General features: G+C 49.6%; 83 protein-coding genes and 2 pseudogenes (2 of these 85 cut by a window edge). 64 read left to right on the forward strand and 21 right to left on the reverse strand.

Translation table 11 applies throughout. The features are described from left to right. Positions 1-1,137 carry the beginning of a M16 family metallopeptidase gene (locus tag FHS60_RS03135; RefSeq protein WP_183694843.1) on the reverse strand. The gene continues 1,737 nt to the left of window position 1, outside the view, so the window shows 1,137 of its 2,874 coding nt (coding positions 1-1,137); the start codon lies at positions 1,135-1,137; its stop codon lies off the left edge, out of view. A 793-nt stretch (positions 1,138-1,930) separates the two neighbouring features. Between FHS60_RS03135 and FHS60_RS03140 the strand changes: the two genes are divergently transcribed. The 6 genes from FHS60_RS03140 (at position 1,931) to FHS60_RS03165 (ending at position 10,505) form a co-directional block, all read left to right on the forward strand. Then, positions 1,931-3,439: a GH3 auxin-responsive promoter family protein gene (locus tag FHS60_RS03140; RefSeq protein WP_183694846.1), complete on the forward strand. Its 1,509-nt coding sequence runs from the start codon at positions 1,931-1,933 to the stop codon at positions 3,437-3,439. Positions 3,440-3,521: 82 nt separating this feature from the next. Next, the gene (locus FHS60_RS03145; protein WP_183694850.1) at positions 3,522-5,447 is read left to right on the forward strand and encodes an Ig-like domain-containing protein; all 1,926 of its coding nucleotides are present in this window, start codon (positions 3,522-3,524) and stop codon (positions 5,445-5,447) included. A 59-nt stretch (positions 5,448-5,506) separates the two neighbouring features. After that, positions 5,507-6,325 (forward strand): DUF3108 domain-containing protein, encoded by an 819-nt coding sequence (locus FHS60_RS03150; RefSeq protein ID WP_183694853.1) that lies wholly within the window; start codon positions 5,507-5,509, stop codon positions 6,323-6,325. Between the two features lie 24 nt (positions 6,326-6,349). Next, positions 6,350-7,369 carry a 4-phosphoerythronate dehydrogenase gene (locus tag FHS60_RS03155; protein ID WP_183694857.1) on the forward strand — a complete coding sequence of 340 codons (1,020 nt, stop codon included), beginning with the start codon at positions 6,350-6,352 and terminating at the stop codon, positions 7,367-7,369. Between the two features lie 131 nt (positions 7,370-7,500). After that, on the forward strand, positions 7,501-8,988 hold the full coding sequence (cysS, locus tag FHS60_RS03160; RefSeq protein ID WP_183694860.1) for a cysteine--tRNA ligase: 1,488 nt from the start codon (positions 7,501-7,503) through the stop codon (positions 8,986-8,988). A gap of 128 nt (positions 8,989-9,116) precedes the next feature. After that, positions 9,117-10,505, forward strand: coding sequence for a DNA/RNA non-specific endonuclease (locus FHS60_RS03165; protein ID WP_183694863.1), 1,389 nt, complete (start codon positions 9,117-9,119; stop codon positions 10,503-10,505). 150 nt (positions 10,506-10,655) lie between these two features. Here the strand turns inward: FHS60_RS03165 and FHS60_RS03170 are convergent, their stop codons facing one another. The 3 genes from FHS60_RS03170 to FHS60_RS03180 all read right to left on the reverse strand — a co-directional run bounded on the left by FHS60_RS03170 (position 10,656) and on the right by FHS60_RS03180 (position 13,158). Continuing rightward, a complete protein-coding gene (locus FHS60_RS03170; RefSeq protein WP_183694867.1) occupies positions 10,656-11,558 on the reverse strand; it encodes a BamJ family beta-barrel-assembly machinery protein in 903 nt (300 codons plus the stop codon). 116 nt (positions 11,559-11,674) lie between these two features. Beyond that, positions 11,675-12,565, reverse strand: coding sequence for a BamJ family beta-barrel-assembly machinery protein (locus FHS60_RS03175; protein WP_183694869.1), 891 nt, complete (start codon positions 12,563-12,565; stop codon positions 11,675-11,677). Positions 12,566-12,573: 8 nt separating this feature from the next. After that, positions 12,574-13,158, reverse strand: coding sequence for a BamJ family beta-barrel-assembly machinery protein (locus tag FHS60_RS03180; protein ID WP_183694872.1), 585 nt, complete (start codon positions 13,156-13,158; stop codon positions 12,574-12,576). A 212-nt stretch (positions 13,159-13,370) separates the two neighbouring features. Between FHS60_RS03180 and FHS60_RS03185 the strand changes: the two genes are divergently transcribed. The 4 genes from FHS60_RS03185 (at position 13,371) to FHS60_RS03200 (ending at position 20,235) form a co-directional block, all read left to right on the forward strand. After that, positions 13,371-14,084, forward strand: a complete 714-nt coding sequence (locus FHS60_RS03185; protein WP_183694875.1) for an SIR2 family NAD-dependent protein deacylase — start codon at positions 13,371-13,373, stop codon at positions 14,082-14,084. Positions 14,085-14,847: 763 nt separating this feature from the next. Continuing rightward, positions 14,848-16,662, forward strand: a complete 1,815-nt coding sequence (locus FHS60_RS03190; RefSeq protein WP_183694879.1) for a phosphoethanolamine transferase — start codon at positions 14,848-14,850, stop codon at positions 16,660-16,662. Between the two features lie 201 nt (positions 16,663-16,863). Further along, positions 16,864-18,906 carry a methionine--tRNA ligase gene (gene metG / locus FHS60_RS03195; protein WP_183694882.1) on the forward strand — a complete coding sequence of 681 codons (2,043 nt, stop codon included), beginning with the start codon at positions 16,864-16,866 and terminating at the stop codon, positions 18,904-18,906. 210 nt (positions 18,907-19,116) lie between these two features. Further along, positions 19,117-20,235, forward strand: a complete 1,119-nt coding sequence (locus FHS60_RS03200; RefSeq protein ID WP_183694885.1) for a glycosyltransferase — start codon at positions 19,117-19,119, stop codon at positions 20,233-20,235. A 519-nt stretch (positions 20,236-20,754) separates the two neighbouring features. On the opposite strand, the gene FHS60_RS03205 is transcribed toward FHS60_RS03200, so the two are convergent. Further along, the gene (locus tag FHS60_RS03205) at positions 20,755-22,833 is read right to left on the reverse strand and encodes a GDSL-type esterase/lipase family protein (RefSeq protein ID WP_183694888.1); all 2,079 of its coding nucleotides are present in this window, start codon (positions 22,831-22,833) and stop codon (positions 20,755-20,757) included. 317 nt (positions 22,834-23,150) lie between these two features. Here FHS60_RS03205 and FHS60_RS03210 point away from each other — a divergent pair, with 317 nt between their 5' ends. From FHS60_RS03210 to FHS60_RS03245, 8 genes are all read left to right on the forward strand, one after another. After that, the gene (locus FHS60_RS03210) at positions 23,151-24,524 is read left to right on the forward strand and encodes a T9SS type A sorting domain-containing protein (protein WP_183694893.1); all 1,374 of its coding nucleotides are present in this window, start codon (positions 23,151-23,153) and stop codon (positions 24,522-24,524) included. A 24-nt stretch (positions 24,525-24,548) separates the two neighbouring features. Further along, positions 24,549-26,648 (forward strand): leucine-rich repeat protein, encoded by a 2,100-nt coding sequence (locus tag FHS60_RS03215; protein ID WP_183694896.1) that lies wholly within the window; start codon positions 24,549-24,551, stop codon positions 26,646-26,648. 703 nt (positions 26,649-27,351) lie between these two features. After that, complete coding sequence (locus FHS60_RS03220) at positions 27,352-28,653, forward strand: Na+/H+ antiporter NhaC family protein (protein WP_183694899.1); 1,302 nt, start codon at positions 27,352-27,354, stop codon at positions 28,651-28,653. Positions 28,654-28,905: 252 nt separating this feature from the next. After that, positions 28,906-29,445, forward strand: a complete 540-nt coding sequence (locus FHS60_RS03225; RefSeq protein WP_183694902.1) for an Lrp/AsnC ligand binding domain-containing protein — start codon at positions 28,906-28,908, stop codon at positions 29,443-29,445. Positions 29,446-29,455: 10 nt separating this feature from the next. Further along, a complete protein-coding gene (locus FHS60_RS03230; protein WP_009347798.1) occupies positions 29,456-29,743 on the forward strand; it encodes a DUF4491 family protein in 288 nt (95 codons plus the stop codon). 152 nt (positions 29,744-29,895) lie between these two features. Further along, positions 29,896-31,644, forward strand: coding sequence for a gamma-glutamyl-gamma-aminobutyrate hydrolase family protein (locus tag FHS60_RS03235; protein ID WP_183694906.1), 1,749 nt, complete (start codon positions 29,896-29,898; stop codon positions 31,642-31,644). Positions 31,645-31,762: 118 nt separating this feature from the next. Next, complete coding sequence (locus FHS60_RS03240; RefSeq protein WP_183694909.1) at positions 31,763-32,746, forward strand: M28 family peptidase; 984 nt, start codon at positions 31,763-31,765, stop codon at positions 32,744-32,746. A 38-nt stretch (positions 32,747-32,784) separates the two neighbouring features. After that, positions 32,785-33,204 (forward strand): SufE family protein, encoded by a 420-nt coding sequence (locus FHS60_RS03245; RefSeq protein ID WP_183694911.1) that lies wholly within the window; start codon positions 32,785-32,787, stop codon positions 33,202-33,204. A gap of 579 nt (positions 33,205-33,783) precedes the next feature. Here the strand turns inward: FHS60_RS03245 and FHS60_RS03250 are convergent. Beyond that, a complete protein-coding gene (locus FHS60_RS03250; protein WP_183694913.1) occupies positions 33,784-34,320 on the reverse strand; it encodes an RNA methyltransferase in 537 nt (178 codons plus the stop codon). A 541-nt stretch (positions 34,321-34,861) separates the two neighbouring features. Continuing rightward, a complete protein-coding gene (xerD, locus tag FHS60_RS03255) occupies positions 34,862-35,758 on the reverse strand; it encodes a site-specific tyrosine recombinase XerD (protein WP_183694915.1) in 897 nt (298 codons plus the stop codon). A 98-nt stretch (positions 35,759-35,856) separates the two neighbouring features. On the opposite strand from xerD, the gene FHS60_RS03260 reads away from it, so the two are divergent. The 5 genes from FHS60_RS03260 to FHS60_RS03280 all read left to right on the forward strand — a co-directional run bounded on the left by FHS60_RS03260 (position 35,857) and on the right by FHS60_RS03280 (position 40,129). Continuing rightward, positions 35,857-36,279, forward strand: a complete 423-nt coding sequence (locus FHS60_RS03260) for a type II 3-dehydroquinate dehydratase (RefSeq protein WP_183694917.1) — start codon at positions 35,857-35,859, stop codon at positions 36,277-36,279. A 30-nt stretch (positions 36,280-36,309) separates the two neighbouring features. Further along, a complete protein-coding gene (pyk, locus tag FHS60_RS03265; RefSeq protein ID WP_183694919.1) occupies positions 36,310-37,755 on the forward strand; it encodes a pyruvate kinase in 1,446 nt (481 codons plus the stop codon). A gap of 132 nt (positions 37,756-37,887) precedes the next feature. After that, positions 37,888-38,535, forward strand: a complete 648-nt coding sequence (locus FHS60_RS03270; protein ID WP_183695143.1) for an O-methyltransferase — start codon at positions 37,888-37,890, stop codon at positions 38,533-38,535. 7 nt (positions 38,536-38,542) lie between these two features. Then, positions 38,543-38,881, forward strand: coding sequence for a 30S ribosome-binding factor RbfA (gene rbfA, locus FHS60_RS03275; RefSeq protein ID WP_009347810.1), 339 nt, complete (start codon positions 38,543-38,545; stop codon positions 38,879-38,881). Positions 38,882-38,893: 12 nt separating this feature from the next. Continuing rightward, positions 38,894-40,129 carry an FtsX-like permease family protein gene (locus tag FHS60_RS03280; protein WP_183694921.1) on the forward strand — a complete coding sequence of 412 codons (1,236 nt, stop codon included), beginning with the start codon at positions 38,894-38,896 and terminating at the stop codon, positions 40,127-40,129. Between the two features lie 459 nt (positions 40,130-40,588). Here the strand turns inward: FHS60_RS03280 and FHS60_RS10460 are convergent, their stop codons facing one another. From FHS60_RS10460 to dut, 6 genes are all read right to left on the reverse strand, one after another. Next, on the reverse strand, positions 40,589-44,350 hold the full coding sequence (locus FHS60_RS10460) for an AAA family ATPase (RefSeq protein ID WP_183694923.1): 3,762 nt from the start codon (positions 44,348-44,350) through the stop codon (positions 40,589-40,591). Positions 44,351-44,369: 19 nt separating this feature from the next. Further along, a complete protein-coding gene (locus tag FHS60_RS03290) occupies positions 44,370-45,599 on the reverse strand; it encodes an exonuclease SbcCD subunit D (protein WP_183694951.1) in 1,230 nt (409 codons plus the stop codon). An 839-nt stretch (positions 45,600-46,438) separates the two neighbouring features. Further along, positions 46,439-47,983 carry a murein hydrolase activator EnvC family protein gene (locus FHS60_RS03295; RefSeq protein ID WP_183694954.1) on the reverse strand — a complete coding sequence of 515 codons (1,545 nt, stop codon included), beginning with the start codon at positions 47,981-47,983 and terminating at the stop codon, positions 46,439-46,441. 37 nt (positions 47,984-48,020) lie between these two features. After that, complete coding sequence (lolB1, locus tag FHS60_RS03300) at positions 48,021-48,926, reverse strand: lipoprotein insertase outer membrane protein LolB1 (RefSeq protein ID WP_338081914.1); 906 nt, start codon at positions 48,924-48,926, stop codon at positions 48,021-48,023. Next, positions 48,884-50,683 carry a tetratricopeptide repeat protein gene (locus FHS60_RS03305; RefSeq protein WP_183694960.1) on the reverse strand — a complete coding sequence of 600 codons (1,800 nt, stop codon included), beginning with the start codon at positions 50,681-50,683 and terminating at the stop codon, positions 48,884-48,886. The genes lolB1 and FHS60_RS03305 overlap by 43 nt, the downstream gene beginning before the upstream one ends. 20 nt (positions 50,684-50,703) lie before the next feature. Continuing rightward, positions 50,704-51,138 (reverse strand): dUTP diphosphatase, encoded by a 435-nt coding sequence (gene dut / locus FHS60_RS03310; RefSeq protein ID WP_183694963.1) that lies wholly within the window; start codon positions 51,136-51,138, stop codon positions 50,704-50,706. Positions 51,139-51,286: 148 nt separating this feature from the next. Between dut and dgt the strand changes: the two genes are divergently transcribed. From dgt to FHS60_RS10455, 15 genes are all read left to right on the forward strand, one after another. Next, entirely contained in the window at positions 51,287-52,618 is a 1,332-nt protein-coding gene (dgt, locus tag FHS60_RS03315) for a dGTP triphosphohydrolase (RefSeq protein WP_183694966.1), read from the forward strand. Between the two features lie 16 nt (positions 52,619-52,634). Continuing rightward, on the forward strand, positions 52,635-54,116 hold the full coding sequence (locus tag FHS60_RS03320; RefSeq protein WP_183694969.1) for an oligosaccharide flippase family protein: 1,482 nt from the start codon (positions 52,635-52,637) through the stop codon (positions 54,114-54,116). Between the two features lie 43 nt (positions 54,117-54,159). Continuing rightward, on the forward strand, positions 54,160-54,597 hold the full coding sequence (locus tag FHS60_RS03325) for a hypothetical protein (RefSeq protein WP_183694972.1): 438 nt from the start codon (positions 54,160-54,162) through the stop codon (positions 54,595-54,597). Positions 54,598-54,646: 49 nt separating this feature from the next. Further along, positions 54,647-56,461 (forward strand): arginine--tRNA ligase, encoded by a 1,815-nt coding sequence (gene argS / locus FHS60_RS03330; RefSeq protein WP_183694974.1) that lies wholly within the window; start codon positions 54,647-54,649, stop codon positions 56,459-56,461. Positions 56,462-56,482: 21 nt separating this feature from the next. After that, complete coding sequence (locus FHS60_RS03335) at positions 56,483-57,160, forward strand: ribonuclease H1 domain-containing protein (protein ID WP_183695146.1); 678 nt, start codon at positions 56,483-56,485, stop codon at positions 57,158-57,160. Between the two features lie 70 nt (positions 57,161-57,230). Beyond that, positions 57,231-59,069, forward strand: coding sequence for an ABC transporter ATP-binding protein (locus tag FHS60_RS03340; protein ID WP_183694977.1), 1,839 nt, complete (start codon positions 57,231-57,233; stop codon positions 59,067-59,069). A 115-nt stretch (positions 59,070-59,184) separates the two neighbouring features. Continuing rightward, the gene (locus tag FHS60_RS03345; protein ID WP_183694981.1) at positions 59,185-60,213 is read left to right on the forward strand and encodes an NAD-dependent epimerase/dehydratase family protein; all 1,029 of its coding nucleotides are present in this window, start codon (positions 59,185-59,187) and stop codon (positions 60,211-60,213) included. A 44-nt stretch (positions 60,214-60,257) separates the two neighbouring features. Continuing rightward, positions 60,258-61,235: a phosphatase PAP2 family protein gene (locus FHS60_RS03350; RefSeq protein WP_221189630.1), complete on the forward strand. Its 978-nt coding sequence runs from the start codon at positions 60,258-60,260 to the stop codon at positions 61,233-61,235. An 85-nt stretch (positions 61,236-61,320) separates the two neighbouring features. Further along, complete coding sequence (locus tag FHS60_RS03355) at positions 61,321-62,709, forward strand: C1 family peptidase (RefSeq protein WP_183694984.1); 1,389 nt, start codon at positions 61,321-61,323, stop codon at positions 62,707-62,709. An 81-nt stretch (positions 62,710-62,790) separates the two neighbouring features. Further along, complete coding sequence (locus tag FHS60_RS03360) at positions 62,791-64,620, forward strand: ATP-dependent DNA helicase (protein ID WP_183694987.1); 1,830 nt, start codon at positions 62,791-62,793, stop codon at positions 64,618-64,620. Positions 64,621-64,718: 98 nt separating this feature from the next. Continuing rightward, entirely contained in the window at positions 64,719-65,153 is a 435-nt protein-coding gene (locus tag FHS60_RS03365; protein WP_183694989.1) for a hypothetical protein, read from the forward strand. 299 nt (positions 65,154-65,452) lie between these two features. Continuing rightward, the gene (locus tag FHS60_RS03370; RefSeq protein WP_183694992.1) at positions 65,453-66,217 is read left to right on the forward strand and encodes a glycosyltransferase family 2 protein; all 765 of its coding nucleotides are present in this window, start codon (positions 65,453-65,455) and stop codon (positions 66,215-66,217) included. A 99-nt stretch (positions 66,218-66,316) separates the two neighbouring features. Further along, positions 66,317-67,420 (forward strand): chain-length determining protein, encoded by a 1,104-nt coding sequence (locus FHS60_RS03375; RefSeq protein WP_040597952.1) that lies wholly within the window; start codon positions 66,317-66,319, stop codon positions 67,418-67,420. A 57-nt stretch (positions 67,421-67,477) separates the two neighbouring features. Beyond that, complete coding sequence (locus FHS60_RS03380; RefSeq protein ID WP_183694995.1) at positions 67,478-68,827, forward strand: lipopolysaccharide biosynthesis protein; 1,350 nt, start codon at positions 67,478-67,480, stop codon at positions 68,825-68,827. Positions 68,828-68,902: 75 nt separating this feature from the next. Further along, entirely contained in the window at positions 68,903-70,171 is a 1,269-nt protein-coding gene (locus FHS60_RS10455; RefSeq protein ID WP_183694998.1) for a glycosyltransferase, read from the forward strand. Between the two features lie 393 nt (positions 70,172-70,564). Here the strand turns inward: FHS60_RS10455 and FHS60_RS03390 are convergent, their stop codons facing one another. The 4 genes from FHS60_RS03390 to FHS60_RS03405 form a co-directional block, all read right to left on the reverse strand. Next, positions 70,565-71,374, reverse strand: coding sequence for a glycosyltransferase family 2 protein (locus FHS60_RS03390; RefSeq protein WP_183695001.1), 810 nt, complete (start codon positions 71,372-71,374; stop codon positions 70,565-70,567). Between the two features lie 6 nt (positions 71,375-71,380). Next, a complete protein-coding gene (locus tag FHS60_RS03395; protein ID WP_183695004.1) occupies positions 71,381-72,433 on the reverse strand; it encodes a hypothetical protein in 1,053 nt (350 codons plus the stop codon). Positions 72,434-72,495: 62 nt separating this feature from the next. Next, the gene (locus tag FHS60_RS03400; protein WP_183695008.1) at positions 72,496-73,647 is read right to left on the reverse strand and encodes an EpsG family protein; all 1,152 of its coding nucleotides are present in this window, start codon (positions 73,645-73,647) and stop codon (positions 72,496-72,498) included. Beyond that, on the reverse strand, positions 73,647-74,699 hold the full coding sequence (locus FHS60_RS03405) for a BAR domain-containing protein (protein WP_183695011.1): 1,053 nt from the start codon (positions 74,697-74,699) through the stop codon (positions 73,647-73,649). Before FHS60_RS03405 ends, FHS60_RS03400 begins: the two co-directional genes overlap by 1 nt. A 354-nt stretch (positions 74,700-75,053) precedes the next feature. Between FHS60_RS03405 and FHS60_RS03410 the strand changes: the two genes are divergently transcribed. From FHS60_RS03410 to FHS60_RS03425, 4 genes are all read left to right on the forward strand, one after another. Continuing rightward, a complete protein-coding gene (locus FHS60_RS03410; RefSeq protein ID WP_183695014.1) occupies positions 75,054-75,257 on the forward strand; it encodes a hypothetical protein in 204 nt (67 codons plus the stop codon). Positions 75,258-75,798: 541 nt separating this feature from the next. After that, positions 75,799-78,717, forward strand: coding sequence for a protein translocase subunit SecDF (gene secDF / locus FHS60_RS03415; RefSeq protein WP_183695018.1), 2,919 nt, complete (start codon positions 75,799-75,801; stop codon positions 78,715-78,717). Between the two features lie 143 nt (positions 78,718-78,860). Further along, on the forward strand, positions 78,861-81,785 hold the full coding sequence (gene uvrA, locus FHS60_RS03420; RefSeq protein ID WP_183695021.1) for an excinuclease ABC subunit UvrA: 2,925 nt from the start codon (positions 78,861-78,863) through the stop codon (positions 81,783-81,785). A gap of 278 nt (positions 81,786-82,063) precedes the next feature. Continuing rightward, the gene (locus FHS60_RS03425; protein ID WP_183695024.1) at positions 82,064-84,271 is read left to right on the forward strand and encodes a sodium-translocating pyrophosphatase; all 2,208 of its coding nucleotides are present in this window, start codon (positions 82,064-82,066) and stop codon (positions 84,269-84,271) included. Positions 84,272-84,421: 150 nt separating this feature from the next. Here the strand turns inward: FHS60_RS03425 and FHS60_RS03430 are convergent, their stop codons facing one another. After that, positions 84,422-85,201: an Lcl C-terminal domain-containing protein gene (locus FHS60_RS03430; RefSeq protein WP_183695027.1), complete on the reverse strand. Its 780-nt coding sequence runs from the start codon at positions 85,199-85,201 to the stop codon at positions 84,422-84,424. A gap of 283 nt (positions 85,202-85,484) precedes the next feature. Beyond that, positions 85,485-86,729 (reverse strand): alpha/beta hydrolase, encoded by a 1,245-nt coding sequence (locus FHS60_RS03435; RefSeq protein ID WP_183695030.1) that lies wholly within the window; start codon positions 86,727-86,729, stop codon positions 85,485-85,487. An 823-nt stretch (positions 86,730-87,552) separates the two neighbouring features. On the opposite strand from FHS60_RS03435, the gene FHS60_RS03440 reads away from it, so the two are divergent. Continuing rightward, the gene (locus FHS60_RS03440) at positions 87,553-88,482 is read left to right on the forward strand and encodes an acyltransferase family protein (protein WP_183695033.1); all 930 of its coding nucleotides are present in this window, start codon (positions 87,553-87,555) and stop codon (positions 88,480-88,482) included. Positions 88,483-88,606: 124 nt separating this feature from the next. Further along, on the forward strand, positions 88,607-90,052 hold the full coding sequence (locus FHS60_RS03445; RefSeq protein WP_183695152.1) for an oligosaccharide flippase family protein: 1,446 nt from the start codon (positions 88,607-88,609) through the stop codon (positions 90,050-90,052). Between the two features lie 49 nt (positions 90,053-90,101). Here the strand turns inward: FHS60_RS03445 and FHS60_RS03450 are convergent, their stop codons facing one another. Then, entirely contained in the window at positions 90,102-91,148 is a 1,047-nt protein-coding gene (locus FHS60_RS03450) for an acyltransferase (protein ID WP_183695036.1), read from the reverse strand. Between the two features lie 215 nt (positions 91,149-91,363). Here FHS60_RS03450 and FHS60_RS03455 point away from each other — a divergent pair, with 215 nt between their 5' ends. The 20 genes and pseudogenes from FHS60_RS03455 to pflA all read left to right on the forward strand — a co-directional run bounded on the left by FHS60_RS03455 (position 91,364) and on the right by pflA (position 114,640). After that, positions 91,364-93,028: a nucleoside kinase gene (locus FHS60_RS03455; RefSeq protein ID WP_183695039.1), complete on the forward strand. Its 1,665-nt coding sequence runs from the start codon at positions 91,364-91,366 to the stop codon at positions 93,026-93,028. 168 nt (positions 93,029-93,196) lie between these two features. Beyond that, positions 93,197-94,168 carry a YqiA/YcfP family alpha/beta fold hydrolase gene (locus FHS60_RS03460; protein ID WP_183695042.1) on the forward strand — a complete coding sequence of 324 codons (972 nt, stop codon included), beginning with the start codon at positions 93,197-93,199 and terminating at the stop codon, positions 94,166-94,168. A gap of 72 nt (positions 94,169-94,240) precedes the next feature. After that, positions 94,241-95,776, forward strand: a complete 1,536-nt coding sequence (ispD, locus tag FHS60_RS03465; protein WP_183695045.1) for a 2-C-methyl-D-erythritol 4-phosphate cytidylyltransferase — start codon at positions 94,241-94,243, stop codon at positions 95,774-95,776. A gap of 1,277 nt (positions 95,777-97,053) precedes the next feature. Further along, entirely contained in the window at positions 97,054-98,565 is a 1,512-nt protein-coding gene (locus FHS60_RS03470) for a leucine-rich repeat domain-containing protein (protein ID WP_244957415.1), read from the forward strand. Positions 98,566-98,742: 177 nt separating this feature from the next. Continuing rightward, positions 98,743-100,065 (forward strand): tRNA (N6-isopentenyl adenosine(37)-C2)-methylthiotransferase MiaB, encoded by a 1,323-nt coding sequence (gene miaB, locus FHS60_RS03475; protein WP_183695048.1) that lies wholly within the window; start codon positions 98,743-98,745, stop codon positions 100,063-100,065. Positions 100,066-100,189: 124 nt separating this feature from the next. Further along, on the forward strand, positions 100,190-101,032 hold the full coding sequence (locus FHS60_RS03480; protein WP_183695051.1) for a BRO-N domain-containing protein: 843 nt from the start codon (positions 100,190-100,192) through the stop codon (positions 101,030-101,032). A gap of 140 nt (positions 101,033-101,172) precedes the next feature. Beyond that, positions 101,173-102,045, forward strand: a complete 873-nt coding sequence (locus FHS60_RS03485; protein WP_183695054.1) for a cell division protein FtsX — start codon at positions 101,173-101,175, stop codon at positions 102,043-102,045. Between the two features lie 35 nt (positions 102,046-102,080). Further along, complete coding sequence (locus FHS60_RS03490; protein WP_183695057.1) at positions 102,081-102,338, forward strand: DUF3098 domain-containing protein; 258 nt, start codon at positions 102,081-102,083, stop codon at positions 102,336-102,338. 20 nt (positions 102,339-102,358) lie between these two features. Further along, positions 102,359-103,240, forward strand: a complete 882-nt coding sequence (locus tag FHS60_RS03495; RefSeq protein ID WP_420837964.1) for an undecaprenyl-diphosphate phosphatase — start codon at positions 102,359-102,361, stop codon at positions 103,238-103,240. 69 nt (positions 103,241-103,309) lie between these two features. Continuing rightward, positions 103,310-104,095, forward strand: a complete 786-nt coding sequence (gene truB, locus FHS60_RS03500; RefSeq protein WP_183695060.1) for a tRNA pseudouridine(55) synthase TruB — start codon at positions 103,310-103,312, stop codon at positions 104,093-104,095. A gap of 83 nt (positions 104,096-104,178) precedes the next feature. Next, on the forward strand, positions 104,179-105,243 hold the full coding sequence (gene queA, locus FHS60_RS03505; RefSeq protein WP_183695063.1) for a tRNA preQ1(34) S-adenosylmethionine ribosyltransferase-isomerase QueA: 1,065 nt from the start codon (positions 104,179-104,181) through the stop codon (positions 105,241-105,243). A 33-nt stretch (positions 105,244-105,276) separates the two neighbouring features. After that, a pseudogene (folK, locus tag FHS60_RS10310) lies at positions 105,277-105,687 on the forward strand (2-amino-4-hydroxy-6-hydroxymethyldihydropteridine diphosphokinase); the annotation flags it as partial. A gap of 132 nt (positions 105,688-105,819) precedes the next feature. After that, positions 105,820-106,188, forward strand: coding sequence for a GNAT family N-acetyltransferase (locus FHS60_RS10315; protein WP_311489539.1), 369 nt, complete (start codon positions 105,820-105,822; stop codon positions 106,186-106,188). 10 nt (positions 106,189-106,198) lie between these two features. Next, positions 106,199-106,780: a helix-turn-helix domain-containing protein gene (locus FHS60_RS03515; protein WP_183695069.1), complete on the forward strand. Its 582-nt coding sequence runs from the start codon at positions 106,199-106,201 to the stop codon at positions 106,778-106,780. Between the two features lie 27 nt (positions 106,781-106,807). Then, on the forward strand, positions 106,808-107,686 hold the full coding sequence (locus tag FHS60_RS03520; protein ID WP_183695072.1) for a lysophospholipid acyltransferase family protein: 879 nt from the start codon (positions 106,808-106,810) through the stop codon (positions 107,684-107,686). Positions 107,687-107,827: 141 nt separating this feature from the next. Next, a complete protein-coding gene (gene rpsO, locus FHS60_RS03525; RefSeq protein WP_009347848.1) occupies positions 107,828-108,097 on the forward strand; it encodes a 30S ribosomal protein S15 in 270 nt (89 codons plus the stop codon). A gap of 82 nt (positions 108,098-108,179) precedes the next feature. Next, positions 108,180-108,848: a Crp/Fnr family transcriptional regulator gene (locus tag FHS60_RS03530; RefSeq protein WP_183695075.1), complete on the forward strand. Its 669-nt coding sequence runs from the start codon at positions 108,180-108,182 to the stop codon at positions 108,846-108,848. Positions 108,849-109,019: 171 nt separating this feature from the next. Next, positions 109,020-110,669, forward strand: coding sequence for a hydroxylamine reductase (gene hcp, locus FHS60_RS03535; protein WP_183695078.1), 1,650 nt, complete (start codon positions 109,020-109,022; stop codon positions 110,667-110,669). An 834-nt stretch (positions 110,670-111,503) separates the two neighbouring features. After that, on the forward strand, positions 111,504-113,750 hold the full coding sequence (gene pflB / locus FHS60_RS03540) for a formate C-acetyltransferase (protein ID WP_183695081.1): 2,247 nt from the start codon (positions 111,504-111,506) through the stop codon (positions 113,748-113,750). A gap of 164 nt (positions 113,751-113,914) precedes the next feature. Continuing rightward, positions 113,915-114,640 carry a pyruvate formate-lyase-activating protein gene (pflA, locus tag FHS60_RS03545; RefSeq protein WP_183695083.1) on the forward strand — a complete coding sequence of 242 codons (726 nt, stop codon included), beginning with the start codon at positions 113,915-113,917 and terminating at the stop codon, positions 114,638-114,640. A 681-nt stretch (positions 114,641-115,321) separates the two neighbouring features. Here the strand turns inward: pflA and FHS60_RS03550 are convergent. Next, a pseudogene (locus FHS60_RS03550) lies at positions 115,322-115,343 on the reverse strand (transposase) (its annotated part continues 263 nt past the right edge of the window); the annotation flags it as partial.

A 115,343-nucleotide genomic window follows, 5' to 3' on the forward strand; every position in this document is an offset into this window, starting at 1 on the left:
GCGTTTGATTTCCGCCATAACTGCCTTGACAGCTTCAGCGTCCTTACCGGGCTTCGGAACGATGTAAACGGACAATGCGTCACACGTCTTGGAGAGCAGATAAGTGCCGTAGTCCACTCCTGCCTGAACAAATGGGCAGTCGGGCTTTTGTGTCATTTCGCTGAAACGTTGGTTCAGAGCCGAAGTGGCCAGTGCAGTGAAATAGTTCTGCATCAGGAAATACTGAGAACCGCGCATGTTGCGATCCATGGGTTCCGTCTTGAACATGATCTCCATCACGCCAACAGTCTGTTCCTTGTCCTTGTCGATAACATAGATAGGTTCGTTGTTGTCAGGCACAGGATAGCTCTCATATTTAGCTTCGTTCTTCGGGTTGGGCAGGTCGGAGAAGAGTTTCTTAACCTTAGCCTCCATTTGAGCAGCGTCGAAGTCGCCCACCACTACTATGCCCTGCAAGTCGGGGCGATACCATTTGCGGTAGTAGGCTTTGAGCTCCTCGGGCTTAAAGTTGTCCACCACGCTCATCAAACCAATTGGCATGCGCTTGCCGTAGCGTGAACCCGGATAGAGCTTCTCGAGGTTGCGGTTCAAGATGCGCTGACTGGCACTTGAGCGCAAACGCCACTCTTCGTGGATGATGCCGCGCTGCTTCTTGATTTCTTCCGGTGTGAGGAGCAAGTCGTGGCTCCAGTCGTGGAGGATGAGCAAGCAGCTGTCAAGGTTAGCCGGCGTCACGGGTACGTTGTCGATGTTGTACACCGTTTCGTCCGTACTGGTGTAGGCGTTGAGGTTCTCGCCAAACTTCACGCCGATTCTTTGCGTGTAGTTGATGATGCCGCTACCAGGGAAGTTGGTGGTTCCGCCAAAGGCCATGTGCTCCAAGAAGTGAGCCAGACCGCGCTGCGATTCCTCCTCCTGCACAGAACCCACCTTCTGCACGATGTAGAAGAAAGCCTGCTTCTCAGGAAGATTGTTGTGACGGATGTAATAGGTCATGCCATTGGGCAGGACACCCATGCGAACTGCCGGATCAATAGGCAGCTGCGGGATTTGCTGGATTTGCTGTGCAAAAACCTGCATCGCGGGCAAGAGAGCCAGCGTCAGCAGGAATAGCAAGGTTTTTTTGAACTGTTTCATCAGTCGTTGGATTTATGAATTAAAAGAATTGTATTGTATCTATTACAGTATTGTATAATGCAAATGTAAGACATATTCCGCATATCTACACAGATTCATAACAAATTTTAAGCTACAATAAATGCAAAGAAAAACTCACACATAGTCCTGTATTTGTCCCTCCTTTCCGTTAGCGGCGCGAAAAGACCTGCGCGAGCATAGCTTTTAGCAACACTTTCAACCGCTTATTTTGTAGCCGATTTCTTTACACTCACGTTTTCTCACTTACACTCCCATTTTTCTGCATCTTTGAGAAACTGACTTTTTCTTCAAAACATATTGAGCAGCACTCTCACAAAAATTCTCCATTTTCTCCGTTCAACTTGTCGTTTTCTCCTTTTTGCTAAAAATTTTGAGCAGAATTGCCCGTTTTTAGGCTAAAGAGGCTCGTCAATACAATAAGGATGTCGGCGGACAGAATAAGGCTATCGGCCGACACAATAAGGATGCCAGCGGACAGCCTTATTGTATCCACGAATCCGAGGTTTGCTCCGATTCACACATACGGAAGCGCGCTCAGTTTTGAGCCACTGACGGAGGCATAGAATAAGAATCTATTTGACAAAGTAAGGCGCTCGCTTCCCTCCCTTTAGACGGTTCTTGCAAAGGTCTGAGAGAGGGGTGGAAGAAAGGACTGTGGCAACCGCTATGAGCAAGCTGGTGAAGATTAAGTGTTGCTAAAAGGCTCGATTGCTTTTGCTTTCCCCGCTGTAAGGGTTATCTTTGCTTTCTTAAAGCAAGAAAATAGAGCGGAATGAGTATAACACGATTGGCGCGCCCGTTTTTCCAACACCGTTTGAAAGCGATAGCGCGCTATGCCACAGATGCGGAAGAAATCCAACGAAAGGTGCTGAAACGCCTGCTGCGCGAAGCGGCCCAGACGGCCTATGGGCGTGACCATGGGTTTGGCGAAATCCGTTCCTACGAGGAGTTTTCCCACGCCGTTCCCGTGAACACCTACGAAGAGCTCAAAGGCTTCATCGACCGCATGCGCCATGGTGAGCGCGATGTGCTTTGGAAGGGTGGTGTGGAATGGTATGCCAAATCGAGTGGTACTACCAATGACAAATCTAAGTTTATTCCCGTTTCCTCCGACGGACTTCGCGACACGCACTATGCAGGTGGCACCGACGCGGTGGCGCTCTATCTGCAAAACAATCCCGAGAGCCGACTCTTTGATGGGCGCGCCCTCATTTTGGGCGGTAGCCATCAGTCGAACTATAACCTCCCCGGCTCGCTCGTTGGGGACTTGAGCGCCATTCTGATTGAGAACATCAATCCCGTGGTTAATCTTTTTCGTGTCCCCAAGAAGCGCGTGGCGCTGTTGAGTGACTTTGAGGAGAAGCGCGACCTCATCGCGCGAGAGGCACTACGGAAGAACGTGACGAATTTGTCGGGTGTGCCGTCATGGATGATGGGTGTCATCACGCGCGTCCTCGAACTCAGCGGCAAACAATACCTCGACGAGGTGTGGCCCAATCTGGAAGTGTTCTTCCACGGCGGTATTGCCTTCACGCCCTACCGCGAACTGTATCGCAGTTTGATACGCAGCCCGCGGATGCACTATATGGAAACCTACAACGCCTCCGAGGGCTTCTTCGGTTTGCAAAGCGACCTGGCAGATCCAGCCATGCTGCTGATGCTCGACTATGGTGTGTTCTACGAGTTCATACCGCTGGAGGACGTTGGGAAGGAGCAGCCGCAGGTTGTGCCCCTTTGGGAGGTGGAGACAAACCGCAACTACGCCATCGTCATTACCACGAGCTGCGGCTTGTGGCGCTACCAGATTGGCGACACTGTGCGCTTCACGCAGATAAGGCCCTATAAGTTCGTCATCTCTGGCCGCACCAAGAGTTTCATCAATGCCTTTGGCGAGGAACTCATTGTGGACAACGCCGAACAAGGACTGGCCGAAGCCTGCCAGCAGACAGGCGCACAGGTGAGAGAATACACGGCCGCCCCCGTCTTTATGGACGAAACGGGCAAGTGCCGCCACCAGTGGGTCATAGAGTTTACGAAGATGCCCGCCAACGTTGGGGAGTTTGCCACCATACTTGACCGCACGCTCCAGAACCTCAACAGCGACTACGAAGCCAAGCGACACAAGGACATCACCCTCCAACCCTTGGAAATCATAGTGGGGCGCACAAATCTCTTCCACGACTGGCTCAGTTCGAGAGGCAAACTCGGCGGGCAGCACAAGGTGCCGCGCCTGGCCAATAACCGCGCCATCATTGAAGAAGTGATAGCCTTGAACAAATGACCTTGAGTTGGGTCGTTCTCGGACTGCGCTGATTGATCCAACCAGTCTGAATACAGATACAGTTACAAGAACCTGAAAGTTTATGAATATATCGCGCAACATCCTCCCTTTCTTCCTGCTGCTCGCTTTAGCGGCAGGACTGGCCTCTTGCGCCAATCCAGGCTCAGGCCCCGACGGCGGCCCGTATGATGAGACCCCGCCCAGCGTGCTCCAAATGTCGCCACAATTAGGAGAGAGCAACGTGAAGAAAGCTAAGAAAATCACGCTTACATTCAGCGAGAATGTGAAGCTGGAAAATGCGTCCGAAAAGGTGGTAGTATCCCCGCCACAGCTGGAAGTACCGGAGATAAAAGTCAGCGGGCGACAGGTGAGCATAGAACTGATGGACAAACTCCGCCCTAATACAACCTACACGGTAGATTTCTCCAATGCCATCACAGATGCCACGGAGGGAAATCCGCTCGGGCAATTCACCTACTATTTCTCTACGGGAGAAAGCGTCGACACAATGGAAGTGGGCGGCACAGTGCTTGATGCGAGCAATCTGACCCCTGTGTCGGGCATCCTCGTAGGCCTCCACTCGAATCTGAACGATACGGCTTTCACCAACACCCCATTGGAGCGCGTGGCGCGTACTGACAGCCACGGCCGCTTCAGCATCAAAGGCGTTGCGCCCGGCACGTATCGCGTCTTTGCCCTGCAAGACATGGACGGCGACTTTAAGTACACCCGCGGCGAGAAGTTGGCGTTTACGACCAAGTCCTTTGAACCCTCGTGCTACCCCGATGTGCGCTACGACACCGTATGGGCCGATACGATTCATTATGATTCTATCCGCACCATCAATTATACCCATTTCACGCCCGACGATATTATTCTGTTGGCATTTCAGGAAACATCGGTGATTCATTCCCTTCTGAAAATGCAGCGCGATATTCCTACGCGCTTCACGGCTTATTTCACCGCACCAAACGATAAACGCCCCGTGGTGCGCGGCTTGAATTTCGATGCCTCCAAGGCGCTCATTGAGGACCACTCGGCACACAGCGACACCATCACTTATTGGATTCAACAACCCGACGTGGCCCACAACGACACGCTCCGCTTCCTTTACAGCTACCAAGCCACGGACGACTCGACACATCAACTCTGTGAGCGAACAGACACCATGGAGCTGGTGCCACGACTGACCAACGCTCGCCTCGATAAAGAACGAGCCGAGAAAGAAGCCCGTTGGAAAAAGCAGCTGGAGAAGCGACACAAGCGCGGAGACTATACGCAGGAGCGTATGCCTGTGGAAGCGCTCAAGATGAGCACACAAACGGCGAGTCCCTTCACACCTATCGACAATGTTAACTTTTCCCTCGAAGAACCCCTCTTATCTGTGGATTCGCAAAAGTTTCATCTCTTCCACAAAGTGGACAGTACTGAAACGGCAGCTCCTTTCCGCATGGAGCGCACTGGCTTGCTGAAATTCCGACTCATAGGAGAATGGCGACCCGGACAGAAGTATCGGCTCGCCGTAGACAGTGCCGCCGTGGTAGGTATGTCCGGATTGGTCAACAAGTCGAGCACGCTCGACATCAGCATTGCTACGGCCGAGGATGTAGGCTCTCTCTTCATCACCATCCCCGATGCCGACAGCACGGCCATAGTACAGTTGCTCTCGAGCGATACGAAAGTGGAGCGACAACTCAAGGTGAAGAACCAGCGCGCCGACTTCTTCTATGTCCGCCCCGGCACTTATTATGTCCGCTGCTTCTTGGACAGTAACGGCAATGGTAAGTGGGATGTGGGCGAGTATGCAACGCAGCGTCAGGCCGAGGAGGTTTTCTATCTGTCCGCGCCGATAACCGTTCGCGCCAATTGGGATGTTGATCAAAACTGGACACTTCGCGCACTGCCGCTCACAGAGCAGAAACCAGCAAATCTCTCCAAAGTGAAAGCCGACAGCAGACGCGAATCGGCACATCAAAAAAACTTGAATAGAAAACGGGATACAAAATAAGTTGCGCTAACAGCGACAACATTTTGTCCCTTGAATTTCGTAACACATAACTAAAACTTATGAAACATCTTAGAATACTCATCCTGACAATGGTTCTGAGCAGCGTTGCAGGCCTTGTCCGCGCGCAGTGTTCCGCTTCAAACACGGCTTTCCAAAACGGAGAAACGCTCGTCTTTGATCTCTACTTCAATTGGAAGTTTATCTGGATAAAAGTGGGCAATGCCACTTGGAGCGTTTCGCAGACACAATACAACGGAAATCCCGCCTATCGAACACGACTCATAACACGCGGCTCGGAAAGAGCAGACAAATACTTCGTCATGCGCGACACGCTGACGGCTTACACAAGCCTGAACCTCTCTCCGCTCTACTACGAGAAGAATGCAAAAGAGGGCGGACAGTATAGAAGGGAGCGAGTGTGGTACACATACCCCAACGGGCAGTGCCACTTAAAGATGTTCTACAAAAGAGACGACAAACCTGCTAATTGGAAGCAGTTCCAGTCGAAATACTGTGCTTTCGACATGGTTAGCATGATGCTGCGCGCCCGCTCCTTTAATCCGGACAATTATAGTCCTGGTCATCGCCAGAGCTTTCTTATGGCTGAGGGTAAACGCGCCGAATGGAAAACGCTCGTATATCGAGGAAAGGAAAACGTGAAGATGGAGGGACGCACCACTACCTACCGCTGCCTCGTGTTCGACTACTTGGAAAAGGAGGACGGAAAGGAGAAACGCATCGTGACGTTCTATGTGACGGACGACGCAAACCACCTACCGGTCCGTCTGGATATGTACCTGAATTTTGGAACGGCTAAAGCCTTCCTCAGCGGCTGCCGAGGACTGCGCAACCCTATGGGAGCTGTGGTGAAGAACTAAGTGTTTCGTAATTCATCTATCGCATTGAAACTTATCATTGACAACGCTATTCCTTTTATAAAGGGAGAGGCGGAGAAATTGGGAGAAACCGTGTACAAACGCGGGGCAGACATCACGGCAACTGATGTGCGCGATGCTGATGTACTGATAGTGAGGACGCGCACCCGCTGCGACCGCGCTCTGCTTGAGGGTTCGAACGTTCGCCTTGTTGTGACGGCCACCATAGGCTTTGATCACATCGACACAGCCTGGTTGGCCGAAGCGGGCATTCGGTGGACAAATTGCCCGGGCTGCAACGCCGCGAGCGTGGGTCAGTATGTGGCGTGCTGCTTGTTGAGGTTGCAGCAAGAGAAAGTACTCGATGTGAGAAGCCTTACTATTGGCGTGGTCGGCGTGGGACACGTGGGCACGGAAGTAGTGGCAGCTGTCGAGCGATTGGACTGTCGTATTTTGCAGTGCGACCCTTTCCGCGCCGAAGCCGGCGAAGAAGATTTCGTGGAGCTCAAGACCATTGCCGAACAGGCCGATGTTGTCACTTTCCACACGCCGCTGACCAAAGACGGGCCTTATCCTACGCATCATTTGGCCAATGCTGATTTTTTCTCCGCTTGTCGGGCGAAGCAGCCACTCATTATCAATGCTGCACGCGGAGGAGTTGTTGATGAGCAGGACCTACTGGCGGCTATCGACCATAAGCACGTGAAAGGAGCGATTATAGATACGTGGGAACATGAGCCACAAATCGATCAACGCCTTTTGGAAAAGGCCTTCTTTGCTACTCCCCACATTGCGGGCTATAGTGCTGACGGAAAAGCCAACGGCACACGGATGTCGCTACAAGCCGTGGCCGATTTCTTCGGACTGGACATCGCGTTCAACATTCTCCCACCTGCTCTTCCAGCCAACTATCGTTACAATCCGTTTGAGCGTCCTGTCTGTGAGCAGCTGCGGCGCTACGATCCGTTAGTGGACAGTATGGCGCTAAAGAAGTATCCGATGCTTTTCGAGCAACTTCGCGGCAACTACCCACTGCGCAGAGAATGATAGTTTTAAACCACAAAAGCGAGGAGACAAGCCTCCCCCGCATCGCTCGCAACATTGCGCCTTTCAGCCCCATACTTGTGACTTTCAATACTTTCAAGTAAATTTGCAACAAAATATATACAATAAATAATATGACAGATCATCAACTCTACATCTACAATACGCTGACGCGTACCAAGCAGCTGTTCAAACCTATCCATGAGGGGCGCGTCGGTATGTATGTATGCGGTCCCACCGTTTACGGCGATCCCCATTTGGGACATGCGCGTCCAGCTATCACCTTCGATATTCTGTTCCGCTATCTCAAGCACCTGGGCTACAAAGTGCGCTATGTGCGCAACATTACAGACGTAGGCCATCTCGAACACGATGCAGATGACGGCGACGACAAAATAGCTAAGAAAGCAAAGCTCGAACAACTCGAACCGATGGAAGTAGCGCAATTCTACACAAACCGCTACCATCGAGCAATGGATCTACTCAACGTGTTGCCGCCAAGTATTGAGCCGCACGCCACAGGCCACATCATCGAGCAAGAAGAACTTGTAAAGGAGATTATGAGCAATGGTTTTGCCTACGAGGCTAATGGCTCTATCTATTTCGATGTAGAAAAGTACAATCAGAAGTATCACTACGGTGTGTTGTCGGGACGTAATCTCGACGACATCATTAACCACAGTCGCGATCTGGCTGGCACTGACGAAAAGCGTAATCAAGTTGACTTCGCCCTTTGGAAAAAAGCCCAGCCCGAGCACATTATGCGCTGGCCCAGCCCTTGGAGCAATGGTTTTCCTGGTTGGCACTGTGAATGCACGGCGATGGGCCGAAAATACCTCGGCACAGAGTTCGACATACATGGAGGAGGAATGGACCTCGTGTTCCCCCACCACGAGTGCGAGATAGCGCAAGCTGTGGCTTCGCAAGGGAAGCCGATGGTTCGCTACTGGATGCACAACAACATGATAACCATCGAAGGCAAGAAGATGGGTAAAAGTTTGGGCAACTTTATCACGCTGTTCGAGTTCTTTACGGGAGAGCACGAAAAGTTAGACCAAGCTTACAGTCCAATGACTATACGCTTCTTCATCTTGCAGGCGCAATACCGCTCAACAGTTGATTTCAGCAACGAAGCCCTCCAAGCCAGCAAGAAAGGCCTCGACCGCTTGATGGAAAGTATTGTAAACCTCGAGCGCATTGAGCCAACGGCCAACGGGAGTATCACGCTGGACTACGCCAAGGAGCTGGAGGCGAAATGCTATGAGGCAATGGACGACGACCTTAATACGCCGATCGTTATCAGCCACCTATTCGACGCTTGCCGCGTTGTGAATCAACTCATAAATAAGAAGCAGACCATCACCTCCGATGCGCTGGCCAAGCTGAAAGAGGTATTCCGCACTTTCTCTTTCGACATCCTCGGTCTGAAAGCCGAATCCGACGGCAATGCCGCACGTGAAGAGAGTTTTGGTAAGGCCATCGATCTCCTTCTTGAGGTTCGCGCCAAGGCCAAGGCAGCTAAGGACTGGAGCACCAGTGATCAGATTCGCGACGAACTTTCCGCCTACGGATTTGAAGTAAAAGACACCAAAGACGGTGCCACTTGGAAACTTAATAAATAAGTCGACAACAGGAGACAAGGGAGAAATATCCAAACGCAGCCTTTGGGCAGAAGCTTAGAACCATCCTCCCTCGTCTCCTGTTTGTTCTATTTTTTACTCCCCAACTTGTATCTAATAACATTTTTAATATGAATAAAATTATCAGAACACTGTTGCTTCTGACGCTTATAGCAGGCTTCGGCCAAATGCAGGCGCAGGACGTAATGGTTATCAGCAAGACCAACGGAAAGGACGTACGCTTCAACGCAAACAATGTAGATTCCGTTTTCTATGAATCTGTCTATTCTCTTCCTTATTCTAACGCCCTGAATGGAGAACAAGGCAATTTCTATGTGGTAAACAAAACGCTGCCCGAAGGCTTTACCTCAATTTGGAAAGGCGACAGCAGATACGCATGTATGAAAGCGTCGGGCTATGCAAATGGTCAAAAGTACGACACAGAAAGCTGGCTCATCTCTCCGAAAGTCGGACTGCTCAACACAACCTCTGCCACACTCACTTTCGAGCATGCAGGAAAATTCTTCCAAGACATATCGCAGGAAGTCTTTGTTTACGTCAAGGGCGACAATAGTGAGTGGGAGAAGCAGACTATCAGCATCTACCCCACGAGCTTCACGTTCAAAAAAGTCTCTATCGACCTCTCCAAGTACATTGGGCAAGCCGTGGAAGTAGCCTTTGCCTACACCAGCACCACTGCTTCTGCTGGCACATGGGAAGTAAAGAACGTGTCGATAACGGGTTCTTCCGATTCGTCGACAGATCCTGACACCACATCAACGGAATTTAAAGGTTACTTTGAACTACCTGTCATCACCAAAGAACAACTTGCGCAAGCAAATCTCAAGTATATCCAGCACAGCTTCAGTCATGGCGGTAAGGAAGTACGTTCTTACGAAATGCTCTACGATACTAATCTGAAAATGGCCTATTGGGTGGCGTATCCTCTCTGCTCTTTCTATACGCAGAAGAATACAAAGCGCACCGATGCTTGGGGATATGATCCAAAGCTCCCTCAATCAGAACAATCTACAATGAAGCATGGTCTCGGCCATGGCTATGATCGTGGTCACCAGATACCGAGTGCCGATCGTTTAGTTACGAAAGAAGCCAACGAACAAACGTTCTACTACACCAACATGACCCCACAATTGGCGGGTCTGAACCAGAAAACATGGCAGAAATTAGAGACAGCACTGCGCTCAACGTTTATGCCGACAACTGATACTCTCTACGTGGTCACTGGAGCTATGCCGACAACGCCCGACAATATGACAATTACATATATGAGCGACAACAACGGCGTTCAAATAGCCATACCGAAGTACTACTTTAAGGCCATCTGCGCTGTCAACCGCACAACGGGCGAAGCAAAGACGATGGCTTTCAAGATAGACCATGTAGCCACCAACGATAACTATTTGAACTACGTTATCTCTGTTGCCGAATTGGAACGCCTTACGGGATTCACCTTCTTCCCTGGCATTGATCCAAAATACAAGAAATCTACTTCGTGGTAATTCATACAGAGGCTTCTCTCACCTTATGGGGAGAAGCCTCTTCTCTTTCTTCTCAACGTAGCCCCTTGAGGCCTTGCTCGAGAAGAGCATACAAAAAAGCTGAACTCTTTATTGGGAGTTCAGCTTTTATTATGTGATAGAAATGCGCTATTAGTTGCGTGGTTTAGCAACAGCATTGGCCTTGAGCAATTCCACCTTGAAAATCAACGTAGAGTTGGCGGGAATTTGCTGCTGATTATTGGGTCCGTAAGCCAGTTCGGCAGGGATGTAAAGTTCCCAAGTGCTGCCCTCGGGCATGTGGGTAAGAGCCTCCGTCCAACCTTTGATAACTTGGTTGGCCTTAAACTGAGCGGGCTGATTGCGGCGGTAGCTGCTGTCGAAGACAGTACCGTCGATGAGCTTACCCTCGTAGTTCACCTCCACATTAGAAGTGTCGGCAGGCACAGCTCCCGTACCCTTCACGAGCACCTTGTATTGCAAGCCACTCTTTGTTGTAACGACACCCGCCTTCTTTGCGTTGGCCAACAACCAAGCCTGGTTGGCCTGTTTGTAGATGTTCTGCGTGTAGGCAGCCTGCTGCTCGATGAGTTTCTGGGCAGAATCCACGGTCAGCGTAGTGGGCTCGCCCAACACAGCCTGCGAAAGTCCGCGTACATACTCTGCAGCGTCCACGTAGTTTGCATCGCTCTTGCCTGCAGCTTCTTTGTTGATAGCTGGGATAATGCGATCCGTGTTCATCTTAGCAATTTTCAAACCAGCGGCATAGGCCATGGCTTTCTTAGCCTCAACAGAATTGCCGTCAGCATTGAAGCCGCGAACGGCATCATGGAGATATGCTGAATCAACGCCTTCGCGCTGGATGAGATAGTCCTTCAAACTACCGCCCTGAATCACACCGAAAGCATAAGAAAAGATCTTTGCATCAACAGGTTTGAGCTGTTGAGCCGGAACAATTTGAGCTGCTTTCACAGTTTTGGGCTGTTTCTTCTTCTGAGCCACTGCCGGCACCATCAGTGCTGCCAGTGCAAGGGTAAATATGGTTCTGATTTTCATTTTCTTTAAATAATGATTGATGATGGATAAGAAACGAATTACGAGGTACGAGAGAGAAGCCGCTCAGCAGTAGCCACTGCATCGCACATCTTATCTATCGCACCTCGTAGTGATATTTACTGACCGATACCTTCAAGTTGTACCTTGAAAATCAGCGGAGAGAACGGAGGAATAGGACCTTGTCCAGCTTCGCCATAAGCCTGGTCGTAAGCGATATAGATTTCCCAGATAGAACCTACGGGCATGTGGCTCAACGCAACCTTGAAACCTGGGATTGACTGGCCTACGTTCATCGGCACAGCCTTACCGCCGTTGTTGCGAGTAGTTGAATCGAAAACTTGACCGTTTGGAAGTTTGCCTTCATACTGAACGCGCACCACGGAAGTATCGGAGGGGACAGCGCCAGTTCCTTCCTTGATAACCTTATAATAAACGCCCTCGGCAAGTTTCTTAACGCCTGACTCTTTAGCCTTCTTCTCGATGAAATCCTGCGCCTCTTTGCGCTGCGGCCCATACTGCTCTTCCATGGCTTTCGTACGCAAGACCTGGAAACGCTTATTGGCATCTTCGCCAGCCTGTTCTGGGCCGATTTCAACACCATTGATTTTGAGCGCTGACTTATGGCGCACACCAGCCGTGAAGCCAGCCAGATAGTTACGCAAAGAGAGTTTCTTCGTGCTATCATTGCCGAAGATCATTCGCTCAATACCTGGGAACATCTGGGTCTTCATCTGCACACCAGCTTGTACGCCGGCGTAGTAGGCTTGCTTCTTCTTGTCGTCGCCAGCCAGCGCGCCGTCTTTCACGCCACGGAGGAAGTCGTCGATATAAGCCGAGTCGATACCAGACTGTTGGAAATAGTTCTCGATGCCTGCTGTTTGGCTCAAACCGATCTCATAGCTGAGCGTGTCGACATCGTTCTTCATGCTTGCTCTCGGGCTTCCGTTGTTGCAGGAAGCAAAGAGGGTGGCTGCTGCAATAACAGCCAAGGATAAAATCTTCTTCATATAAAGAATTACATTACTTTGATTAGTTCAACATCGAAGACAAGGGCAGCATAGGGAGGTATAGAATTGCCAGCTCCGCGCTCTCCATAGGCCAGGTTGTAGGGGATGAAGAAGCGGTACTTTGCGCCTTCCTTCATCAGCTGCACGCCTTCCGTCCAGCCAGCTATCACGCCGTTGAGAGGGAATACGGCAGGCTCGCCGCGCTGGTAGCTGCTGTCGAATACAGTTTCATCTATCAAGCGGCCTTCATAGTGACACTTCACCTGGTCAGTAGCCTTTGGTTGTGCACCTGTACCTTCAGTCAGCACTGTGTACTGCAAACCGCTGGGCAACACCACAACTCCGTCCTTCTTAGCGTTTTCGGCCAAGAAGTCCTCGCCTGCTTTGCGCATGAATTTGCTGCGCTCTGATTCCTGCTTCTGCATAAACTCCTGAACAGTTGTTTGTGCTTCAATCGGAGTGAGCTCTGTGCTCTTTCCTGCAAGAACATCAGCAACGGCCTTCGCAAAGTCGGTCGTGTCTACATTGTTTGCGCCCAAACCTTTGAGGTTTTCGGCAATCACCATACCAAGGGCATAGCTAAGTTTGTCCATACTTATTTTCTATTTTTATTATATGTGTTATTTATTTCGCGCAAAAATACAACATTTTTCTATAAGTGTACCTACTTTTTTGCGCCATCTATAGGAGAACAACCTACACTTTTAGGTATTTTTGCGAAAAGTACCTATTCTTTTCTCTTTCACGCCCACGGATGAAGCCCTTCCGCGCAGCCAGAAGAGGGAAAAAGCTTGATTTAAGACCTATGATTATGAAGAAGAAACTTGTTGTATTGACCGGTGCGGGTATCAGTGCCGAAAGTGGCTTTGAAACTTTCCGCGATACAGGCGGACTGTGGGAGAAATACCCTGTGGAGCAGGTAGCTACCCCTGAGGGATGGCTGCGCGACCCCGATTTGGTGACAGATTTTTACAATGGTCTGCGCAAGCAGTTGCCCACGGCTCAGCCCAATGCTGGGCACTTGGTGCTGGCCGAAATGGAGCAGGACTACGATGTGACGGTGATCACGCAGAATGTGGACGACCTGCACGAGCGCGCGGGCAGTCATCGCGTCATCCATCTCCATGGTGAGCTCATGCGCGTTTGTTCGAGTCGCGACCCCGATAATCCGCGCTGCTGGGAGACCCTCACTGCCGACCGCCTCGAGGTTCGCCACGGCGAGAAGGCCAAAGACGGCTCGCTGCTTCGCCCGTGGATCGTATGGTTTGGCGAAGCTGTGCCCAATCTCGACATAGCTGCGCGCGAAGTGGAGCAGGCCGATATTTTTGCAGTCATAGGTAGTTCGCTCAACGTTTACCCCGCAGCGGGCCTCATCCGCTATGCGCCGGCCGACAGTCCTGTTTTCGTGATCGACCCGAAGCCGGTGCGCGTGCCCACACGCCGCGAAGTGGAGGTGATACAGGAGGTGGCATCCAAGGGAGTACCGCTCTTGCGCGACCGACTGAAACAACTGGGCTAAGCCCTTATTCTCCCGACTGACATATACGGAAGCAGTGCTCGACAAACCTCATGTTGCGCACTGCTTTTTTATACCAAAAAAGTAAGAGATTATTTTACAAACCATTTTTTCATTTTAGCGCACGAAAAGAGGGAATTGGCCAAAATTTTTCTTTGGTGGAGGATTTTGCAGGATAGTTTTGGGTGAGATTTTCCAGTTTTTATAGTTTTTCACCTCAAAAACCGCACTTTTTTCTCATTTTTCTGCCCGTTCGTGGCCTTATCCAGCCCGTTAGTTTCCTTATTGTGTCGGCTGGCTTCCTTATTCTGTCAGCTGACGCAATAAGGGAATCCGCCGACAGCCTTATTGTATCGGCGAGCAGGAAGGCTGGATGGGGCGATCTCTTCTTTTCGTGCGAGGATTTTGTGGCTTTCGTGGGAGGGGGAAAGTAGGAAAATTGTTGATGTTTTAAGCCCACGAATTTTCACGAAGAAGGCGAAAGAGCACGAATCAGGAAGCCCCATCCAGATTCTTATAAGTGGGAGTGCTCAGACTTGGTTCTCGGACGGGTCCGACTAGTCCGACCAGTCCGATATTCAGTTCTCCGACCAGTCCGACTGGTCGGACCCGTCCGAGAACCAAATGCGAGAAAGCAGAAATCCAATAAGCCGTTGAAGAATCCTGCAATTAAGTGGCAGCCGAGCACTCCCCCTCATGGGGGAGGTGGAGGAGGCTTCCCATTATTTCATATAATCTTCTTAACTTCGCGCCAAACTCTGAAATCATGCAATACTTCTTTTTGATGGCAGGTGCGCTCTTGCTGGCCTATATCGTGTATTTCTCATGCAATAAAGGTATGGCGCGAAATGCGCGCGGGCAACAAACGCGGCGCTTGGGCGTGGCAGCTGTGCTGGCCTGTATTCCGCTGACGGTGGCGCAAGTTCCGGTGACGGCTCCGAGCCTGCTGCTGGTGGCGGGGATAAGTGGGTTGTGGATGCTGACCTATCCGCTGCTCTATCATCTTACTCATCGCAAATCGTCGCCCGACTATGAAAACTATATGGATATAGATTTCGGTCTCTATCTCTTTGGAGGTCTTTCAGGTCTGCTGGCCTTGCTGGCGGCTTTCTTACCGGACAGCAGGATGGTGAGCACCTTTGTGGCGACAGCTGAAGTGGTGCTGGTGTTTATCCCTTTATTTCAAATCATTTATTATTTGACCTATCGGGTATGTATCGACTCAACGGGGATGAAGACTATTCAAGAGACGGATAGGAATGAGATTATCGAATTTTTCCGCTCGTTTGCTTGGTGGCAGAACTTAGCGGCTGTTGTGCCCGTGGTGGCGGCTGTGGCGGGCGTATGCTTCGTTAATTTTGCATATCCCGTTCCCGCACCAGCGTTTGGGCGATTGGAGAATGCGGAAGCTTGGGTGCGCCTGACGATAGTGGGCGGACTGACTGTTTTCTTGCTCGTCTACACCTGGAAAAGCCATCACGGCGTGTTTGGACGCACGGGAATCGCTACGCTCTATGCAGATGTGAAAGAATACATTGAGGGCTATCGCCACTATGCTGCTTCTACCGAAAAACGCGTGAGCAGCCTCGAAGCAGAAGCCTTGGGACAGCCAACGGAGAAAGCGGGGACGGTGGTGCTCGTGATAGGCGAATCGGGCTGCCGCGACTTTATGAGTGCTTTTCATGAGGACTTGCCCGAGGACACGACACCATGGCTTCGCGCGTGCAAAAAGGATAGCGAACATTTTGTGCTCTTTCCGAAGGCCTACTCTTGTTCGATGCAAACAGTGCCTTCGTTGGAACGCGCCTTGACGGAATATAACCAATACAACGATAAGGATTTTTCAGAATCCTGTTCAGTGGTTGACATGGCCCATAAGTTGGGCTATCGCGTGCATTGGTATAGCAATCAAGGACATTTGGGCACTTTCGATACGCCTATTTCCCTCGTGGCCGAGACGGCAGATGTGGCGAAATGGACGCATCAGGAAGTGGGGAAGGTGCAATACGACGCGTCGCTACTCGACTTCCTCGATGAGGTAGATCCTACGAAGAATAATTTTGTTGTGCTCCATCTGATTGGTAGCCACTTCAATTTCATCAACCGCTACCCTCGAGAATTTACGCGCTGGGGGAAACCGGGCGTTCAAGACAATGTGGTGAACTACAAGAACTCACTGGCTTATACGGACATGGTATTGGAGAAAGTGTTCGATTATGCGCGCCAACGGCTCAACCTGCGCGCTATGGTTTATTGCAGCGATCACGCCACAGAACCTGGGCGACGCCGCAAGCCAAACTTCGACGGATTTCAGATGACACGTATTCCGCTCTTTGCTTACCTCTCATCGGAATATCGCTCGCTGCATCCGGGGCGCATGGAGGCCTTGCAGAGCAATGCGGAGAAATATGTGACCAACGACTTGCTCTATGACCTCATCTGCGGCATCTTTGATGTTCGTTCCAACTGCTTTGATGAGAGTCAGTCGCTGGCTTCTACCAGCTATCGCTTCAAGCGCGAAGAACTGCTCACTTATGAGGGCAAAAAACACATCAAGGACGACGACGAGAGCGACAGATGAAGAGAAAAATACAGAGACTTTGGTGAAAAATAAACGGGCGAAACAACGTTGGCGAAGCTCTATTTTACTCATCTTTTACAGTATAATGGTAGCCAATTCTTATTGTGTCGGACAAGAAAAGAAAGCAAAATTTTCATAGTTTCCTCATATTGAAGTAATTTTGCACACATAAATAGAATTATAATAAGAGAAAGAAATAATATGGAAAAGAAAGACTTCAAGCGCACCCTTGTGACGGCCGCTCTGCCCTATGCCAACGGCGGTGTTCATATCGGACACTTGGCGGGAGTTTATGTGCCGGCCGATATCTATGTGCGCTATCTGCGCCTTCGCGGACGTGATGTTCTCTTTATCTGTGGTTCCGACGAACACGGAGTACCTATCACCATCCGCGCTAAGAAAGAGGGCGTCACTCCGCAAGATGTCTGCGACCGCTACCATAAACTCATCAAAGAATCTTTTGAGAAATTCGGAATAAGCTTTAGTATTTATAGCCGTACTACTTCGGATGTACACGCAAAGACCGCGACCGAATTCTTTGAAAAGCTCTACGAAAAAGGAGAATTTATCGAGCAAGAAAGCGAACAGTACTTCGACGAGGAAGCAAAGACTTTCCTGGCTGACCGCTATATTAAAGGTGAGTGTCCCCACTGCGGAAACGCCGACGCATACGGCGACCAGTGTGAGAAGTGCGGTAAGGATCTTTCCCCCACCGAACTTATCAATCCGCACAGCACCATCAGCGGTTCAAAACCAGTATTGCGCACAACAAAGCATTGGTACTTGCCGCTCGACAAAGCCCAGCCCTGGCTGGAGAAGTGGATACTTGCTGACCACTCCGATTGGCGTTCCAACGTGGTGGGCCAATGTAAGAGTTGGTTTGATATGGGCCTGAAACCGCGCGCCGTGACCCGCGATTTGGACTGGGGCATCCCCGTACCAGTGGAAGGCGCAGAGGGAAAAGTAATGTATGTTTGGTTCGACGCTCCCATTGGTTACATCTCCAACACGCGGGAGCTGCTGCCCAACGACTGGGAGAAATGGTGGAAGAGCCAGGACACGCGCCTCGTCCACTTTATCGGAAAGGACAACATCGTATTCCACTGCATCGTTTTCCCTGCTATGCTCAAGGCTGAAGGCTCATATATTTTGCCGGACAACGTTCCTGCCAACGAGTTTCTCAATCTGGAAGACGACAAGATCTCTACCTCTCGCAACTGGGCGGTTTGGCTCCACGAATATGTGGAGGAATTCCCTGGAAAACAAGACGTGCTTCGCTACGTACTTACCGCCAATGCGCCGGAGACTAAGGACAACAACTTCACTTGGAAGGACTTCCAGGCGCGCAACAATAACGAGCTTGTGGCTGTCTACGGTAATTTCGTCAACCGCGCCCTTGTGCTGACGCAGAAGTACTTCGGAGGCAAAGTTCCGCCTTGCGGAGAGCTGACTGAACAGGACAAAGAAATCATTGCAGAGTTCCGCGACGTCAAAGCAAAGGTGGAAGAGCTGCTTGAGAAGTTCCGCTTCCGCGACGCACAAAAGGAAGCGATGAACTTAGCCCGCATCGGCAACAAATACTTAGCCGACTCTGAGCCTTGGAAGGTCTTCAAGACCGATCCGAAGCGCGTGGAGACGATTCTGAACCTTTCGTTGCAGCTGGTGGCTAATCTGGCCATCGCTTTCGAGCCTTTCTTGCCGTTTAGCTCTGAGAAATTGCGCAGCATGATAAATATGCCCAACCTCAAGTGGGACAATCTCGGTCAGACCGACCTACTTGTTGCTGGACACGAGCTGAACAAGCCAGAACTACTCTTCGAGAAAATCGAGGACGAAGTAGTGGAAGCACAAATCAAGAAGCTCGAAGAAACGAAGAAAGCCAACGAAGCGGCCAACTACAAAGCTGCGCCCATCCGCGCAGACGTTGACATCGAAGAGTTCTCAAAGATGGATCTCCGCGTGGGCACTGTGTTGGAATGCGAAAAAGTTCCCAAGGCCGACAAGTTACTCCGATTCCTCATCGATGATGGTTTGGAGAAGCGCCAGATACTGAGCGGCATCGCTAAGTACTACAAGCCCGAGGAGCTCCTTGGGAAGCAGGTGGTTTTCATAGCCAATCTCCCCGCTCGCAAGCTCCGAGGCCTCGACAGCCAAGGTATGATTCTCAGCGCCGTTAACAACGACGGCAGCCTCTCTGTGATAACCGTCGACCGCCCTGTTAAACCCGGATCGGAAGTAGGATAAAACCACCAATAGGATAGGAAGCCCCCTCCATCTCCCCCATAAGGGGGAGTGCTCAGATGCCTCTTGCAAGCAGACAGAGCCCTCCCCTCTACGGGAGAAATAGAGGGGGCTTTTTTCGCTCCTATATGTATTCTTTCTCAGAATAGTCGGCTGGCTCGCCTCTTCTGATGTTTTCTCCCTTATCCTTTATCTGTTAAGCACCCCAATAATATGTCCCGCCTTCTTATCTTTCATCCTGCTCTTGCCCCTTATCGGCTCGATTTCTTCAATGCGCTGGGGAAGATGTTCGATTGTAAAGTCGTTTTCTTGCAACGGCAGAACGACGAATTGCTCATTCAGCAGCAAGAACTACTCAAGAATGCCACGTTCCGCTACGAATATCTCGACCAACACTTCAAACTCTTTGGGCGCGACATCAATCTGGGCTATTGGCAAACCATTCGCGCCTTTCAGCCCGATGTGGTGCTTTGTTGCGAATATACCTTATCGCTCTGGGCAGCTCTGGCCTATCGCACGCTCCACCGCAGCAAATTTCGCCTATATACTATGACCGACGACAGCCAAGACATGGCCGAAGCGCGGCAAGGCGGAAAACGACGCCGACAAATGTATCTGTTGCGCCACATAGATGGTCTGGTAACGATTAGTCCCGAAATGGCCGATTGGTACAAGCATAACAGTCCGGCGCGCCGCCTATTCAGTTTTCCCATCATCCGCGACGAGGAACGCTTCCGTGCAGAACAATCGCTCATCACTCCCTTTGCCGCCACGCACGTGAGCCGCTGGCAGTTGGAGGGTAAGAAGGTGTGCCTCTTTGTGGGGCGTTTCGTGGCGCTCAAAAACCTCCGAGCACTCATCGAAGCCTTTGCAACCGTGGTCAGAGAGGAGGAGGAAAAGGACAGCCTGCGCCTGGTGCTCGTTGGGCAAGGCGAAGAAAAGGACAACTTACTGAAAACGGCTGAGGAAAACGGTGTGGCCGACAAAGTCCTGTTTCCAGGGGCTTACGGCGGGTATGAACTGATGGCTTGGTACAGGACGGCGAGCGTCTTCATCCTTGGAAGTTGGCAGGAAGCCTTCGGAGCTGTCACCAACGAGGCTCTGCTCTCCGGTTGCCGCGTCATGGTGAGCCGCTACGCTGGTTCGCGCTCCCTCATAACGCCCGAAAACGGCCGCGTCTTTGACAGCCTCAACGCCGACGACTTCCAACAGACCCTTGCGTCTCTCCTCGCCACGGCCACGCCCACACCTGCCGATGGTTTTGAGCGGCCGAGCCTAATGCCCGTCAGCTTTCAGGAAAGGATACGAGCCTTGTCGGAATTTCTACAATAAAACCGCTATATTGCCGAGTAACTTTACTCGGTATTTTCTTTACACTTGACTTTTCTCTTCTACGCGCTGATTTTTCAGTATCTTTGAAAAACTGGGATTTTCCGCAAAGATTTTCTTCGCCCAAAATATAAAAACGCCTCATTTTCTCCTTTAAACTCTTCGTTTTCTCCTTTTCTCTGAAATTTTGGAGCATATTTTCCATTTTTTAGTCCAAAGCTATGCGTGGATACAATAAGGCTGTCGGTCGGCATCCTTATTGCGCCAGTTGATAGCCTTATTCTGTCAGCTGACAGCCTTATTCTATCGACGAACAGAAAGCTTTCTCCCACTCACCCACCAGAGAAAGATTCAGATTCGAGCCACTCTCGATGGCGTAGAATAAGAAATTTATTGACTACAACGGTTTTATCATCTTCCCCCATATCCGAAGATAAGAACAAAGCCATACCGAAGAAATGAAAAAAGGTTCTCCGTCACAACTATGTGCAGAGAACCTTTCGTGCGTATCAAATGTGTTCGCTATTTGTCAGGTGTGGCCGCAGCCTCGAACGTGCTGCAAGGAAGCGCAGCACTATTGACGAGATTGGCGCGCGTGAAGGGCTGCCAGCCATAACGGACAGAGACGGGGCGCTTTACGGCATTGCTCTTCACCACCACTGTTGTGCCCTCGATTTGGGCCATAGCTGGATGGTAAACGCCGTCTTCTCCGGCCACCTCGAAGCCTATCAATCGTGGCCCATTAGCCGCCAATCTGTTGGCATGACTGAAACGCAGGCGAAGCACATCGGCCTGCACACTGACCCCTACACACACAGGGCCTTCGGCCTCAAGCGTGTGGCCATAAGTGTGGGAGAGCGCCAAGCGCGCCAAGCGTTCGCCAACGGGTTGCTTGAGGGTGTAGTGCACATCGAGGGAGTCACCCAAATCCGTTGTTACAGCCATCCACGTTTGGGGTAATTGCGCGGCCAAACGGCGTTGAGAGTCGCGGAAATGCGGCCAAGAGGGGCGGTTGAGACTCGAGAGTTGGACAACATAGAAAGGCAGTTGCGGACGGCCAAAGAAGTTGCGCCAACTCTTTTCTAAGAGCGGGAAAAGCTGCTCATGCAGCTCCGCGTTGTGAGCATTGGACTCGCCCTGATACCAAGCCACGCCGCGGAGGGCATAATTGGCCAACGGACGCATACCTACCTCAAACATGTAGGCAGGTTCGTAGGGGTGGCGCTGCAAGGGGTTCTTGCTCTCGCCGATGTTCTGCAACGCTCGTTGGCGCGCCCAAGGCATTCCGAAATCGCCCCGATACCAGTCGCGCAAAATCAAAGGAAAGTCCCACTCCAAGGTATGTCGGTCTATCCAGGATTCGGTTGTCGTGCCGCCCACGGCATTGCAGATGATGCCCACGGGAACTTTCAAACTATCGGCCAAAGCTGCTCCAAAATGGTAGGCAACGGCTGAAAAACCTTTCAGACTTTCGCGCGAACATCTCTGCCACGGTCCGAGGCGGAGATACTGATGGCGATTGACAGAATCGCAGGCAGTGGCCGACCACTTTATGGCGTTCGTGGCGTAGATAGCGGGCATATTGAAGAAGTGGAGCAGCGTTCGGCTGTCGGCTTGAGCCAAATCGGCGTCTCTGCTGGAGGCTGAAGAAACGGGTAGTTCCATATTCGACTGCCCCGAACAGAGCCACACCTCTCCTATATATATATGGTCAATAACTAAGCGGCGACTCGGAGCGGATAGGGTTGCTTTGTAAGGACCGCCGGCCGTTTGAGCGGGAAAGGTGAGTGCCCACTGCCCCACGGCATCTGCCCGACAAGAAAGCGTGCGGCCGCAAAAACTAACCTTGACTTGTTCGCCAGCATTCGCCATGCCGCGAAAAACAACCGGCTCATTTCGCTGTATCACCATACCGTCCGTGTAGAGCGGTGGGAGTTGCAAACCGCCGTAATTACCCGTCAGACCGCTATATACGGTCTGAGCGATGATTGCAGCCCCTTTCGCGCTGGGATGGAGAGCATCTGCAAAAAGATCGGGGCGGGAATAGAGCGGCGCGTGTAGGTCAATCAGCCCAACGTTTGCAGCTTTGGCTACCTGCCGAATATGTTGCTGGATGGCTGCGTGCCAATCGCGCGTTCCGCTACAAAAGCGCGCGTGGCGGTCGAATATGGGCGACATCAGGCATACCCATATCCGCGCTTTGGGATTGGCCGCGCGGAACTGACTGATAAGGCGCAAATAATCAGCATTAAAGTCCTCGCTATAATTCGGCCAATTGCGCGGATCGGTGTCATTGAGGCCGAGATGGATTACTACCATGTCGGCCTTGAAAGCTAAAGCCTCTTCATACTCTTTCTGCTTCACGTAGGGCCTATGTCCTTTCTCGAGAAGCGTAGTTCCCGAATGTCCGAAGTTGCGCACCTCGTAGCCATCCCCCAAAAGGCGTTGCAATTGCGCCGGATAGCACTGAGTTTCGCGTTCGGGCAGTCCGTAGCCCCACGTCACACTATTGCCCACGCACGCCACCTTTATCTTGCTTGCTGCAAAGGAGGTGAGGGTCGTTAGCAATAGGCTACACAATAATATGATTTTTCTTGTCATAAATATAAAAGATGAGTTTCGTTGCATAAAGCGCCGGCCGTTCAGCACCCTGCTCCCCAGCGCTGCTGCAATTTTCGGAAAATTCCCCGAGATAAGCAAGCCTTTCGATACTTACATGAATAACAAAGGCGTAAAAGTAGGCAATGACGAAAAATATTATGAGAGGGACGAATATATATGTTATAAAACATATTTTCATGTGGTTACCCATGGAAAATATAATTCTTTCTACTTTTTTGTCATATATATTGGTGTATCTCTCCTTTTTTCTGTAGATTAGAGGCCGACAATATGTCATCACTTAAATTATATCACCTATGAGACGAAACTTTACTGTTTTATCCGTGTGCTTCTGTCTGTGCCTACCTTTGTTGCAGGCGAGAGCACAAGTGTTGAAGAGCGTTGTGTGTAAGCCCAAAGCAGAGCTACAAACAGCACAAAGTGGCACTGTATCAGATGCGCAGTATGTCTTGCCAGTTCCTTTGCGAAACATTGCTACAATTAAGCAAGAAGACAATGCGGTTTGCAATTTGCTAGTTAGGCACAAAGCCATAAATGGCGGGGCTTGGCTCTTGGCTTCAAAGGAGCGAAATGTAGTCTTTAAGGACGCCTCAAAAAATGCCCCTAGAGAATGGAAGTGGACAATACCCGGAGCAACCGTTAGCTCCCAACAAACGAAGGATGCCACAGCGAAATACGCCGTTGAAGGCCTTTTCGACTTCCCCACACTTGAGGTGAAAACAATCAGAGGCACAAGTACTTATAAACCCGACTTGAAAATCAAAGCGGGCGGTACTGCTGAAATCACAACGATCGATATGCGTAAGTGGGGATATACTTACCAGCTGGCCCTACTTCCCTTCAGCGAAGGACTGGATGTAGGCGGCTGTTTGGGAGGTACTAACAACAAAGATATAGTTGGAGTAGGAAATCTATTTATGATGGGAAGCGATGATATGTACCTTGATGGTGTCAATGTATATCTCCATCATAAACCCAAGAAATATAAAGAAAATGCCACACTTGTACTGAAAGTTTGGATGGTGAAACTTCCTGAGGACGGAGAGCTTAAGTTTACTTCGCTGCCCGTTGAAGTTCAGACGATGAAGATGAAGGATATCAAAGCAGACGGCGAGGACGGCGCATGGGCACCAGTAGAGGGCGGCGCAGTAGCAGCCTTCCGTTTTGACGTACCTTTGGATCTCTTCGGAAAAGGTTTGTTCTTCATATCAATAGAAGGCTTCAGCAACGATCCAAGTACAGAGGACTTCTGCATTCTGACGGACCAAATCGGCGTTTCTCTTACTGAAGCTGAAGTCGGCAACCGCCTAGCGCACAATTCCTTTGCGCGACTGAAGGGCGAGACTGACTACTTGCGCCCCATCAGTATGTACGGCGGCGGCACGGGCAGCTTTGCCATTTGTCCGCTGGTTCGCGTTCCGCTCGAAACTACGGGTATCGGTTCGCTAAGAACTTCTGACAACGCTTCCTTCAAGGCTGTTGTTGCCCAGGACCAACTTCAAATCACAACATCTCAAGCGGGTCGCGTGAGAGTATTGGACTTAGCAGGGAAAACCATTAAGAGCCTCACGGTGAAAGCTGGTATGACCTCACTTCCTATAAGCCAACTGAACCACGGCCTATACATCGTGGAAGGTCCGCGCGGCGAAAGTTGCAAAGTTATATTCTAATTTATCAGCAAAACATTTAGAGTCATGAATACATTTATCAAAGGTACGTTAGCATCTTTATGCGCAATGTTTTTCATTGGTGGAGCGAACGCTCAAACCCACCAATGGCAGTTTGTCACTACTGGAGAGGGTAGCACATACGCTATTGAGAAAGACGGCTCCCTTTGGGCTTGGGGCTGGAACGAGAGTGGCCAGCTGGGCATAGGAGGTGGCGCACAAAAAGTGTCCGTGCCCACACAGGTAGGTACTGAAAAGACATGGAAATATGCCGTGGCCGGACAATCATACGCCTTCTTCATCAAAGCAGACGGCACACTCTGGGCCGTAGGAGATAATACCAAAGGCGTACAAGGCGTGGGCGACGGAATGGGACATAAGACGCCCATCCAAGTAGGCACAGATACCAATTGGAAAAGCGTTTCTGTTTCGCGCTTCTTCGGACATACCGCCATCGGCCTTAAAACTGACGGTACGCTCTGGGGTTGGGGCGAAGGAGAATTAGGAACGCTTGGTTTGGGCAACTATAAGAACCAACCCACTCCTAAACAAATCGGTACCGACACGGATTGGGCACAAGTGACCGTGGGAGATAACACGACGCTTGCCTTGAAGACCGACGGATCTCTTTGGGGCTGGGGTTGGAACGATAATGGTACGCTGTGCGACCTGCCTAAGAAGACAAAGACGCCTGCTCGCATCGGTACGGACAACGATTGGGTACAAGTGTATTCCGTTTCTACCTGTGCATACGGTATTAAAGCCGACGGCTCTCTTTGGGTTTGGGGCTCAGACGATAAAAACATTCTTGGACTCAACGATGAAAACATTACAAAGGTGCAGCAGCCTCTCAAGATTAATGCTTTCAAAGAACCGGTAGCCTTTATCTCTGGTTACAGAGAAGGTAGAGTTGTTGGTTTAGGTTCGGGCGGCGTGGCCACGAAATTATATGCTTGGGGAACAAATGCAGACGGCGCGTTGGGCAATGGCACAGGCGTGGCGATAGATAACCCCACCGGAGGAATTACCTATACGGGCGTTCCAGTAGAAGTGAAGTTGCCGGCCGACGTGAAAGTAACTCAGCTTACTTCGGGCGAGGGCTATTCTATCGTACTTACCGACAAGGGAAAGCTCTACGGCTGGGGCAAAAACAGAGGTGGACAATTGGGCGACCACGCTAATGAGAGCCAGATGACTTTCTCCAGTTTGCCAATCGTTGCAGGGGAGAAAGCAGAAGAAGTTCAAACTACGTTCACGTTTGATGCCGAGAATATTCCTGCATCTCTCAAAGAAGCCAAGGTGTTGATCCTAACTGGCGCGTGGGGCACTGAAGATTTCTCTAAACTCACGGCAGCTATCGGTAACAACTCAGGATTCCCGCCAGCGGGCAATACTACGATTGAAAAAGTGGATATGAGTCAGGCCACCATCAAGGCTAGGACCTATCTCTATGTTACTTATGGTGTGAACAACGTGGGTACTTTCCAGGGCTGCAAGGCTCTCAAAGAAGTGGTGATGCCTGCTGATGCTGAGGCCGCTAATTTTGTAAGCTTCCGCTCGGCATTCCAGAATTGCCGCGTGCTGGAAAGCATCGAAATGAAGGGATGTAGCAGTGTGCGCAACCTGACGGACGCTTTCTTCGGCTGCGAAAAACTGAAGCGCTGCGACCTCTCAGCTGCCGCTAACATTACGATGACGGAGAGCATGTTTGATCAATGTTCAGAGCTGGAAGAGGTAATCCTGCCTGGAAGTATTGCGTTGCAGAAATACGCCTTTGGAAACTGCTTGAAGTTGAAGAAAATCGATTGGAGCAGGTTTACAGGCAAGAAAGCTCCTGTATTTGCTAAGGATCTCTTCCAATATATCACCGACTACAAGGCTATCACGCTCATCGTTCCTGAAGCTGCCTACGAATGGTTTACTGCTCACGCTGATTGGAGCAAACTTAACATCGTGAAGGCTACTACTACTGGTCTCTCCGAATTGCAGCCAAGCACCCCCGCTTATGCTGGAAAAGTGTATGACCTGCAAGGTCGCTATCTGACTACTGTTGCCAACGAATCAGAGCTAAACCGCCTGCCTGTAGGTATGTATATCTGCAATGGCAAGAAGGTACTGGTGAAATAAGGAATAAGGCTAAATAGGAGTCCCCTCCATCTCCCCCATGAGGGGGAGTGCTCAGCTATCACTTGTTTAGGATTCTCCGACAGGTCTGACCAGTCGGACTAGTCCGAGAACCAAAGCTGAGCACTCCCACTTATAAAGGAGCTGGAGGGGGCTTTCATATTCGTGATTTTTCGCCCTTTTTGTGAAAATTCGTGGGCTAAAAACATCAACAGATTTCTTACTTTTTCCCTTTCACGAAGGCCACAAAATCGAGCACGAAAGGGAGAGAGCGCCCCATCCAATCCTCCTGATCATCGGTTTCCTTATTGCGTCAACGGATACAATAAGGATGTCGGCTGACAGAATAAGGAAGCCAGCCGACACAATAAGGAAACTGACGGGCAGGATAAGGCCGCAAACGAGCAGAAAAATGAAAAAAAGTGCAGTTTTTGAGGTGAAAAACTACCAAAACCGGAAAATCTCACCCAAAACTATCCTGCAAAATCCTCCGACAAAGAAAAATTTTGGCCGCTCCACTCTTTTCTCGCGCTAAAAGGAGAAATGGGTTTGTAAAATAATAAGGCGGTTAAGCAGCATAAAGATAAGAAATCAGAGAAAGGAGATGTAGATTAGAACAATTTTCTTATTTTACAGGATAACTACGATTATATTTTGGCAAATCTTTATTTATCTGTAATTTTGTGCCACTTTACAAAATTTATTTATGCTTTTCCCGCTCAATAGTAAGCACACAAAGAGAAAAAAGAATGGGCCGTTGGCACTCAGCCCTATGTTGTTCATGGTAGGAATGTTTGTACTCCTATCTTTCATTTGCGGAGGCTTTTCCAAAGTGCCCCTGCTCATCGTTTTCATCACTACGTCCGTCTTCTCCCTTTTCACGCTGCGCCACACGCCCTTTGAGGAGCGTCTGACTATATACAGCAGGGGCGCTGGGCAGGACAACCTGCTTCTGATGATATGGATCTTTGTTTTAGCAGGTGCTTTCGCCGCCACGGCGCGACAGATGGGGGCAGTGGACGCTACTGTGAATCTGTGTATGCAATTATTGCCGCCGTCGATGCTCCTTCCCGGACTTTTCTTAGCTTCATGCTTTATCTCGATGAGTATAGGCACAAGCGTTGGGACAATTGTTGCCCTCGTGCCTATCGCCGTCGGAATGGCCGGTCCATCAGGGCTGACAGAGCCTATGATGGTGGCCAGCTGCGTGGGCGGTGCTTTCTTTGGCGACAACCTTAGTTTCATCAGCGACACCACTGTGGTGGCCACCCGCACGCAGGGGGTAAAAATGAGCGATAAGTTCCGAACCAACTTTGCCGTAGCTCTGCCTGCCGCTCTCCTCACTTTTGTGCTCTATATGTACTTAGGGTGGGGCACTACGAGTCATATCGCCGTGGGCGCGGTGGACTATTGGAAGATTCTGCCCTATGTGGTGGTCATCATCACAGCCATTCTGGGGCTCAACGTGCTGATAGTGCTCACGGGCGGTATTCTGCTCACGGGTATCATTGGCATTTGGGCAGGCAGCTATGATGTTGCTGGCTGGCTTTCCTCGATCTGCGATGGCATTGGCGGTATGAGCGAACTGATACTTATATCTATGATGGCGGGCGGCCTACTTGCCGTGATTCGTGCAGGCGGAGGTATCACTTGGTTGATCCATAACCTGACGCGACAAGTGAAGACTGTGCGCGGCGGCGAACTGGGCATTGCCACCCTTGTTAGTCTCACCAATCTCTGCACGGCTAACAATACCGTGGCCATCCTTTCCGTTGGTCCGTTGGCCAAAGCCATCAGTCAGCGCTTTGGAGTTGATCCGCGCCGCGCGGCAAGTATTCTCGACACCTTCTCATGTGTTGTTCAAGGCATCATACCCTATGGTGCGCAACTCCTTATGGCCGGCGGTTTAGCATCGCTTGCGCCCACGAGCATCATGCCTTTCCTCTTCTATCCCTATATCCTGGCTTTCGTCATGCTTATGAGCATCGCGGTGAGAAGGAATAAGTAGGTCGATAGCATAAAAAGGCGTGTTCTCAAACCAAAGATAGGAAGTAAGAAAACTGTACTTTCGGAAGATAAAATCAAGGAAAAAATGTTCTTTCTGCTATTTTCCATACAGTTTCCTTACTTCCCCAATAAAAAAAACAGACAAAAGATAAAATTTCCACTAATTTTCTCTACATTTATATTATTATATCCATCAGAAAAACGTTAACTTTGCTATCTGATTAAGGACACATAAAAAAATATTCTATAATAAATGGAGAAGATAGATAATCTAGACCTGCATATCTTAGGTGTTATTACTGAGAATGCCCGAGTTCCTTTCAAGGACGTTGCAGCTGTTTGTGGAGTTTCCAGAGCTGCCATTCATCAACGCGTACAGCGCCTCATCGAAGCTGGTATTATCGTTGGTTCTGGTTATAATGTAAATCCAAAGGCCATAGGCTACAGTACCTGCACTTATGTTGGTATTCGCTTAGAGCGCGGTTCGATGTACAGAGATGTAGCCACAAAACTCGACAAGATACCTGAAATCGTGGAGTGTCACTTCACAACGGGCAACTACACTATGCTGGTGAAACTTTATAGCCACGACAATGAGCATCTCATGGAGCTACTCAACCATAAGATTCAGGAAATCCCCGGCGTAATCTCTACGGAGACTCTCATCAGCCTCGAACAAACCATCAGCCGTGAGATACCTATCCCTACAATAAACATTGTGGACAAGAAACCTCGCAAACCTCGCACTCCCCGCAAGAAAGTCGATGTTGCGGATACGGAAGACATCGATTAAATAAAGGGCTATGTACTTCGAAGGTATCCTGATAGGATTTTGTACCTTTCTGATTATCGGCTCCTTTCACCCAGTGGTCATCAAGACAGAGTACTATTTCGGTACACGCCCTTGGTGGATTTTTCTCCTGCTCGGACTCGCTGGCATGATAAGCGCACTCTTCATTGAGAGTACTTTCTGGAGTTGCCTCTCCGCAATCACTGGTTTCTCTCTGCTTTGGTCCATTCTGGAACTCTTTGAGCAGAAAGAACGCGTTAAGAAAGGCTGGTTCCCGAAGAATCCTAAACGAAAATACTAAGCTGATGAATGAGAGCCCAAGGTTCTCATTCATCAGTCTTTCTTTTCTGACATTCACTACATCCCACCCCGCAATCAGCATCTGCTTGGCAAACCGTTGCCAACAAAAGATACAGAAAGCGAGAAGCCTACAACTCATACACATATATAATCATGTCCTTCAACATCAACTTAGATTACGACAGCGTAACTAATCACTACCCCAACCACCAAGCTCGGCCCATCATCGGAATTACGGGAAATTTCGGTGAAAATGGTTGTACGCTCGGCGAAGGATATTATAAGAGTTTGGAGGCGGCAGGTGCTATTCCAGTTGTCCTACCTCCTACGCAAAACATTGCAGAAATTCTCACGCTACTTGATCGTGTCGACGGAATTCTCTTAAGTGGTGGTTCCGACATCAATCCGCTTTATCTGGACACTGATCCTATCCCCGAATTACATAGTATCAATCCGCAACGCGACCGCTTCGAATTGTTGCTCACTCGGTTTGCGTTCGACCGCCAAATACCGATGCTGGGCATTTGTCGCGGTATGCAGGTGCTTGCAGTCGCACTGGGTGGCAGCCTTCATCAAGATATTCGTGCGGCCCTACCTGATGCTCCACTCTTGAAGCACTCCCAGGACGCGCCACGATACTTGCCCACACATTTTGTTGAGGCAGAAACGGACAGCACCATAAGCAGCCTGTTGGGTTCGCGCTTTGCGGTGAACAGTTTCCACCACCAAGCCGTCAACGAAGCAGGACCTCATCTCCGCGTAGTGGCTCGCAGTGCCGACGGCGTAGTAGAAGCCGTGGAAAGCAACGAGGAGAAAAGTATCATAGGTGTACAATGGCATCCCGAATGCTTTATTCAGAACGGCGACGAAACTATGCTGCCGCTCTTCCGCTGGCTGATGACGCAGGCTGAGTCCTTCCGCCGCGCCCGCAAAGTACACCAACAGATTCTTACCCTTGACTCGCACACCGACACCCCTATGTTTTTCGAGCAAGGCGTCAACTTCGACCACCGTGACCCAAAGGTGCTCGTCGATCTCCATAAGCTACACGAAGGCATGATTGACTCTGTCGTCATGGTGGCTTATCTAAAACAAGAAGGGCGCAGCACAAGCGAGCTCGAAGCAGCCACCTGCAAAGCGCAGCGCATATTGCAAGAAATCAAAGATATGGTAAGAAGCGTGCGCGGAGCCGAGATAGCCTACACTCCGAAGGATGCCCACCGCCTCAAATCTATGGGACGGAAAGCTATCTTCCTCGGAATTGAGAACGGCTACGCTATAGGCCGCGATTTGACAAACATAGCGCGCTTTCGCAATGAGGGAGTGGTCTATATGACCCTTTGCCACAACGGAGATAACGACATCTGCGATGCCGCATCCCGTTCTAACAACGAACACAACGGCTTGAGCGATTTCGGCAAGCAGGTTGTCGACGAAATGAACCGCGTGGGCATGATGGTAGACCTTTCGCACGCTGGAGAAAAGAGTTTCTACGACGTCTTATCCTATAGTCAGTTGCCGCCCGTCTGCTCCCATTCATCGAGCCGCGCCCTTTGCAATCATCCGCGTAACCTCACGGACGAGCAGCTGCGGGCTTTGGCCGACAAGGGAGGCGTTGCGCAAGTCACCTTCTACCACGGATTCCTCCGCGAAGACGGTCAAGCCACAATTAGCGACGTTGTAGCCCACCTGCTCCATATGATAGACGTGGCTGGCATTGACCACGTTGGCATCGGAAGCGACTTCGATGGCGACGGAGGCGTTCCAGGCTTGGCTTCAGAGGCTGAAATGCTCAACCTCACCCGCCGACTCATCAACGAAGGCTTCACAAACTCACAGCTCCGCAAGATATGGGGCGGCAACTTCCTCCGAGTGATGAGCCAGTGGCAGAAAAAATACTAAACAAAAGTCCCCTTTATCTCCTTCATAAAGAGAAACGTTCGGATATGGCTCATCGGAGCTGACAGAACCTAACTATTTATGGAGAAGATAAAGGGATTTTTTAATAACTTATATCTACATGATACTTTCTTTCAAATTCCTCACAACAGCTTTAGTCGTCGGACTGGTAGGTCTGACAAGTTGTAAAAGCAAGCAAGAACCCGATGCGGTAAAACCCGACGCTGAACTGGCACAAGTGCAATTCAACGCCGACAGTGCCTATCAGTATATCGTGGATCAATGTGCTTTCGGCGCGCGTGTCCCAAATAGCGAAGCCCACGACCGTTGTGCTGATTACATCGTCAATGTTTTCAAGCGATTCGGACTGACCGTCAACGAACAGAAAACGACTGTCAAAGGATGGGACGGAAAAATGCTCCAGTGTAATAATATCACTGCCAGCTACAAGCCCGAACTCCGTGAGCGCATTGTGATTTGTTCCCATTGGGATAGTCGTCCCTGGGCCGATGCTGATCCTGATTCTTCAAAGCATCGTGAGCCCGTTATGGCCGCCAATGATGGCGCGAGCGGTGTGGCTGTTATGATGGAATTGGCACGTCAGATTCAGCAGCTCAACCCATCTGTTGGTGTCGACTTCGTATGTTTCGATTCAGAAGATTATGGTGCTCCCTACTGGGGTCCACAAACCAACGACGAGAACGATTGGTGCCTCGGCAGTCAGTATTGGGCCAACAACTTACCTAAGGACTACAAACCGCGCTACGGCATTCTCCTCGATATGGTAGGCGGCGACGATGCACAATTTAAGTTTGAATACTACAGCATGCAGTATGCGCAAAACGTTGTAGCAAAGGTGTGGAGCGCGGCACAAAGCGTGGGGGCTGACAACTACTTTTTGCAGCAAGACGGAACGGCAGTCACTGACGACCACATCCCCATGAATAGTATTGCAAATATCCCCACAATCGACATCATCTCCGACAACGGCAACGGTTTCTCCCGCACCTGGCACACCACCATAGACACGCCGCAGAACATCTCTCGTGAGACGCTCAAAGCCGTAGGACAAACGCTCATACAAACGCTTTTTGAAGAAAAATAAAAAGCTTTTATTTATCAATCATCGTAACTTCAGAAACAATGACAATAGAAGAATCACAGCAAGAAATTATTGAAGAGTTCAGCGAAATGGACGACTGGATGGATCGCTACCAGTTGCTCATCGACATGGGGGAGGAACAAACCCCTCTGCCTGCTGAAGAGAAAAACGAGAGTAACCTCATCGATGGTTGCCAAAGCCGCGTATGGATTGTGTGCAACGAACAAGACGGTCGCCTGCACTTCCGCGCTGAGAGCGATGCGCTGATTGTGAAAGGCATTATAGCGCTTCTCATCCGCGTTATCAACGACCACACGCCGCAGGAGATTCTCGATGCCAAACTCCATTTCATCGACGACATTGGCTTGCGCGAGCATCTCTCGCCTACGCGCTCCAATGGTTTGCTGGCCATGATCAAACAAATCAACTTCTATGCCTTGGCCTACAAGGCAAAAGGATAACACCACAGAAGGCTCACCCCATCACAAAACAAGGTGAGCCTTCATTGTATTCGTTCGAAAAATCGACACACGGGATACTATGAAGTACAACTCCTTTCTTGTAAACTCTTTTCGCATTCTATGCGGCTGAGAATCGCGCGAAATACAACTCAGAATTATCCGACCGAAACAACGCAACTATGGAGCGTTCGCCTTCCTTATTGGAAGGATAGTTTTATGCCGAAATTTTCATTTTTTGCTTTATTCTGACAAACAGAATAAGGATAACAGGGATGAAGAATATAGAAACCACCGCAGATAGAATAAAGATATTTGAAAATACAATAAGGCTGTCAGCTGACTTCCTTATTGTATCCGCCAACGCAATAAGGAAAATGACGAATAGGCTTATTTTAGAAGAAAACAAGCTTATTGCGTGATGCAATAAGCTTGCTATATTGAAAAACTCAATTGACAAGAAAAAGGACAGAAACTATTTATTCGAAATCAGAAGAGAGAGGGGATTTTTTTAAATTCTCCGACTCGTCAGACCAGTCGGACCAGTCGGATAAAGAAGGCTGCTGCTCTTCCTCTCCTCAACTATTTCGTAAAGCCCAATTGTCGGGCAAATTCCCACATCACGATGCCGGCGGTAACGCTCACGTTGAGCGAATGCTTAGTGCCGAACTGCGGAATTTCAATACAAGCATCCGAAGCATCTACCACTTGCTGCTGGACGCCTTTCACCTCATTGCCCATCACCAAAGCATAACGGCCGTTGGACGGCAAGGAGATTTCGTCGAGCTTGAGGCTTCCCTCCACCTGCTCGATGCTGTAGATGGTGTAACCTTCAGCACGCAATGTTGCCAAGGCCTCTTCCGTTGTGGAATAATACTGCCAGTCCACACTGTCTTCTGCCCCGAGTGCCGTCTTATGTATCTCCTGCTGAGGAGGACATCCCGTGATGCCACAAAGACAAACGCGCTGCAAGCGGAAAGCATCGGCCGTCCGAAAAACACTCCCCACATTGTGAAGACTCCGAATATTGTCGAGCACCATCACTACGGGCAATTTCTCGGCCACCTTAAACTCGGCCACTTCCAAACGCCCCATTTCTTCCACTCTCAGTTTGTGCATGATTTCTATCTTTAAGAGGGCCATGCGGCGAACTATTCTGCCCGTCGATAGATGCCCCAATTTTTGGCTGCAAAGTTAAGTTATTCCTGTTGATAAGTAGTGGAAAAGCCGTTGAAAACTGGTGGAAACACGGCTAATAACCTACTGCTGACAGAAGAGTTAAAGCTATTGACAGTTTTCCACTATATACCACTGTTTTACTCCTATTTTACGCAGCTTTTCCAACGGAAATTGACCACTATAAAAGACCTTTTTTCAGCCGTTCAAAACTTATCCACAGGCTGTGTAAAACCCTCTATAAAAAAGATTGTAACTATTTAAGAACAGATACTTATAGTTTGTTTTCAGGTGTGGATATCGGCGTGGAAAAGTAAGCTTTCTCTGTGGATTACATAATTTCCAAATTTTATACAAAAAACTTATCCACCGTTTCCACAGGCAATTATCATCAACATAACTTTCTTTTCTTTTTCTAAGAATAAAAAAAGAAAAAAGAATATATAGAAAATGTTTTGCGTGGTGGATGGTGGAAAACGAGAAATCAATTCTTCTGATTTCTCGGAAAGTGTTGCAGAATCTGATCCCGAAGAAAGCGGCGATCAATGTGGGTATAGATTTCGGTTGTACTGATGCTTTCGTGTCCCAGCATGGTCTGAATGGCGCGCAGGTTGGCTCCGCCTTCCAGCAGGTGGGTGGCAAAGCTGTGTCGGAAGGTGTGGGGAGAGATGGTCTTTTGTATGCCCGCTTGTTCGGCGTAGACCTTGATGTTGTGGAATACAGTGATGCGCGACAGATGCTTCTTGCGCGCCGCACTGATAAAGACGTAATCTTCTTCGCCAGGTTTGATGTCGATGAATTTGCGGAAAGTGAACCACGCCTTTAGTTCGCGAATGGCTCGTTCAGAGATGGGCACTAACCGCTGCTTGTTGCCCTTTCCCGTGACGCGCAAAAATCCCTCGTCGAGGTAGAGATCGGAGAGTAGGAGGTTGCAAAGCTCGCTCACACGCAAGCCGCAGGAGTAGAGTACCTCAATGGCTGCGCGGTCGCGCTGACCTTCGGGCGTATTCACATTGATGGCTCCTTGGATAGCATCGATCTCCTCCACGCTAAGCACCTCGGGCAAGTGTTTTCCTATCTTTGGCGATTCGAGAAGTTCCGTAGGGTCTTGTTCCAAATAGCCATCGAGAACGAGAAATTTATAGAACGAGCGAACACCTGAAAGAATCCGCGCAATGGAACGTTCGCCAATGCCGACATCCATAAGGGCCGCTGCAAAAGAATGGAAATGGTCGAGTTCAACCTTGAGAAAATCAATCTTTTCATCCTCAAAATAAGTAAGGAGTTTCTCTACGTCGTGGAGATAAGCCTCGCGCGTGTTGTTAGAAAGTCCTTGTTCGAGCGTTATATAGCTCTTGTATTTTTTCAGAATACTATTCATGAATGAAAAGAACGTTGATAGGCGGCAAAGATACGGATAAATCGTGCGGCAAAGCGAAAAAAATGAAGTAACTTTGCAGTCTAATAATATATAGGCCTATGAAAATACTGATTATGAATGGTCCGAATCTCAACCTGTTGGGACAGCGCGAACCGAGCATATACGGCACGGGAACGATGGAAACCTATGTGGCTGAACTTCGAAAGCTTTACCCCGAAGTTGAGCTGGAGTATTTCCAAAGCAATATAGAAGGCCTCATGATTGATCGCCTGCAAGCCACTCTCAGAGACGGCACAAACGGCGTGGTTCTCAATGCGGGTGCCTATACGCATACGAGTATCGCGTTGGGAGATTGCATCCGTTCGCTGGCATGTCCCGTTGTGGAGGTGCATATCTCCAATGTGTACCAGCGCGAAGAGTATCGCCACCGCTCCATGATTAGTGCAACCTGTAAAGGTATTATTGCTGGCTTCGGCCTTCATAGTTACCGCTTAGGTATCGAGGCTCTGCTAAAAGATTAAATTTGTTTCAGAAAAAACAAGATAAGGAAGATGAAATACAAGAAGACCAAGATTGTTGCTACCATTAGTGACGCACGTTGCGATGTATCGCTGATACAGAAACTCTATGATGAAGGCATGAACGTAGTACGCCTGAACACGGCTCACCAAGGGCCGGAAGGTATGAAACGCGTAATTGATAATGTGCGCGAGGTTTCTAGCCACATCGCTCTGCTGGTGGATACGAAAGGACCTGAAGTGCGCACAACGGTTTGTGACGCCCCTATCACATTCAAAGCTGGCGAAACAGTGAAGATTGCTGGACTGCCGGGGGAGAAGACCACGAAGGAGCGCATCTGCGTAAGCTACCCCGAATTTGTGCGGGATGTGGCTGTGGGTTCGCAAATATTGATTGACGATGGTGACCTCGGACTGCGCGTTACAGAAAAGAACGCTGATTGTGTGACTTGTACCGTGGAGAACGAAGCCACGCTGGGAGCGCGCAAGAGTGTCAATGTGCCGGGTGTGCGTATCAACCTGCCCGCTCTGACGGAGAAGGACCACAACAACATACTCTTTGCTATCGACTACGATGTTGATTTCATCGCCCACAGCTTTGTGCGTTCGAAAGAAGACATCCTGGAAATTCGCAAGATACTCGAAGAGAAGAAGAGCGATATAAAAATCATCGCCAAAATTGAGAACCAAGAGGGCGTAGACAATATAGAAGAAATTTTGGAAGTAGCCGACGGCGTGATGGTGGCTCGTGGTGATTTGGGTATTGAAGTGCCGCAAGAATACATCCCTGGCATTCAGCGCCGCATAATTGCAGCCTGCATCCGCGCCCATAAGCCCGTTATCGTGGCTACGCAGATGCTGCAGAGCATGATTCGCAACCCGCGCCCCACACGTACAGAAGTGACCGACATTGCCAATGCTGTTTACAGTCGCGCTGATGCTGTCATGCTGAGCGGTGAGACTGCTTACGGCGACTACCCAGTTGAGGCTGTCCACGTTATGTCTACCGTGGCACGCCAGGCAGAAGTCGACAATCTGGATGGAGTGACGGCCGACATCGATGTACCTCTCTCTCAGTATCCTACTGTGACAGAATTTTTCGCCAAAGAAGCAGTGATGGCCACTAAGACTATGCAGCTCCATGGTATTATCATGGATAGTTTCACGGGTCGCACAGCGCGCTACGTTTCTTCCTTCCGTGGTCGCAATACGGTGTTTGCCCTTTGCTATAAGCCCAAGACAGTGCGCCATTTGGCACTGAGTTTCGGTGTTTATCCCATCTATCTGCCCATGAATACCTTCGGTCACGCCTTCCTTCTTGTGGCGTTGAAGAAACTGATTGCTGAAGGATTGCTCCATTATGAGGACCGCATTTGTTATCTTGGTTCTCACTGCAAAGAACAAAGCACAAGTTTTATGGAGATGAACATCGTGCGCAACCTGTTGGACGAAGAAGAGAAGGAAGTGTATAGAAACTAACATTTGAGGAATGAGTGGCGAGGTATAGGCCTATTTTTTCGGAGCTTGTATCTCGTAACTTACAACTCGTGTGTAGTAAGAAATAACTCAATCGTGCAACATCATCACACAAACGGAGCAACGCAAATACCGCTGGCAGAAACTGACAGCGTAGAGCGGCTGTACGACTACTTGGAATCCCACTGCACTCCGGAGGATGAATACATGCACCGCCTTTATCGAGCCACCAACACACAGCTCGTGCGGCCGCGCATGGCCAGCGGACACATGCAGGGAATACTCCTGCGCATGATTGCACAAATGGTGCGCCCCCAGACCGTACTCGAAATCGGCACTTACTCTGGCTATTCCGCTCTGTGTCTGGCTTCGGGGATGGAAAAAGGTACTAAGATCTATACTTTCGAGGTGAATGATGAGCAGGAGGACTTTACCAAGCCGTGGTTTGATAATTCTCCCTATCCGGCCGATATAGAAATGATTATTGGCGACGTTCTAAAGTTGCTCCCCGATATGGACATTCGTTTCGACCTCGTTTTTATCGATGCCAACAAAAGGGACTACCGCGCCTACTACGACCTTGTCTTTCCGCGTCTCAATCCGGGCGGCGTGATTCTGGCGGATAATACGCTCTGGGATAATCACGTTATCGATCCAGCTTATGATGACGATGTGCAGACAAAGGCTATTAAAGATTTCAATGATTATGTGGTGCAGGACAGCCGTGTGGAGAAAATTATTCTCCCGCTGCGCGACGGACTTACTATGATTCGTAAAAAATAAGACCAATATGGAAACTACCCGTCAACAGAAAATAGACCGCCTGATACAGAAAGAGCTCGGCGAAATGTTTCAACGCCAAACTCAAGCTATGCGAGGCGTGCTTGTGAGTGTAAGTAATGTGCGCGTAAGCCCAGATCTCAGCGTGTGCAACGTTTATGTCAGTGTTTTTCCTTCAGAAAAGGCCGATGAGATAGTAAAAAATCTCAACGACAACGTTCGCAGTATTCGCTACGACCTCGGACAGCGCGTGAGACATCAGCTCCGAATCATCCCCGAACTAAAGTTCTTCAAAGATGATACCCTCGACTACATCGAGCACATTGATGAACTTTTGGGCAACAAGTAAGTAGCGACACCCATGTCGTTTCCATTCTACATTGCGCGCCGCTATCTTTTTTCTAAGAAGCAGCACAACGTTATTAACCTTATTAGCGGCATCTCCGTGGTAGGGGTAGCACTGGCTACACTTGCCATGGTTTGCGTTATGTCTGGCTTCAATGGTTTTCAAGACCTCATTGGGAATCTTTTCACTGCCTTCGATCCGCAGCTGGAATTGGTTCCAACGCAGGGTAAGGTAATGGCAGAAGACGATCCCTCGCTGGTGGCTGTGAGGCGCAATAGCAAAGTGGCAGCGGCCACAAACAGCTATGAGGACAACGCCCTCATACTTTTCAAAGGGCGCCCTTTGGTGATCACGCTAAAAGGCGTGGACGACAATTTCACAAAGACGTCCGAAATCAAGAATATTCTTTACGGACAAGGGCAGTATTCGCTCCATCGTGGCAATTTGAATTACGGTATCCCAGGTTATAATCTCGCTCTGCAAATGGGAGGTTTGAATTTCGGGACGCTGCAAATCTGTGTGCCCAAAAAGGGCGAGCAAATCAATCTGGCTAATCCGATAGAAAACATCAATGTTGATGATTTGACGGCTTCAGGAATCTGTTTTCAGGTTCATCAGCAGAAGTATGACGATAATCTCATGCTTTGTTCTCTCCCCTTTGTTCAAGGGCTTTATAATCAAGAAGGCTGCATCACTAAGTTAGAACTCAAACTCAAAGATGGCGTTGACGAACAAGTGGCTAAAAAGGAATTGCAACAATTGGCAGGGCCACGATTCAGAGTGCTCGATCGCTATGAGCAACACGAGGAAACGTTCAACGTGATGCAGATAGAAAAACTCTTCGCCTTTGCTTTTCTCACCTTCATAGTCCTCGTGGCTTGCTTCAATATCATAGGTAGCGTTTCGATGCTAATTATTGACAAAACAAAGGACATATCCACGCTTCGTCACCTCGGAGCTACCAATAAACAGATAGTGCACATTTTTCTCTTTGAGGGCTGGCTCATTTCCTTTATGGGAGCGATTATTGGCATTGTTCTCGGTCTCATTTTATGCCTTTTGCAGCAGCAGTTCGGGCTGCTAAAGCTCGAGCCAACAGGCGGCGGCAACTTTATCGTGGATGCGTATCCCATCAGCGTTCATGTGCTCGACATCGTGATAATCTTCTTCACCGTCATCATTGTTGGTTTCCTCAGCGTGTGGTATCCGGTGAACTATCTGAGCCGCAAAAGCATGGATTCGCAAGCATAAGCCAACGTTTAGACTTATTGAATCCTATTGTCTAACTCCCCATATTTTTGAATATAAGCACTTGTCTTTGCTGCGCACTTAGTATGTATATCTACTCCTACCAGCAAAAACTTATTTTTTGTTGTCACGTTGTCACAGAGGTGTAAACGCGTTGATAGATAGCTGTTTATAAGCGTGACAGCAGTGTGACAACAAAATTTTATTGTCACCTTGTTGTCACGCCTATAATATGTACGTTATCAGATAGTTAAGACTAAAGTGTGACGACGTGACGACGTGACGATGAAAAAACAAAATGTAGGGAGGAGGGAGAGCATGTATAGATATAGTTTTCTTTGTTCTGTGCTCCACTACTATAAGGGTGTTGACTGACGCAATAAGGATGTCAGCTGACAGAATAAGGCTATCAACTGATACGCTTATTGTATCTGCTGATAGCCTTATTCTATTTGTAACTATTTAGACAATAGTGATGCGGCTCTGCCCGCTACTGGGGAGTTTCTCAACTCGAATCTGTGGGCTGATTTGGTTGCGGATTTGGTCGGTATGACTGATGACGCCCACCTTTCGTCCCTGCGAGTCTTCGAGGCTTGAGAGGGCTTGCATCACCAGTTCGAGGCTCTCGTGGTCGAGGTTGCCGAAGCCTTCGTCAATGAAAAGTGAGCCGATGCTTAGGCCGCTGGATGAGAGATTGGCTAGGCCGAGGGCTAACGTTAAGGAAACGACGAACGTCTCTCCGCCGCTGAGCGAACTGACATAGCGTTTCTCGTCGAACATATCGCGGTCGATGATTTCGAGCATCAGCGTGCCAGGCATGTTTTGCAGGCGATAGCGCGGACAGAACTTCTCCAGCTGCACATTGGCGTGGTTGACGAGGAAACGGAATGTGTAGCTCTGCGCCAGTTCGCGGAATTTCTTTCCATCGGCCGAACCGAGCAGTTGGTCCAGTCGTTGCCATTCGGCTGCGTTGTCTTTTGCTTGTTGGAACTCTTCTTTCCGCTCTTGGGATTGAGCAATGCTGTTGTTATGGGCCTGTAGGCGTGTGCGCAAGCCCACGATTGCTTCGTTGAGTTGTGCCTGCTGTTCGATGAGTGCCTGCTGCTGTTCGATGAGCTGTTGGCGCGTGTTGTCGTCAGTATTGGCGGGACGATTGCTTTCAGCCTGTAGTTGGAGCAGTGCTTTGCGCACTTGTTCCACTTGGTGCGCTGCGAGCGTTGCAGCCTTCTTGCGCGCATCGAGTTCGGTGCGCAGCTCGTTCCAGTTGCGCGGATCGGAGAAAATCTGCTTTAGCTCCGTCATTTGTATAGGCGCGTGCGTTCCGTTGAACTTGAGAATCCACAAGTCCATTGTAGACATTCCGTCGCTGTATTCCTCCTGTTTCTGTCGGCGCGTTTTCTCCAAGTTTTTATGTTGCCCCTCCAGGCGGTTAAGTTCGTTGTTGGTGGAGTCGAAAGCCTCCTGCGCTTTCTGCTGTGCTTGCAACATACCGGCGATATACTTTTTGAGGCGTTCCTCCTCGAGGCTGGGCGAAGATTCGCCAAAGAGGCGGCGCATTTCCTCGCGTTTGTCGTTGAGTCGTTGAAGGGCAGCATCCTTTTCGTCGCGCGCTTGCACCAGTTGGCGGTTGGCTTCTGTTTCGTTGTCCTTCATGGTCTTCACTTCCTCGCGCAGGATATTGATTTTGCCGTTCAGATCCTCCAGGCTGTTATTGGTGCGATTCCAATCGTCGAAGAGATTGTTGAGGCGCAGGCGGAAGTTGTCCGAGTTCTTTTGCCATTCTGTCAGCCAGCTTGAGAGCGTGATCATGCTGTCAAGGTCGCGGTAGAGTTCGCTGCAAACGCGGTCGCTTCTGTGGAGGTTTTGTTGCAGTCGCTCAATGTCGGACTGCTTTATCTTCAAGTCGGAGCGGAACGTGTTTACTTGATTTTCGTTGATCTGAATGCGCGCATTGAATTGCTCAATCTTCTCCGTGATTTCGTTGATGAGATTTTGGTGCTGATTGTAGGTGTCCATGTCTTTTGTAGACTCCTCACAACTTTTCATTGTGTTGTCGATGAGCATACCAAAGAGGGTGAAGCGCGCGCTGCGGTTGGTGGTTGGTGAGCAGTCGGTGAATGAAGGATCGAGGTAGACATAGTTTTGCCATTCCGTTTCGTCCGCCGCTTGACTTTGTTCGAGTTCTTGCAGGTAAGTCTTATCAGCTTTTAGCTCTGCTTCATCGGCCGCCAACTTATTAGAGAGTTCCGAGAATTTCTTCTCTGCATTTTTGAACAGTTCCTCCGCTTCATCGAAGTCCTTACTGAGATTTTCGATGAGATTACCCAATTCGCGTTGCGTCTCCGTGTGGTAAGGATGATGTGTGGCACCGCAAACGGGGCAAGCCGTACCTTCTTTGAGATTTTTGCGCAATCGCTGAATGTTCTCACTATTGGAGAGCATATAGCTCTCGCGCTTTCGTTCGACATCCTCTTTGCGTACCATCATCTCCAGTCTTGTTCGTTCCAAGTCCTTACGCGTTTGTTCGAGGTTTCCCGTGTCGCGCGCAATTTTTGCCCGGCGTTCGTCAATACGTTCATAGCCCGTCACGATACGTTTCCAGAGTTCGCGTGCAGGTTTGAGCCCTTGCAGGCGATTGCGGAGTTGCGAGAGGCGCAGTTGGAGTTCGTCGCCGTTGTGTCCTTGATTGGCTTGGCGATGAATGAGCAATTCTGATTTTAGTCTGTTGAGCTGTGCTTGATCCTCCTGCTGTTTTTTCTCCAAACGCTCCAAAGTGTCGGAGAGAGTTTTGTGTTCAGCCTGCTTCGTTTTCAGTTCGTTGCTATCCTGCGCATTCTGTGTGGATTCCGTTCGGAAACTTGCCAGTTTGTCCTTGACAAGTTCGAACTTATCAAACATAACGCGGTGCACATTCAGTGTCTGTCGGTGGAGTTCCTTTTCTTTGATTTCCTCCTCCGTTTTTTCCATCACTGCGAGCTTTTCGTGATAGCGCGTTTGCCTATCTATAAGTGTACCTTGTGCTTGTTTGAGTTGCTGCAAGAGCTTTGTCACCTGATTTTCCGCTTCAGAAATTTCTCCCGACAGCTGATTTCCTTTGTTGATAGCCGGCTGCCAACGCATTTGTTCGTTCTCGGCATCGGCCGTTTGCTCTTTGCTGGTGTCGAGCGCCGATATAGCCTGCTTCAGGCGCGTTCTGCAATCTGAGAGTTGGCTCATAATCTCTTCGTCCTGGGCTTTAAGCTGCTCTATGTCGTTGGCGCGCACTTCTATCTTTTGGAAGAGCGGTAGCACCTCCTGCACAGAGTCGTAGCGTTCCAGTTTGAGCTGCTCACCTCTCATTTCGACCACGCGTTTCTGGGCTTCCATGTTGTGATTTTCGGCAGCTTCCAGTTGGGCCTTGGTTTGTGCGTAATTGTTGAGCCACAGTAGTTGCTCATCAATACTTTTCTGTTTTTCGCCTGCAAAGTTGTGAGCAGCAGTTTTCTGATGAAGGTCGTTGTTGAGTTCGTCGAGTTCGTCAGGCGTCAGGCAATAGCTAAGCAAACCTTTAATGTTGCTATCCATTTCCAGCACTTGCTTTTCAGCATCAGCATGTAGTTCGTGGATTTTCTGCGAGATGCGGCCGTAGATGTCCGTACCTGTGAGTTTCTCCAATAGCGACGACTTATCGCTCTTCTTAGCTTGCAGAAAAGTGGCAAAACTGTTCTGCGCCAGCATCACGGTGCGGGAAAATTGCGTATAATCGAGTCCGATGATTTCTGTGATTTTCTGTTGTATTTCACTATTGCGACCGTTGAAAGTAGTCTTCTTCGGCGCGAGCTGACGGAAGGAGCGTTGCACATCATCGTAGTTGCCCGTGCGCTTCATGCGGCAGCTCCAGCCGGCCTCATAGCGCGCTCCGTCGGGCATAGTGAATTCTACCTGCGCATAGGCTTCTTTCTTACCTCGGCGCAAGAGATTGCGCGTGTCGTAGGTCTGAAGATTTTTTACCACGCTGTCGTCCTGCGATAGCATTTCTTTGTTCAGCCGTTCAGCGTTGTCGAGGCGCGGGGCTTCATCGTAGAGCGCCAAACAGATGGCGTCGAGCAGTGTGGATTTGCCCGCGCCCGTATCGCCACAAATAGCGAAGAGACCAGCCGAGCGCAGCGGTTCGGCTGTGAAGTCAATGACCTGTTCGCCCTCAAAGGAGGTCAGGTTGGAGAGGATTATCTTATCTATTTTCACTGTAGTATATTCTGCTCAGTTAAATATCGGTACATTCCTTTTCTGCTTGTTCGAAACGCAGGCGGAGGGAGTCGGGCATTTCGCTGCCGTAGCGACTGTCGAACACTATCTGGGCCATTTCCATGGGGGTCAGACTGCGTATGTTTTCGATGCTTTCTGTTGTTGATTGCGCTTTAGAAGCTGTTTTCGGTGTTTCGCGCGTCATGCGACAGAAGTGGACTGCTTTTGTGCTCAAGGCTTCCGTCACCTCGTGGAGGAAGTTTGGTTCTGGCTGTTCCTCCAGCACGCGGAGCTCCAGATAGGGCCATGCTTCGCCATCGTCCTTCTTTCCGCGCTCCGGCAGCTTGTAGATTTCGTCCATAATAGTGAGCGGAGTGGCAGAGCCTTTGGCCGGAATGGTGAGCAAATGGCGCAATGGGTTGTATTCAAGATGGCTCACAACAGCATTGCCGTCCTCACCGATTTCCACCATTTTCACGCCGTGATGATAGAACCTTTCGCTGAAACTCATTGGGAGAGCCGACCCGGCATAGTAGGCGTTGGTGCTCACTTGCTGGGCTTTGTGGATGTGTCCTAAAGCTACATAACTGAATCCTTCGCCCATGATGTCGGCGTCTACCCGGTCCTGACCGCCCACCACGAGGCGTTCGCTGTGTTCTTCGGCGTTGATGTCGGCACCTGCCGCATAGTAGTGGGCACAAGCCAAAGTGGGCAGCACCTTAAAGGGCGATTTGCGAAAACGCTTCTGCAAACCGTTGCGAAAATAGCGCAAACCCTCCTCCACGGACATACCTGCGGGATAGTCGCCGCTGCGCAGATAGGGAATAGCGAAGCAAACCACGCGGGCCTCGGCATCATCGCGCAAACTCAAAGGGAGGAGGTACTCGTCGAAGTCCACTTCTCCTTCCTCGTTGCGGTGTATCAGTCCGCGCACATAGATGTTGTGAGTTTTCAGCAAGGCTTGCGGAGCTTCCAATCGGCCTGCCGAGTCGTGATTACCAGCTGTGATGACGATTTGAATACCCGGAACGGTCTCCGTAGCATCGTTGAGAAACTGATAGAACATTTCTTCCGCGCGGGCCGAGGGATTGGCCGAATCGAACACGTCGCCGCTGATGAGCAACGCGTCGGGCTGCTGCTGGCGGAGCGTTTCGAGCATCCAGCGCAAGAAATGGGTGAATTCCCCCTCGCGCTCATGTCGGTGGAAACTATTTCCCAAGTGCCAGTCGGCAGTATGAATGAGTTTCATTTTCTTCTGTTTATATTGTGATACAAAAGTAGTGATAAGCGCGAAAATAAAGAACGCCACGCGTGGAATTATTCGTGGCATTCAGTAAGTGGGGAATTAGAAAACGACGGGATTGCACCTACTTCCGAACAACGGCCTTTGCCGCTCCTGAAAGTATGTACCTGAATGAATAATAGAAAAAGTTACCGATTTATTAACAAAAGATGATTATCAGTATGAAGCTAAAAATGGAGAATCTGCCCCATCTGTATCAATTTTCGCCCACTTTTTGGTGGGATAGATTTGAGAAAATGGAGAAGAAAGCTTCAGTTAGTATTGTTTTTCATAGTTTTTCTTTCATTTTCGGTCGTATTTTTTCAAAAATGCGCCCATACCTCTCCGTCTGTTTCCTTATTGTGTCCGCTGGCTTCCTTATTCTGTTGGCGGATTCCCTTATTGTATTGGCTGACGCAATAAGGATATTTGCGTTCAGGAAGGTGGAGTTGCTCGCTCTCTCCATTTTGTGCGCGGTTTTGTGGCGTTTGTGGGAGGGAAAAAGTGAGAATATTCTTGACTGAATTTAGCCCACGAATTTTCACGAAAGGGGCGAAGAAGCACAAATAAGGGAGCTTCTTTCAGCTCCTCTATAAGTGGGAGTGCTCAGCTTGGGTTCTCGGATGGGTCAGACTAGTCGGACCAGTCCGATATTCAGTTCTCCGACCAGTCCGACCAGTCCGACCAGTCGGAGAACCAAATGCGGGAAAGCGGAAATCCAAGAAATTGTTAGAGAATCCTGCTACAAGTGCTAGCCGAGCACTCCCTCTTATGGGGGAGATGGAGGGGGCTTTTTCTTTCTCCCATCACCTCAACCACGATTGCGGGTTGAGGGTGGCGGTTTCTTTGCGGATTTGGAAATGGAGCGTGCAGTTGCCCGAACCGTCGGCAGCTACTGAGCCGAGGGTTTGACCTCCGTTGACTTGTTGTCCGTTGTGGACAGAGACAGACGAGAGGTTGCAATAAACGGTCATGTATTCGCCGTGGCGGACAATGATATTATACATTCCTCCGAGGGAGAAGATGGAGGTTACTTGGCCTTTATAGACAGCGCGTGCCTGTGCACCAGGGCGTCCTGTAATGTTGATACCCTTGTTGTCAAGCTGAATGCCGTTCAGACCGTTTACGTTGTAAGAGCCATAGCGCGCGGTGACGGCGAAACTACCCGTGATGGGCATTGGCAGGCGACCGCGATTGGCTGCAAAGCCACCACTGATGGCGCGGTCCACATTGTCGGCGGCAGAGAATGTAGGTGTGGGTTCCTGGGTGTCGTAGCGGTTAGGAGCATTCTTAGCTGCTTCGGCCTTCTTAGCCTCGGCTGCTTTTGCCGCTGCTGTCTGGGCAGCAACGCGCGCTTTCCGTGCTTTCTCGGCTGCGGCTTTCTTGGCAGCAGCAGTCTTTGCGGCTGCGGCTTTGGCGGCTGCGGCTTTTGCTTCGGCAGCAGCTTTCTCGGCGGCTTTCTTAGCTTCGGCCGCTTTGGCAGCAGCTGCTTTTGCGGCCGCGGCACGGCGTGCTTCCTCTTCCTGCTTCTTCTTGCGTGCAGCTGCATTGGCGGCAGCTTTGCGTGCCTTCTCGGCAGCCGCTTTTCGGGCCGCTTCTTCGGCAGCACGGCGGCGTGCTGCTGCGGCAATTTCGGCCTGGATGAGACGGTCTATCTGAGCGTTGAGGGAAGCGTACTTCTTACGTTGTTGCGTTATGGAAGCTTGCAGTTCCTTTTGTTTCTGGTTCAGTTCGTTTACCACTTGCTGCTGTTGCACTTTCTTGCCGTGGAGCACTTGCTGTTGTTGGCGTCCCTCGATGAGCAGTTGGTTTTTCTGCGTCTTAATGCCGAGAATTTCGTCCTTCTTTTTTTGAACGGCGAGTTCTTTCTGACGAATGATTTCGCCCTGTACCTTTTGGTATTTGCTGTAGTTGTTTACATAGCGCATACGGCGGTACATATCGTTGAAACTGCGCGCGTTGAGGATGAAGAGCCACTTGTTGTTGAGCAGCTTATTGCGGAAGGTGTAGAGAACGGCCCGATGGTATTTTTTCTTAATGATATCGAGCTCTTGCTGCAATACGCTGAGTTCTTTCTCCAGCACGCTGAGGTTGTTGGTAAGGACAACCATTTCGTTCTGTATGCCTTCAACATATTTCTGCTGTTCGCCAATCTGCGTGTTAAGGACGAGCAGATTGTTGAGCTGCGAACGCACGTCTTTCTTTGTGGTGTTGAGGAGTTGTTCTGATTCTTTGAGTTTTTTCTGCATGGCCGTGCGCTCCACCTTCAGACTATTGATTTTTTTCGTCTGGGCGTGCGTTGTCAGAGAGAGCATGAGAACAAACAGGAGGAATACGAGATGTTTTCGCATAGGAGATAGTTTTCTTCTTTCGGCAGAAGCCGTGCTACTAATTCATTTGGATGAGTCGGCCGAGTATGTCGTCGGCCGAGCGTTGCTTGTAAGTGTCTTTCACAGTAGTGCGAGTTTCCCAGTCGCTATTGTTGTTGGGGCCGGTGAGCTGGATGTCGAGCTGCGCGTCCTTTCCGAGTCCCGTTATGTTAAGGGTGATGGCTTTTGGGAATGGTTTTCCGCCCACATTAACAAAGGAAGCGTATTTACACACCAATTGTCCTTTCTGCTCGGCTTGTTTGCTCTGCACGGTGATGCGGTCGAGCAATGCCGTGCTGGTTTGTGTCAGAAACTGGTAGTCGAGTTTCGGCGCGTCAGGTAAGGATAGCAACGTGTGGTCGCCTGCCGACGACAGATGGAAGCGGTTGAGGGAATTGTTAGCATTGTGTTGTCCTGGTACGAAAATTTCGTTCCAGAAGATAGCTTGCAGCGAATAGAAATCAATATTGGCTTGCTGGAGGAAGCGAACCTCGTTGTAGTTGCCACGACAATACTGCTTGTTGATGCGATCAATAAGCAGAACGTTTTGCGGCGTGAATTCGAGGCGGCCTACTTCGAAGCCGAGGAAAGAAAGGGAGAGTTGGATGACATCATTACGCTTCATATTGAGCCGCCCGTTGCAGCTGATGTTTTTTCCCGCAGCGTTGATGTTTACCTTGACGCGGCTGGTGAGGTAATTAGCGGTCTGTGCGTTCTGAACGACCTTTCTTTTGTAAGCTGCCTCGGCGTTGTCGATGGCTTTGGTGTGCTCGGTCGTGTTCTGAATGTTTTTAGTGGTATGACAAGCCGACAAAAGGAGGGCTGCCAGGGGGAGTATTTTCAGAATGTTCATATTCTTGAGCTTGATAATGGTGGTGACGCTTAGGGGCGACGGCGTTGAATTTTTCGCCGCAGCTGTGCGCACTGTTTTTTATCGGAAGAAACGTTGAGAGCCTTGCGCCAAAAGGCAAGAGCCTTGCGACGGTCGCCACAACGATAGTATATATCGCCAGCATGGAGGTAGAGCGTAGCACTTACCTCGTCGTTGGGAGTATGTTTGAGGGTTTGGTCAATATAAATACGCGCCTGCTGATAGCGACGGTTCTGGTAGAGAATCCAAGCATAGGTGTCGAGATAAGTAGAGTTCTGCGGCTCGGCATCTACCGTTTTCCGACTCATAGCTTCAGCCTGGTCAAGATTACGACGTTCAAGGCTGAGAAAGTAAGCGTAATTATTGAGACAAAGTAGGTTGTTTGGATTGAGATCTGCCGCCTGTTTATAAAGCGAAAAGGCTTTTTCGTGGCGGCCCTTTTCGTGTTCGATGTCAGCCAGCATGCTGAGCATATCAGAAGCTGTTTCTTTGTCGCTCTCATTATCAATTCTGCTGATACCTTCATAGAGAACTTTCAGCGCCTCCTCTGTGCGGTCCTGCTGAAGGAGTGTGGCACCCTCGTAGTAGTAGAAAACGATTTCCGAAGGGGAGTAGTTGATGCCTTCGCGGCAGAGACGCAGAACTTCCTTTTGGTTCTGCTGATTTATAGCTATCTGAAGCAGCTGCAAACGGGCTTGCTTGTAGTCCGGCTCTACTTCCAGAATTTTGTTCATTATAGGTGCGAGCGAATCGACCGGCATATTGAGAGCTGCAACATAATAGGCGCAAAGTTCAGCCAAGGACCTATCTGCCTGCGGCTGGTCTAAAGCTTCGCGGAAGAGAGGGAGAGCGGCCAACGAGTCCCCTTTTTGGGTCGTTGTCCCAATGTAGCCGCGCATCGCCTCTACTTTAGCGTCGCTTTGCGTTTGCGGATTGAGCACCACCTCTCGAACCATCTGTTGATAGAGCGAATCTTGGTGCGTCTGGTTGTAGTATGCCAGCATAGAGATTTGAGCAAACGCGTTGTCGGGTTCAGATGTCAGTACGTCGCGATATACCATCGCTGCCTGCTCGGGATGCCCGTTTTGGAAATATAGGTCGCCCAGAAGAACGCGATACTTGAGTTCGTTGGGATATTCGGCGCAGAGATCCTCAATCGTTTTGTAGGCGTGGTCATCATCCTTCTGGCCAATGTACATCTGAAACTTCTCGAGCGCTAAGTCCTCGTTGGGGCCCACTATGTCCTCTAAGCGGTTGATTGTTTGTATAGCTCCTTGAAAGTTTCCGGTTTGCTCGTATAGTTTCATCAAAGTGCCGAGCGTTTCCTCCGAAGGCTCCACGGCAGCAAGTTCTTCGTAGAGCTGCGTAGCTCCTTTGAAATCGGCGCGGCGAATGAGTTCGTTGGCGAGTGTTTCTTTATAGAAACGATTTGCTGGGGCTAAATCCACAGCGCGCCGCAGCAACGAGTCGCCTTCTTTAACAAGCGTCGTGTCAAAAGCCCCGGCTTGCGCGAGTTTTAGGATGGCCATGTCGAAAACAGCCTCGGAGGCATCGGGATTCAGTTCCAAAGCCCCAGTAAGTAAGTCGTAGGAAGCGTCATAGTTATTCTTTTCACGCTGACGTACCGCCTCGAGATAGAGATCATTGAAGCGTCGCTGCTGCTCATAAGAAAGCGTGCGGCGAGGTACTTCATGCTGTGTCGCATCCTTATCTTTTTGAGCAGACTGCGGTGCAGAACAACCAACGGAAAGTAGCAGCACAACCAGCAAGCAGCTGTGCGCCCACATCCGATATTTCCAACTATTCTTCACGTTTTATTTATCTTTCAATATCATTTTTCTCCGCTGTGGCCGAAGCCACCTGCGCCGCGTTCGGTCTCGTTGAGCTGTTCAACAGGTGTCCACTCCACTGTTTCGTGGCGGGCTACAACCATCTGCGCAATGCGGTCGCCGTCGTTGATAGTAAAGGCGTCGCGCGAAAGATTGATGAGGATGACGCCTATCTCACCTCTATAGTCGGCGTCGATAGTTCCCGGCGTGTTTAGGCAGGTGATACCTTTCTTTATAGCCAGTCCTGAGCGTGGCCGCACTTGAGCTTCGTAGCCCTCGGGTAGAGCTATGAAAAGTCCCGTGGGCACGATGCAACGCTCCAAAGGTTGCAGCGTGATGGAAGTATCGAGGTTGGCACGCAAATCCATGCCCGCACTGAGCGGCGTCTCATACTTAGGCAGCGCGTGGTGGGAGCGGTTGACAATTTCTATCTTCATGGAAATTCTCTTGTTTGGAATAGGGAACAAAATTACTGAAAAGCGTTTACATACTTCCATATTTTATGGAAAATCAGCGGGCTGCATAGTTTTTTACCGTATTTTTGCATTTCCACTTCCTTATGGGAGGGACAAAAAGAAGTATAGTATGGATTGGAAGCAACTTATCTCCTACAAGCGCTTCGGTAAGGAGGATGAATACCGCGTAGTGAATGAACGACGCACCGAATTTCAGCGCGACTACGACCGTCTTATCTTTTCATCGGCCTTTCGTCGCATGCAGAACAAGACACAAGTTTTTCCCTTGCCGGGAAGTATTTTTGTCCACAACCGTCTGACCCATTCGCTCGAGGTGTCGAGCGTGGGGCGCTCTTTAGGTACTGACATCGGCAACGAACTTCTCCGCCGGCATCCTCATCTGGATCGCGCCGATATGGATGCTCTCGGTTCGATTGTTAGTGCTGCTTGTTTGGCTCATGATATGGGCAATCCGCCTTTCGGACATAGTGGCGAGCGCGCCATACGCAGTTTTTTCCTCGAAGGGCGCGGCGCGATGCTCCGTGAGCAATTGTCGGCCGACACTTGGGCAGATATTACCAACTTCGATGGTAATGCCAACGCCTTTCGCCTACTTACCCATCAGTTCAACGGACATCGCCGCGGCGGCTTCGTTATGACTTATTCCACACTGGCTTCTATCGTTAAATATCCTCGTTGCTCCCATTTGGCCGGTAAGCGTTCCAAGTTCGGCTTCTTTTATACTGAAAGCGAGGACTATCTGAAGATTGCCAACGAACTGGGAATCCCTCGCTCTGCTTCAGATCCCGACACACTTTCTTATGCCCGCTATCCGTTGGTCTATCTCGTTGAGGCGGCCGACGATATTTGCTATGAAATAATGGATATTGAGGACGCCCACAAGCTGCGCCTGCTTTCGGACGAGCGGACGGAGGCTTTGCTTCTCGGCTTCTTTGACGAGCAAACCCGTCAGCGTCTTCAGCATTCTTATGATGTGGTGACGGACTATAATGATCGCATCGTTTATTATCGCTCCTGTGTTATCAACGCTTTGGAGCAAGCTTGCGTCCGCGTATTCCTCAACCACGAAGAAGAGATCTTGGCAGGAACATTTGAAGGAACGCTCATCGGACATTTACCCGAGCCACTAAAAGAAGCTTACAAGCGTTGCGAGGAAGTGGCCGCCAGCAGGATTTATAAGGCCAAGGAAGTGACAGATGTGGACTTGGCCGGTTATCACATTATTTATACGCTCCTCGAGCTTATGACCGACGCCGTTCTCTCCCCCGAAAAGGCCTACTCCCGCCTTTTGTTGAGCCAGGCCTCCCGTCAGTACGAACTTCACTCGGAGAATCTCTCCACCCGCATTATGGCCGTCCTCGACTACCTAAGCGGCATGACCGATGTCTTTGCGCTCGACCTTTATCGCAAAATCTCCGGCCAGAGTCTCCCTATGGTGTGAATCCTTTTCCCTATACATGAAAAAAGACACCTATAATCATGTTCTGAAATACACCGGCTTGTTGGGCGGCGTACAAGTGTTCTATATACTGATGTCTATAGTCCGCAACAAATTTACGGCTATGTTCATCGGAGCTTGGGGTATCGGATTGGTGGAGACCTATAACCGCGCCGTCGATCTCATAGCGAACATGACGAATTTCGGTATTGGCTTCAGCGCTGTGCGCCGGCTGTCGGAGCTTCACGAGCAGGGAAAGGAGGAAGCCATAAGGATGTATATCCGCCTCATACGTTCGTGGGCACTCGTCACGGCTCTCCTCGGCACGCTGATATGTCTCTTGTCCGCTCCACTACTGAGCTATTTCACGCTCTCCGACTTCCATACCACTAAAGGCTTTGTCTTGGTAGCTCCCATGGTGGGGATACTGGCTATCACGGGCGGAGAAGTGGCCATCCTTAAGGGGTTGCAACGCCTCAAGCAGATGGCCGCCATCAGTGCCTTGGGAGCGCTGGTCACGATGCTCTTGACCATTCCTGGCTACTGGTTGTTGGGTCTGCACGGCGTTATTCCTGTGCTGCTGTCTACTACGGCTGCTGTCTGCCTGCTGAATCTCTACGCCACAACCCGCGACTATCCTTACCGCGTTGGGCTTCGGAGCATGAAGCTCATGAAGAGCGGCGGCCATTTATTGAAGTTGGGCGGGGCTTACATACTGGCAGGGACGATCGGCAGCGGGGCAGAACTCATCGTGCGCTCTTATGTCACTAATTCCACGAGCTTGAATCGCGCCGGTCTTTATGCCGTGGGTGTGACCCTCATAGTTTCCTACGCGCGCTTGGCTTTTGTGGCCATGGATGCCGACTTCTTCCCCCGACTCAGTGCAGCTGGCGACGACCGCAAGCGGCGCAACAACGCCATCAACCGTCAAATTGATGTACTGGTGCTGTTGATGACTCCGTTTCTCATAGCTTTCGCGCTGTTTCTCCCTATCATTGTTCGCGTGCTCTATACATCCGAGTTCCTCCCTGTGGTTTCGATGGTGCTTTGCGGCCTTTCGTTTATGTATTTCAAGGCTGTTTATACACCCATCGCCTATCTGCCGTTGGCGCGAGGCCATTCTCGGCTCTATTTTTTGATGGAATTTCTTTACAACGTAGTGTTCACGGTGCTCGTCATAGTGGGGTATCACGTTCGGGGTATTGTGGGGGCAGGTATCGCCCTTTCGTTGGCCAATCTCTTTGATCTTATCAATATCTCGCTGGTTTATGCGCGCGTCTATGACTTTCGCTTCGAACGCCGTACACTGCTGCGTTGCATCGTGCAGTATGCCCTGTTGGTGGCAGGTATTGGAGCAGCTACGATAGCCAATTGGGGAGTGAAACTTCTCTTGGGCTTGCCCGTGCTTGTCCTTAGTCTGTGGCTCGCTTGGAACTTGCTGAGAAAGAAAACGAATATAGTTGACAAAATCAAGAATGTAATAGGGCGGAAAAAGCAGTAGTTTGCTTGAGGTTTTAGCCCACGAATTTTTACGAAAGGGGCGAATGTTCACGAATTTCTTTATCATATTCGTGGGTGTTCGCCCTTTTCGTGAATATTCGTGGGAGAGAGTTTCGGACAGGTCCGACAGGTCGGACGAATCTGAGAAAGACGATGAAAAACAGCATATTTTTGTAAACAGAATTCTTAATTTTAGCTGCTCGTGGCTGGCTCGAAATCGAGCGCAGGTGGTAGCCATCGAAAAGAACGCAGCAGAAAAGCGTCCGTACAATAAGGCTGTCAGCTCACATCCTTATTGTGTCAGCCGACGCAATAAGGAAACTGAAAAATACAATAAGGAAACCGACGGACGGGAGTGGAGAAAATTTTCGGGAAATACGCTAAAAATGATCGGAAAAAGGGAGAAAAGCTCCGATATGTGCCTTGTGTCGGTTGAGAGGGCTAACAATCTTCGTGAAAATCTTTGTGTTACCCACCGATAAAGCTATCTTTGTTCGCTAATAAGTATAGAAGAATAATCAATAAATCGGAATGAAAATAGAAACAGCACTGGTCGCTGCCGTGCAGAAAGCGGTTGAAACGCTCTACGGGCAGCAGATCGACGAGAAGCAAGTACAGCTGCAAAAAACTAAGAAAGAGTTCGAAGGCCATCTGACCCTCGTGGTGTTCCCCTTCGTACGCCTGGCGCGCAAGAAGCCAGAGGAAGTGGCACAGGAAATAGGCGAACAGTTGCAGCAAACCGACATAGTGGCGAGTTTCAACGTAGTGAAAGGCTTCTTGAACCTCGTCATCGCGCCCAAAGCTTGGATAGAGCTCTTGGCCGATATTGACGCGGCCGACAAGTACGGCTTCGTGCCCGTTACAGACCAGAGCCCGTTGATGATGATAGAGTATTCCTCGCCCAATACCAACAAACCGCTCCACTTGGGCCACGTGCGCAACAACCTCTTAGGTTGGTCGCTGGCTCAGCTTGAGGAAGCCAACGGTAACCGCGTTGTGAAGACCAACATCGTTAACGACCGCGGCATCCACATTTGCAAATCCATGCTCGCATGGGTGAAATATGGCAACGGAGAAACTCCCGAGACCAGCGGAAAGAAGGGTGACCACCTCATTGGCGACTACTACGTGGCTTTCGATAAGCACTATCGCGAAGAGGTCAAAGAACTGCAAGCACGCTATATGGCGGAGGGCCTGAACGAAGAAGAGGCCAAAGCAAAGGCCGAACAAGAAGCTCCGCTCATCAAGGAAGCTCACGAAATGCTCGTGAAATGGGAACAGGGCGATGCGGAAGTACGCGCGCTTTGGGAGAAGATGAACAGCTGGGTGTATGCCGGATTCGATGAAACCTATAAGGCACTTGGCGTTAGCTTTGATAAAATCTACTACGAAAGTAATACCTACCTCGTTGGCCGCAAGAAGGTGGAAGAAGGCTTGGAGAAAAACCTCTTCATCCGCAAGGCGGACAACTCCGTTTGGGCAGATCTCACGGCAGAGGGACTGGATCAGAAACTATTGCTTCGTTCTGACGGTACGTCCGTTTATATGACCCAAGACATTGGTACTGCTGAGATGCGTTTCAACGATTATCCCATCGACAAGATGGTTTACGTTGTTGGCAACGAGCAGAACTACCACTTCCAAGTCTTGAGTATCCTGCTCGACAAACTGGGCTTCGAATGGGGCAAGAGTCTTGTTCATTTCTCCTATGGTATGGTCGAGCTGCCCAATGGTAAGATGAAGAGCCGCGAGGGAACTGTTGTTGACGCCGACGACTTAATCGCTGAAATGAAGCGTCAGGCTCGTCAGACCATTGATGCTGCCGGCAAGTTTGGCGAACGTACTGAAGAAGAGAAAGACGAAGTGGCTCGCATTGTAGGCCTCGGCGCGCTGAAATACTTCCTCCTAAAAGTTGACGCCCGCAAGAACATGCTCTTCAATCCAGCAGAGAGCATCGACTTCAATGGTAATACCGGCCCATTCATTCAATATACCTACGCCCGCATCCGTTCCATCCTTCGCAAGGCCGAAGCTGAGCAGATGCAGGTTTCGTGCAACTTTGCCGCTACGCCTGAAATCTCTACGAAGGAAGAAGCCGTTGTTCAGCATCTTAGCGACTTTGCCAGCGTAGTGCGCCAGGCCGGCGAGGAATATGCCCCTAATGCGATTGCTAACTACTGCTACGAATTGGCAAAAGAGTACAACCAGTTCTACCACGACTATAAAGTGCTGGGCGAAACAGATGAAAACAAGCGTCAGTTCCGTCTGGTTTTGAGTCGCAACGTTGCCAAGGTACTTCGCTTAGGTATGGGCCTGCTCGGCATTGAGATGCCAGAGCGCATGTAAAACCTTTTGACAAGCAGAGTTGTGGCAAAGGAGAAATACTATGTAGTTTGGCAAGGACGCAAACCAGGCATCTATGAATCGTGGGCAGACTGCCGCGAACAGGTGCATGGGGCTGAAGGAGCCCGCTACAAGAGTTTTCCAACACGAGCCGAGGCGCAGGCAGCGTATGAAGCCGGTGCACCCGCCCGTCCGCAACGGAAAAAGACCACAACAGTTGCAAAGACCCGCTCCGTTAGCGCGTTGCCCGACAACCCGCCCGAAGATCGCCACGACACCGTACTGAATCTCCCGCCCGAGGTGACGGCCAACGCGCTGGCAGTGGATGCTGCCTGCTCCGGTAATCCTGGCAAGATGGAGTATAGAGGTGTCGATCTGGCCACGGGACAAGAGGTCTTTCATTTCGGACCTGTTTGGGGGACGAACAATATCGGCGAATTTCTCGCCATAGTCCACGGATTGGCGTGGCTAAAGCAGCGAGGCGAAAAGAAGACTATCTACAGCGACAGCCGTAATGCGCTGCTCTGGGTGCGCGCGAAAAAATGTAAGACAACCTTGGCGCGGACAGCTCGAACCGAGGAACTCTACCAAATCATAGCACGCGCTGAGAAATGGCTGGCAGAAAATCGTCGCAATGTGCCGCTAAAAAAATGGGAGACCTCCAAATGGGGAGAGATACCTGCCGACTTCGGTCGGAAATAACTGATGGGCTCAGCAGCAGGTGCCGCCTGGCCGTGCGAGTGAGCTTGATAACAAACGCTACAATCAACCAATGAAAGAATTTTTCGAGGTTCTGCGACGCTATGTTGCTCCTTATAAAGGCTACCTTTTAGGTTCCCTTCTGTTCAATATTCTCTCTGCCGTGCTCAACGTTTTTTCGTTTGTCACGCTTATGCCGATGCTCAAGATTCTCTTTCGTATCGACACGCAGACCTATGCTTTCATGGCGTGGGATGCAGCTGACAAAAGTTTCAAGGATGTGCTCGTCAACAATATGTACTACTACACGCAGACGTGGATGGGAGAATTTGGCGCAAGTACTACGCTGCTGTTCCTCGGCCTATTCCTCATCACGGCTACATTGCTGAAAACGAGCACCTACTTTGCTTCGGCGGCCATTATGGTACCGATGCGCACGGGCATCGTTAGAGACATTCGCAATTCGGTGTATCACAAAATCACGGAATTGCCGCTCTCGTTCTTCAGTGAAGAGCGCAAAGGCGACATCATCGCCCGCATGTCCGGTGATGTGAACGAGATAGAAAACAGTATCACGGGTTCGCTCGAGATGCTCGTAAAGAATCCAATTCTTATCCTCTGTTATCTCGGCGTGTTGGTGTACACCAGTTGGCAGCTCACTCTGTTCACCGTTCTGGTGCTTCCGCTCCTGATTTGGGCGATGAGTACCATAGGGCGCAAGCTAAAAGCGAAATCGCTCGCTGCACAAAACAAATGGAGCGAGACAATGGCGCAGCTCGAGGAAACCTTGGGCGGAATGCGCATCGTGAAGGCATTTACTGCTGAACAGAAAATGCGGAATCGTTTCGAGAACGTTACAGATGATTACCGCCGCCTAACAAATAAAGTGAGCATCCGTCAGGCCAGCGCGCACCCCGTGAGCGAATTTTTGGGAACTGTACTCATCGTCATCGTTCTCTGGTATGGCGGCACGCTCATCCTTGATGGAGAAAACCCGCCCATTGATGCGCCGCAGTTTATCTTTTATATGGTGATACTCTACAGTATCATACAGCCGCTCAAAGACTTCTCGAAAGCCAGCTACAATATCCCAAAGGGCATGGCAAGCGTTGAACGCGTCAACAAGATACTCAACGCGGAAAATACCATCGTGGAAGCTCCTGCTCCGAAAGAGGTGAAGAAGCTCGAAAAGGAGATACTCTTCCGCAACGTAAGTTTCTCCTACAACGGGCGGCAGCAAGTGCTCCAGGACATTAACCTGCATGTGGGCAAAGGCCGCACGGTGGCACTTGTGGGCCAGAGCGGTTCGGGCAAGAGTACACTTGTTGATCTCTTGCCGCGCTATCACGACGTGACAGGTGGGGAAATCCTCATCGACGGAATAAATGTGAAGGATTTCCGCCTTAAAGGTCTTCGCGGACTTATTGGTAATGTCAATCAGGACGCTATTCTTTTCAACGATTCTTTCTTCAACAATATCGCCTTCGGAGTAGAGAACGCAACGATGGAACAGGTGGTGGAAGCCGCCAAGATTGCAAATGCTCACGACTTTATTATGGAGAGCGAGCAGGGCTACGATACCAACGTGGGCGACCGCGGCTGCCGTCTGTCGGGCGGTCAGCGTCAGCGCATCAGTATAGCCCGTGCAATTTTGAAAAACCCAGACATACTCATCCTCGACGAGGCTACGTCTGCGCTCGACACAGAGTCGGAGCGTCTCGTGCAGGAGGCGTTGGAGCGCCTGATGAAGACGCGCACCACCATCGCTATTGCGCACCGCCTTTCAACAATCAAAAACGCCGACGAGATTTGTGTGCTCTACGAAGGAAAGATTGTGGAGCGCGGCACACACGACGAACTCATCGCTCTGAACGGCTACTACAAGCGCCTCAATGATATGCAGCAGCTTTAGTGGGAGGCGCAGCAGCATTGGTGGGAGATAATGAACGGCAAATGCCAAGAAATCTCCGGCAAGTGTGGCAGGACTGACCCTTCCGACTGTTTTGAGAAAAGTTAAGACAAAGAAAATGACAGATACAAAAGAGAAAATACTCATCACAGGGGCGAGCGGCTTCATCGGAAGCTTTCTCGTGGCGGGCGGCCTTGAACTGGGATTCGATGTGTGGGCAGCTGTCCGCAAATCCAGTTCGCGCCGCTATTTGCAAGACCCGCGCATCCATTTCCTCGAACTGGATTTCGATGACGACGACCTACTTGCTGCGCAGCTTGAGAAACATGTTGCCGAACACGGGGCTTTTGCTCATGTGCTTCATGCAGCTGGTGCCACGAAAGCCCGTAGTGAGGCCGATTTTATCCGAGCAAATGCTGAAGGCACGGCACGTCTCGCTCGACAGCTCCTGCAGACCAAAGCACTTCCCGCTTCCACAGGTCGTTTTGTCTTTTTCTCCAGTCTCTCTGTTTATGGTCCTGTTCGCGAGGAGGACAACCGCCCCATTTTGGAAAGTGATGAGCAAATGCCCGATACGGCTTATGGTCGGTCGAAGCAACAAGCCGAGCAAGAGCTGGCTCATATCCCCGATTTGAACTATATCATCCTTCGTCCCACGGGAGTTTACGGTCCGCGCGAAAAGGATTATTTCCTGATGGCCAAATCTATCATTCAGCGCGTCGACTTTTCTGTTGGCTACAAGCCGCAGACCATTACCTTTATATATGTCCGCGACCTTGTAGAAGCCGCCTATCTCGCGCTAAGTCATGGAGAAAGCGGCCGCGCATACTTCCTTACTGACGGACACAATTATAGTAGCCGTGATTTTAGTAACTTGCTCCAAAAAGAGTTGAATATCCGCGGCGTACTACATATAAAAGCACCCATCTGGTTCTTAAAGCTGGTGTGCTTTATCAACGGCGGACTGGCGAGCCTCTTTGGCAAAACCACCACGCTCAATATGGACAAATTCAACATCCTAAAGCAGCGCAACTGGCAGTGTGACATACGCCCCGCCGAACAAGAGTTAGGTTATCGTCCGCAGTATCCGTTGGAGCGCGGCGTAAAGGAAACTGTGAATTGGTATATACAAAACGGCTGGCTCTAAAGCCCTCACCATAAGCAAAGCCCTCGGGCTGAACAATAAAACAAATGAATCGGATAGCAATACCGAGAAAATCAGAAGCAGAAGGCTTCCGTCTGTTGCCCATCGAATGGGCCACTATTCTATATGCGCTCTTCACCACAGCGCTCTTATTCTTATTTTGGAAAAATATGCACGCGCCCGGCTTTCTCCTTGCTGAGCGCATCGCCGTGTTAGGAGGTGTTGCTGCCTTTGCCAGTCTCAATCGTTTGCTACCTTTGAAGAGCACACGATTGCTCCGTACGCTGTTCTCCCTCAGCTTACTTGCCTACTGGTATCCGGACACTTACGAATTTTGCCAGGTCTTTCCTAATCTCGACCACGTCTTTGCCCATGCTGATTTGATGCTGTTCGGCTGTCAGCCCAGTTTGGCCTTCAGTGCAGCATATCCCTCATGTTTCTCCAGCGAACTATTCCACATGGGCTATTTCAGTTACTATCCCATGATAGCAGTAACTTGCCTATTGCCTTTCTTTGTGAAAGGAAAGAGCGAAGAGTCGCGTTTGGCAACGTATGAGCACATCAGCTTCATCGTGATGGCCGGATTCTATCTTTACTATGTTGTATTCTTGTTTTTGCCCGTAGCTGGTCCTCAGTTCTACTTTCAGGCCATTGGTTTCGACAATGCTTCCAATGGCTATCTCCCAGCTTTGGGCGACTACTTCCGCTATCATACCGAGCTCCACAAATCGGGCGAAATCAGCGGCCTATTCCAATGGCTCGTAGAGTTCACGCAGGGAGCTGGAGAACGCCCCACCGCCGCATTCCCCAGTTCGCACGTCGGAATGAGTACGATAATGATGATCCTCATCTTTAAGCAGCGGCGCGTTGTGGCCTATTATTTTTTGCCTTTCTACCTTCTGCTCTGCGCCTCCACTGTATATATCCAGGCACATTATTTAGTTGATGTCATCGGCGGCTTAGTAACCGCTGTGCTCTTCTATTATATCTGCGAGAAAGTGTATAAGAAAGCGATGAGGCAATAAAGCCCTCTCCGGCGAGTAGGGCTTTTCCCTTTCTCCCAAAGGCTGTGTCATTCAATATCTCAAATCTCCTAACTACCAAACCAATATGAAAAAAATCCTTACCTTAACCTTTGGCTTGCTGTCTGCAGTGGCTTTCGCCCAGAAGAACGGCGCCATCACAGAAAGTATGCTGCAACAAATCAAGCAGCAGAACCCATCAACCGCCACCGACCGCGCGCTGCGCAACGCTTTGGCAGCTAATGGTATCAACGACCTGACAAAGCGTGCCGACAAGGCAGCTGTTGACGGCAACTTCACTTATCGCGTTCCCTCCAATGGAGTGACCGATCAGCAATCCAGTGGTCGTTGCTGGCTCTTCACCGGACTCAACGTGATGCGTGCTCGCATGATTAAGGACTACAAGCTCGGAGAGTTCACTCTCTCCCATTCGTTTCTCTCTTTCTATGATCAGTTGGAGAAATCAAACCTCTTCTTGCAGTGTGTCATCGACTACGCCAAGGAACCGATAGACTCCCGCCAGAATACCTGGCTCTTCGAGCATCCTTTGTCCGATGGCGGCACGTTCTGTGGCGTACAAGATCTCGTGATGAAGTATGGCATTGTTCCGGCCGAAGTATTCCCCGAGAGCTACAATGCTAACAACACATCGAAGATGGCAGAAATCATTTCCTTGAAGCTTCGCCAGTACGGACTCGAACTGCGCGACATGGTCAGCAAAGGAAAGAGCGCTACCGATTTGCAGAAGCGCAAAACAACGATGCTGGGCGAAGTGTACCACATCCTGCAAATCTGCCTCGGCACACCCGTTGAAAAGTTCGTTTGGACCCTCCGAACGGCCGACGGAAAAGCTGTCAGCACGGGCGAGTACACACCCAAACAGTTCTATCAAGAATTTGTGGGTAAGGATCTCAAGAACGATTACGTGATGCTTATGAACGACCCGACGCGTCCTTACTACAAACTTTACGCAGTCGACCTCGACCGCCATACATACGACGGCCGCAACTGGACATATATCAACCTGCCGATGAACGAGATTAAGGCGATGGCCGTGAAGTCCCTCAAGGATACCACCATGATGTATATGTCCTGCGACGTAGGTAAGTTCCTCGACAAAAAGACGGGTGTTCTTGACATCGAGAATTATGACTACGCTTCGCTCTTCAATACCACCTTCCCCATGAATAAGGCTGAGCGCATCCAGACCCATGCTTCTGCTTCCAGCCACGCCATGACGCTCATGGCCGTAGGGCTCGACGCAACAGGCAAGACCACAAAATGGATGGTAGAAAACAGCTGGGGCCCAGCGTATGGTCACAAAGGACACCTTATCATGACCGACAAATGGTTGGATGAATACCTGTTCCGCTTGGTAGTGGACAAAAAATACGTCGACGCAAAGACGCTGGACATCCTCAACCAGAAACCAACGCTTCTTCCTGCTTGGGATCCTCTCTTTCAGGCAGAACAGTAAGCATACATCCTTTGCGGCTTTGGTCGCTTATATATATAATGAGTGGCAAGTGAGAACTTGTCACTCAATTTTATAAAGTTCATGCAAAATCCAGAACTGGAGCGCGCTCGGCAGATAGTGGAATGGACAGGTACGAACCTGTTTCTCACGGGCAAAGCTGGAACAGGGAAAACTACCTTCCTGCGGCAGCTTCGCGAGCGCAATCCCAAGCGCATGGTGATACTCGCACCCACAGGAGTTGCCGCTATCAACGCCGGCGGCTCAACCATCCATTCGTTTTTTCAGTTCGACTTCGGCCCTTACCTGCCCGGACGGACGAAGATGGAGTATAAGTTGCGCAAGGACAAGATGAAACTCATTCGCAGCCTTGACCTCATCGTCATTGATGAGATATCTATGGTTCGGGGCGATATGATGGATCGCATCGATGAGCTATTGCGCCACTATCGCACTCCCTTCCAACCATTCGGCGGTGTACAACTGCTGCTCATTGGCGACCTCCAGCAGTTGGCTCCCGTAGTGAAAGACGACGAATGGGAACTGCTGCGCTCCGATTATCCTACACCTTATTTTTTCAGTAGCCGAGCTCTCAACGAGAGCGGTTATGCCACCATCGAACTGCACCATGTTTATCGTCAGAGTGACCCACATTTTGTAGAGCTCCTCAATCGTGTGCGCAGCAATACGGCAGATGCTGAAGTGCTCCGCCAGTTCAACGAACGCTATGTGCCCGATTTCGAACCGCCCGAGGAAGCTGGCTATGTGCGCCTTGTGACCCACAACCAGCAGGCCCGAGAATACAACGCCCAGGAACTGGAGCGTCTTTCCACACAAGAGTATGTGTTCGAGGCCTGCGTGGAGGGCGTTTTTCCCGAATCTTCTTTCCCTACCGACGAAGAGCTTGTGCTCAAACAAGGCGCGCAGGTGATGTTTGTTAAAAACGATGTGAAGCACCGCTACTTCAACGGAATGCTCGGCACGGTGGAGCAACTCACGGACAAGCACATAGTGGTTTGTCCGTTCGATAATGATGAGCGCATCGAAGTGGACATCGACGCTTGGGAGAATACGCGCTACGAGATGAATCCGCGTACGAAGGAGGTGGAAGAACGCATTGTGGGAATGTTCAAGCAGTATCCGCTCAAACTCGCATGGGCCATCACCGTCCACAAGAGCCAGGGGCTCACCTTCGAACATGCTATCATCGATGTACACGCTGCTTTTGCCGCCGGACAAACTTATGTGGCACTGAGCCGCTGCAAGTCGCTCGAAGGAATGGTGCTCAGTGCGCCCATTCCTCCGCGGGCTATCATCACCGATGCCAATGTAGATCGCTACCACCGCGAACTGCCTGCGCGCACCCCCGACGAATCTGGCATCCGCCAATTGCAGCGCATCCATTTCGTCAACCTTATTGCCTCTCTCTTCGACTTTCGCAGCATCGAGCATCTCCTGGCTCTCTTTCTGCGCCATCTGGAAGAGCATTTCTACAAGGAGTATCCCGCCACACTGGAGCGTTTTCGCAAAGAACAGCTGGCTCTGAATCACACGCTCTTCCCCGTTGCCCATCGCTTTCATATTCAGTATGAGCAGCTGGTGGCTGCCTCCGACGACTATACCAACGATCCGCTTTTGCAAGAGCGCATATCGAAGGGCGCCACCTATTTCCGCACACAGTTGGGTCCGCTCCAAACGTTGTTGGCAGATACAGATTTGGCTTCCAAGAACAAAGAAGTGCTCCGCCGCTATATGGATCTTGACGCTGAACTCAATGAGGCCATCCGCCAGCGCAAAGCCCTTTTCGATTATGTCCTGCGAAATGGTTTCCACATGGCTGACTATCAGCGGGCGCACGCACTGATCATGGCAGGCGAGAAGCCGAGGAAAAAAGAGGAGCATACAGAACAGTAAGGAAGCACCATTCGTGCTCCCCGATAAGGAGGAGAATGGAAAGCCCACGAATGTTCACGAAAGGAGCGAATATTCACGAAATTGAATAACTCTTTTCGATGGATTGGACAAGCCAGACCCATTCGACACCCATTGCTGATTCGTGCTCATTCGCTCCTTTCGTGCTCTTTCGTGGGCTAAAATTATCAACAGATTTCTTACTTTTCCCCTCCAGCGAACGCTTCGAAATTGAATACGGAAGGGAGAGAGCGAACAATCCCATTCTCCTGCGCACGGATTTCCTTATTGCGTCAGCCAGCACAATAAGGTTGTCGGTTGACAGGATAAAGAAGCCAGCTGACACAATAAGGAAACTGACAGACGGAGCAGGGGCTGCTGACGACCAAAAATGGCTGTTTTCTTCTGAAAAGAGTAGAAAAAACAGACTTTCTCCGATTTTTGGTGGATTTTCTCTCACTGATTTTTTGAGAAAACCACTTTCCCCAACGAAAAAAGCTGTACAAAAATTCTCTTTACTTAAATGCGTTTGTTAATAAAAGCGTACGTTTTTACTGCGATGGTAATCCTTTTTTCAAGCAGAAAAAGGCTGCTGGAGAATAAGGGAAAACTGCGGAAGAAGCGCCTTATCCTATCCTGCCGCCCAAGCATAAGCGTAGCTTTTTTCCCTAAATAAGCAGAAAGGTAGAGCCTTTTTTGTATTTTTGTAGGCCTTTTCCAGATTTTGTGAAAATAAACAAAGGGAGAGATACACTAAAATAGAAAAATATTACGTTCTTTAGGGTAACAGACACTACAGTCTCTGGCAAGCCTTCAGGCCGTCCTGACAACCATTATGCTCAAGATATCCATCATCACAACAGTCTATAACAACGGTAGCACTATCGAGGACACCATCAAAAGTGTTCTCGCGCAGGACTATCCCAATATAGAGCACGTTATTGTGGATGGTGGGAGCACGGACAATACTTCGGCCGTCATCGAGAAATATCGTGACCAGATAGGGCAGTATGTTTCCGAACCCGACAAAGGGCCTTACGACGGCATGAACAAAGGCGTGCGTATGGCCACGGGAGATGTCGTGGGAATCCTCAATTCCGACGATTTCTTCACAGCTCCTAATATTGTGAGTCAGCTGGCTGCAGCTTTCGAGGAGTATGACTGCGACGCCGTTTACGGAGATGTTCACTACGTTCGCCCAGAGAATCTGAAGAAAATCATACGCTACTATTCTTCGCGTTATTTTCGCCCGTCGTGGATGCGACTTGGTTTCATGCCCGCGCATCCCTCTTTCTACTGCAAACGCTCTGTTTATCTGCAACACGGACTTTTCGACACTTCCTATAAGGTGGCAGCAGATTTTGAGCAACTGCTCCGTTTGATTTATATACACCGCATCAAAACCCACTACTTACCGCTGGACTGCGTGACTATGCGTATCGGCGGTTTGTCGAGTTCGGGTGTGCCCAGTCACCTACAGATTTTCAAGGACCACAAGCGCGCCCTGAAGAACAACGGAGTGAGAAGCAACAGTTTCCTACTGGCGTTGCGCTATATCTATAAGATAGGAGAATTACTGGTTAGCAAAATTCGCTATTGATACACACGGCAGAGCGGAGCAGGGAGAAGAAAAAACACCTCCTGCATGTCGCGCTACCTCGCTGCCGCAAATTTCACAACGAATCAAAGATTTTTGATTATGAAACAAAAGATAATGGTTTCGGAAATAGATATTATCGGAATGCTGCAAAAGGTGCTCCGTCGTTGGAAGCTCCTCTGTATCTATATGCTGGTGGGAGCCGTTGTCGGAGTTGTTGTGGCTCTGAACACGCCTAAGTGGTTCAAGGCCAACGTAGTGTTAGCACCCGAGCTCATCAGTGGCAGCATGGGTCTCTCAGAGAGCTTGAGCGACATGGCCTCTTCCTTCGGTCTCGACCTGGGAGGAAAGGGCAAGCAGAGTATGGATGCCATTTATCCGCAGATATATCCCGACCTCTTTGCCTCTACTGATTTTATCATCCCTTTATTCAGCGTGAACGTAGTGACCAAGGACGGACAGAAGAAGACATACTTGGACCATCTCGTGCAAGACCTCAAAATACCTTTCTGGCAGAAACCCAAACTCTGGGTACTGACAGCTGTCAAGAAACTAAAGGAAAGAAACGCTGCACCAGGCACAACGGGCATCGGAAAGATGAATCCCTTCCGCCTGACAGAGGACGAGGAGCAGATAGTGGACATGGTGCGCGGCTCTATAGGGTGTCAGATTGACAAGAAGACCAACGTCATCAACATCAGTATCGCCGACCCCGATCCACAAGTAGCTGCCATCATGGTTGATACTCTCCAGGTGCGCCTGCAAGCCTATATCACTCAGTATCGTACGAAGAAAGCGCGCGCCGACGAACGTTACTACACGAAGCTGCAACAAGAGAGTAAGGAAGCTTATCTAAAGGCACAAAAAGCTTATGCCGATTTTGCCGACTCCAATCAAGATGCCATATTGGCCTCGGTGCGTTCGCAAGAAGATGAGTTGGAAAACGAAATGCAACTCAAGTTCAATGTCTACAGCCAAATTCAGACACAGGTGCAACAAGCTCGCGCAAAAGTGCAAGAGCAAACGCCAGCTTTCACCATTATCGAGAAAGCCACTGTGCCCAACAAGCCGAGCAGCACACCACGGTCGATGATCTTGCTCTTATTTGTAGTGTTGAGTGCCTGCCTCCACGTTGTTTGGGTGCTTATAATTTCTCCAGCTCGGCAAAAGAAGTGCACACAGGTTGTAGGACTTGACGAAGAATAGTTGGGCATCGCTTTAACTCTACAACTATTCTGCGGCATTCAGTAAAGCAAATTTCAAATGTTAGGAAAGATAAAAGCACTGCTGGCAAGTAATGACAACCGCTCAGTAATGCTGCGGCACAACATACTCTTGTCTGTTGTTCTCAAAATAATAGGGTTGGCCACATCGCTCTTGATTGTGCCCGTCACGCTCCACTATCTGCAAAAGGAAGAATACGGCATCTGGATGGCTATCTCCTCTGTGCTCTATTGGTTTTCCTTTTTCGACATCGGGCTGGGTAATGGTATGCGCAACTACTTGACCAAATCCATTTCGACAGGTCATTTGGAAATGGGAAGAGCCTATTTGAGTACGACGCTCTGGGTGCTCTTTCTCATTGCTTGCGGGCTCGGACTGATTTCTTTCTTTGGGCTGAATTATATTGACCTTACCAAGGTGTTCAACACGCGGGCAGTGTCCGACGAAGTGCTGCATGGCGTGCTGTTTACAGCTATTGCGTTCACGCTGGCAAACCTCGTGGTGCGCAACGTAGGCTTTGTATTTGTGGCTTTGCAAAAGTATGCGCTCAACGACTTCCTGCTCATCTCAGGCAACATTATTTCGCTCATCGTCATCTTTGTGTTGAGCAAGACAGCAGAGCCGAGTCTCTTCAAGGTAGTACTCGTATTTTCTGCCACTCCCGTATGTATCTTTCTCTTGGCGGCAATTCCGCTTTTCCGACATTATAAAGGTTTGCGCCCGTCCTATCGTGCCGTTGATCATCGCTTGGCTGGTGGTATCATCAATAAGGGTATGGGCTTTTTTGTTATTCAGATCACCAGCTGTCTCGTTATCTTCGGTTCGTCCAATCTTTTTATCTCCCATTATTATGGTCCGGCTGAAGTCTCCGTTTATAATGTTGCTTACAAATACCTGAATCTTCTGGCCGTAGGTTATGCTGTAGTGTTAGCTCCCATGTGGAACGCTTACACCGATGCTTATGTGAAGAACGATTTCGATTGGATTCGCCGTGCCTACAACAAAGCTTTTCGCATCTGGCTACTGACGCTCGCTGGCGGACTCCTTATGCTGCTGTTGTCGGGCTTATTTTATCGTCTGTGGATAGGCTCTTCGCTGCAAGTGCCCATAGAGATGTCGGTCAGCGTGTTCCTTTACGTTTCATTCTTCAACCTGAATAATTGCGCCACATATCTCATCAACGGACTCAACAAAATACGGGTACAAATCTATACTTCAGTAGTCATAACGGCCATCTATGTTTTGGTGCTGAATTTCTTTGGTACGCGCCTTGAGCCGCAAGGCATCGTGCTCTCTATGGCCGCTTGCTACGCCGTGATGAGCCTCATACATTGCTATCAGTGCTACCTGCTCATCAATCGCCGCGCTCGTGGTGTTTGGAATAAATAGTTTCCAGCGCGTTGAACCTGCTTGTAGAGTCCTATTATGTAAATGCGTTTATTCACACCTCAAAACTGTCCCTCAATGCAACATAAAATCAGTGTTATAACAGTGGTCTACAACGATGTACAAGGTATTCGTCAGACCCTTGAAAGTTTCTTTTCGCAGACGTGTGCAGAGAAAGAACTCATCGTGATTGATGGGGGAAGTCAGGACGGTACGGCCGATGTCGTGCGCGAATATGCCGACCGTTTGGCTTATTGGTGTTCGGAGAGAGACGGGGGGATTTATGATGCGATGAATAAGGGTATCGCTCACGTCACGGGAGAATGGATCAACGTTCTCAATGCTGGTGATGTCTACGCCAATGAAGCAACACTGCAACAGGTGGTGGATTTTATGGCAGAACAAGGCGCAGCGGCCGATGTGATTTATGGAGATAGCATTGCAGTAGGCCCCGATTATGACCAATTGGAGAAAGCCTCGACTGATGTAAGCTTGATGAACTACTATCCCATATATCGCCATGGAAGTTCTTTCATCCGCACGGAAGTGCAACAGCAGTTTCTTTACGATTTGAGCCAGCGCGCTCGCTTGGGGTATGCACTGGATTGGCACATGATTTATCGTGTTTACAAAGCTGGTTATCGCTTCCAAAAAATAAATATCCCCATCGAGCGCTATCTTGTGGAAGGAGCATCGAGCAACGTATATCGTAATTTCTACTATAATTATAAAGTCACTTCCGAGGGACGTTTCAATTTGCGCCACTTTTTGGTGCTCGCAAAGAGCACTGTGCGCTATGCTTTTTCTCGTTCTTGGTTGTACCGATATTTGAAGGGTTTTGGAACGGAAGTGATAGTGAACGATGTTTTGCCCCATCTGCCGTGGCGTTTGCGCCGTGCATATCTGAAACTCTTAGGTATGCGAGTAGGCAAAGGCTCTTTTGTGATGAAGCGCACCTATTTTATGGCTCCGTGGCATATAGAAATCGGTGAGGGAAGCCATATAAACCGTGGTTGTACGCTGGATGCCCGTGCGGGCATTACTATTGGCAATAGCGTTTCTATTTCCCATCAAGTAAACATTATGACGGGCAGTCATGATGTGCGTAGTCGTCGTTTTGAAGGCGTATTTGAACCTATAACAATTGCCGACTATGCTTGGCTGGGCATAGGTTGTACGATTCTGAAAGGCGTGCATATAGGCAAAGGTGCAGTGGTGTGTGCAGGCGCTGTTGTAACAAAGGATGTCCCTCCTTATGCGATTGTGGGCGGTGTGCCCGCGCGTAAAATCGGAGAACGGCCGCAGGATTTGGACTATCATTGCCATTGGAACGAGCCTTTTACATAATCAACGTTTTTTGAAGAGCGTGCGGCGCAGCATATATATGTCGTTGTAAATACCCTTATTACGTTTGAAAATACAATAAGGATGTCAGCTGATAGCCTTATTGCGTCAGCCGACGCGCTTATTGTATTGGAGGTTGCAATAAGGAAATAGAAAAATAGGTATAAACACGCCTCTCCCTAAGTTTTGTTTTTTTTGTTGTCACGTCGTCACGTTGTCACGATTGGTGGCTAATATCTTGAAATAGATTGTATTACAGGCGTGACAACAACGTGACAACAAAAGTCAGAATAAAAGTTGTTGTCACACGCATAAGTGTTTGTTTATCGACCTCTTGTGGACTGTCTGTGACGATGTGACAACAAATATCCGAAATAGGGGGTGTTGACGAATTGTCTATTCGTATTTGCGTGTGAAGAGTTTGCGGAGCGTGGCAGCTATGCGTGTGAGAAAGAACGGGAAGTTGTAGGCGAAAGGTCGGCGCAGGAATAGCGCGAGATAGCTAAAGGTTAGGCCGAACGCCACTTGCAGACGGTAGCTGTAAGGATAGGTCTTATGAGATGCAGAATTATCGCGATTGCGAACGTAATAAACAGCATCTTTGCTCGACATGCGGATGGAGCGGATTCGGCGGGAGATGTCGAACATGAAGAGGGAGTCTTCTCCCAGTTTGTATGCTTTGTTGAACCGTTCTGTGCCGATTACTTTTCTTGGAATCAGTTTGCAGCAAGAGCTGGAAAGGAAACTCCGCGCATTGAAGAAGGTGAGTTTTTGGCTACCTTGGAGGCGTTGGAAAACAGATGTAAGGAAGTAGTCCATTTTCTCGCCTGTGCTATCTCGGTACTGTATCACATTGGCATGGACGATGGCTTCTGGTGTGGCGCGTTGTAGCAATTCTTCGAGATAGTTATCGGTTATCCAATCATCGTCATCGAGGAAGGAAAGATACTCTCCCGTTGATTTGTCGATACCTATGTTGCGAGCGTTCGATACGCCCCCTTTTTCGGTTTGAATGAGCTGGAAGTTATGATTTGGATGCTCATGGATGTATTGCTGTATGCGTCCGAAGTACGGCTCGTTGCAACCATTCAGAACGATTACAGTTTCAAATTCTTCGGGCGCTAAAGTTTGGCGACAGAGAGAGTCGAGACATTCCCAAAGATATTTGGCGGGCTGATAGGTGGGGACGATAACGGAAATCTTCATACTTAACTATTTTGTAGCGAGAATTTGTGTGTAGTCTGGGCGGAGCATTTTGGCGTCGACCACACACTGGAGTGAGGAATCCTCTGTGAGTTGTTTCAGTAGCTGGCACATTTGTCCTATGTTGTGAAATATAGGGTCGTAATTGTAGAACTGCCGGCAATAGTTGAGCGAAGGATTGTCGAAAATAAGAACCTTTTTGTGGTTGCTGACACATTCGAAACTCACACCGCTCACTTGGAAGCGGAACTGGGGCGGATAGGCCAATAGGATAGTATCTGCTTGGAGGAAAAGCTGCTGATACTGCGACTGTGTGAGATAGTGATTGATAAAACGGATATTACCTATTTCTGTTTTTCCTTCTGGGTGGTTTCGCAGGATGAGTAAGATGTTTTCTCGTTTCAGAAAATCCTGCAAATCGGCATCCTTGAGCAGCTGTTGCATAAACACCCTATCCGGACTGGCCGAAGGATGAAAGACAACGTGCCGATAAGCCGACAAGTCGGGCAGTGTGGTAGTGGCGTTTGACACCTGAAAGGGCGGGATGCAGCCATGGGAGATGATGTCTACATTCTTTATTCCGTTTTCAAGAAAAGGCTGAGCCATCTCAGAATTGAACACGATGAAACGATTATGGCGAGCCAGCCGTCGGAGAAAGAACGTTTTCAGTTTGCTGGAGTCAAAGCTTTGCGCGTTGCCATGACAAACGATGTTCATATTGCGACAGAGCGGGAAAAGTCCCAGCGTGATTTCCTCACAACTGGATACAATCACGCTGCGATAGTCCTGCGGACGTATTTTCCAGCGGATGAAGAGCAGAACGAGAATAAAGAGGATGCGATTCAGCAGAGGTCGGTTGTCCCGTTGGTAAAGCCAGGAGGGAAGAATGGCTGCATACTCATCTTTGGCGTAGGGCAATTGATCTGCCAATTCTTTATGTAGCACCAAGCGAACATTGCGCTGGGTGGCTTTGAGCGCATCAATATGAATGTGGTCGAAATTAACGTGCCCCACTTGGTGGATATAATCTACATAAAGAATATCTTTCGCAGCTTTAGCCATAAGCTTATTTTGATGTTGTGTATATTTTTAACGTTCTTGAGTTTCTCTTTATTGTATCTGCCTTACTTAATCGTTTCGCTGTACACATCGAAGGTGATGCGCCGCAGATTGTAGCTCTCTGTGCTAAAGATAACGTTGTCGTAGCGGTAGATGATGTTGTTGGTGGATTGGTATATCTTGAGCATCGAATAGATAAAGAGGAAGCAGACGAAGAGCCGTCGGTTGTTTTGAACTGCGAAGCATTTGATCAAATCGAGCCATATCACCCAATAGCCAAAGGCAAAGAGATAGGAGAAACGAACGCTCAGAACTCGGAATTCGCTTAGGAAGAAGAAGAGTGTAAAATAGATGAGGAGCGCGTTGATAAAGATATCTGCATTCTTGCGTACGACGTGGAGTTTGTTGTAGTAGATAAGTACCAATATCCCTGTGAAAAGGCGTTCCAGATAGCCAATGCTGATTTGGAAACCTACGCCAGGTGCCATTTCCATATAGGCATCGATTTTTTGCTTTAGTGAGGGGTCGATGATGCTTGATGCAAAGCTCACTATCTCCATGAGCATCGGGATTCGCATGAGGTAGACGACATTTCCGATAAGGAAAACGATGAGGAACACCCAACGGCCCCACTTTCGGTGCAATAAGAAATAGAAGGGGATGAAGATCAGCGAGGTGGAATGGAAGAGAAAAGCCAAGCCACATATAAGGAAGTAGGGAATAGGTCGGCGTGCCTCTAAATAAGGCAAGGCATTAAGGAAGAGCATGATAGCGATAGAGTTTCGCATCAAGTCGGTCGACATCACCAACCCGCCCATGGCCAAGTATATGATTAGTGCTAACGGCGTGTTCTCAACGTAGCGCGAGAGGAAGCGGGCGAGCAATACGAGGTTGATTGCTGCGCAGACAAACGAGAAAAAGAAATAGTTGCTCGAAAGGCTCTTGCATGTCAGCATCAGTATCATGAAGCCCGGTTCGTACTGCCAATCGGATATTTCTGTCTTTGGCAGTTCCCACCATTTCCAAGTCATGAATACTCGGTAGTATTCTGCCCAGTCATAGAAACAGAATCCTCGGAAGCCGAAGAAGAAGAGGAACACGCCCAAGGCTAACCATGTGAGGCGCTTGCGGATCTTTTCGTTTTTAGTATCATTCGACCACCAGGCCAAAATACTGAAAAAGACAATCAGTGCGAGGTAAGGGATTGAATACTCCATCAGTTTTGGCTTTTAGTGAATGAAACTCGCTCTTTGATGCCTACTACCCACAAGCCGTCAAGCACTACAAATAACAACACCCATATCAGAACGATGGTCAGCGGGGAAATTCCGCTTGGGTGATTAGGAATCGTAGGGCTTGAAAGCTGCACAAAAACGGGATCTGCATACTGCACATCGGCGCGTGACTTCTGTAGTTGTTTCTGGCGTTTTTCGTAGTGCTGATAAGCAATCTGTAGCTCGTTTTCCAGCGTGGCGAGTTGCGTGCCAATAGTCTGCAGCGTCACATCCTGATTGGCATCAGCAAAGGCAGTATAGCGTTTTTTTGCTTTCTCGTATTCCGCTCTGCTCTCATCCAGTGCTTTCTGTGCATTGCTTAAAGCGATGCGTTCTTTCTGCGTCTTATAGTCCGCGACGAAGCGTTTCAACCGATTCTGAAGAGTATCGACGAGCGAAGCAGCTACGTGCGGATCTTGATCAACTGCCGTGATGCAAATAATACCCGCTCGGCGATTGTAGATACAAGCCACCGAACCTTGAATAAGTTCAACCATATCTTCTTGTTCATCGGTCAGACGGAAAGGGTCAAGCTTATCTTCGCCGGATGTAGCAGCTTTTTTCTTCGGGAAGAGCTTCATGATGCTGCGTTTTGCCTGTGCGGCAAGTCCCAGCTTAGTGTCTTCCACAAGATGGCGGTAGTAAGTTTTTGTTATCCCAGTTTCGAGCGTGACAGGAACAGAGAAAAGCTCGACAATGAACGATTTTGTTGAAAAAATATCGGGATATAATGCAGGATAAACCCCATCTGCACCTATGTTAGTATTGAAATCTACTTCCAAATCTTTAAGCGTATTCTCTACGCTCTCAGAGAGAGAGGATTTTCCTGTTTGTTCTGGTGCTAAGAGAGTTTGAGCTGTATAGTATTGTGGAGTTTGTGTGGCTACGAATATGCCTACGAGCAAACCAAGTAGTAAGAAAACCACCAGACTGATACGATCAGTGATGATTTTCTTACAGATATATTCGAAATTAAATTTGTTTTCTTCACTCATTTGAGTGTATGTGCAAAAAGTTACTATATAGAGCAAAAGTAATTTATTTTTCCCGTTATTCAAAACATCAGTTTAGATTTCCGCGCCTTCTATCTTCTCTGAAAAAGAAAGTGCACTTTTCCGTATCTCCCTATAACTTCGTCTCTCTTCGCCTTTTTTGTGAACATTTGTGGACTAAAAACACCTATGATTATCTCAATTATAGTCAATAATATTCTTACTTTTTCGTTCTGAGAATGGCTCAAAAATCGGCGCGGAAGGGAGCGGATGAATCGTTTCTCCTTCTTGAGCGTCGGTTTCCTTATTGTGTCAGCCAGCGCAATAAGGATGTCGGCTGACAGAATAAGGAAACCAATGGATACAATAAGGATGCAGACGAGGAGATTAAGGGAGTTTTTGAACGAAAAAGAGAAAAGAAGCGGGCCGTTTGTGTTGTTGAGCGGAGCGTTAGAGGAATTTTTCGGAAGAATAGGACAAGCTGCTTGCTCGGCAAAAGAAAAAAAATCGGCAGAAAGCGGAGAAGAATGCTTTTTTAGGAGAAAAGCGAATGTCAAATAATAGGATGGTTTTGTGGGTGTGTTTCTCTCAGTTTGAAAGCTTATTGTAGCAATCGGTGCGTGAGCATCGAGCGATCGGCAGCATGAAGAAGCGAGAGAGGAGACGGGAGGTGTTGGTGATTTACTGGCTTATGGGCATAAAAAAAGGGATACCACTGTATCCCAACCTTGTTAACCTTAAATCTAATACTATGAAAAACACGTTGCAAAGGTAAGTAGTTTTTTTTATCCTGCAAGTGTTTGAGCAAATTTTCTTTCTATAAAATGCTATTTTTAAAGAAATTTAGCGGAATGAGTATCTTATTGCTCCGTATATTAAACTCTTTTTACAGAAATCTTTGAGCAGCAGGAGAGGGCGCGGGAGGTGGTGAAGAAAGCATGCAGAGGCGCTGACAAACACACTCATTATTATATATAAAAGCTATAATTTCAGCGCAGTAACCCTTTTGTATTGTGAAAAAAGCGTATATTTGCACGCTAATTGTACTTATTTTAGCACAAGCTATAAGCAAATTCAATAAAAAACTAAATCAATAAAATCAATGCAAAACAAAGGATTTGTAAAAGTCATTGCAGTCCTGCTTGCGCTGACTTGCCTCTTCTACTTCTCTTTCTCTTTTGTGGTGCGCCACTACGAGAGCAAGGCGGAGGCTATGAACGCGAAAGTGGCAGGCTCGGGTGACCGCTACCTTGATTCAATGCGCAACGTGGTTGTTTATCCCGTTGTTGGCAAAACGCTCAAGGATTGCGAGGCCCTGCAGATCGGTCTGGGTCTTGACTTGAAGGGTGGTATGGATGTCATCCTCGAAGTTTCTGTTCCCGATGTAGTGAAAAATCTTGCTGGCGACAATGCCAACACTCCAGCTTTCAAGAAAGCTGCTGATGAGGCTTATGCTGACTACAAGCAAGGTAAGGGCGACTTCGTGGAAATGTTCGTTCGTCGTTATGGCGAAGCCAACGGCCAAGGAAAGTTAGGTGCTGTATTCGCAACTGGCTTAAAGGCAAAGAACATCACGTTCTCTTCTTCCGACAACGAGGTGCGTAGCGCGCTCAACGATGAGGTTGATGCTGCCGTAGAGAATGCTAACCTCGTGGTACGCCAGCGTGTTGATAAGTTCGGTGTGGCTCAGCCCAATATCCAAATCCTTCGTGGTAAAGGCCAGATAGGTCAGATTATGGTCGAGATGCCGGGTATCAAGGAACCGGAACGTGTGCGCAAGCTGCTTCAGGGAAGTGCCAACCTCGAATTCTGGGAGACTTACAACCGCTCCGAGATTCAGAGTCAGCTGGCAAGCCTCGATCTCATCGGTACTGCTGCCGACACCACCGCAACTGATACTACAGCAACGGCTCAGCCTGCTGCCAAGACCAGCACTCCTGCTCTGAAGTTTAGCCAGCTTGTGATGAACGCTGGCGGTCGCGATGGTAGTGCTGTCGGTGTGGCTCGCCTGGCCGATACAGCCGCAGTAAATGCTATCATCAATAGTCCGGCTGCTAAGTCTAAGCTGCCGAAGGATCTGCGCCTGGCTTGGGACGTTAAGTCGAACAGCGGCATTGTGACGCTCTATGCGCTCAAAGGAAACGGCAACAATATGACGCCGACCATGCAGGGGGCTGTGATTGCTGACGCAAAGGCCGACTTTAATCCTACAACCCATGCTCCTATCGTTTCGATGGACATGACGAGCGATGGTTCTCGCGAATGGGCCGCTATGACGGGTAAGAACGTGGGTCGCGATGTGGCAGTTGTCCTCGACGGCGTTGTGTACAGCGCTCCGCGCGTAAATGGTCAGATTTCTGGCGGTAAGACTGAAATCTCCGGTGTTTTCACTATCGACGACACTAAGGACCTTGCCAATGTGCTCAACTCTGGTAAGATGCCCGCGCCTACGAATATCATCTCTGAAGAGACTATCGGTCCGTCACTCGGTGCTGCCTCTATCCAGGCCGGCCTCGAGAGCGCGATTATCGCCTTCGTTCTGTTGATGATCTTCATGTGCTGCTACTACGGTATTATTCCGGGTATGGTGGCAAACCTCGCACTGATTCTCAACTTCTTCTTCACGGCCGGTGTCCTTACATCGTTCCAGGCTGCCTTGACGATGAGCGGTATTGCCGGTATGGTGCTGTCGCTCGGTATGGCTGTCGACGCCAACGTGCTTATCTACGAGCGTACGAAAGAAGAGTTGCGTGCAGGTAAGAATATCAAGAGCGCGCTGGCAGCTGGTTACGGCAATGCCTTCAGTGCAATCTTCGACTCCAACCTTACTTCAATCATCACCGCCGTTATTCTGTACAACGTTGGTACAGGCCCCATCCGCGGTTTCGCCCTCACGCTGGGTATCGGTATTTGCGCAAGCTTCTTTACCGCCGTTTGGATTAGCCGTATCATCTTCGAACACTTCCTCAACAAGGACAAGTGGCTCAACTTGACGTTCGACACGAAGCTCAGCCGCGGCTTGCTTCAGAATTGCAATTTCAACTTCCTCCAGAAAGCCTCTAAGGCTTACGTCATCTTTGGTATCGTCCTGCTCGCAGGCCTTGCATCCTTGGGTGTGCGCGGTCTGAGCAAGGGTATCGACTTCACGGGTGGTCGCAACTTTGTGATCGAGTTTGAGCAGAAGAACACAACGCCCGAGCAAGTGAAGGAAGTGGTTGCTAAGAGCATTCGCCCATTGGACAACAACGCAACGGTTAATGCCATCGAGGTAAGTACCACGCAGGGCAAGGCAGTGCGTCTGACAACCAACTATATGATCAATAGCGATGCTACTGACGCTGACGAACAGGTAGAACAAGTGATTTGGAAGTCGCTTTACGATGGTGGACTCATCAAGGCCGACTACAACACGTTTAAGAACCGCGACGACCACACGGGTGGCTCCATCGTGAGTGCACAGAAGGTGGGCGCCAGCGTAGCTTCCGAAATGACGAAGGATGCTATTTGGGCAACGATGCTCTCCCTTATCGCCATCTTCATCTATATCCTCGTGCGTTTCCGCAACGTTGCGTTCTCCGTTGGTTCAGTTGTAGCTTTGACCATCGATACTATGCTCATCATTGGCATGTACTCCCTCTGCTGGGGTTGGGTTCCCTTCTCGCTTGAAGTGGATCAAACCTTCGTTGGAGCTGTGCTAACCGCCATTGGTTACTCAATCAATGATAAAGTGGTGGTATTTGACCGTATCCGCGAGAACTTAGGTCTCTACCCGCATCGTGAAACAACGAAACTCTTCAATGATTCTATCAATCAGACGCTGGCGCGTACGTTGATGACTTCATTGACCACGTTGCTCGTATTGCTCTGTATCTTCATCCTCGGCGGTGACAGCATCCGTAGCTTTGCTTTCGCAATGATTCTCGGTGTCATCTTCGGCACGATGTCCTCTATCTTCCTCGCTGCTCCTATCGCAAACCGCGTGCTGGGCAAGAAGCGCGCAGCTGCAGCAACGGCAGAATAAGATTCGAAAGACATATACATATATATAATATAGGAGTGGTTCTCTCGCAGGGCCACTCCTATTGCTATCTATGAGAGGAAGAAAGCAGAGGTCAGCAGCAAGAAAAAAATTAGTATCTTTGCAATTCAAGCAAAAAGGCTCTTATGGAAGAACAGATCCGCGTGAAAGGTGCACGCGTCAATAATCTCAAAAATATAGATTTAGAAATTCCCTTAGGTAAGTTTGTTGTGATAACGGGCCTGAGTGGTTCTGGTAAATCGTCGCTGGCTTTCGACACGCTCTATGCCGAAGGGCAGCGTCGCTATGTGGAGAGTCTGTCGGCTTATGCCCGTCAGTTTCTCGGACGCATGAATAAGCCCGACTGCGACTATATTAAAGGTCTTCCGCCCGCCATAGCTATCGAGCAAAAGGTGACGGCGCGCAATCCGCGCTCTACCGTGGGGACATCAACAGAAGTGTACGACTATTTGCGTATGCTCTTTGCACGAGCTGGCCACACGATTAGTCCCGTCAGCGGGCAGGAGGTGAAGAAACACAGTAGCGAGGATGTTGTCAGCTGCATGCTGTCCTATTCTCCCGGTACTCGTTTCACGCTGTTAGCACCCATAGTGTTGCGCCACGGCCGAACGCTTCGTGAGCAGCTGGCTGTATATCTGAAGCAAGGTATCTCCCGCCTCGATGTCGATTTGCCCAATGCCTCTTCCGACACCTTGCAGGGAGGAACGCTCATCCATATCGACGACCTTCTGGCAAATGAGGAAAAGTTCAGCGAGATAGAGACAGCCTGGAATGCGCAGCAGAAAGCCACGGACACAGAGAGCGGAACGAGCGGTGTGTACCTACTCATCGACCGCCTCGCGGTAGACAATTCCAAAGATGTTCTAAACCGCTTCCGCGATTCGGTAGAAACCGCCTTCTTTGAAGGAGATGGCGAATGCTTGTTGCGCTTCTATCCGAGCCGCGCTCTGCACCGCTTCTCCATTCGCTTTGAGGCCGACGGCATTTGCTTTGAAGAACCCAACGACCAGATGTTCTCTTTTAATTCTCCAGCAGGGGCGTGTCCAACGTGCGAAGGCTTTGGCAGCGTGATAGGTATAGACGAAAAGCTCGTCGTCCCTGACACGTCGCTCAGCATCATGGACGGAGCCGTGATTTGTTGGAGAGGTGAGAAAATGGGGATGTGGAAGCAGGAATTTATACGTAGGCAAAGCCCGAAAGGTTTTCCTATATTTAAGCCTTACTATGAACTCACCCAGCAAGAAAAAGACATACTCTGGCACGGCGACGCTGAAGAACGCCAACGGGAAAAGACCGACCAAGTATTCATAGATGCCTTTTTCGACATGCTCCGCGAGAACCAGTACAAGATACAATACCGCGTCATGTTGGCACGATACAGAGGCAAAACGATATGTCCCACCTGCCACGGCTCACGTTTGAAGCCCGCGGCAGCGTATGTACACGTGGGCGGCCGCAACATTATGGAACTGGTGCGTATGCCCATCAGCGATTTGCAGCAGTTCTTCAACAATCTCCAGTTAGATGAAGCCGACGAAAAAGTGTCTCGGCGTTTGCTGACCGAAATCCGCAACCGCCTGAACTTTTTGTCTGATGTCGGCCTCGGCTACCTCACACTGGATCGTCTCTCCAACTCTCTTTCCGGCGGCGAAAGCCAGCGCATCAATCTGGCCACCAGTCTTGGCAGTAGTTTAGTGGGCTCGCTTTATATTCTCGACGAGCCCAGCATCGGATTACATTCCCGCGACACGGGCCGACTTATACACGTGCTCAAGCAGCTGCGGGACTTGGGCAACACCGTTATAGTGGTGGAACACGACGAAGAAATCATGCGCGCCGCCGACTATATCATAGACATCGGTCCGGAGGCTGGACGCCTCGGTGGACAGGTTGTGTTCGCTGGCGAAGTAGCCCCGCTTTTGTCCGCCCATACTGCGGAGAACAACGCGACCGCTCCGTCTGTCGCCACAAGTTCTCAAAGCCACACCGTCAACTATCTGCTCGGGCGCGAAAAGATTCTGTTGCCGAGCAGCCGGCGGAAATGGAACAACAGCATAGAGGTGAAGGGCGCGAGAGAGAACAACCTGCGCGGTATAGACGTAAAATTTCCGCTCAACATAATGACCGTGGTTACCGGCGTAAGCGGATCGGGCAAATCCACTTTGGTAAAAAAGATTCTCTACAATGCGCTGAAGCGTAAGTTGGACGAACCCAGCGACACGCCGGGCGAATTCTCCAGTCTCTGCGGCGACCTCACGACTATCAAAGGTGTAGAGTTCGTTGATCAAAACCCCATCGGCAAGTCCTCCCGTTCAAATCCCGTCACCTATATCAAAGCCTACGACGAAATCCGCAAACTGATGGCTTCGCAGCCTTTGTCCAAGCAGATGAACTTCACGCCCGCGTTTTTCAGCTTCAACGCCGACGGCGGACGCTGTGAAGAATGTAAAGGCGAGGGAATTGTTAAGGTGGAGATGCAGTTTATGGCCGATTTGGTGCTCACCTGCGAATCCTGCCACGGTATGCGCTTCAAGAAAGATGTGCTCGAAGTGCGCTACCAAGGTAAGAACATCCACGACATCCTTGAGATGACCGTCAACCAAGCTGTGGAATTTTTCACCCAGTATGGCAACGAGAAAATCTCCAAGCGCTTGCGCCCACTCCAAGATGTAGGTTTGGGCTACATCAAGTTAGGGCAAAGCAGTTCCACCCTTTCTGGCGGTGAAAATCAGCGTGTGAAACTGGCCTACTACCTAAGCCTGGAGCGCACCGAGCCCACACTTTTCATTTTCGACGAGCCTACCACCGGTTTGCACTTCCATGATATTCAAAAACTCCTCCATAGTTTCAACGCACTCATTGAGCGCGGCCACAGCATTCTCATTATTGAGCACAACATGGACGTTATCAAAATGGCCGACTACGTTATCGACCTCGGCCCTGAAGGCGGACGCGACGGCGGACAGATCGTTGCTGTCGGTACGCCCGAAGAACTCGTGGCGCAGGGCAAAGGTTATACGGCGCAGTATCTCAAGGAAAAATTAGGATAGGTGCTCACTTAGGCTGCATCCGACCCTTTCTATCGTTCAGTCAGCGGCTCTCAGCTGTCAGACTTTCCTGAAAAATCATCACTCCCCTTATCGTGTTCATCATTGCGATAAGGGGAGTTTTTTGTATCTAAAATCTCACGATTTGTCATGTAAAGATGCAAAAACATTACTTTTTTGTATGTTTTCTTGGGTGGATAAAAAATACTCCATATATTAGGCGTTCGAATCAATGAAAGCATACATACTGACAAGAATATTAAACCTTAAATAAAACATTTATGACTGTAACTCCCCTTTTCTGGCTGGTGCCCATCGCATCAGTAGTGGCGTTGGCCATGGCCTGGTTCTTCTTCAAGAGTATGATGAAGGCCGACGAGGGCACACCCCGTATGCGCGAAATTGCAGAGCATGTCCGCAAAGGCGCAATGGCTTATCTCAAACAGCAGTACCTCGTGGTGCTCAAAGTCTTTTTAGTGCTCGTCGTTCTCTTTGCTTTCATGGCCTACGTCCTTAAGATCCAAAATCCCTGGGTACCTTTCGCCTTCCTCACGGGCGGTCTTTTCAGTGGTTTGGCAGGCTTCTTCGGTATGAAGACCGCCACCTATGCCTCTGCCCGAACCGCCAATGCTGCGCGCAAGAGTTTGGACGGCGGTTTGCGTATTGCTTTCCGCTCTGGCGCGGTAATGGGATTGGTCGTTGTGGGTCTCGGACTCTTGGACATTGCCCTGTGGTTCATCGCCCTCTCCTATGTCTACGGCACTGACCACGTTGCGCTCATCACCATCACTACCACGATGCTCACCTTCGGTATGGGAGCTTCCACCCAAGCCCTCTTCGCCCGCGTTGGAGGCGGTATCTATACGAAGGCAGCCGATGTAGGCGCGGACATTGTCGGAAAAGTTGAAGCCGACATCCCAGAGGACGACCCGCGCAACCCTGCCACCATTGCCGACAACGTAGGCGACAATGTGGGCGATGTTGCTGGTATGGGCGCCGACCTTTATGAGAGCTATTGCGGTTCCATCCTTTCTACAGCAGCTTTAGGCGCCACAGCCTTTGCTTCAGCTGGAGAGATGCAGCTGCGGGCTGTCATCGCCCCCATGATTATTGCCGCCGTCGGTATCTTCCTTTCGCTCTTCGGTATCTTTCTCGTGCGCACCAAAGAAGGGGCAAGTATGAGCCAGTTGCTCCGTTCGCTGGCCGTCGGCACCAATACCAGTGCCGTGCTCATTGCACTCGCCACATTCCTCATCCTTTATGTCCTCGGCCTCGACAACTGGGTAGGCCTGAGTTTCTCCGTCATCAGCGGTCTGACGGCGGGAGTTATCATCGGACAAGCCACAGAGTTCTACACCTCTCATAGTTATAAGCCCACGCAGGCCATTTCCGAGTCGGCCCAAACAGGATCTGCCACGGTCATCATCAAAGGTATCGGTACGGGCATGATTTCCACCTGTATCCCCGTACTCACTATCGGCGTGGCCATCATGCTGAGTTATCTCTGCGCCAATCATTTCGATCTCTCCATGAGTGCTGAGAGTCTCTCGAAAGGACTCTACGGCATCGGCATTGCAGCTGTCGGAATGTTGTCCACGCTGGGTATCACGCTCGCTACTGACGCTTACGGCCCTATCGCCGACAACGCCGGCGGCAACGCTGAGATGAGCGAGCTGGGCGAGGAGGTGCGACACCGCACGGACGCACTCGATGCGCTTGGCAATACTACTGCTGCCACGGGCAAAGGCTTTGCCATTGGTTCGGCAGCACTCACCGCGCTGGCCTTGCTGGCTTCCTATGTAGAAGAAATAAAAATCGCCATGATGCGAGCCATGGAGAGCGGACAGCAATTCATCGATGCGGCCGGCAATGCCTTTGATCCTTCAAAGGCTTCGATGCCCGAAATGATGGAATACTTCCAGGTGACGCTGATGAACCCGCGCGTACTCGTAGGCGTATTCATTGGCGCGATGGCTGCCTTCCTTTTCTGCGGCCTCACCATGGGAGCTGTCGGCCGTGCCGCGGCCAAGATGGTCGATGAAGTGCGCCGCCAGTTCCGCGAAATCAAAGGAATCCTCGAAGGCAAGGCCACGCCCGACTATGGTAGCTGTGTCGAAATCAGTACGCGCGCTGCCCAGCACGAAATGATTCTGCCCTCGCTCTTAGCCATCGTCATCCCCATCGTCACGGGCGTAGTCCTCGGCGTTGCCGGTGTGCTTGGTCTCCTCGTTGGTGGCCTCTGCGCTGGCTTTACGTTGGCTGTCTTCATGGCCAATGCCGGCGGTGCGTGGGACAATGCTAAGAAATTCGTGGAGGAAGGAAATTTCGGCGGCAAGGGTAGCGACGTCCACAAAGCCACGATCGTGGGCGACACCGTAGGTGATCCGTTCAAGGACACGTCAGGCCCAAGTTTGAACATCCTTATCAAACTGATGAGCATGGTCAGCATCGTCATGGCCGGCCTTACGGTGGCCTGCAATTTGATGTAGTGGTGCACGTATATAATCAATAAAAAGCCCGATACTACCAGTCTTTTAAAGGTAGTGTCGGGCTTTTTTTATGAATTGCAGTAACGCATTAAATTGGGAGAATCATATACATCTTCTAATGACCTGTTTTGATTCTCCTGTTTCTTTTTTCTATTTGCGGACAGGTCGTATATAATATCCCACAAAGCGCTCACAAGGAAATACACGATAACCGTCTTTACTAAAATATAATGCGAATGCCTCCAAGTTGTTTCTCTTGCTAAGTGAAGATGTCCAATACGCGCCAGATTCAAATACATCACAATGGTCTATCTCCAAGTGATAACCGGCAGCAGGCAAGAATATAGATTTTCCATTCTTTTTACTGACAACTTTGTATCCTGCTGTACCTTTCAGTATGGTCCATGTCCATTTACATTTATCAACCAATTCTTGAAATTCTGCTTGTGTTGGCATACGCCAAGGAGAACCGAGTCGGACTGTGGCAACATCATCCTTTGCTTCAAGTGTAGTTTTATTATCGGAAAATCCTTTCTGTCCTTTAGTAGGTGAATAGCCCATATCAGGATCAGTACAGTACTTGGTTATCCATGTTTTTGAAACAGTGTGCGGATAAAAAGTCCAGTCAAATTCAGGGGTTTCTGACCATGTACTTCCCCATGACACAAAAGAGCCAAAGTACTGAGGAGCACTGGTACCAAGATTACATGTAGCCCACTTTACACTAAGTCCCAAATCAACATAGGAGGAAGTATTCTCTGTTGCTTTCTCCGCCGTTGGACCTTTGGCTTTGGTGTTTTTCCCAGCTTGTTGATGCGTCGTTGTTTTGGCTTTTCTGATCGGTTTTTGCTGGATGCTTCCATTTCCTCCGAACATAGGCAGAGACCATAATAACATAGCTGACAACAGCAATTTAATGTGACATTTCATAAGCATAATTTTTGTAGTAAACGAGTTTGAATATTTCAAAAATCCTAATGCAATAAAAGGTTACACAGGATATAGCCATACAGGGAATTCACTTATTTTCATGCTGCTAAACGAAAGTCTTTGAAATGTTTTGATGGCGCGATAAAGGTAACGATAAAAATGAAAGAGAATTATCTTTGATAGGTTTTTTATCATTCACATTAGGTTCTCGGGGAGAGCTGGAAAATTGCTTGATAAAGATAGTTGTAGGTATCTTTAGGAACGCATGGCATGATTAACATTCTTAGTGTCGCCCGATAAAGTCCACGATGGTTTCCACAACGGGGGTGGCGATGAGTTGCCGGGCGGCGTAGTCATCGGGGCGGGACATGTTCGGACTTTCCGCCATCAGATGGTTCAGCGTAGGCATCCAGCGAAAGTCCACGTTGGGCCTCTTCTCCAGTGCCTGCTGCCATAGTTGGAAGTCGGTTTGGCGCACCTGATAGTCGTGCCCACCTTGTATGAAAAGCATCGGCACTGTGAGCTGCTGCGCCGTTCGGAGTGGGCGGTATTTGCGGTCGAATTTCAGATACTCCTTAGGGAGCGGTGCGAGGGCGGCTCGGTATGCGCTGTCGATTTCAGTAGGCGCGATATGGTTGAGGCGTCCCAGATAGTTTATTTGTTCTTTCATCACCTCGGCGAGAGGGCGCGCTGGAGCGGCCAGAGCTATCATGCCCGCCAAAGGCGTTGTGGCACGTTGCGCTATGCGCGGCAGCAGCATTCCGCTGAGCGAATGCCCCACCACAAAGATGCGCCGTGCGTCCACTTCGGGCAAAGCGCCGACCTGCTGGAGTGCCGCGAGCGCATCGTCCACAATTTCTTTGTCGTAGTCCATGCCGCCACTGATTTCTATGCACGCCGATCCATACACAAGGGTGCGCTTGTCGTAGCGGATAGAGGCGATGCCGTGGAGCGCCAACGAATCGGCCAAATCGCGCAACAAAGCGTTCGGCCCGATAGTCTCGTTGCGGTCGCAAGGGCCGCTGCCCGCCAGCAACACGGCCAGCGCCACTGGTTTCTTTCTTTCGGTGGGTAGCGTGAGCGTTCCCGGTAAGAATATCTTACCATTCTCAATCTGCACCTCACGGTTCTCCGTGCCCCCTACCGCCACAGTCTGCGGCGGCGTGGTAGGTCGGAAAAAGAGTCCGCAGAGCTGTCCCTCGCCATTCCAAGAGAGGAGCGCCATGAGCGACGTCTGCGAAAAATCCAGTCGTATCCCATCGACTTCTATTCCTCCTTCAACCACCGTCCGTTCCCATTCGCCACGACCGTTCTCCGTGCCCGCCTGCTGCACAAGCTGTGCGTAGATTTCTCCTAACTGTTGCGCGGAGAGCGCCGCTTTCATCTCGGCGTTGCAGAGCGCATATACGGAATCGCCCTTTTGTTGTTGCAACCAGTCCAACACGCGCTGCGACCGCCCGAAGTCTTGTGCCACAGCCGCCGATAGGCAGAGCAGTAGTCCGAATAAGATAGAGATGCGATGTTTCATGTCCTTTCTTTTTTTGTAGGCAGTTATTGTCCGCCTACTTTGCAAAAATAGGGATTTTTCTTCAGAAAAAGGCGGGAGAAGAGGGGAGTCCCTCCATCTCTCCCATAAGAGGGAGTGCTCAGCTGCTGCTGGAGGCTGGAGCAGCTTTGTTGAATCTCGGACAAGTCGGACCAGTCCGACCCGTCCGACAAGCACCCCTCTCAACAGAATCTCCGATTTGTCCGACCCGTCCGACTTGTCCGAGAACACCAAAAACTTCCCTAAAAATTGACAAGATGCCTTTCTCTGAAAATTTGAGAAAGGCTCTCCTTTTTGCTTTCTGCCAAAATTTTCGCGGCATTTTTGTTTTCGCGGACGGGAAAAATCGAGCGAAATCTTGAAAAAGCGGGAGTTTTCGTGAGCTTTTTTGATTTTTTTGGCCGTTCTTGCTGAAAACTCTCCTTATCCTGTTCGTCGGTTTCCTTATTGTGTCGGCTGGTTTCCTTATTCTGTTGGCGGACGCAATAAGGAAGTCAGCCAGCAGCCTTATTGTATCGGCGCGCAGGAGGGTGGGGCTGTTCGCTCTCTCCCTTTCGTGCGCGGATTTGTGGCTTTCGTGGGAGGGGAAAAGTGGGAATTTCGTTGATGTTTTAAGCCCACGAAAGGGCACGAAAGAGGCGAAGGAGCACGAATCAGTATTGCTTCTCGGACCAGTCGGACTAGTCCGATCCGTCCGAGAGCTCTCGCAGCAGTCTTAGCAAACAAAGGCTGGTGCGCGATTGTCCCTATTGAAAAAATCTTAAATTTGCAGCAGTTTAGCAATATCGCAGTAGAAATACGGCTTATGAAGTACAACAAAGACCTTGATTTTTTTAGGGCTATCTTAATAGGATTGGTCATTCTGATACATATCGTCAATTTTGGCAATATCTACCCCGACATTAAGAACGCAATTCTCGCGTTTTTTATGCCCGCCTTTTTGGTGATAACTGGCTACTTGGTAAACATCGAAAAGACGCTCCGGCAGTTTGCCTTATATCTTTGGAGGATATGGTTGCCCTATATGGTGCTCGTCTTGGGCTTTGCAGGGCTTTCGCTGTATCTGCCCGTCCGCGATGGTATCACGTCGTTCGATGTGCCCACGGTGCTCAATGTGCTCTTTGTGAAGTCGATTGGCCCCTACTGGTTTCTGCACGTCATGATGGTGTGCGGCATTCTCTATTATGCAGCTTTCCGCGTCTTGCCCAAACTCGATATCACGGCCAAATATTCCCTCTTTGCCGCCCTCCTCATCGGCGTGTCACTCTTCACGCCTTTGCTGGACATTCATGCCGCGTTCTATTATTTCTTAGGCGTGGGCGTGCGGCAATATATAGGCGATTTCTCGCGCATCTATAAGGCGAGTTTGTGGCCCATACTTCCTTTCGGTCTGCTCATCGTTCAGCGCGAGTATTGGGGCTGGGGAACAATCGCCATGCTCGTTTGCGTGGTGTCGTTTCTTTGTTTTGCTGCTTATTTCAGTAGGCTCACAACAGGGCGGACAAAGCAGGTCATCGACTACATTGGGCGAAATACTTTCCCGATCTATATCTTCCATCCCATATTTACGATGCTCTCGAAATTCTACCTGCCTCTCTTCGGCTTCGACCCTACAGGACTGCTCCACGCCTTTGTGACCGTTGGCGTGGGTCTCGGAGGAACTCTTGCGCTCGCCCTCTTGCTCGACCGCACGCGCTTGTCCTATCTTTTTGGCCGTAAGAGAATTTTGCGATAACAAGGCAGCTGGGAAAGGATAGAAAGAATGTGCTGATAGGAAAAACAAACAAAATGCGGCTTCTCTCAAAGGCTTGCTTTGTGAGCTACATAGAAAAGCGTAATTTTGTCGGAAATAGTTATAAATAGAAATGTCAAGTCTGAAAGAGAAAACCGCAAACGGACTGCTATGGGGCGGTATCGCCAGCGGTTTGCAGCAGTTGCTGAACCTCGTGTTCGGTATCTTTTTGGGACGTTTGCTCACCGATGCCGACTACGGTATGGTGGGGTATCTCACCGTCTTTACTCTCATTGCCGGTTCGCTGCAAGAGGGCGGATTTATCTCGGCACTCAATAAGCGGAAAAACGTGACCCGCGCGGATTATAATAGTGTGTTTTGGTTTAACACGCTGATGAGTCTTTCGCTCTATACGCTCCTTTTTTTCTGCGCCCCGCTGATAGCCGATTTTTTCCATGAGCCGGATTTAACTCCCTTAGCTCGCTACGTCTTTGCGGGCTTTGTCATCTCGAGTCTGAATATTGTGCCGCGCGCTTATCTCTTCCGCGAACTCAAAGTGAAGCAGAACACGATCATCAGCTTCGTTGCGCTCCTCACTTCGGGCATTGTGGGCGTGACTATGGCGTGGCAAGGTTTTGCTTATTGGGGCATCGCCACGCAATCCATTGTTTACGCCGTCTGCACAACCCTCGGAACGTATTGGGTCACCCGCTGGTGGCCCAGCATCCATTTCTCGTTCCGCCCCGTCAGGGAGATGTTGGGCTATTCCGGCCGCCTGATCATCACTAATGTCTTTGTGATTCTCAACCAGCAGCTGTTTTCTATCTTGCTCGGTAAGCTCTTCAATCGTCGCGAACTGGGCAAATTCACGCAGGCTAATAAATGGAATACAATGGGGCATAGTCTCATTTCGCAGATGCTTTACAGCGTGACGCAGCCCCTTTTTGCCAAGGTGGACGACCGCGAGCAGCAACGCGCTGCTCTGCAAAAGATGGTGCGTCTGACCGCATGCCTCACTTTCCCCGCCATGTTCGGTTTGAGCGTCATTGCACACGAGTTCATCATCATCACCATCACGGAGAAATGGCTCGCTTCGGCTGCCATGCTGCAACTCCTTTGTATTTGGGGCGCTTTCGTTCCGATGCAAACGCTTTTCCAGAACTTCCTGCTGGCGCGTGGGCGTTCGGGGATTTATATGTGGGGAACAATCGGGCTGGCCATACTCGTGTTTGGTGCTGCATTACTGGTGAGCCCCTACGGATTAGAGTGGATGTTGCGCGTCTTTGTGGCGGTCAACATTCTCTGGCTCTTGTTCTGGCACCACTTTGTTCGCCGCCTGACGGGCTATGGGTTGTTGGCATTTCTGAAGGACATGGCGCCCTATCTGGGGCTTTCCGTTGTGCTTTGCATAGGGGCGTATTTCCTCTTCTCTGGCGTGACCCACCTTTGGCTGAGCCTGTTGGGCAAAGTCCTATTCGTAGGCACAACCTATTGCCTCACGCTGTGGATGAGTGGCTCTGCCATATTCCGCGAAAGCCTGCTTTTCCTCTTTCAGAAAGGAAAAGCGTCCTAAAGTTTTGATAGAGTTTTTTAGAGCCTTATTCGAAAGAAGAGAATAAGGCTTATTTCTTGCGATATTTCCCCCACAGTTTTTCGCCACTCTGCCAGACTGCCACGCGCAATTGGTCGAGCAGCGTACAAGCCAAATAAACGGCACAGAGCATCAAGGCAACGCCTAAGAAGTTGAGACCAAACGGCAAGGAGGTATCTATGTCCTTGACCCACTGAGCATAGAGCGGACGGACAAGTGTGTTCTGATGTACGAGATAGACCGTGAAAGCGCCCGCCGCCAGCCAGTTGATGGGGCGCGAAAGGCTTGAACGCAGTTGTAGGCGGTCGAAGAGAATCAGCAGAACAATTGCTTCTAAAACGTTGATAGGGAAAGAATAGGTGAGAAAGAATGTCTTTGCGATTTGATAGAAGATAAGTGGTAACCAGCTCGCAGAAGCAAACGTGAAGAAAGCTGGGAGCAATAGGCACGCGGCATACACGATTAACAAGGTGCGTGTGCGCAAGGCTTTATAATCAACATGGAGGCGAATATAACGAGCCAGAACGTAGAGCCCCATAAAGAAAATGGCAGAATAACCCCACCGAAAATCATCGGAGAAGTGTGCAGCCAAGTCGAGCGTTGCGAAAGTGAAAAACGCAATTAAGAAACCCTTCAACTGTTGCTTTCCTGCCGTCTCCACAAAGGCATTGAGGGCGGGCGCAAACAGATAGAGGAGCAGATACGACCATACAAACCAATAGGAGATAAAGCTTTTTGCAATAGCTATCAGTCCGCCCGTGGGCATACCCTTGAGTAGCAAAACCGTCCCCGAAGAAAGCAGGGCGATGAAGAACACCTGGAAAAGCAATTTTACGGCTTCTTTTAGCGAGGTGCGTATGCCAAACCATCCCGAAATAAGGACGAATACATTCACACCTATGATGGCCCAATGTTCCACCAAGATGCGCACGCCCCAAACCTCCGGAAGCGTCAGAATGTCCCGCCGCTGCGGCCATCCGAAGCAGAAATAATCGGCATGAAGGGTGAGAATCATAAACATCGCCATGAAGCGGAGCAGCTCCATATTGGCCAAACGCGGTTTCTTCTGTATCGTCATGAATTTGTCTTTTTTTAAAATCGTTGGAGTACTTTTCTGGCAAAAATAAACAAAAAAGCCCAAAAGTCAGTATATTTGCCTTGAAGCGCCTGCGGCACTTCGGCGAGAGGAGAAAGCTGAGTCGGACTGGTCGGACGAGTCAGACTGGTCTGAGAATAAGCTATCTCTCCCTCCTCTCAAAGCCACTTCCGCCGCCAAGGCTAAAACTAAACATCATGCTAACAACGCTCAATATTCGCTGTAAGAATACCGGCAAGTTGCACAAAGTGCCGGCTGGCTACAATCTGGAACAAGTCTATGAGATGCTGGAACTGCATCTGCCCTACGGATGTACTTCCGCAAAAGTCAATAACAAAGTGGAAGGGCTTCATTATACCCTCTTCAACGATAAAGACATCGAGTTTCTCGATATTACTTCCGCTTCGGGAATGCGCACCTATACGCGCTCACTCTTCTTTGTGCTCTACAAAGCAGTAGTGGAACTCTATCCCGAAGCCCGCCTGCGCGTCAGCACCCCTGTCAGCAATGGCTACTACTGCCGTTTAGACGGCATCAGCTCTGGAGTGACGGACGAGGTGGTGGATGCGCTGCGCAGTAAGATGCAGGAGATCATCGCTGCCGACCTGCCGTACCACCGCATCACCTGCCCAACGGAGGATGCTGTACGACTCTTCCGCGAAAACGGACAAGAAAGCAAAGCCGAACTCTTGGAAAGCTACGGATCGCTCTATACCAATTATTACACGCTGGGAGAAACGCCCGACTATTTCTACGGTTCGCTACTGATACGTACTGGACAAATCACGCTTTTCGACGTGATACCCTACTACGACGGTATTCTGCTGCGCCTCCCCGACCCCGAACATCCGCAGCAACTAAAGCCGATGATCGACCAGCACAAGATGTTCTCCGTTTTCCAAGAACAACACAACTGGCAGCATATCTTAGGCGTCTCCACCATTGGCGAACTCAACAAAGCCAATGAGGAAGGGCGCACCAACGAACTGGTGAACGTGAGCGAAGCCCTGCAAGAGAAGAAAATCTCCCGCATGGCGGATCGCATCGCTGAGAACCCCAACATCAGAGTAATCCTCATTGCCGGCCCTTCAAGTTCGGGAAAGACTACCTTCTCCAAACGCCTCGCCGTGCAGCTCATAGCGAGCGGCAAGAAGCCCGTCGCCATCAGTTTGGACGACTATTTCGTGCATCGCCACGACACGCCGCGCACGCCGGAGGGCGAACTGGACTACGAGAATATCAACGCGCTCAACATCCCCTTACTCAACAGTCAGATCAAGGCGCTCATCGCGGGAGAGGAGGTGGAACTGCCGCGCTACAACTTCCAAACGGGAATGAGCGAGAAGAGCGGGAAACGACTAAAGCTAAATCCGGATACGCTCATCATCTTTGAAGGCATCCACGCCCTTAATCCCACGCTCACTTCCGACATCCCCGACGAGAACAAATTTAAGATCTACGCCTCGGCGCTTACGACAATCTTGCTCGACGACCACAACTACATCCCCACAACAGACAACCGTTTGCTCCGCCGCATTGTGCGCGATTATAAGTACCGCGGCTATTCGGCCGAAGACACTATCAAGCGTTGGCCGATGGTGCGTGAGGGCGAGGGAAAATGGATTTTCCCGTATCAGGAAGAGGCCGATGAAATGATGAATACGGCGCTGCTGTTCGAATTCTCCGCACTGCGCCAACAAGCGCTCCCACTGCTCGAGCAAGTGCCCGAAAGTGCGCCCGAATACTCCGAAGCCTACCGCTTGCGAAAGTTCTTGAGCTATCTGAAACCCATATCCACCAAGGGACTACCTCCCACATCGCTCCTCCGCGAATTCTTGGGCGGCAGCACATTTAAGTACTAACAGCCCACAGATTTATTCTGCTCTCCCATGCACAGGCTTTGTCCGCTCGATTTCATAGAAAAACGGCCGACTGCTCCCGCTGCGCAGAGCTTCTCCCAAAGCGAGAGACGAACACAATACTTGTTCCTCTCGCTTCTTTTCTCTAACTTCGCTCGAAAATGAAGGAAGATGGATTTCAAACAGACTTTCGATTATTTCGCAGGAAAGAAAATCCTGTATGTTCACGGCTTCGGCTCGAGCGGTGCTACACATACTGCCGCACTGCTGCAGCAGAAACTTCCAGACGCTAAAGTGCTGCATCCCGACATCCCGCTGATGCCCGCCGAGCAACTGCCTTTTCTCAAGGCCCTTTGTGAGGCGGAACAGCCCGATTTGATTATCGGAACATCCATGGGCGGAATGCTTGTGGAGAAGCTGCGCGGCTTCGACCGCATCTGTGTCAATCCGGCACTGCATATGGGACAAACGATGGGGACGAGCATAAAATTCGGTGAATATCCCATTGCTACGCCCCGCGAAGATGGAGTGACGAAAATAAACGTTACGAAAGCCCTCGCAAAGGAGTTTGATGAGGTTTGCGCTCTCAACTTCGAGGGACTGGACAGCGAAGATGCCGCTCGCGTGGTGGGACTCTTCGGAACGCGCGACCCTTTTGTGAATTGTTTCGCCGAATTTAGTGAACACTATCCCTCTTCGGCCTATTTCGAGGGGGAGCACCGCCTCACGGACGAGGTTCTGCTCCATTCCGTCATGCCGATTGTTCGCCGCTTCTGGGAACATCAGGCCGCATTGGACTCTCCCGCCGTTTTCATTGATTATGCCACCCTCCGCGACGATTATGGGAAGCAACGCTCCTCGGCACGCTTGGCTTTCGAGACCTTGAGTCAGCGATACAATGTTTATTGTGTGGCACCGCAGGATGCACAGCCCCAGCAGTGGTTGCAGGAAAACATTGGCGTTCCGGCGTGGAATCATCTCTTTCTTACCAACCACCGCGAACGCCTTTATGGCGACTATCTCATCACCTTGGACGCGCGCGATGAGGATACTTTCCTCGGTACAACGCTCCTCTTTGGCAGCCCACAGTTTAAGACTTGGGACGCTCTTCTCGAATATTTTGACCAATTGGGAGGACAATAACTCAAATCTCTCCTTTCTGTTGCCAGTCAGCCTCGTCTGCCTGGTCAGCCCGAACCTCTCACCCCAAAACAAATGCGCAATATAGCAATCATCTTAGCCGGCGGCAGCGGAAAACGCTTCGGCGCCGATATGCCAAAGCAGTTCTTGCTGATGGCGGGAAAAAGAATCATCGAACATTCCATTGAGGCTTTCGAACGCAATGCCCATATCGATGAAATTTGCGTGGTATCGAATCCCGATTTTCTGGAAGAAACCCAGAAGATAGTGGCTCAGGCCCACTACCAGAAGGTGCGCCATGTGATTGCGGGTGGGCAAGAACGCTCCGATTCCACTGTCAACGCCCTTCGCCTCTATAAGGCTGAAACGGCCAACCTCATCTTCCACGATGCTGTGCGCCCACTCGTCAGTCAGCGCATCATCGACGATGTTTGCCGTGCGCTGAAAACGCAGCGTGCCGTCAATGTCACCATTCCGTCGGCCGATACGCTCATCGTGCGGCAAGGCGACTATGTCAAACAAGTGCCCGACCGCCGATGGATAGAACGGGTGCAAACGCCGCAGGGATTCCATGTGGGCACGATTGTGAAGGCTTACGCTGAGGCTCTCAAAGACCCCGCCTTCAAGGCAACAGATGATTGCGGCGTCGTGACAAAGTATCTGCCCGATGTGCCCGTATTCCTCGTGGCGGGAGAAGAACGAAATCAGAAACTCACCTATCGGGAGGACTTGCCAGTGCTGGAGAACTTATACAACCGCAGTCTCTGCCAATCGGCTGAAACCGCACCCTCTTCCGCTGCTCCTTCCGCTGTCTCCGCGCCCGATTCCTATCTCCGTGAATACCGCCAGCGCGAGTTGCGCCCATTGCAACTGAAGATGCTGGAGATGCTCACCACCATCACCGACATTCTCGAACGCAACAATATCCCTTATTGGCTCGAGGGCGGAACCCTACTGGGAGCCATGCGCCATGGAGGTTTCATTCCCTGGGATGATGATGTCGACATCGACATTCTGGCTGCCGACACGGAGCGCATGAAGGAAGCGTTGCGCCGCGAGTTGCCCCCAACGATGATCTTACCCGACCCGCCGGCAAAGACTCCTATCTATAAGGTGCGCGACTTGAACAGTTTCTTTGTTGAGTTTGCGGACGATTTCCGACAGGACTACGCCAAGGGCGTTTATGTAGATATTTTCCCGAAGGTGGAATGTCCCTCTTTTCCGCGCGGTTTCACCAAACGCATTGCTAAGGGCTATTGTCGTTCCAATTCGATACTCCACAAGCAGCACTACTACAGTTGGCGCTCCGTTGCTGAACTGTTCTATTTCGGCATAAAGCGCGCACTCTGTGGGGCTATCTGGCACACGGCTTCCCTCTTCTTCCCGAAAGGCAAGTATGTATCGATGATGCTGAAAAATAATGGTTGCGGACTGATGCACCGCAAGGACAAACTCTTCCCCCTGAAAAAGGTGAGATTTGAAGACCGCGAATTTTTTGCCCCTGCCGACCCCGATTTCTTCCTCCGAGAATGCTTCGGAAATTGGCGAGAGCTGCCGCCCGAAAACCAGCGACAAGTGCATTCTATCTACTACGATGTGGAGTTGCTCTAAGTGCAGCTCCTCCGCACATCCCTCTCACTGCTGCTTAGATCCTCCCATCCAGCAACAGCAAAAAGCTCCTGACTCTTCAGAAGCTTTATTTTTTGCCGTAGCCTATTCACGAAGAATACCGCGAAAAGGATGAAGCGCCCTTAAAGACTTTCTTTTTCTGAAGTTGTAGTGAAGTTTTTCGTCTTGATAATAATTTTGGAACCAATGTTTTATGTTCACAAAGAAGTTTCTAAATCTTTTCCCAAATATTTTTGGAGGACATACATCTAATGATATAGTTTCGCGCAAACATCCTTATTGCGTCAGCCCATCCCCTCATTGCGTTCGAGAATACAATAAGGCTATCAGTTGGTAGCCTTATTGCGTCAACCCACGCGCTTATTGCGTTCGGGAAAGCAATAAGGCTATTCGTCCACGCCCTTATTGCGTCAGCTCATCCCCTTATTGCGTTTGAGAATACAATAAGGCTATCCGTCAGCAGCCTTATTGCCTCAGCTCACGCGCTTATTGTGTTCGGAAATCCAATAAGGTTATCAGCTCCCCCCTTATTGCGTCCACTCGCGCTGCGATGTAGCGTGTTCACCCACTGTCCCCGGCGGGGACACACCATGCGTAACCGCGGGTGATGCCCAAAGGGCGAACCCGTGGGAAAGGGATGCACAAACTTCCGACGCAGGAAGCGTCGCACAGCACCCACTTCCCCCTCCCAAGAGTTTATTTTTTCGTCGTCACATCGTCACGTTGTCACACTTTGAGCATAACCGCCTGATAATGTATTCATTGCAGGCGTGACGACGCGTGACAACGGTGTGACAACAAAGGGCAATCGTTGTCACGCGTATAAGCTCCTTTCTATCAGCTTCTTCCCTTCCTCCGTGACAACGTGACAACAAAAATCGAGTTTTTCTATAGGAGGAGAGAGGGAGAATACTCCCTCAACGCTTTCAGTGCGACACCTCCGGTGTCGAAAGTTTGTGTTGCTATCTGTCCACTTCTCCACGGGTTCGCCCTCACGATTGTTCGGGCATCACTCGCGGTTAAACATAGTGCGTCTCCGCCGGAGGCGTAGGTTACTTTATATAGATGTGGTTTAGGAGGTAGTGTAGAATCATTAAAAATAGCCTAAATAGTGTTGATTCATCACTCTGGTATTTCTTTTTTCTTTTTAGAAAAGTCTTAAAATCTTGTGTAAATCATTGACTTTATCCTTATCTTTGTCCAATAGAGTCTTATCTGCCTCTTAATCAGCCGAAATACTCATATCTAAAATATCTATTATGAAAAAGTCTTTACTTTCTGTCTTTTTTCTATTGCTGTCCACAATCGTGTCGGCACAGACCATTACGCTTAAGAGCTCTATGCCTAAGGATGAAGCACTACGCCTTTCGATAGCTGCTCGCGGAGGTAGCGTGAAGATTGGAACAGGTGACGGCACAACAAGTGTCTATTCGGTTTCGGAAAATCTCGAAACGCCTACATTCCTGCCGCTGAAAGCTACAGCCAACAAACCTACCATTACGATTGAAGGCGATGTTTTAGGACTCGAATGCTCCTCGCTTAAACTCTCTTCTATCGACTGTTCTCAAGCGGCATCGCTGACGGTGCTAAAATGTGATATCAACGAACTTTCTTCGCTTGATGTATCGAAGAACACAAAGTTGAAGCGTCTCTATTGTAACGACAACGAGCTTGCGGCGCTCAACTACGGTGGTGGAGCTGAACTCCTTCTGCTCTATTGCCAGGAGAACCAGTTGTCTTCGCTTGATCTTTCGCAGGCAACTCATCTCACAGAACTGGCCTGCTATCGCAATCAATTGAAGAGCATAGATGTCTCCCATTGTCCTAATCTGAAAGTACTGAATTGCAGTCGCAACAAGATTACAAAGCTCAATGTGAGCAAACTGTCGCAGCTCAAGATGCTTTATTGCGAACAGTGCAAACTGGACGAACTTGACGTGACAAACAATCCCCTTCTTACTCATCTATATTGTGGTGATAACAAGCTTAAAGTGCTTGATGTGAGTAAACAGACGGCACTGGAAGAACTCAACTGCAAGCTCAATGAGCTCAGCACGCTCGATCTCTCTCAAAATACGGCACTCGAGGAGCTTTACTGCTTCAGCAATCAGCTCAAGGAACTGAGTGTAGCCCATTTGGAAAACCTCATGACGCTGAGCTGTGGCGACAATCAGTTGCAGACACTCGACCTCTCTCATAACTCTGCACTCAAAGAAGCAAGTTTGAGCTATAACAAACTTACAGCCTTGACCATCGCTGGTAATGCTTCCCTCCACTCATTAGCCTGCGATCACAATCAAATCAGCGAACTCTCAGCAACGGGTTGCAGTGGATTGCGTGCGCTCCTCATGGACCACAACAATCTTAGCGGCGATGCCTCGCTGCGTCTGATCCAGAGTTTGCCAGAAGTGGATGAGGGTTATTTGATGCTGTTCAATCATGCGGAAGATTCTACCCCCGATATGAACTGTATAACAGACGAGGGGCTTCGACAAGCTACGGCGAAGAAGTGGTACGTTTTGAACGGTGAGGAACTTGTTAAGACGGGTATAGGCAATATTCAATTTTCTAAAGAAACGAATCGGCCTGTTATTGCTTTCGATGGTCGTTCCGTGAGCTTTACGGGAGGGAGTACCAGCTGGAGGCTCTATGCTACCAATGGTATGTTATTGCAGGAGGGCTTCGGCACAAGCGTACGTTTCCCCTCTCTCCCCAAAGGCGTATATATATTGAGCTACGGCCAGTTCTCCAAGAAATTCATAATGAAATAGGAGAGAAGAGATACACAGCAAGATGCTTGGTGCAGCTTGTAAGTCGTGTAGGTCTATTCCTTATAAATCTAAAGTTTTCCCTAACAGGCACCCGAGAGGGTACTGTTAGGGTTTTTCGTTGTCTTGGGTGGAATTGTGCGATCAGACGGCTCAGAAAAAAGTAGTATCTTTGCAGCCATGAAGCATTTATATATAGAAACTTACGGCTGCCAAATGAATGTGGCCGACTCAGAAGTGGTGGCTTCCGTCATGAAGATGGCGGGGTACGAACCCACTGAAAATATAGATGAGGCTGACGCTGTCTTCCTCAACACTTGCTCAGTGCGCGACAAAGCTGAGCAACGCATCATTCATCGCCTCGACGAACTCAACGGCTTGCGGAAACATGGGCGCCAGCTTATTATCGGTGTGCTGGGATGTATGGCGGAGCGCGTGAAGGAGGGACTTCTCAATGAGCATCATGCAGACCTCGTGGCGGGACCTGATGCCTATCTGACGCTGCCCGACTTGGTGGCGCAGGCAGAAACGGGACATAAGGTGATGAATACGGAACTCTCGCTCACGGAGACCTACCGCGACATTGTTCCCGAGCGCGTTTGCGGCAGTCAGTTGAGTGGTTTTGTGAGTATTACCCGCGGATGTAACAATTTCTGCCACTATTGCATCGTGCCCTATACTCGTGGGCGTGAACGTAGCAGGGATTTGGAGAGTATTCTCCAAGAAGTGAACGACCTCCATGCTCGCGGTTTCAAAGAGGTTACGCTGCTCGGTCAGAATGTCAATAGCTATAAATGGGTGAGTGCCGACGGAGAGCAAACGCTCGGTTTTCCCGAATTGCTCCGTGCCGTAGCGCGTGCTGTTCCCAGTATGCGCGTGCGATTCACCACTTCTCACCCGAAGGATATGAGCGACGATACGCTCCGCGTCATTGCTGAAGAGCCCAACGTTTGCCGCCACATCCACCTTCCCGTGCAGAGCGGTTCGGACGTGATACTGAAACGTATGAACCGAAAGTACACCCGCGAATGGTATTTAGATCGCGTAGCTGCCATTCGCCGAATTGTCCCCAACTGCGGTTTAAGCACGGATATCTTTGCGGGCTATTGTGGAGAAACAGAGGAGGATCACCAGCAGAGCCTTTCGCTGATGCGCGAGTGCGGTTATGACAGTGCATTCATGTTCAAATATAGCGAGCGCCCTGGGACTTACGCCTCTAAACACTTGCCCGACGACATTCCGGAAGAAACGAAAATCCGCCGCCTCAACGAACTCATTGCACTCCAGAACGAACTGAGTGCCGAGAGCAATAAGCGCGATGAGGGACGCGAATTCGAAATCCTTGTGGAGGGTGTGAGCAAGCGCAGTCGCGACCAACTTTTCGGGCGAACGGAGCAAAACAAAGTGGTCATCATCGACCGCGGCACACACCACATTGGCGACTTTGTGCGCGTTCGCATAACGGAAAGTAGCAGTGCCACGCTGAAAGGTATTGCGATATAAAAAGTCATTTCGACCCAATCATTATTATCTATGATCGTAATAGTGATTGGGTCGAAATATAAAATAGAAGAAGCTATTTCTGCAAGATGTACGATAAAAGAGGAAATTAGAAAGGCGAAAAAATATGAACAAAAAGCAATCCATACAGCTGTTTGAAGAAAAAAAAGTACGTACTTTTTGGGACGAAAAACAGGAGAAGTGGTACTTTTCCATTGTGGATGCTATTGCTATATTGACGGATAGCATAAATCCTACTGCTTATTGGAGAAAACTGAAACAGCGTCTAAAACAAGAAGGGAATGAAACCGTGACAAATTGTCACGGTTTGAAAATGCGTGCCGCAGATGGTAAAATGCGGCTAACAGATGTGGCTGATACAGAACAACTTTTCAGGCTGATACAGTCAATACCTTCCCAAAAGGCGGAACCATTTAAGTTGTGGATTGCACAAGTGGCACGTGAGCGTTTGGATCAGATGCAAGATCCAGAGTTATCGATAGATCAAGCGATGAGTGATTATAAACGTTTGGGGTATTCCGATAATTGGATCAATCAACGTTTGAAGAGTATCGAAATACGAAAAGAACTTACTGATGAATGGAAGAAACGTGGACTACAAGAGGGAGTGCAATTTGCATCTTTAACAGATATTATTTACCAAACATGGGCAGGTAAAACAGCTAAGGAGTATAAAAGATTTAAAGGGCTAACGAAGCAAAACTTGCGCGATAATATGACTAACACAGAGTTGGTACTTAATATGTTAGCAGAGTTGTCGACAAAACGTATTTCGGAAACAACTAATCCAGAAACGATGAATGAGCACAGTCATGTAGCTCGTCAAGGAGGAGAAATTGCACGTAATGCACGTCTTGAATTAGAAGCAAAAACTGGTGAAAACGTAATATCTCCTTTGAATGCAAAACACGGACTTTTGTTGAATGAAAAGAATGCTCAAAAAGATTAAGGATTTAGTCCTATATGATTTTCTGAAAATCATATAAATATACACATTCTTTTGCCGGTTTCCTTACATATTTATATTTTTGCATCAATTTCCCTTTAGTGGGTTCTTATGTAGATTCGTTTAGACGAAAAATACAAACTATGAGCAAAAGAAAAAAGCATATTGGCGGCCGCTTTGCAACGGTGACGTCCTGCATCAGTACAACGATGGTGCTCATCTTGATGGGTATCGTGGTTTTCTTCGTTCTCTTCGCTAATAATTTCAGCCGTGATGTTCGCGAAACAATGCCTGTGGCCGTAGTGGTCAATAACGATTTGTCGCAACAGGAACTGTACCTTCTTCAGCGATATTTGCGCGAACAGCCCTACACGCTGCGCACCAGCTACGTATCTAAAGAGAAAGGAACGAAGCAAGTGTCGGAAGTGATGGAAGATTCGCCCGAGGCTTTTTTAGATTATAATCCGATTCCAGCCGAGTTTGATGTGTATTTGAAAGCAGAATACGCCAACTTGGACAGCCTAAAACGTTTTGTGCCCATCTTGAAGCAACGCGCTGGCGTGGCCGATGTGGTGTATCCCATCGAGGAGATGCGCAGTCTTGACAAGACGATTCCAACGGTGAGCCTTGTTTTGCTCGTGCTGGCCGTACTCTTAGCGTTTGTTTCCTTTGCGCTTATCAACAACACGATACGCATGAGCATCTATGCCCGCCGCTTCACCATTCACACGATGAAGCTTGTGGGAGCTCGCTGGAGTTTCATCCGCCGTCCCTTTATGTGGAAAGCCTTTGCGATAGGTCTGATTTCATCCCTTATTGCCAGTGGGCTTATCGGCGTGGGCATATATCTGCTGTGGATGCAGGATCTCTACATTGGTAGTCTGATTACGCCAATCATTGTAGGCTCTACGATAGGCACTATCTTTGTGAGCGGCTTGGTAATGACCTTGGCGTGTGCCTACATTTGCGTGAATCGCTATCTGCGTATGAGTGAAGGGCAAATGTATCTCAAATAAATTTTCGGAAAAATCAAAAAAACATATTTCCAACAATGGAAAAGAAACACGTATTTGCGTTTGATCGCACCAATTTCATTCTGTTAGCCATCGGTATGGCTATCGTTATCTTGGGCATGATACTCATGTCTGGAAAAGGCTCTGATGCCACACATTTCAATCCCGATATTTTCAGCGCAATGCGCATCAAGGTAGCTCCCGTTGTTTGCCTCTTCGGCTATCTCTTTATGATTGTGGGCATCATCCGCCGTCCACGCGACAAGGAGGATAATGCTACTTCAGTGGAGAAGTAAACACGTTAGGAGCTATCATTATGTTCGACATATCTCTACTTACAGCTTCGGCCGATATGAATTGGTTCGAAGCTATTGTGCTTAGTATTGTTGAGGGTTTGACGGAGTTTTTGCCCGTTTCCTCAACAGGCCACATGATTATCACGGAGGGGCTCTTACATATGGAGAGCACACCGTTTGTTAAAGCCTTTACCGTTATTATTCAGTTTGGCGCAATCTTGAGCGTCGTATGCCTCTATTGGCGCCGCTTCTTCAACCCGCCCGTTGAAGCAGGGAAAAACACCTCTTGGTGGGGGAGAATCTGGCCGTTCTATTTGAAACTCATCGTGGGCGTACTTCCCGCAGTTGTCGTGGGGCTCAAATTGGGCGATTTCATCGATGAAAATCTCGGTAGTGTAAATACCGTTGCGGCGATGCTCATCATTGGCGGTGTGTTTATGCTTTATTGCGACAAACTTTTCAATAAAGGTAGCGAACAAACGCCGCTCACCTATAAGCGCGCCTTGATGGTGGGTCTCTATCAGTGTATCGCCGCGTTGCTACCTGGCACCTCTCGTTCGATGGCGACCATCGTGGGCGGTATGCAACAGAAGTTGACGCGCAAAGCAGCCGCCGAATTTTCGTTCTTCCTCGCCGTTCCAACGATGTTTGGAGCAACGTGTAAGAAAGTTTACGACCTCCTGAAAGACGGAACTGGCGATGCTCTCCTGCAGGGTAATCATCTCACGCTCTTGCTGACGGGTAATATCATCGCCTTCCTTGTTGCTATTCTGGCCATTAAGTTCTTCCTCAACTATGTGACGAAGTACGGTTTCAAAGCCTTCGGTTGGTATCGCATCATTGTGGGATTGCTTATCTTCGGAATGGCTCTCTGCGGCTATCCGCTTACGATGGCCGATTAGAGAATAGCCTCTTCGGAGCATTTCTCAAAAGTATATTAGCACATTATTATTCCTTATTATATTTCTGCCTTGAACTTCTTCGACGGAAAAATTTTAGCTTTCGACAAGCCTTACAGAGCCACCTCTTTCAGTGAGGTGGGGCATCTTCGCTGGTTGCTGACTAAGCGCATGACAGGACATAAAATCCGCGTGGGTCATGCTGGTACGCTCGATCCCTTAGCCACTGGTACACTCATTATTTGTACCGGTAGAGCCACGCGAATCATCGAGTCGTTGCAAACTCATACCAAAGAATACATTGCTGAGGTGCGTTTGGGGGAAACAACGGCCAGCTACGATCTGGAACATCCCGTGGATCAGACCTATCCCACAGAACACATCACCGAAGCTATGGTGCGCGAAGTGCTGCATAGTCTCGAGGGCGATATTATGCAAATTCCCCCCGCTTATTCTGCTTGTAAAATCAATGGAGATCGTGCCTATCAACTGGCACGTAATGGCGAGGAAGTGCCTCTGAAAGCCAAGTCCGTCCGTGTGGAAGAAATAGAGCTTTTAGAAATGCGCCTGCCCGATTATCTGAAAATCCGCGTTGTTTGTGGGAAAGGCACTTACATCCGTTCTATCGGTCGCGACATCGGCGAGCGTCTCGGTAGCGGTGCACACCTGCTCTCGCTGCGCCGTACTCGTGTGGGCGACATCCGCGTGGAAGATTGCTGGAAGATGGAAGACTTCGAGCGTTGGTTGGAGAGTCAGACTCTCGAAACCGAGCCGCCATCAGGCCCAATACCTTCCGAATTTCCTTTCCTTACGCCCGCCAATTGTCTGGGCGAGGAACCCCTCACCACTTTAGGTTAAAAACACACTCACAATAATAGAAATAAAACTCCTGTCCGTAACCATGAAGAAGCGAGCAGGAGAAAAACATAAACAGAAAAGATATGAAACTCTCTCAATTCAAGTTCGACCTCCCTCAAGAGCAGATAGCTCCGGATCCGAACCCTCATCGCGACGATTGCCGTATGATGGTGCTCCACCGCCAAACGGGAGAAATTGAACACAAGCAGTTCGGCGACATTTTGAGCTACTTTCAGCCCCACGACCTTTTTGTTTTCAACGACACAAAGGTGTTTCCCGCCCGCCTCTATGGACGTAAGGAAAAAACAGGAGCTCGCATCGAAGTGTTTCTGCTTCGCGAATTGAACCATGAGCAACACTTCTGGGACGTACTTGTAGATCCAGCGCGCAAAATCCGTATCGGCAACAAACTCTATTTTGGCGAAGCTGAGGACATCGTGGCCGAAGTTATCGACAACACTACCAGCCGCGGCCGTACGCTTCGTTTCCTCTACGAGGGGGAACACGAAGATTTCAAGCGTTCCCTCTACGCTCTCGGCGAAGCTCCCATTCCTCGTTTCACTGGGCACGTTAGCACCCCCGAGAATCGAGAGTCGGACATCGAAAACTTCCAGTGCATCTTTGCTCGTCATGAGGGCGCGGTGACTGCACCTACTGCCGGTATGCACTTCTCCAAAATTCTGATGAAGAAGATGGAGATACAAGATATCAACACGGCTTACCTTACGCTCCATTGCGGACTTGGCAATTTCCGTTCCACAGACGTTGAAGATTTGACCAAACACAAGATGGAAAGCGAAGAGATGATAGTGGGCGCGGAATGCTGCGCCGCTGTCAATAAAGCAAAGGAAGAGGGACGCCATATTTTGGCTGTCGGAACAACGGTACAACGCGCTTTGGAAGTATGTGTGGGGCCAGACCGCCGCATCCGCGAGTTTGAGGGACATACCAATAAGTTTATCTTCCCACCTTATGACTTCCTTGTTGCCGACTCTATGGTTGTCAATTTCCATTTGCCCGAATCCACAATGGTCATGCTGACTACGGCGTTCGGCGGCTACGAACAAACGATGGCAGCCTATGAGGAAGCCATCAAAGAAGGCTACATGTTTGGTCCTTTCGGCGATGCAATGCTGATTGTAGACTAAAAGCAGAGCACCGCGTAAGACATCCACGAGGCTATGAGTACTGTCTATATAGGTCTGGGTTCTAATCTCGGCAACCGTCGGGAGAACTTGGAGCGCGCTGTGACACTCTTAGAGCAACGGGTGGGCACATTGCTACGCCTTTCTGCTTTCTGGGAAACTGCTCCTGTAGGCTTTGAATCAGAACATCCGTTTCTCAACGCTGCAGCTGCGTTCTGCACCTCGCTCTCTCCCGCCGAGTTATTGCCACTTACGCAACAAATTGAGCGCGAGATGGGACGAACGCAGAAAAGCCTCAAAGGTGTGTATCACGACCGTATTATTGACATCGATCTTCTTTGTTCTGATGGCGAATCCGTGCATACGGCGGAGCTGCAACTCCCTCATCCTCATCTCTCCGAGCGGCGTTTTGTTTTAGAACCTTTGGCTGAAATCGCTCCCGAACTTTGGATTGATGGAAAGGGGTATGTGTCGGACTTGCTCGATAAGCTGAATGGTCACAACATCCGTCCACTCACGCCTGCCGATACTCCTCTCTTCGAACAGTTCAATGCCTTGTTTCCCCAACTATCGAAACAAGTGCGCCCCCTCACTGCCGAAGAAATCATAGCTCTTTTGCAACGTCCCGACACATGGGTTTATGTAGCCTTTACTCCCGAGGGGCGGCTTGTTGGAACTATCACGCTCTGCTTAGCCGCATCCCCCACAGGCACAAAAGGCTGGGCGGAGGATTTGGTAGTAGACACCTCCGTGCGCGGAGCTGGCTTTGGCAAAGCTCTCATCCTGCGCTCTGCTCGCGAAGCCTTTCGTCATGGCGCGGACTCGGTCAATTTCACCTCGCGTCCTTCGCGCACTGCGGCAAATAATCTCTACGTTAGTTTGGGTTTCGAACAGCGCGAAACAAATGTGTATCGTTGCAAGCAATATGATAGTCTGAAGCTGCACTAAATCCCTCCCTATGCCTCACACCTCCAAGCAAAGCACGCTTTTCATAAAGAATATGGTCTGCCGCCGCTGCATCATGGCTGTCGAAAACATCTTGCAGCGCAACGCCATTGAGGTGCAATCCGTCAGCTTGGGCGAAGTGGTGCTTTCCACCCCCATCTCGCCTGAGATGCGAGAGAAATTAAAAGCAGAGTTTGAGGCGGTAGGTTTTGAACTTATCGGCGACCGCCGTTCGCAGCTCATCGAGAACATCAAGCGGGAAACGATGACTTATGCGCGAGCAGAAGACGGTCTTTCCCACCTTCGGCTCTCTGATTTTCTGCAAGAACGCCTACATCTCGACTATCATTACCTCTCCGATCTCTTTTCTGCTGTAGAAGGGCAAACGTTGGAGAAATTTTTCATTGCCCATCGCATCGAACGCGTCAAGGAACTTCTTGTCTACAACGAACTCCCACTTTCCGACATTGCCGTGCGCCTCGGCTATTCCTCTACAGCTTATCTGAGCACACAGTTCAAGAAACAAACAGGACTTACGCCCACGCGTTTCAAGCAACTCACGTCGCAGCGCCGCTGTGCACTCGATGAGCTTTAGCCCTCTTTTCTCAATCCGCATCATGTTATGAAGAATCTTCTCTATAAGTTTGGTTTTGGTTGCGTATGGCTTTTTTCATGCCTACCTTTAGGGCTGCTCTACGTTCTCTCCGACCTCTTATTTTTTCTCGTTCGCTATGTGGTGCGCTACCGCCTTGGCGTGGTGCGCCGCAATGTTGCACGCTCCTTTCCCGAGAAGACGCCAGCGGAGAGAAACCGCATCATCAACGGTTTCTACCATTATTTCTGCGACTATATTTTTGAAACGCTCAAGCTCTATTCCATGTCTGTGAGCGAGATACGCCGGCGCATGGTTTTCACCAATATTCCCGAGGTGGAAGCCCTCCTCCACGACCACGACTTTGTCTTCATTTATCTCGGCCATTATGGCAACTGGGAATGGGTTTCTTCCCTCGGTGTCTGGTTTAGTGAAAGCATTTATCCGTGCCAACTTTACAAACCCATCCGTAATCACTTCCTCGACCAACTCTTTCTGAAGCTCCGCCGCCATTTCCGTTCTCACAACATTGATAAGAACCTCGTTCTGCGCGAGATTCTCCGCCTCAAATCGGAAGGGAAAAAGGTGGTTTGTGGCTTTATCTCCGATCAGAGTCCCAAGCCCGTCGACATCCACGAATGGGTAGATTTTCTCCATCAGGACACGCCCTGCTTCACAGGTGCGGAGCGAATTGGCAAAAAACTCAATGCCGCTTTCGTCTACCTTGATGTAGAGCGGAAAAGTCGCGGTCACTATGAAGCCACCTTTGAACTGATGAGCAGCACCCCTCGCGAAATTCCCGATTGGCAGCTCACGGCCGATTTCATGCAACGCTTAGAAACCACTATCCGCCGCCAACCCGAAATTTGGCTTTGGAGCCACAAGCGTTGGAAGCACCAACGCTCATAAATCATACTTTTGAGCAGCATAGAGATAAGAAAATCAATTATTTCGCCGTATTTTTCTTGTTGCTCCAATAATTTTATCTAACTTTGCACCCGCTTTCCTCGGAGAGCACCATTATAATATCATTTAATTTCATTACAAACTATGTACTTAGATTCTGCTAAGAAACAAGAGATCTTTGGCAAGTACGGAAAGTCTAACTCTGATACTGGTTCCTGCGAGAGCCAGATTGCATTGTTTTCATACCGTATTGCCCACTTGACGGAACATGTGAAGGCCAACCGTAAAGATCATAGTACTGAACGTGCCCTCGTTATGTTGGTTGGTAAGCGTCGCCGCCTCCTCAATTATTTGAAGGATCGCGACATCGAGCGCTACCGTGCCATTATCAAGGCTCTCGGTCTTCGCAAGTAATTCCGATTTCTTGCACAAAAGCTTTGAAACGTCACTCCTTGCGAGCGGCGTTTCTTTTTTTTATCCTATTGTTCAATGCGATATGGAAAATTCTCAACTCATTGAGGCTCTTCGCCTCTGTCCTTTGTTCAAAGGGTTCTCCAGTCAGGAAATGGATGAACTTCTTTCTCAGATTCATTACAAGCTGGTGGACTATTCACCAAAGGATATATATGTGCTGGCCGGTATGCCTTGTCGCCATGCTGACATCGTTGTCAGCGGACAGATGACAGCCCGCATGGTAGGACTTTCGGGAAAGTTTGTTGAAGTGGACCATCGAGGACCAGGTAGTTTGATGGCTCCTGCTCTCATCTTTGTACCCAATAGTGAGATGCCCGTTAGTGTGGAAACCGAAGAACCTACGCGCATTTTTCGTATGACGCCTGCCGAACTCAAACGTCTCATCGACAGCAACGAGCGCATCCGCACCAATTTCATCCTCGTTCTGTCACAAATCAATTATTTCCTTACTCAGAAGATGCGCGTGCTGGCACTTTTCAGCGTGCGCGAAAAAGTGGTTTCTTTGCTCAAGCAGATTGCCAGCAAACAGCAGTCGGAGGTCATCACCCTCACGCGCTCTCGTCAGCAGATTGCCGACTCCTTTGGCATACAGAAGTTCTCCCTCCTCCGCGTCTTAGCCACGCTCGAAGAGGAAGGAGCCATACGCGTAGAGGGAAAAACCATCCGCATCGTGGACCGCAGCAAACTCTGATTTGTCCGCCTCTTAAGTGGCTTATCGGGCGTAAGCTGGTGAGCCATCACCTTATCTCAGTACTAAAAAAACTAAAATTCTACACGCAGATAACATTTGTTACCATTGCCCGGATGAGGGTTCCGTATTTTTGCGCCCATTAACGCATAACTATTTAAATTATTCTGAAGTATGGAATCTCAAATGTTTTGTTATCAGTGTCAAGAAACCGTGAAAGGTACAGGCTGTACGCTTCGCGGCGTGTGTGGTAAACTCCCACAGACCTCTACTTATATGGACCTCCTCATTGCCGTTGCTCGCGGTGTGGGTTCTATCGATCATTTGCTCCGCACTGCTGGCGTAACCACTGAGCAGGCCGTGGGCGATTTCATCGTCGACGCGCTTTTTGCCACTATCAGCTGTGCCAATTTCGATGATGAAAGTATCATGGCAAAGGTCGATACAGGCCTTCTCCTCAAGCAACAACTCATCGGCTTGGCTGAACAAAACGGTGTGGAACTCCCCAACTGGGCTGAAGTTACATGGACTGGTAGCCGCAAGGACTATTATGCTGAGGGACTCCGTCAGACCATTCTGCGCATACCCAATGAGGATATCCGTTCTATGAAAGAAATCGTAGTGCTCGGCCTCAAAGGAATAGCAGCCTATTATGAACACGCTTCCCGCTTGGGACATCGCGACAATAGCCTTATCGCATTTATGAGCGAAGCTCTTTACGACATCACCAACCCCGATGCCACGGCCGATGCGCTCTATACGCTCGTGCTTCGCGTGGGCGAATATGGTGTTCCTGCTATGGCGTTGCTCGACAAGGCCAACACCGCTGCGTATGGTAATCCCGAAATCTCTCGTGTCAATATCGGAGTGGGCAACCGTCCTGGTATTCTCATCACGGGGCATGACCTGCGCGACCTCAAAGAACTCCTCGAGCAAACTGAAGGGACGGGCATTGATGTCTACACCCATGGCGAAATGCTCCCTGGCAATTACTATCCAGAACTCAAGAAATATAAGCACCTCGTGGGTAATTATGGCAACGCATGGTGGCGTCAAAAAGAAGAATTCAGTACGTTCAATGGCCCGATAGTATTTACTACCAACTGCATTGTACCGCCACTGCCCAACGCCAATTATAAGGATCGTGTTTTCACTACCAATTCCACCGGTTATCCTGGTTGGAAACACATCTTGCCCGATGCTAACGGCCACAAGGACTTCTCCGAGGTTATCGAGATGGCCAAGCAGTGCCAAGCACCTACGGAGATAGAGCACGGCGAGATTGTAGGTGGTTTTGCCCACGCCCAAGTGTTCGCCTTGGCCGATAAAATCGTGGAAGCTGTCAAGAGTGGTGCTATCCGCAAATTCTTTGTGATGAGCGGTTGCGACGGACGTATGAAAAACCGCAACTACTACACCGAATTTGCCGAAGCACTCCCCAAAGATTGCGTGATTCTCACCAGCGGCTGTGCCAAGTATAAATACAACAAGCTCAACCTTGGCGATATCAACGGTATTCCTCGCGTGCTCGATGCAGGCCAGTGTAACGACTCCTACTCTTGGGCACTGGTAGCTCTCAAACTGAAAGAGATTTTTGGAGCGGCCGATATCAACGACCTCCCCATTGTGTTCAACATCGCTTGGTATGAGCAGAAAGCTGTCATCGTGTTGCTCTCGCTTCTCTACCTCGGAGTGCGCAACATCCATGTAGGTCCAACGCTCCCCGCCTTCATGTCGGAGAATGTGCGTAAGATTCTCATCGAGAAGTTTGGTTTGGGCACCATCTCTACCGTCGATGAAGATCTCCAGAAGTTCTTAGCCTGATTTCTATCTCCCCTCTGCCAATCCTAATATAGGTTAACAGAGGGGAGATTCCTTTTTCGTGCCCATTCGCCTCTTTCGCGAATATTCGTGGGCTAAAAATATCAACGAATTTCTTACTTTCCTTCTTCCGAGAATGCCTCAAAATCCATCGCGCCATCTTCTGCTGAGACTGGCGAAGCCTCTCGCGCATCGCTACAATAAAGCTGTCGGCCGACGGGCTTATTGTGTCGGTTGGCGCAATAAGGAAGTTGGCGGATGCCCTTATTGTACGGACGAAGAGGATGAAGCTAAAAATCTCCATTTTTGTTGGAAATCTCAGTTTTTTAGGACTTTTGAAGTATAGAACTGAGCTGTCATTGCGAAAAGCGGAGAAGCAGGTAAGTAGAATCCGCGCGCGGATGGCTAAAAGGCGCATTTTCTCGCGCAAAAAGAAAACCGCTCGATGTCAAGTAATCGGGCGGTTTTTTATGCGTATTTGGGGAATCGTTCTCTCCCTCTCGCTCTTTATCGTCTCCTACCCACAACGGGGGATACTGAATGCACCAATAATAAAGAATGGTTTTGCTATCCTACAAATTGCAATTTGCAAGTATCATTTACAGTGAGCGCACTACCGCAAAAGGGTTAAAATGAATCAGAACATAGGAATGATAAGCTTTATTCCAGATAAAAATAGCACAAAAGGTCCTATTAATGTGTAATTTTGCAGTGCCCTTGGAAGCGCTCTACCTTGTGTCGGATACATTTGTGATCGAGCCATGCAGCGGCATGACACTTGTTTAGAGAGCTGGGCAAAAGCGAAAACATATTACATAACCCATAACGACAACAATTATGAGAAATGAATGGAGAGGTTTTGCTGAAGGACAATGGACTTCAGAAGTAGACCTAAGAGACTTTATCCAGAAAAACTACACTCCCTATAACGGTGCAGAGGACTTCCTTGCTGGCCCAACAGAGGCTACCGATAAGCTTTGGGGTATGCTCAAAGAACTGCAAAAGCAGGAGCGCGCTAAAGACGGTGTACTCGACATGGAAACCGAGGTGGTTTCTTCTCTCACGGCCTATCCCCCTTCTTACATTGGCGAAGGCACGAAGGAACTGGAGAAAGTTGTGGGCTTGCAAACCGACAAGCCGCTCAAGCGTGCTTTCATGCCCTACGGTGGTATCAAAATGGCCGAGCAGGCTTGCACCACTTACGGCTATCAGCCTTCTCAACAACTCCACGATATTTTCACCAAATATGTGAAGACACATAACGATGGCGTGTTTGATGCTTACACCACGGAGATGCGCCGCGTTCGCCACAATCATATTCTTACGGGTCTGCCCGACTCTTATGGTCGTGGCCGCATCGTGGGCGACTATCGCCGCGTGGCTCTCTATGGTATCGACTTCCTGGTGGCTGAAAAAAGAGCCGACTTGGAAAACATGGGCGACCGCGATATGATCGACGAGGTAGTGCGTCTGCGCGAGGAAGTATCTATGCAGATTCGCGCCCTCAATGGTCTCAAGGAAATGGCCGCTGAGTATGGTTTCGACATCTCCCGCCCCGCTGCTAACGGCCGCGAGGCAGTGCAGTGGCTCTACTTCGGCTATCTCGGTGCCATCAAGACACAGAACGGTGCTGCTATGTCAGTGGGCCGTATTTCTACGTTCCTCGACATCTATTTTGAGCGCGACTTCAAGGAAGGCACGCTGACGGAGTCCGATGCTCAGGAGCTCATCGACCACCTTGTGATGAAGTTCCGCATGGTGAAGTTCGCCCGCATTCCTTCCTACAACCAGCTCTTCAGTGGCGACCCCGTTTGGGCTACGCTTGAGGTAGCAGGTATGGGCATGGACGGCCGCTCCATGGTGACGAAGAACGACTTCCGTTTCCTCCACACGCTGGAGAACATGGGTCCTTCTCCCGAGCCCAACCTCACGGTGCTCTATTCTTCACGCCTGCCACAGGGTTTCAAGCACTATGCTGCTAAGATTTCTGTAGTAACCAGTTCTATCCAGTATGAGAACGACGACGTGATGCGTCCTGTTTGGGGCGACGACTACAGCATCTGCTGCTGCGTGAGTGCCACTCAAACTGGTAAGGAAATGCAGTTCTTCGGCGCGCGTGCCAACTTGGCCAAGTGTCTTCTCTATGCTATCAACGGCGGTGTAGACACCAAGAGCCGCGAGCAGTGCGGTCCAGCTTACCGCCCCATCACGAGCGACGTGATTACCTACGAAGAGTTCATGCCTCGCTTTGAAGATATGATGGAATGGTTGGCAGGTGTTTATGTGAAGACGCTGAACCTCATCCATTACATGCACGATAAGTATTTCTACGAGGCTGCTGAGATGGCACTCATCGATACCAACGTGCGCCGAACCTTCGCAACGGGTATCGCTGGCTTTAGCCACGTAGTCGATTCTATCTGTGCTATCAAATATGCCAAGGTAACGGCTGTCCGCGATGAGGAAGGCTTCGCTATCGAATATAAGACCGAGGGCGACTATCCTCGCTATGGCAACGACGACGAACGTGCTGACGAAATCGCTGTTTGGTTGCTCAAGACATTCATGAAGAAGATTCGCAAATTCCATACTTACCGTAACTCAGAGGCTACAACGAGCATCCTGACCATTACTTCTAACGTGGTTTACGGTAAATATACTGGTGCAATGCCTGATGGCCGCGCTGCCGGCACGCCGTTGGCTCCAGGTGCCAACCCCTCTTACGGTGCAGAAAAGAATGGTTTGCTCGCTTCTCTCAACTCTGTGGCAAAACTGCCTTATGAGTATGCCCTCGATGGTATTTCTAACACGCAGACCATCAATCCGGGTGCACTGGGACAGAATGATGAGGAACGCTCCAACACGCTGGTTGGCGTAATGGACGGTTATTTCGACCGCGGTGCGCACCACCTCAACGTGAATGTCTTTGGTGTCGACAAACTGCGCGATGCTATGGAGCATCCCGAGAAGGAAGAATATGCCAACTTCACCATCCGTGTGAGCGGATATGCAGTGAAGTTCATCGACCTCACTCGCGAGCAGCAGCTCGACGTTATTGCGCGCCACGCACACGAGAATTTGTAAACTAACAGAAAAGGGAAAGTCCCTTCCATCTCCCTCATGAGAGGGGGTGTCCAGAACCTCTTGTTTGAGCCTCCAACTGATCGGATAGATCGGATGAGTTCGAAGCAAAACTGGACACTCCTCTTGATACGAGAGAGGTGGAGGGGGCTTGGCTTTATCATTATATGACAGGTCATATTCATTCTACGGAATCTTTCGGCTCGGTTGACGGACCAGGCATCCGTTTCATCATTTTTTTTCAAGGTTGTGGTATGCGCTGCCGCTATTGCCAGAATCCCGACACGTGGGAAGTTGGACAGGGGCAGGAGATGACCGCCGAAGAGCTCCTCGCCAAAGCCGAACGCTATCGCTCCTATTGGGGGAAAGATGGCGGCATCACCGTAAGCGGTGGAGAACCGCTGCTCCAAATCGACTTCCTGACGGAGCTTTTCCAAAAGGCGAAGGAGCGCGGCATACACACCTGTATCGACACCTGCGGACAACCGTTCACCCGGCGAGAGCCTTTCTTCAGCAAATTCCAGAAGCTGATGGACTATACTGACTTGCTCTTGCTCGACATCAAACATATCAATTCACTGGAGCATCAGAAACTCACGCGCCATCCCAATGAGAATATCTTGGATTGTGCGCGCTATCTCTCCGAGATTGGAAAACCCATCTGGGTGCGTCATGTCCTTGTGCCGGGTATTACCGACAACGACGATTACCTCACGGAGCTTCGCCACTTCCTGCGCCCGCTCCAAAACATCCAGCGCATCGATGTGTTACCCTATCATTCGCTGGGACTTTTCAAATGGAAGCAACGCAACATCCCCTATACCCTCGAGGGCGTGCCATCGCCCACAGCAGAGCGTATAGAAAACGCGCGCCGCATCCTCACGCAGGATTGATAAGAAAGTATAAGCTGTTCGCCACATTGCCGAACAGCCCATTTAGCTCTATCCGCAACACCGTTCAACCAAGTGTTGCGGATTTTTACTGCCTCACCCCTCCATCTTGCCGCATCTTCCGCGTTGACAGCTCCCACTAAAAATGCGAATAGCTCTTAAAATTTTTCATTCAGTGAAGCTTTTCAGAAACTTCACTGAAGTTTTCTCTCCCTTTAGTAATGTAAAAAAACCGTTGTTTATATCCTCACTGGAGCTTCCAAAGATGTCCCCAAACTTTTTATAGAGGGGATCTGAAAATATAATCAGCTGCATCGTCCGTATCCTTATTGCCTTCTCCGCTCGCCCTTATTGCATTTGGAGATGCAATAAGGCTCTCCGCTTGCACCCTTATTCTGTCCGCTCACGCCCTTATTGCGTTTGGGAATCCCACAAGGTTCTCTGCTTACGCGCTTATTATACCCACTCCCCCTCCCAAGAGTTTATTTTTTCGTTGTCACGCCCATAAGCTTCTGTCTATCAGCATCTTCCATCCTGCGTGACAACGTGACAACAAAAAAACGAGTTTTTTCTTGGTGGAGGAGAGACGGAGAATGCTCTCTCTACGCTTTCAGTGAGACACTTGTTGCTACCTAATGAAAGCCATTATATGTATTTTTTGCTTTATTAAACCCATTGGCGGAATTAATTTAGCGCATACTTAATT

This window comes from Alloprevotella rava (genome assembly GCF_014195585.1).
GTDB lineage: Bacteria > Bacteroidota > Bacteroidia > Bacteroidales > Bacteroidaceae > Alloprevotella > Alloprevotella rava.

Excerpts from the sequence above, each read along its gene's own strand:
- FHS60_RS03460 (WP_183695042.1), top strand. The coding sequence starts at position 93,197 with ATGGATTTCAAACAGACTTTCGATTATTTCGCAGGAAAGAAAATCCTG.
- FHS60_RS03455 (WP_183695039.1), top strand. The coding sequence starts at position 91,364 with ATGCTAACAACGCTCAATATTCGCTGTAAGAATACCGGCAAGTTGCAC.
- FHS60_RS03375 (WP_040597952.1), top strand. The coding sequence starts at position 66,317 with ATGAAACAAAAGATAATGGTTTCGGAAATAGATATTATCGGAATGCTG.
- FHS60_RS03280 (WP_183694921.1), top strand. The coding sequence starts at position 38,894 with ATGTCGTTTCCATTCTACATTGCGCGCCGCTATCTTTTTTCTAAGAAG.
- FHS60_RS03260 (WP_183694917.1), top strand. The coding sequence starts at position 35,857 with ATGAAAATACTGATTATGAATGGTCCGAATCTCAACCTGTTGGGACAG.
- FHS60_RS03350 (WP_221189630.1), top strand. The coding sequence starts at position 60,258 with ATGAATCGGATAGCAATACCGAGAAAATCAGAAGCAGAAGGCTTCCGT.
- FHS60_RS03180 (WP_183694872.1), bottom strand. The coding sequence starts at position 13,158 with ATGGACAAACTTAGCTATGCCCTTGGTATGGTGATTGCCGAAAACCTC.
- FHS60_RS03215 (WP_183694896.1), top strand. The coding sequence starts at position 24,549 with ATGAATACATTTATCAAAGGTACGTTAGCATCTTTATGCGCAATGTTT.
- FHS60_RS03470 (WP_244957415.1), top strand. The coding sequence starts at position 97,054 with ATGAAAAAGTCTTTACTTTCTGTCTTTTTTCTATTGCTGTCCACAATC.
- FHS60_RS03345 (WP_183694981.1), top strand. The coding sequence starts at position 59,185 with ATGACAGATACAAAAGAGAAAATACTCATCACAGGGGCGAGCGGCTTC.
- FHS60_RS03290 (WP_183694951.1), bottom strand. The coding sequence starts at position 45,599 with ATGAAACTCATTCATACTGCCGACTGGCACTTGGGAAATAGTTTCCAC.
- FHS60_RS03480 (WP_183695051.1), top strand. The coding sequence starts at position 100,190 with ATGAACAAAAAGCAATCCATACAGCTGTTTGAAGAAAAAAAAGTACGT.
- rpsO (WP_009347848.1), top strand. The coding sequence starts at position 107,828 with ATGTACTTAGATTCTGCTAAGAAACAAGAGATCTTTGGCAAGTACGGA.
- FHS60_RS03150 (WP_183694853.1), top strand. The coding sequence starts at position 5,507 with ATGAAACATCTTAGAATACTCATCCTGACAATGGTTCTGAGCAGCGTT.
- FHS60_RS03365 (WP_183694989.1), top strand. The coding sequence starts at position 64,719 with ATGGATTGGACAAGCCAGACCCATTCGACACCCATTGCTGATTCGTGC.
- FHS60_RS03325 (WP_183694972.1), top strand. The coding sequence starts at position 54,160 with ATGTTCACGAATTTCTTTATCATATTCGTGGGTGTTCGCCCTTTTCGT.
- FHS60_RS03170 (WP_183694867.1), bottom strand. The coding sequence starts at position 11,558 with ATGAAAATCAGAACCATATTTACCCTTGCACTGGCAGCACTGATGGTG.
- hcp (WP_183695078.1), top strand. The coding sequence starts at position 109,020 with ATGGAATCTCAAATGTTTTGTTATCAGTGTCAAGAAACCGTGAAAGGT.
- FHS60_RS03235 (WP_183694906.1), top strand. The coding sequence starts at position 29,896 with ATGTCCTTCAACATCAACTTAGATTACGACAGCGTAACTAATCACTAC.
- pflA (WP_183695083.1), top strand. The coding sequence starts at position 113,915 with ATGACAGGTCATATTCATTCTACGGAATCTTTCGGCTCGGTTGACGGA.
- FHS60_RS03200 (WP_183694885.1), top strand. The coding sequence starts at position 19,117 with ATGTCCCGCCTTCTTATCTTTCATCCTGCTCTTGCCCCTTATCGGCTC.
- FHS60_RS03360 (WP_183694987.1), top strand. The coding sequence starts at position 62,791 with ATGCAAAATCCAGAACTGGAGCGCGCTCGGCAGATAGTGGAATGGACA.
- FHS60_RS03190 (WP_183694879.1), top strand. The coding sequence starts at position 14,848 with ATGCAATACTTCTTTTTGATGGCAGGTGCGCTCTTGCTGGCCTATATC.
- metG (WP_183694882.1), top strand. The coding sequence starts at position 16,864 with ATGGAAAAGAAAGACTTCAAGCGCACCCTTGTGACGGCCGCTCTGCCC.
- FHS60_RS03230 (WP_009347798.1), top strand. The coding sequence starts at position 29,456 with ATGTACTTCGAAGGTATCCTGATAGGATTTTGTACCTTTCTGATTATC.
- FHS60_RS03165 (WP_183694863.1), top strand. The coding sequence starts at position 9,117 with ATGAATAAAATTATCAGAACACTGTTGCTTCTGACGCTTATAGCAGGC.
- FHS60_RS03295 (WP_183694954.1), bottom strand. The coding sequence starts at position 47,983 with ATGCGAAAACATCTCGTATTCCTCCTGTTTGTTCTCATGCTCTCTCTG.
- FHS60_RS03405 (WP_183695011.1), bottom strand. The coding sequence starts at position 74,699 with ATGAGTGAAGAAAACAAATTTAATTTCGAATATATCTGTAAGAAAATC.
- FHS60_RS03410 (WP_183695014.1), top strand. The coding sequence starts at position 75,054 with ATGGATACAATAAGGATGCAGACGAGGAGATTAAGGGAGTTTTTGAAC.
- FHS60_RS10455 (WP_183694998.1), top strand. The coding sequence starts at position 68,903 with ATGCAACATAAAATCAGTGTTATAACAGTGGTCTACAACGATGTACAA.
- FHS60_RS03145 (WP_183694850.1), top strand. The coding sequence starts at position 3,522 with ATGAATATATCGCGCAACATCCTCCCTTTCTTCCTGCTGCTCGCTTTA.
- FHS60_RS03530 (WP_183695075.1), top strand. The coding sequence starts at position 108,180 with ATGGAAAATTCTCAACTCATTGAGGCTCTTCGCCTCTGTCCTTTGTTC.
- FHS60_RS03380 (WP_183694995.1), top strand. The coding sequence starts at position 67,478 with ATGTTAGGAAAGATAAAAGCACTGCTGGCAAGTAATGACAACCGCTCA.
- FHS60_RS03320 (WP_183694969.1), top strand. The coding sequence starts at position 52,635 with ATGAAAAAAGACACCTATAATCATGTTCTGAAATACACCGGCTTGTTG.
- FHS60_RS03515 (WP_183695069.1), top strand. The coding sequence starts at position 106,199 with ATGCCTCACACCTCCAAGCAAAGCACGCTTTTCATAAAGAATATGGTC.
- FHS60_RS03490 (WP_183695057.1), top strand. The coding sequence starts at position 102,081 with ATGGAAAAGAAACACGTATTTGCGTTTGATCGCACCAATTTCATTCTG.
- FHS60_RS03225 (WP_183694902.1), top strand. The coding sequence starts at position 28,906 with ATGGAGAAGATAGATAATCTAGACCTGCATATCTTAGGTGTTATTACT.
- pyk (WP_183694919.1), top strand. The coding sequence starts at position 36,310 with ATGAAATACAAGAAGACCAAGATTGTTGCTACCATTAGTGACGCACGT.
- FHS60_RS03400 (WP_183695008.1), bottom strand. The coding sequence starts at position 73,647 with ATGGAGTATTCAATCCCTTACCTCGCACTGATTGTCTTTTTCAGTATT.
- FHS60_RS03340 (WP_183694977.1), top strand. The coding sequence starts at position 57,231 with ATGAAAGAATTTTTCGAGGTTCTGCGACGCTATGTTGCTCCTTATAAA.
- argS (WP_183694974.1), top strand. The coding sequence starts at position 54,647 with ATGAAAATAGAAACAGCACTGGTCGCTGCCGTGCAGAAAGCGGTTGAA.
- dgt (WP_183694966.1), top strand. The coding sequence starts at position 51,287 with ATGGATTGGAAGCAACTTATCTCCTACAAGCGCTTCGGTAAGGAGGAT.
- FHS60_RS03495 (WP_420837964.1), top strand. The coding sequence starts at position 102,359 with ATGTTCGACATATCTCTACTTACAGCTTCGGCCGATATGAATTGGTTC.
- FHS60_RS03220 (WP_183694899.1), top strand. The coding sequence starts at position 27,352 with ATGCTTTTCCCGCTCAATAGTAAGCACACAAAGAGAAAAAAGAATGGG.
- FHS60_RS03520 (WP_183695072.1), top strand. The coding sequence starts at position 106,808 with ATGAAGAATCTTCTCTATAAGTTTGGTTTTGGTTGCGTATGGCTTTTT.
- pflB (WP_183695081.1), top strand. The coding sequence starts at position 111,504 with ATGAGAAATGAATGGAGAGGTTTTGCTGAAGGACAATGGACTTCAGAA.
- FHS60_RS03205 (WP_183694888.1), bottom strand. The coding sequence starts at position 22,833 with ATGACAAGAAAAATCATATTATTGTGTAGCCTATTGCTAACGACCCTC.
- queA (WP_183695063.1), top strand. The coding sequence starts at position 104,179 with ATGAAACTCTCTCAATTCAAGTTCGACCTCCCTCAAGAGCAGATAGCT.
- FHS60_RS03485 (WP_183695054.1), top strand. The coding sequence starts at position 101,173 with ATGAGCAAAAGAAAAAAGCATATTGGCGGCCGCTTTGCAACGGTGACG.
- FHS60_RS03245 (WP_183694911.1), top strand. The coding sequence starts at position 32,785 with ATGACAATAGAAGAATCACAGCAAGAAATTATTGAAGAGTTCAGCGAA.
- FHS60_RS03140 (WP_183694846.1), top strand. The coding sequence starts at position 1,931 with ATGAGTATAACACGATTGGCGCGCCCGTTTTTCCAACACCGTTTGAAA.
- FHS60_RS03355 (WP_183694984.1), top strand. The coding sequence starts at position 61,321 with ATGAAAAAAATCCTTACCTTAACCTTTGGCTTGCTGTCTGCAGTGGCT.
- FHS60_RS03175 (WP_183694869.1), bottom strand. The coding sequence starts at position 12,565 with ATGAAGAAGATTTTATCCTTGGCTGTTATTGCAGCAGCCACCCTCTTT.
- FHS60_RS03395 (WP_183695004.1), bottom strand. The coding sequence starts at position 72,433 with ATGGCTAAAGCTGCGAAAGATATTCTTTATGTAGATTATATCCACCAA.
- rbfA (WP_009347810.1), top strand. The coding sequence starts at position 38,543 with ATGGAAACTACCCGTCAACAGAAAATAGACCGCCTGATACAGAAAGAG.
- xerD (WP_183694915.1), bottom strand. The coding sequence starts at position 35,758 with ATGAATAGTATTCTGAAAAAATACAAGAGCTATATAACGCTCGAACAA.
- FHS60_RS03435 (WP_183695030.1), bottom strand. The coding sequence starts at position 86,729 with ATGAAACATCGCATCTCTATCTTATTCGGACTACTGCTCTGCCTATCG.
- FHS60_RS03250 (WP_183694913.1), bottom strand. The coding sequence starts at position 34,320 with ATGCACAAACTGAGAGTGGAAGAAATGGGGCGTTTGGAAGTGGCCGAG.
- FHS60_RS03390 (WP_183695001.1), bottom strand. The coding sequence starts at position 71,374 with ATGAAGATTTCCGTTATCGTCCCCACCTATCAGCCCGCCAAATATCTT.
- FHS60_RS03185 (WP_183694875.1), top strand. The coding sequence starts at position 13,371 with ATGATTATGAAGAAGAAACTTGTTGTATTGACCGGTGCGGGTATCAGT.
- secDF (WP_183695018.1), top strand. The coding sequence starts at position 75,799 with ATGCAAAACAAAGGATTTGTAAAAGTCATTGCAGTCCTGCTTGCGCTG.
- FHS60_RS03440 (WP_183695033.1), top strand. The coding sequence starts at position 87,553 with ATGAAGTACAACAAAGACCTTGATTTTTTTAGGGCTATCTTAATAGGA.
- FHS60_RS03370 (WP_183694992.1), top strand. The coding sequence starts at position 65,453 with ATGCTCAAGATATCCATCATCACAACAGTCTATAACAACGGTAGCACT.
- miaB (WP_183695048.1), top strand. The coding sequence starts at position 98,743 with ATGAAGCATTTATATATAGAAACTTACGGCTGCCAAATGAATGTGGCC.
- FHS60_RS03430 (WP_183695027.1), bottom strand. The coding sequence starts at position 85,201 with ATGAAATGTCACATTAAATTGCTGTTGTCAGCTATGTTATTATGGTCT.
- cysS (WP_183694860.1), top strand. The coding sequence starts at position 7,501 with ATGACAGATCATCAACTCTACATCTACAATACGCTGACGCGTACCAAG.
- FHS60_RS03240 (WP_183694909.1), top strand. The coding sequence starts at position 31,763 with ATGATACTTTCTTTCAAATTCCTCACAACAGCTTTAGTCGTCGGACTG.
- uvrA (WP_183695021.1), top strand. The coding sequence starts at position 78,861 with ATGGAAGAACAGATCCGCGTGAAAGGTGCACGCGTCAATAATCTCAAA.
- dut (WP_183694963.1), bottom strand. The coding sequence starts at position 51,138 with ATGAAGATAGAAATTGTCAACCGCTCCCACCACGCGCTGCCTAAGTAT.
- FHS60_RS03210 (WP_183694893.1), top strand. The coding sequence starts at position 23,151 with ATGAGACGAAACTTTACTGTTTTATCCGTGTGCTTCTGTCTGTGCCTA.
- FHS60_RS03450 (WP_183695036.1), bottom strand. The coding sequence starts at position 91,148 with ATGACGATACAGAAGAAACCGCGTTTGGCCAATATGGAGCTGCTCCGC.
- FHS60_RS03425 (WP_183695024.1), top strand. The coding sequence starts at position 82,064 with ATGACTGTAACTCCCCTTTTCTGGCTGGTGCCCATCGCATCAGTAGTG.
- ispD (WP_183695045.1), top strand. The coding sequence starts at position 94,241 with ATGCGCAATATAGCAATCATCTTAGCCGGCGGCAGCGGAAAACGCTTC.